This is a genomic window from Cutibacterium sp. LaCa_255, from assembly GCF_057458005.1.
This window is the reverse complement of record NZ_CP190956.1, coordinates 917623-1032965: the sequence shown is the minus strand read 5'-3', so window position 1 is coordinate 1032965 and position 115343 is coordinate 917623. Positions and strand designations below refer to the sequence as shown.

The following is a 115343-nucleotide window of genomic DNA, read 5'->3' as shown; positions in this document are numbered from 1 at the left end:
ATTCAGAAGGGTCAGGTCGTTGATCTCACCGACACCATCGGTGACGCCAAGTCCAAGTTCTCGAAGCCGGTGCTGGATCGCATGACCCTCGACGGCAAGATCTACGCGATCCCGCAGGTCGTCGACATGCAGCTGCTCTACTACCGCAAGTCAGCCCTGGAGAAGGCCAAGCTGTCGGCCCCGACCACCTTCGAGCAGCTCGTCGAGACTGCCAAGGCCGTCAAGACCAAGGAGATGGGCGGCTTCTTCGCTGGCAACGACGGTGGCGTCGGTGTGCTCGGCAACCTTCTCATCTGGGCCTCCGGATTCGACCAGCTCAACGACGACCATACTGACGTCGCCTTCATGGAGCAGGCCTTCTTCGACGCCGTCGCCGCTTACCGCGACTTCTACAAGTCCGGCGCCCTGCTGACTGCCGCCTCCAAGGATTGGTTCGACGCCTCCCCCTTCACCAATGGCGAGACCGCCATGCAGTGGGGCGGCCTGTGGTCGTTGGGCGACATCTCCAAGAAGTGGAAGGACGACTTCGGCGTCATCCCGTTCCCTGCCATCGGTAAGTCCGGCAAGCAGGCCGTGCCCTTCGGCGCCTACGGTTCCTGTGTCGCCGCCAAGGGAGCGAGCAACGACGTCGAGGCCGCCAAGAAGTACGCCAAGTGGCTGTGGGTCGATCAGACCGACAAGCAGGTCGACTTCGCCAACTCCTACGGCACCCACATCCCGTCTCAGCCTGACCTCACCGACAAGTGCTCCCAGATCAACAACGGCGCAGGCAAGGCCGCTGCCGAGATGGTCGACAAGCATGGCAAGGCCGCGAGCCTCTTCTGGACCTCCAAGATCTCCGACGCCTACAGCGCCGCGCTCACGAACGTCGTCAAGAAGGGTGCAGACCCGAAGTCGGCCTTTGCCGGAGTGCAGTCGACGGCCAAGGCCGAGCTCAAGCGCGTCAACAAGTGAGTTCGTCGGCAGTCTCGGTGCCCCCCACCCGCAGTTTCTGGCAGCGGGTTCGGGGGCACCAGGGGCGTAACCTCTGGTTTGCCCTGTTCGTTGCGCCGTTCCTGATCGGGCTGCTGGTCTTCGTCTACATCCCGATCATCTGGAGCGCCTACCTGTCATTCTTCGACGCCCGGGCAACCCTGTCCCCCACGAAGTTCGTCGGTTTCGCGAACTACCAGAACCTGTTGTCGGACACCCTGTTCCGCAACTCGATGTTGGTCTTCATCATCTTCGCGGTCTTCATCGTTCCGCTCACCTACGTCTGTTCCCTGGCCCTTGCGCTGGCCCTCAACAACGTCGGCAAGTTCCGGGCCTTCTTCCGCTCCTCCTTCTTCATCCCGACAGCATGTTCCTACGTCGTCGCGGCAATGGTCTGGCGACTCAGCTTCTTCAACGGAGCACGGTTCGGCCTGGCGAACTCCCTGCTGCGCAAGGTCGGCGGTAGCAACATCGACTGGCTGTCCGGAGTGGGCTACTGGTATTGGATCGCGCTGATCTCACTGCGGTTGTGGCTGCAGGTCGGCTACTACATGATCCTGCTCATCGCGGGTCTCAACCGCATCCCCACCGACACCTATGAAGCTGCCGCGATTGACGGTGCCGGTCGCTGGGCGACCCTGCGTCACGTCACCATGCCGCAGCTGCGGGGAGTGAGTGCGGCCGTCCTCATGCTGCTGCTCATCGGTGCTTTCCAGGCCTTCGACGAGTTCTACAACTTGTTGTCCTCCTCGGGCACCTACCCGCCCTACGCTCGCCCCCCGCTGGTGCATCTGTACCTCATCAGCGTCGGTGGAGCCGACCAGGATCTCGGTATGGGTGGCGCCGGGACCGTCACCCTCACCGCCATCATCGTGCTGTTCGGACTGGCCCAGAATTGGCTCATGAGTGGCCAGGAGCGTCGCGAGAAGAAGGCCATCAAGCAGGCCGCCAAGACCCACCGCAAGGAGGTGTTCGATGGCTGAGGAACGTTCCCACATGGTCGCGGGCCGCTCGGGGAGCTTCTTGCACGGTCTCAAGATCGTCGTGCTGTTCATCCTGGCCCTGCTCTTCCTGCTGCCCTTCTACGTCATCTTCCGCAATGCCTTCAGCAGCTCGGAGGCCTTCGTCGCCGCGGACTGGAAGTGGTTGCCTGACAACCTCGACTTCTCGGTGCTGCGGGATCTCTTCTCCGACAGTGACCTCAACCTGCCTGGGGCGATGGTCCACTCAGCCATCCAGGCCGTCGGCCAGACGGTGCTGACGGTCATCGTCAGTTTCATGGCTGGCTACGGGCTGGCGAGATTCCGCAGCAAGGCTGCGACGGTGGTGTTGCGTCTGACGGTACTCACCCTCATGGTGCCGACCGCTGTCACCTTCGTGCCGAGTTTCATCATGACGACCCGATTCGGGTGGATCGACTCTTACCGTGGCCTCATCATCCCGATGATGTTCTCGGCCTTCGCGACCTACATGTTTCGGCAATCCCTGCTGGAGTTCCCCAAGGAGCTGGAGGAGGCTTCGAACCTCGACGGAGCCAATCCGTGGACGACGATGTGGCGCATTGTCGTCCCCAATTCCAAGGGAATCATCGCGGCCGTGTCGACGATCACCTTCATCGGGGCCTGGAACTCCTTCCTGTGGCCGCTGCTGGTGGCTCGCGACAACACCACGACCGTCCAGCTCACCTTGAGTCGGTTCATGACGAGCCAGGGAGTCAACTACTCCGAGCTCTTCGCCGGCGCTCTGGTGGCAATCGTGCCGGTGGTCATTGTCTTCCTCGTCCTGCAGCGCTACCTGGTGCAGGGCCTGGAGACCTCTGGCATGGACTAAGGAACCGTGCTCCGGCGTAGCTACGCCGTCGAGAACCATCACGAGGGCCGGGACATCATCTGGTGTCCCGGCCCTCGCACGTCAATGGAGTGGCTCAGTCCTCCAGGGTCGACAGGTCCCCCTCGTCCTCTCCCAAGGCACGAGCTTTGAGGACGCGACGCATGATCTTGCCCGAGCGAGTCTTCGGCAACTTCTCGACGAACTCGATGGCGTCGGGCTTTGCGATCGGCGAGAGGGTCTCGGCGACGTGGCCGCGGATGTCGGCGATGAGATCCTTGGACGGCTCATATCCAGTGTTGAGCACGACGACCATGTGGATCGCATTGCCTTTGACCTCGTGCGGCAAACCGATCGCGGCAGCCTCGGCGACGGCCGGGTGGGAGCCGACGGCAGCTTCGACCTCAGCGGTGCCGATGCGATGACCGGACACCTTGATGACATCGTCGGTACGGCCAATGATCCAGACGTAACCGTCCTCGTCGATCTTGGCCGAGTCGCCGGTGAGGTAGACCCCCGGATACTTCTTCCAGTAGGTGTCGAGGTAACGCTCCGGCTCCTTATACAGGGTGCGCAGCATCGACGGCCATGGGTTCTTGAGGACCAGGAAGCCATCGGTGCCCGGCGGGACCTCCTTGCCCTCCTCGTCGACAACGGCGACCTCCTGGCCGGGGATGGGTTTGCCCGCAGATCCCGGCTTCTTCGGCATCGTCGGGAGGCTGGTCAGCTGCATGGCACCGGTCTCGGTCTGGAACCAGGTGTCGATGATGGCGCACGTGCCATCGCCGACGACGTCGTGGAACCACTGCCAGGCCTCCGGGTTGAGGGGCTCACCGGCACTGATGAGGATGCGCAGGCTGGACAGGTCGTGCTTGCGCACCCAGGCGTCACCGAAGCGCATCAAGGTGCGGATGGCCGTCGGAGCGGTGAACAAGCTGTTGATGCCGTAGTGCTCGATGAGCTGCCACCACACGTCCGGGTAGGGGAAGACCGGGCTGCCCTCGGCCATGAAGGTGGTCGCACCGCGCAGCAGCGGGGCGTAGATGACGTAGGAGGTGCCGGTGATCCAGCCCGGATCAGCGGTGCACCACCAGCGATCTTCCTCGTGAATGTCCATGCAGTACTTCATGGTTGCCGACAAATGCACCTGGTAACCACCGTGGGTGTGGACAACTCCCTTCGGCTTACCGGTCGAGCCCGAGGTGTAGAGGATGAACAACGGGTCCTCGGCGTCCACCTGGACGGTCTGGCACTTACCCTTGGCAATCGGCAACTTGCACAGCTCGTGATACCAGTGGTCCCGGGTCGGGTCCATGGTGACCTCGGTGGCCGTGTTCTTGACGACGATGACGTTCTCCACGGTCGGTGAGAACTTCACCGCATCGTCGACGATCTGCTTCATCGGGAAGACCTTGCCGTTGATCCACGACCCGTCAGCGGTGATGACAACCTTGGACTCCGAACCGTCGATACGGGCGTTGAGGGCCTCCGAGGAATAACCGGCGAAGACCACCGAGTGAACGGCACCGATCTTGGCGCAGGCCAGCATCGCGAAGAACAGCTCAGGGATCCGAGGCAGATAGATCGTGACGACGTCACCCTTGCGCACGCCCATCGAGAGCAGGATGTTGGCCATCTGCTCGACCTCGCGTGCCAACGAGAAGTACGAGAAGGTGCGCACCTTCGAGGTGTCCTCACCGACCCAGATGAGGGCCAACTTGTTACGACGCGCGGTATCGAGATGACGGTCCACCGCATTGGTGACGATGTTCGTGCTGGCCCCGGTGAACCACTTGAAGAACGGAGTGTCGGAACGATCCAGAACCTTGTCCCACGGCTTCGACCACTCGAGTTCCTGGGCCTCGGCCTCCCAGAATCCTTCGGGATCAGTGGTGGCGGATTCGAGCAGCTTGTTCCAATCGCCCACATTGGCGACGTCGACAACGGGCTGCGGTGCTTCAACGATGTTCTCGTCAGTCATGGTGTCCTCCTTGACATCTGGGGTTAGTGGATCGGGGCTGGATATGGGAGGGTCCCGACGCTTGGCATACCCGGCGTCGGGACCCTTTTCAGTTGTCCATATGTGGTTGTGGTGTGCGGATCCTCCGAGGAAGGGAGTCGAGGATCAGTCCTCCAGCGTGGAAAGGTCGCCTTCATCCTGGCCGAGGGCTCGAGCCTTGAGGACCCTTCGCATGATCTTTCCGGAACGAGTCTTCGGGAGCTTCTCGACGAAGTCGAAGCTGTCCGGCTTGGCGATCGGGGAGAGCACCTCGGCGACATGAGCGCGCAGGTCGGCGGTGAGCTGCTTGGTGGGCTCGTATCCTTGGGCGAGGATCACGGCGCAGTGGATGGAGTTGCCCTTGACCTCGTGCGGCAAACCGATCGCGGCAGCCTCGGCGACGGCCGGGTGGGAGATGAGGGCGGACTCGACCTCGGCGGTGCCGATGCGGTGACCGGACACCTTGATGACATCGTCGGTACGGCCAATGATCCAGATGTAGCCGTCCTCGTCGATACGGGCGGAGTCGCCGGTGAGGTAGACCCCCGGATACTTCTTCCAGTAGGTGTCGAGGTAACGGTCGGGGTCCTTGTAAAGAGTACGCATCATGGCGGGCCACGGGTTCTTGAGGACCAGGAATCCCTCCTTACCGGCGGGCAGTTCGTTGCCATCCTCGTCCACTACAGCAGCTTCCTGACCGAAGACCGGTCGACCAGCGGCGCCGGGCTTGAGAGGCATGGAGGGAACCGTGGTGATCTGGAACATGCCGGTCTCGGTCTGCCACCAGGTGTCGGTGATCGGGCACGTGCCGTCGCCGACGACATCGTGGAACCAACGCCAGGCCTCCGGATTGATCGGCTCGCCGACCGAGCCGAGCATGCGCAGGCTGGACAGGTCGTGCTTGCGCACCCAGGCCTCGCCGAAGCGCATCAAGGTACGGATGGCGGTCGGAGCGGTGTAGAAGCTCGTGATGCCGTAGTGCTCGATGAGCTGCCACCAGCCATCGGGGTACGGATAGGTCGGGCCGCCTTCATGCATGAAGACGGTGGCTCCGTTGAGCAGCGGTCCGTAGACGAGGTAGGAGTGACCGGTGATCCAGCCCGGGTCGGCCGTGCACCACCAGCGGTCCTCCTCCTTGATGTCGAAGCACTGTTTGAGGGTGGTATAGGTACCAACCTGGTAGCCACCGTGAGTGTGAACGATGGCCTTCGGCTTACCGGTCGAGCCCGAGGTGTAGAGGATGAACAACGGGTCCTCAGCATCCACCTGGACGGTCTGGCACTTGCCCTTGGCAATCGGCAACTTGCACAGCTCGTGATACCAGTGGTCCCGAGTGGAGTCCAGGGCGACGTCGGACTTGGTGTTGCGCACCACGATGACGTTCTCCACGGTCGGTGAGAACTTCACCGCATCGTCGACGATCTGCTTCATTGGGAAGACCTTGCCGTTGATCCACGACCCGTCAGCGGTGATGACAACCTTGGACTCCGAACCGTCAATGCGCTGGTTGAGGGCCTCCGAGGAGTAACCGGCGAAGACCACCGAGTGAACGGCACCGATCTTGGCGCAGGCCAGCATCGCGAAGAAGATCTCGGGGATCCGAGGCAGATAGATGGTGACGACGTCGCCCCTGTGCACACCCATGGCCTTGAGAACGTTCGCCATCTGCTCGACCTCGCGATTGAGGGCGAAGTAGGAGAAGGTGCGCACCTCGTCGGTGTTCTCGCCGACCCAGATGAGGGCCAACTTGTTACGACGCGCGGTATCGAGATGACGGTCCACCGCATTGGTGACGATGTTCGTGCTGGCCCCGGTGAACCACTTGAAGAAGGGCTTGCCTGAATCGTCGAGGATCTTGTCCCATGGCTTCGACCATTCAAGCTCCCGGGCTCGTTCCTCCCAGTAAGCGACTGGGTCGGCCTTGGCCTTTTCCTCGAGCGTCTTCCAGTCCGAGACCCAGGCGTTGTCGATGATGCTCTGATCAGGCTCGAAGACGTCCTGCTGGTCCGCCATACGGTCCTCCTCGACCTTCTACCGCTCTTGCGGCATCCGTTTCGTGTGTTGGGAACGATAGAACCACACCGACGGGTCGTTTGTGAGGAAAATCACAGAAATTTCCCGATTCTTCTTTGCGACACTGGATACATGACTTCCTACCTGCCTCCGTCGTCCACTCCTGTCCACCGACGTCGGGCCGAAACACCGAGTCGCACGAACTCCATCGCCAGCAGCGCCGGGGTGATGATTGTCGTCGTCGCGATCATGTGGATCCTCGAGGTCGTCGACACCGTGCTCGGCAACACCCTCGATCAGTTCGGGATCCATTCCTGGACCGGTCAGGGACTGTGGGAAATCTTCACTGCTCCGTGGCTGCATTACGGCTGGGCCCATCTGGCCGGTAACTCCGTGCCGCTCTTCGTCCTCGGCATGCTCGTCTACATGGAATCGACATCAACCTGGGTCACCTCAGGGCTCATGATCACGGTGTGCTCGGGGCTCTTCGCGTGGTTCTTCAGCGCACCGGGAACCATCACCCTCGGTGCGTCCGGGATCGTCTTCGGTTGGTTGGCGTATCTGCTGGTCCGGGGCCTGTTCACCAAGAGGCTGCGCGACATCCTGGTGGCCATCGTCGTCTTCCTCATCTACGGGTCTGTGCTGTGGGGTGTGCTTCCGGGACAGGCTGGGGTGTCCTGGCAGGCCCATCTGGGCGGTGCGGTCGGAGGTGTCATCGCGGCGTCGTGGCTGGCTCGTCGTCCCAGGTGAGACTGCCTGACCAGGGGTGGTAGCTTCCACCGGGTGAGCACCCTTCCTTTCGTCTCCGACACCTTTGACGCAGACCGTTGGCGCGAGGTCAACCTTCCCGGCGACCCCTTGACCGACATGACCTTCCACCGCCTCATCTCGCGTGGAGAGGTCGACCACGCCCCGGCCGGCGAGGACCTGCCGGTGGTGCGGATCGCCTTCGACCGTCCTGCCATCCGCAACGCCTTCCGCCCGCACACCGTCGACGAGCTGTACCGCTGTATCGACGCGGCACGCTGCACCCCTGACGTGGCAGCGATCATCCTGACCGGGAACGGCCCCTCTCCGCGCGACGGCGGATACTCCTTCTGCTCCGGCGGTGACCAGCGCATTCGCGGTGCAGCTGGTTACCAGTACGAGTCCGAGGAGACGGCCGGCGACGAGGACCTGGCCACCGACGCCCGCCGAGAGCGGATCGCCAGGGGACGTCTGGGGCGTCTCCACATCCTCGAGGTGCAGCGGCTCATGCGCGCCACCCCCAAGCCGATCATCGCCGCCATTCCTGGTTGGACGACCGGTGGTGGCCACTCCCTCATGGTGGTGGCCGACATGGCGGTGGCCAGCCGGGAGAACGCTCGGTTCAAGCAGGTTGATGCCAATGTCGGCTCCTTCGACGCCGGATATGGTTCGGCCCTGCTAGCTCGCCAGATCGGTGACAAGAGGGCCCGCGAGATCTTCTTCCTGGCGGAGACGTACACCGCCGAGCAGGCCGAGCGGTGGGGGGTCATCAACCGTGCCGTCGATCACGTCGAGCTGGAGAGCATCGCCATCGAGTGGGGCCTGACGATCGCCGGTAAGTCCCCGCAGGCCATCCGAATGCTCAAGTACGCCTTCAACATGGTCGACGACGGCATCGCCGGTCAGCAGGCGTTCGCCGGGGAGGCAACCCGCATGGCATACATGACCGAGGAAGCTCAGGAGGGTCGCGACGCCTTCCTCGAGCACCGCTCCCCCGACTGGTCCAGCTACCCGTACTACTTCTGATTCCTCGCCTCTGGACACCACGACCCGACAGGAGGCCCGATGGCCGAGACCGCACGACTGCACGTCGTCCGGGTGGAACGCACCCAGACAGACGTCGTCTGGCTGGCCGAGCGCTTGACACGCTTCTTCCAAGGCTCAACGCGCTCGGTTCTCGTGCCGGCCGGGAGCGAGGAGAACCCAGTGGCCACCCTCGAGGACGTCGAGAGGAGGACGGTCTTCCTGCCCGATGAGGTCGGGCTCGTGATGCGCACGTCCGGGTCGACCTCTGCTCACGGACGCCTCGTGGGTATCTCAGCGGCTCAGCTGCTGGCGTCCATCAACGCCACGGATGCGCGACTTGGCGGGGCCGGAACCTGGGTGCTCGCCCTTCCCCCCAACCACATTGCCGGTCTACAGGTCGTCGCCAGGGCCGCAGCCGGTGATCGCTCGGTGGTCGTCGTCGAGGGGAAGGTGACTCCTCAGGCCCTGTCTGACGCCATCGACGAAGCGGTACGGAGGGATCCGAACGGTCGGGTGTATCTGTCCCTGGTGCCGACCCAGCTGACCGACTGCATGGATGACTCAGTTGCCCGTGACGCCTTGACGCGATGTTCCGCGATTCTCGTCGGGGGTGCCGCGACCTCCTCGCAGTTGGTTTCCGAGGCTCGAGCTGCGGGGATGCCGATCGTGCTGACCTATGGCATGAGCGAGACCTGTGGCGGTTGTGTCTACGACGGGGTCCCGCTCGACGGGGTGCAGGTTCGTCTGGACGAGGATGGTCGGGTGTCACTGTCTGGTCCGATGGTGATGTCGGGGTATCTCGATGAGGGACCGGCCGATGATTGGTACCTCACCGGCGACATCGCCCACTGGCGAGACGGCCGACTCGCCGTCGATGGTCGGGCCGACGACCTCATCATTTCCGGTGGACTCAAGATCTCCCCCAGCCAGGTGGCCGATGCCGTCACCGCAACCGGGTTGGTGAAGGACTGTGTCGTCGTCGGGCTGCCCGACGAGAGGTGGGGCCAGGTCGTCACGGCCGTCGTCACGGGATGTCAGGAACCGGAGCGTGTCCGGGACACCGTCAATCTGCCACGGGAACTTCGTCCGCGAATCGTCGTGACGGTCGAGGCCATTCCCATGTTGGCTTCCGGGAAAGTGGATCGTCTCGGGGTGAGGAGACTAGCCGAGCAGGCCAAGGCAGACGGATCTGCCTGGACGCGTTGACTCAGGCCGCTGCTGCCGTTCCCGTGGCCGGCCGACAGGCCCGGAGTAGCATCTCCCCTCGTGCACACCTTGTCCTGCGATGTCGACCTGTCCGCTGCGAGTGGGGCTCGGTGGTTGGATACCGCGCGTCGTTACTGCCCGCCCGAGGTCGAGCCGTGGATCTGGGTGGCTCCCGACACCGACGATGCCCCGGCCATGGTCGGGTGGGGCGAGCAGGCCCGCTTCACCGCAGGCGGCCACGGCGCTGCCGCGAAGGCGTTCAATGCCTATTCATCGTGGGCTGCGCAGCACTCTGACGCAGCTCCCGTGGCTTTCGGTTCTTTCCCGTTTTCCCGGGACGAGGACGGATTCCTCGTCGTCCCCGCTGTCCTCCTCCTCCGTCGTCACCTGGGCGAGCGCACTCTCGTCTTCTGCGCGGATCCCACCCCGATTCATCGCGGCGATTCTGACCTGCCGGTCATCGAGACCCAGCTTCCCGATCTTGACGCTGAGAACTGGAGCCAGGCCGTCAACGCCGCGACGACCCGGCTGTCCCAGGACCCCGAGCTGGAAAAAGTGGTGCTCTCGCGGTCGGTGACCGTCCAGGCGTCCGCCCCGATGGACCGTGGACTCGTCGCGTCCCGGCTATCGGGCAAGTTCAGCGGCTGCTGGACCTACTGCCATGATGGCCTCGTTGGGGCGACTCCCGAGTTGCTCGTTGACTGCCGCGATGGCCTGTTCCGTTGCCGGGTGCTCGCCGGTACCCGCAAGCCTTCCTGGTCCCATGAGTTGTTGCAGGATCCCAAGGAGCATCGTGAGCACGAGCTGGCGGTGGCTTCCGTGACAGGACGACTGACCGAGGCTGGCCTGTCCGACCCTGCCATCCGCGGGCCCTTCCTGCTGGAACTGCCCAATGTCACCCACCTCGCCACGGACATCACCGCTAGGGTCGGCACGTCGAATGCTGCACAGATCGTCGACGTCATCCACCCGACCGCAGCTGTGTGCGGCACTCCTCGAGAGCTCGCCTACCAGTTCATCGAGCAGACCGAGGTCATTGACCGAGGACGGTTCGCCGGGCCAGTGGGATGGATGTCGCCGGATGGGTCAGGCCAGTGGGCCTTGGCCCTGCGCTGTGGTCAGTTCTCCGAGGACAACCGATCCGTCCGGGTACACGCCGGTGCGGGCATCATGCCCAGCTCCGACCCGGACAAGGAATGGATCGAGACCGGAGCCAAGATGGAGGCCTTCACGTCGGCGTTGGAGGGCTGAGACCCCTCAGACCTGCGGCAATGTCACCTCGACGATGCTTCGTCCGCGGACAGATTCAGTCAGGAAATCCGTGGTCTCGACGCACTGGTAGCGGGCCCCGACGGTCTTCGCCAGCCCTGCCAGATCGAGCTCCTGCGGGGTGAGGAAGAACCTCTCCAACACCGGACGAGGAGCAGCGGCGTGCTCCAGACCGGTGAAGATCGCTCCCCCGGCGTCATTGAGGACGACTACCTGGACGTCGATGTCCCGTTCCGCAGCTCCCCTGAGGAGGGCGGTCGCGTCGTGGGCGGCAGTAAGGTCCCCGACGACGACTCGCACCGGCATTCCCAGCCCCAGGTGCAGGCCGACACCTGTCGAAGCGGTGCCGTCAATCCCAGCCAGTCCTCGGTTGGCGATGGCCACCGGTCCCCGCTGCTCGGGAACGGCGCAGCGATCGAAGGAGCGGATGACGGCGGAAGCGCCGAGCACGAGAAGTGGCCCGACCTCGCGGCAGGCGTCGGCCCAGATGGCCGCGCAGATCTCGTCCTTGCGAGTGGCGGCTACCGGATGGTCGGCGCGTTTCCACCGAGCGAGCCAGGCCTCGTCCCGACTGGCGGTGCGCACCGTGATGGGACCTGGGACGACCCGGGCACCACCGGCGACGTCGGTCCAGCGAGAACCGTCGGCGACGACGGTGCCGGGCTGGTTCGCCAAGAGTCGTGTAACGGGTCGTGACAAGGTGGGATGTCCGAGGACGAGGACGGCCTCGACCTCGTCGGCCAGATTGGTCCCGAGCACTCCTTGGTAGTCGGTGAGGGCGTTCTCCCCCACTCGCGCCCCGGAACTCGGCTCGGCCAGCAGTGGCCAGCATCCTTCCTCGGCCAGGGCGACGGCGTCACGTCCGGCACCGTCACCGGCGACGACGACGGTGTGAGGAGGCATGAAGACCGGGGTCGACGGCCGGACGATCCTGTCCACGACTCGGGGCTTGGGGGGCACCGGATGCCACGGCTCGTCGGGGACGAGCGGGTCACGGAATCCGACGTTGAGATGGACCGGCCCGGGGTCCGAGGACAGTGCCCCACTGGCAGCCGTCACGGCGCGCAGCACGAGCCCGTCGAGACGGTCGTCAGCGGGGAAACCGGCGGGAATGGCGCCGAAGAACCTCGGTGCCGTCCCGTAAATCCCTTCCTGGGTGGTGGTCTGGTTGGCACCGGTCTGCCACATCTCGTGGGGACGATCGGCAGAGCACACGACGAGCGGAACTCCGCTGGCGTCGGCCTCCAACACCGCGGGATGCAGGTTGGCCACCGCTGTCCCCGAGGTCGTCACGACCACAGCCGGGCGCCACAAACCCTCCATCATCGAGCCTCGTGAGAGCCCCAGGGCGACGAATCCGGCCGACCGTTCGTCGAGACGCACGTGGACGTGCAGCCATCCAGCAGCCTCAGCATCCGCCAAGGCATATCCGATGGGGGCGTCGCGGGATCCAGGACAGTAGACGACATGTTCGACCCCGGCTCCGACAAGGGCACTCACCAATCGGCGAGCTACTGCAGTGGAGGGGTTCACGGTCATCTCCGTTCCAAGTCGGCCAGGGCGGCCACGGTGAGATCCAGACGCTCGGTCCATCTCGGACACAGGTCGTCGTCGGGATCGTCGGCCTCGACGTCGACCACGCCTCGCTGCGGAGTCAGGTAGCCATCAACGGGCATCAGGGGTGAGCCACTGACGTCACCGCGGAAGAGCCTCAGGGTCCCCAACCCGCAGGCATGGTCGAGCTCGGGCAGGGCGGCCGCCAGGTGGGTGGCCAGTCCGATGCCGATGCTGGTGTCCAGGGCCGAGGAGACGACGGCCGGCAACCCGGCGGCATCGATGACCTCGAGGGCGCGGACAACACCGGCCAACGGCTGAGCCTTGACGATGATGAGGTCGGCCGCACCAGCTCGTGCCACCGCAACCGGGTCGTCAGCGCGACGCACCGACTCGTCGGCCGCCACCGGAACATCGACCCGGCGTCTCACCTGGGCGAGATCCTCGACCTGGGGGCAAGGCTGCTCGACGTACTCCAGTCCCTCGGCTGCGGCGTTGAGTTCGGCGATGGCCCACACTGCCGTCTCGACGTCCCACGCAGCATTGGCGTCCACCCGGATCTGGCCGTCTGGCATGGCCTCACGCACCGCGGCGACCCGGCGGCAGTCCTCCCACAAGTCGCTGCGGGGATCGGCGACCTTGACCTTGGCGGTGGTGCAGGCCGATTCAGCTGCCATCGTCCGGGCGAGATCGGCGTCAACAACAGGGATGGTGACGTTGACGGGGATGCGGTCACGTCGGGCGGCCGGGACAGGTTGAGTGGCCCCCTCGATGCCCGCACGCAACCAGGACGCGGACTCGGCCGGGTCGTAGTCCCAGAACGGGGACCACTCTCCCCAGCCCTCCGGGCCGTGCAGCAGGGTTCCCTCGCGCACCTCGATGCCACGAAACCTCACCGTCAGCGGCACGGTGAAGGCGATCACCTGGTCGATGCCGCGATCAGCCAGCTGGGGCGGAACCTGCAGCCGACGGGCGTGCAGTCGGGAACTCACTTCTTCTCCGTCGACTCGCCGGTGCGCAGAGCGGCCACGAAGGCCTCCTGGGGCACCTCGACCGAGCCGACCACCTTCATCCGCTTCTTACCCGCCTTCTGCTTCTCGAGCAACTTGCGCTTTCGGGAGATGTCACCGCCGTAGCACTTGGCCAACACGTCCTTACGGACGGCACGGATGGTCTCTCGAGCGATGACGCGAGCGCCGATGGCAGCCTGGATCGGCACCTCGAACTGCTGGCGCGGGATGAGTTCCTTGAGCTTGGCCGCCATCGCGACGCCATAGGAATAGGACTTGTCGCGGTGGACGATGGAGCTGAGGGCGTCGACCGGATCGCCATTGAGCAGGATGTCGACCTTGACGAGGTCAGCGGCCTGCTCACCCGCCTCGTGGTAATCCAGCGAGGCGTAGCCCTTCGTGCGGGACTTGAGCTGGTCGAAGAAGTCGAAGACGATCTCCGAGAGGGGTAGTCGGTACCGAATCTCCACGCGGTCCGAGGAGAGGTAGTCCAGTCCCTGCTGGACCCCACGGCGCTGCTGGCACAGCTCGAGGATAGTGCCAATGTACTCGGCAGGACTGAGGATGGTGGCATCGACGATGGGCTCGTGCACCTCGGCGATACGCCCGGAGGTCGGGTACTCCGACGGGTTGGTGACGGTGACGGTCGACCCATCCTCCATGAGGACGTGATGCACCACCGAGGGCGCGGTGGAGATGAGATCGAGATCGAACTCGCGTTCCAGGCGCTCGCGCACGATCTCCATGTGCAGCAATCCCAGGAAGCCGACGCGGAAACCAAATCCCAGGGCGGTCGAGGTCTCGGGCTCGTAGACCAGGGCTGCGTCGTTGAGCTGCAGCTTGTCGAGGGCGTCGCGCAACTCCGGATAGTCCTTGGCATCGATTGGGAAGAGCCCCGAGTACACCATGGGCTTGGGATGCTGGTACCCGCCGAGATCCTTCTCGGAGGGCTTAGCGGCATTGGTGACGGTGTCGCCGACTCGGGACTGACGGACATCCTTAACGCCAGTGATGAGGTAACCGACCTCGCCGACGGACAGTCCGTCAGCTGGCACCATCTCCGGGGAGATGACGCCGATTTCGAGCACCTCGTGGGCTGCCCCGGTACTCATCATGAGGATCTTCTCGCGGTGACGCAAAGCGCCATCGACGACGCGGACATAGGTGACGACGCCGCGGTAGGTGTCGTAGACCGAGTCGAAGATGAGGGCACGAGCTGGAGCGTTGGCCACTCCTTCGGGAGCAGGCACCTTAGCGACGATGGTGTCGAGCAGGTCGTCTACCCCGTCACCGGTCTTCGCGGAGACCCGCAGCACCTCGGACTCATCACATCCAATGATTCCGGCGATTTCAGCGGCGTGACGATCCGGTTCGGCGCCCGGAAGGTCAATCTTGTTGAGAACTGGGATGATCTCCAGGTCGGCCTCCAGGGCCAGGTACAGGTTGGCCAGGGTCTGGGCCTCGATGCCCTGAGCCGCGTCGACGAGCAGAATCGCCCCCTCACAAGCCTGCAGGGACCGCGAGACCTCGTAGGAGAAGTCGACGTGCCCCGGGGTGTCGATCATGTTGAGAATGTGGGTGGCACCGTCGACCTCCCACGGCATCCGCACCGCCTGGGACTTGATGGTGATGCCGCGTTCCCGCTCGATGTCCATACGGTCCAGGTACTGAGCGCGAGCGCTGCGCTCGTCAAGGACACCGGTGATCTGCAACATCCGGTCGGCCAGGGTCGACTTGCCGTGGTCAATGTGCGCGATGATGCAGAAGTTCCGAATGATGGCCGGATCTGTGCTGCCAGGCTGAGGCGCGGACATCTGCTCCCTCATGTCTCGACGATGGTGCCGGGGGTGCCCGGCTCAACTTCCAGTCTCTCACGCACCAGCGACACAGTGCTCAACCAGTGCTCACGGCCTGGTTCAACTCAGTACTCATCACGGCGCTCATCCCGTCGACCACACGTCAATCCCGACGGTCAGCTCCACACCCGATTAGGCTTGAATCATGGTCGCCGACGACAGCCTCCGACATGCGAGCCTCGATCCGTCCACCCAGCAATCCTTCGAACTGCGTTGGGAGCGCTATCTCCCCGATCTGTGGATCGGTCTCAGCAGGGTCTACGGCGATCGCGCCGACGAAACCTTGCAGAGAGTCCGGGACATTCTCGTGACCCGGATCGCCAAGCGCCCTGACGATCTCAAGCGTCTCGACGAGGCTCGGCTCCTTGAACCCGACTGGCTGCAGAAGCCGTCCATGATCGGATACGCCACCTACACCGACCGTTTCACGGGCACCATCAAGGGCATCAACGATCATCTGGACCATCTGTCCGAGATGGGGGTGCGATATCTGCACCTCATGCCCTTGCTGCAACCACAACAAGGAGTCAATGACGGGGGCTACACCGTCGCCGACCATCACACGATCCGTACTGATCTGGGTACGATGGACGATCTCGACGATCTGACGACCACGCTGAGGAGCCACGGCATCTCCCTGGTCGTGGACCTGGTCGTCAACCATGTGGCAGCCGAGCATGAGTGGGCTCAGCGAGCACGTGCTGGTCAGCAGAAATACCGTGACTACTTCCACGTCCTGAAGACTCAGAACGAGGTCGATGCGTGGGAGAAGGATCTCCCGGAGGTCTTCCCCGACTTTGCGCGTGGCAATTTCACCTGGAACGACGACTGTCAGGGATGGGTCTGGACGACCTTCAACGAGTTCCAGTGGGACCTCAACTGGGCCAATCCCGACGTCTTCTGCGAGTTCCTCGACCTCATGTGCGAACTCGCCAACCGCGGAGTGGAGGTCTTCCGTCTGGACGCCATCGCCTTCATCTGGAAGAAGCTCGGCACCGGCTGCCAGAACCTCCCACAAGTCCACGACATCACCCAGTCACTGCGCCAGGCGATGCGAATCGTCGCTCCTGCCGTGGCCTTCAAGGCCGAGGCTGTCGTCGGCCCGAATGACCTCATCGGGTATCTGGGACGAGGCCGCCACTGGGGCAAGGTATCGGACATGGCGTACCACAATAGCCTCATGGTGCAGCTGTGGAGCGCCCTGGCTGCCCGCGACGTCAGTCTCATGGAGACGGCCTTGAGCCGGGTCCCCGACAAGCCCTCGACGACAACCTGGGCCACCTATGCCCGGTGTCACGACGACATCGGATGGGCGATCGACGACGCTGACGCCCGCGACACCGGGCTGGACCCCGTCGCCCACCGTCGATTCCTCTCAGACTTCTACTCTGGGGATTTCCCCGGGTCCTTCGCCCGCGGCCTGGTCTTCCAGGACAACCCGGAGACCGGTGACCGTCGCATCAGCGGCTCCCTGGCGAGCCTCGCTGGATTGGAACGTGCCTTGGAGGCCGAGGACCCGGCCCTCATCGACGCCGCCATCGCCCGCATCGTCATGTTGCACACCGCGATCCTGGGGTACGGCGGCGTGCCGCTCATCTGGATGGGTGACGAGGTCGGAATGCTCAACGACGACTGGCAGCGCGACCCTGATCATACTGACGATAACCGATGGGTCCATCGTCCGGTGATGGACTGGTCGTTGGTGGAGCAGGCTCAGGCCGAGCCTCACAGCGTCCCTGGTCGAATCTGGCGCGGGGTGAGACGAGCCATCAATGCCCGTCGTCGCAGCCCCGAGTTCCATGCGTCGGTGGAGACGGTCGTACTGCCCTCACCCAGCCGCAAGGTCATCATGTGGGGCCGACCGCATCCAGAAGGCCGAATGATCGAGCTGTACAACGTCAGCGAGCAGGAAGTCTGGTTCCCCATGGAAACCCTCCGATCGGAACTCGACGACGTCGTCACCGAGCTGCTGAGCGGATTCGACTACGATCTCACCCCCATGAACCTGCGGCTTGCCCCATACGAGTGTCTCTGGTTGAGTGCCCGACCTGGATCCTGATGTGCCCACCACAATGCTCCGACTAGGGGTGAGACCACGAGGGTACCCGCTGATTTGGGGCGTACGGCGTTGATTTGGTAACATGACCTGTCGCGCCTGTTTGGCGCTTTCCACGTACACCGATCAAGGAATCAGAGGCTGCCCAGTGCCGAACATCAAGTCGCAGATGAAGCGCGTGAAGACCAACGAGAAGTCGCGCCAGCGCAACAAGGCCGTCAAGTCCGCCCTGCGCACCTACGTGCGCAACTTCCGTCGCGCCGCTGAGGCCGGAGACGTCGAGGTCGCCACCAAGGCTGCCAAGATCGCCAACCGTCAGCTCGACAAGGCCGTGTCGAAGGGCGTCATCCACAAGAACCAGGCCGCCAACCGCAAGTCGGCCATCTCCAAGAAGCTCAACTCTCTGGCAGCCTGAGTCTTCCTCTCCCCTTCAGGGGATGCACAGAGCGCCTCGACCCACTGGGTGGTCGAGGCGCTTGACGTGCCTGTCGTGGAACATGTCAAGACGCTACCGCCAATCATGCGGCCCGGCCAACCCAGGAACTCCATCGGACCTGACACTCTTCAGAGCCTTGGTAAGGATACGGCCCGGGGCTCTGGTTCAGGATTGTCGGGCCCTCTCGACGTCGATGAGCATCGACTCCAGGGCGTAATCGGCGTCAACTGCGGCACCCTTGACGGCGGCGTCGCAGGTACTGACGAGCCGAATTGCCTTGGCCGCTCCAGCCTTGCTCCAGGACCGAGCCTGCTTGTTGAGGGCCTTGAGTTTCCAGGGCGAGACGCCGATCGCCTGAGCCAGCTGTTTGTCCCCCATCCGCTGGCTGCGCATGTCCAGGAACAGTCCCAGGGATCGTAGACCGCGAGCCATCGCGGCCGTCACCGCTGCTGGCTGAACCCCGGTCGACAACCCCCAGCGCAAGGTTTCCAGGGCATCGGGAAGCCGTCCTTCCAGGCTGGCGTCGGCAACATTGAATGCCGAGATCTCCGCCCTGCCACCGAAATAAGTCTTGACGGTCTCGGCCCCGATCCGGCCATCCGGTGAATCGCTGGCCAGCTGGTCGATGGCCGCGGCCAAAGTGCGAAGATCGTTGCCAAGGGCTTGGTGCAAGGCGTCGTAGGCGTCATGATCCATGTCGAGATGGGCTCGACGAGCCTCCTTGGCGATGAAGTCAGGGATGGCCCAAGGCTTGGGGGGTTCCACCTTCACCGTCTCGATCTTCGCCTTGGAGAGCTTGGTCAAGAGCCCCTTTCCCTTCATCCCACCGGGATGGACGAGGACGAGGCACAGGTCGTCCGAGGGTTGTGACGCCGTGGTGACGACCAGGTCGAAGAGGTCCTTGTCGAGATCAGCGATGGAATCGACGACGACGATCGTCGCCTCGCTGAACAGGGACCCTCCGGTGGCTTCCACGAACCGGCCCGCGTCGACCTCGCGGCCCTCCAACTCAACCAGTTCAGCCTCTGGGACCTCCTGTCGGGCGGCTTTCACCCGAGCATCGACGGCCCTGTCCGACAACAGGGTCTCCGACCCCTGGACCAACAATGCTGTGCCGTAGACCGAACTCACTCTCCCAAGGATGCCAGAGGATGCCGTCAGGATCGCGTCAGGTGGTGTTCTGTCTCGTCAGAGGATCAGTGAGAGTGCAGCCACTCCAACCGGGTGCGAAGCAGATCCATCGGCGCTGACTCATTCTTGGGGCCCGGCACCTCTCGGTAGAGCTGCCCCCAGCCCGCCTGCGGGGTGAGGTCGTGATGGTGGGAGTAGTCGAGCAGGGCTCGATGAATCTCTCGGCGCATTTCGCGCGGGTCACTGATGGTGTCATACACCGAGCCACCACGGCGCTGCAGGGCGACGAGGTTGTCACGTCGGGCCTGCCTCTCCTCCGCTGCCTTCGACGCCTTGGAGGCACGGCGAGCCGAGGCGACGCGCCGGGCCTGCTCGGCGCGGATCTTCTCGTCACGGGCCAGCAGAGCGCGCTCCTGCTCAGGACTCAAGAGGCCGTCGAGGGCGAAGAGTCCGCCATCGGATGGGAGGGGAGCGTAGGTGTCGATGACCTCGCCGAGGATGGCATCAGAGGCGACGGCCTGCCAGGTCCCGGCATCAGGGTCAGGCTCGGAGCGTTCCCGGGTGTCGAACTCCTCGATGAGGTCCGGCTCCTCGGGCGGCCCGATGACGTGGTCGCGAGTCTCCTCCATCTCGGAGGCCATGTCGAGCAGACGTCCCACTACTGGCAAGAAGACCGTGGCACGCTCGCGACGATTGCGCGCACGAACCACACGCCCCACCATCTGTGCGAAGAACAGCGGGGTCGAGGCCGTCGTCGAGTAGATCAGCACGGCGGCGTCGGGAACGTCGACCCCCTCGGTGATGAGGCGCACACAGACCGCGCAGATCTTGTCCGGGTCGTCACGGTAGGCGGTGAGTTTCTTGGCCGAGGCCGCATCCTCGGACAGGATCACCGAGGGCTCATTGCCCGTGACCTCTCGCCAGACCTCCGCGTATTCCTTGGCCACCTTCTGATTCGAGGCCGGGATGAGCACCTTGGCGTGCGGGATCGTCCCGGAATCGCGCAGCTGGTTCACCCGCGCCCATGCCGCGGCCATGACATGGGCGATCCACTCCCCGTCTGAGTCCAAGGCGGTACGCCAGGCCATTTCCTCGTTGGCCTTGGTGAGTTCGGAGTCACCGAGAATGGCGGTGTGGGTCTCCCCCAGCGCGTCGGTCCAGGTGGATCGTCCGGTATAGGTGGCGAAGGTGACGGGACGCACGACCCCGTCACGCAGCGCGTCACCGTAGCCATAGGTGTAGTCGGCCACCGACTCGAAGGCGCCGTCGCCGACTTCCTCGTAGCGGACGTGGGCGATCCTGGCCTCGTCGGAACGGAACGGGGTTCCGGTGACACCGAGGCGTCGCACCGCGCCCGAGAAGGCCTCGATGACGCCAGATCCCCAGCTCATGACGTCGCCGGCGTGGTGGATCTCGTCGAAGATGACGAGGGTGCGCATGTTGGTAGACCGGGCTGCGTGGAGGGTTGGTTTCTGGGCGACCTGGGCGTAGGTGACGACGCAGCCGTGGCAGTCGGGCGGAAGCGCCTCAGCATTCGTGGTGTCGCGCAGGTCAAAGCCGAGTCCGCGGGCCGCACCTATCCACTGGGTGCGCAGATGGTCGGTCGGGCAGACGACGATGACACGGTTGATGACGTGGTCCTGCCACAGGTGAGCCGCGACGGCCAGGGTGAACGTCGTCTTGCCGGCGCCAGGGGTAGCGCACACCAGCCAGTCACGTGGGCTGGAAGCCAGGTACGAATCCAGCGCCTCCCGCTGCCATGTGCGCAACCGCATCGGCATGCGAGGCCCTTTGGTCGTGAACCGTGACGCCACCTGCTCTCCTTCCCGTGAGGGCTCACCTCAGGTGAACCGACCGCTCAGATTAGCGCGCTCGTCCGACACCTCCACATCGACGAATCTCCCTGCGACGCGGAACACGGGATCAGTCATGATCGCGTCTGCACCAGGACAGTCCCACCACTGCGCGCCAGCAGAACCGTACTTTCCTCGTCAGTGCGGTGAACCTGCATCCCCATCTTCTTGGCCAGGGAAATGGCCTTGTGAGAGGGATGTCCGAAAGGATTGGCCTTACCTGCCGAAATCACCGCGACGCTAGCCCCTGTCGCGGCCCAGAAGTCGTCGTCCTGATGAGCAGATCCGTGATGGGGAACCACGAGGACGTCACTCGACAGATCAGCGTGATCTGCCAGGACGTGGCGCTGCTCACCGAGCTCGGCATCTCCTGGAAGGAGAACTCGTAGCCCCTCGACCGTGGCCTTGACGATGACGGAGGAATTGTTCTCAACGGCAGGTTCCTCCTCCGATTCGTCAGCGTCGACCAGGTGGATTCCACCGAAAAGCGCGAGACTCGCCGTACCAACCGTCATGACCTGGCCCGGGTGTGCGACGAGAACCTGTGCTCCCATCTGGGTGGCGACCTGCGTCACCCGCTTGGCTGCCCATTCCGGAGACGCCAGTTGAGAGACGACGACAGTCGCCGTCGGCCAATGACCACGAATGACGTCGAACCCGTCGATGTGGTCGCCGTGGTAGTGACTGAGAACCACCATGGGCACCTGGTTGACGTCTAGATCATCGAGGCACCGGCCCAGCCTGTCAGGATCAGGACCAGTGTCGACGACGACTGCGGCACGAGGGCCAGCGCGCACCAACGCAGCACTTCCCTGCCCGACGTCGCAGATGGCCACCTGCCACGCCCCCGGCCAGCCAGGGACAGGAGGGCGGACGACAGTGGCCGCAACCACCGCGACGCCTGCCACCCCCGTCAACCATGGCCGTGCCAGGACAGCAGGTGTGATCAAGGCCAGGCCCAGACACAACCCACCGAGGACGACGAGGGCCGTCCCTCCCGCTGGCCAGGTCAACAGGCCAGCCGGAGCCTTGGCTCCCAGGTGCGCGATCCAGATGATCGGCTGGACACACCATCCCGCCAGGCGTCCCAACGGCACGGCCAGCGGTGGCCAGATGAAGGCCACGAGTCCAGCCGTCATTCCCAGGGCCGAGGCGAGCGGAACGAAGGGAGCTGCGGCCAGGTTGGCGACCAGACCGGTGGTGGAGACCGTCCCTGCCATCCAGGTGACGACTGGCTGGGTCGCAAGCTGGGCGGCCCATGGCACGGTGACGGCCGCTGCCAACCAGGTTGGCGCCCACGCCATCGCGGTCGTCCAGGGTCGGGCCCACCACAAAATCCCTGCCGTGGCGCAGGCGGACAGCCAGAATCCCACTGATCGCACCAGCCACGGATCGACGAGCATGAGTCCGGTCACCGCGACCGCCAAAGTCCGTACTCCCCCGCGACGATCGAAGGACACCCCGGTCGCCGACATGGCGACGGCTCCCATGGCAGCTGCACGCACCACGGATGCCTCTGCTCGACACACCGTGATGAAACCGACGACCCCGATCACCGAGAGCACGCGTAACCCGCGCCTCTTCATGCCGCACCACGCTCCGATCCACCACAGCAAAGCGGTCGTGGACGCCAGGTTGGCTCCTGAGACGGCCATGAGGTGGGTCAATGCAGTGACGCGGAAGTCCTCCGACATCTCCTCCGACACCGCCGCGGTATCCCCAACGACCAAGGACGGTACGATGGCCCGCTGACCATCAGGGCACCCTGCCACCGCCCTCACCAAGCCGGCGCGAAAGCGATTGACGGCACGGTCTAGCGGACCGGCGGGAGCGACAACCTTGGGCGGTGAGCGCAGCTTCATGACAGCCGCTTCCGAGCGTCCCTCCCGTGGCGGGGTCAGCAGCCCACGCACCTCGATCTGTTCCCCGACGGACAGCTTCGCGGCTGCGGCCGATCTGGGCCCAGTTGCCATGACGACGACCTGTGTCGACTGCCTGATGACCCGGTCCTCGGTGGCGACGCGACTGACAGCGAGGGTGATCATGACCATCGGTCCTCCTGACCCGTTGCCGTCAAAGGTCCGTGGCTCCACGGTCACTCGACCTGTCACGGTCGCCATGGCCCCTTCGTCAGCCAGCTCCGCCACTCCCATGCCATGGACGATGTGGTCGCGCATTCCGGAGGTGACAAGGACGCTGAGACCCACGAGGGCCGTGACGACCACGAGCCATCCCTTGCGCCGTGCTGCGATCATGCTCGCGAGAAGCCATCCCGCAGCAGCGACGAGGATGAGCCGAGGCCGACCACTGATCCCCAGTGCAGCCGCCACACACGCCGTCACGGCGACCGGAACCATGCGGACGTCAGGTGTGACGGCCTGCTCGCCATGGCCATGCTCAGACCGTGGCATGAGGTCTGATCTTCTCGAAGGTCTTGGGACCGACCCCTGAGATTTCGCGCAACTGATCGACCGAGGTGAAGCGGCCATGTTCCTGCCGCCACGCCACGATCCGACCGGCCATGACCGGCCCCACCCCATCGATCGACTCGAGCTCACCCTGGCTCGCGGTGTTGAGATTGATCGGAGCGCCAGCCGCGGACGGCCCGCCGGCGGCCCCACCAGTCTCACTCGGTCCGGTTCTCTGAGTCGCTGTGACGCTGCCAGTCTGACCAGGCGGGGCCACCATTCCGTCCCCACGAGCTGGAATCCATATCTGGCAGCCATCACAGACCGGAGCGGCAAGGTTGAGGCGTCCCGGGTGAGCTCCTGACGCCATGCCTCCAGCTGCTTCGACGGCGTCAGCAACCCTCGCGTCGCCAGGCACCGTGTAGACCCCGGGATGCCTCACCCGCCCCGCCACGTGCACCTGGACACTCTGATTCTCGGTGGGAGCTGGTGAGGGGCTCAACACTGCCGCTGGAGCAGACGCAGATCCCTCAGGCGTCTCCGCATCGCTGCTGGCCGCGCCCGGCAGAGTCGCACCTTCTGGCACCGTCGAGACGACCACTGCCCCAGCGGGTACCTCGGCGGGTTTGGATCTCAGCAAGACGACGGCCACCACCGACAGCACCAGGACGAGCAGGGTGCCCACGGCCGAGGCGTGGACACGGGTCACTGACCGTGTCGGCCTTGGGGCGTCATCCTCTGCCGGTTCCTCCGCCGCGGGGGTGGCAGAGCGTCTGGGCCCCATACTTCGGGCAGGCAGCCGCGCCATGAGGTCCTCAAGACGTTCTCGGTACTCATCGCTCATACCGTCAGTTGTCGTCGAAGGACCTGGAATCCGCCACCTTTTTCAAATCTGTGGACAACGCAACGCGGCGGCGAGTCTGTTTTCCACAGACTCGCCGCCGCGTCGTCGGGGTATCAGCTCATGACTGGCATGATCACGAGGATTTCAGGGGGTCACTTCGCGACGATGGAAATCATCTTCGGCAGACGGGCAATGACCTTGACGATCTCCTTGCCCTCGGTGAACCGCTGGACGTTGGAGTCAGCCAGGGCCAGCTCACGGGCCTGCTCCTCGGTGATGTCAGGGCTCACCTGGATCTTGGCACGAACCTTGCCCGTCACCTGGACGACCATGGTCACCTCCTCGGCGACCAGCAGCTTCTCGTCAGCGGTCGGCCACTGAGAGTTGGCGACGGACGGCTCGAGGCCGAGCATCTCCCACATCTCCTCGGCCAGATACGGGGCCACCAGGGAGAGCGCCTGGGCGGTGAAGGTGACGGCCTCGCGCACCGCCGGGTCGACCGGGCCACAACCCGAGTCAATGGCCTTGCGGGTGGCATTGACGAGCTCCATGATGCGCGCCACGACGACGTTGTACCGGCCGCCGTCGAGCAGCTCGGTGATGTCGGCGATGCTGCGGTGAGTCACACGGCGCAGGCCGACGTCGCCATTGGTCACGTCGACGTCGGGGTCGCTGGTGACCTCGGAAGCCACCCGCCAGGCACGCTGCAGGAACTTCAGGATCGAAGCTGGGGAGACGTCCGCCCAGTCGATGTCCTCGTCCGGCGGACCGGCGAAGATGACGGTGGTCCGCACCGCGTCGACGCCGAACTCGTCGATCTGCTTGCCGAGATCAACACCGTTGCCCAGCGACTTCGACATTGCCCGACCCTCATTGATGACCTGGCCCTGGTTCATGAGCCGCTGGAAGGGCTCGGTGAAGTCGAGCATGCCGAGGTCGTGCAACACCTTGGTGAAGAACCGCGAGTACAGCAAGTGCATGGTGGCGTGCTCGACGCCGCCGATGTACTGGGCGACCGGCATCCAACGACGCACGGCGTCGGTGTCGAACGGCCCCTGGTCGAAGTGCGGGGAGCAGTAACGCATGAAGTACCAGGACGAGTCCACGAAGGTGTCCATGGTGTCAGTGTCACGCTGGGCGTCCTCGCCACACCTGGGACAGGAGACCTCTCGCCACTCGCGAGCCTCCTCACCGGCGAGCGGTGACTTGCCCTTGGGAGCCAGCTCGGCCCCGCGCAGATCGGGCAGCTTGACCGGCAGCTGGTCATCGGGGACAGGGACGTCGCCACAGGTGTCGCAGTGAATGATCGGGATCGGACATCCCCAGAAGCGCTGACGGCTCAGCAGCCAGTCGCGCAGACGGTAGGTGATCGTCGGCTCGCCGATGCCCTTGTCCCCGAGGAACTCGCACATCTTCTCGATGGCCTCAGTCTTGGTGGTGATGCCATCGAGGAATCCGGAGTTCTGGTATGCGCCGTCACCGGTGGTGGCGATGCCGGACTCGCGCGGATCGGCCTCGCCGGTGTCGATGACAGGGATGACGTCGATGCCGTACTTGCGGGCGAAGTCGAGGTCACGCTGATCGTGGGCCGGCACGGCCATGACGGCACCGGTGCCGTAGTCAGCCAGCACATAGTCGCCAGCCCACACTGGAATCTTGGCCCCGTTGACGGGATTGGTCGCCTCGACACCGAGAGGCACACCGGTCTTCTCGTACTCGGTGGACTGACGCTCGATCTCGGACTTCTTCTTGACCTCACCAAGGTAGGTCTCGAAGTCGGGACGGGCTTCGTCGGAGACGATCTCCTGGGCCAAGGCGGAGTCGGGAGCGACGACCATGAAGGTCGCTCCATAGAGGGTGTCGGCGCGAGTGGTGAAGACCCGCACCGGCTCCTCACGACCGTCGATGGTGAAGTCGACGTAGGCCCCCTCGGAACGTCCGATCCAGTTGCGCTGCATCGACAGCACGCGATCGGGCCACTTGCCCTCGATCTGACCCATGTCGTCGAGCAGACGCTGGGCGTAGTCGGTGATGCGGAAGTACCACTGGTTGAGCTGACGCTTGGTGACGACGGCGCCGCAGCGCTCGCAGCAGCCGTCCTTGACCTGCTCGTTGGCGAGCACGGTCTGGTCATTGGGGCACCAGTTGGCCCAGGAATCCTTGCGGTAGGCCAGCCCCTTCTCGAAGAAGCGATTGAACAGCCACTGGGTCCAGCGGTAGTACTCCTCGTCGGATGTGTGCAGCCTCATCGACCAGTCGAAGGAGACGGCATAACGCTTGAAGGAGGCTGCCTGAGTGTCGATGTTGTTGTAGGTCCACTCGGCGGGGTGGGTGCCGTGCTTGATGGCGGCGTTCTCGGCCGGCAGACCGAAGGAGTCCCAACCGACCGGGTGCAGGACGTCGAACCCGCGCAGTCGCCAGTAGCGCGCAAGCACATCGCCGATGGCGAATGCCTCGGCATGACCCATGTGGAGGTCACCGGAGGGGTATGCAAACATGTCGAGGACGTAGCGGCGCTCCTTGGAACCGTCGTCAAGGGCTGCGAAGGTGCGGTTCTCCTCCCAGTACCTGGACCACTTCTCCTGGGCTGCGGCTGCGTCGTAGCCCGTCGTCTCGCGCACCTGGTCGCTCACGTCACACCTCTCGGATCCACTACGGGTCTCACCGACCCGCGACACATACGGACCAGAGTTTAGCGAAGCTGCCCCACACCTACCGTCAGGATTCCCTGTCCTTCCTTGTGAACACTCGTTGAACACGAGCACAGTTGGTGTCATGAGCACCACGGCACACCGCGCGAACAGGTCAGTCGGGAAGACCGAAACGGCCTCCGTTCCGGCCATGTCCGCCCTGGCCCCCGCCGACGACGCAACGTCGGCCGACTCCCCCGCCCCAGCCCGCAAGCCTCACGAGGCCGACAAGGGCATGGGAAGCCTCAACTCCAAACTCAACTGGCTGCGTGCCGCGGTGCTCGGAGCCAACGACGGCATCATCTCGACGGCAGGCATCGTCATGGGTGTCGCCGGCGCCACCATCGATCGCTCCTCCCTCCTCATCGCCGGCTTGGCTGGGCTTGTCGCCGGTGCCCTGTCCATGGCCGGCGGCGAGTATGTCTCCGTGAGCTCACAGCGCGACATCGAGAAGGCCGTCATGGCCAAGGAGGCCGCTGAGCTGCGTGACTTCCCTGACGAGGAGCTCGAGGAACTCGCCGGGATCTACGCCGAGAAGGGCCTGTCCGAGCAGACTGCTCGTCAGGTTGCCCGAGAGCTCACCGATCACGATCCGCTGCGAGCCCACGCCGAGGCCGAACTGGGTATCGACCCTGACGAGTACACCAACCCTTGGCACGCGGCCTTCGCCTCGATGGCTGCCTTCACCGTCGGCGCCTTGGTCCCGTTGCTCGCCATGGTGTGTTCCCCGACGGCAACCCGCGTCTACATCACCATCGCCGCCACGATGATCGGCCTGTTCCTCACCGGTCTGGGGTCAGCCATCGCCAGCGGCAGTGGCAAGGCCCACCCCATCGCCCGCAACATCATCGTGGGCATCTGTTCCATGACGATCACCTATGTCATCGGTCACCTCGTCGGTATGCAGGTCTGACTGTCGTCTCCGCTGTGACTCATTCGCCCACCTGCTCCGCCGGGAGTGGGTGGGCGATCAACGTTGGGTCGTGATCCATGATCTCCCATAGCTTGGGCGGCACGAAGGCGTCGACGATGACCATCAAGGCCTGTGGCAGGTCCGCAGCCCCCACCATGGATTGGCATCGGTGGGCGCACACTGACGCCACCGCCCCGTCTCCATTCAGCCACCCGGCCAGCCCGCAGAGGGCCAGCGGGGCCGGGGCCAACCGATCAGGGATCATTCCGACAGCTTGGCTCCAGATCGTCAGCCATCTCGACGCGTGCTCCCGTTCCATCGTCATCCACAAGGTGCGTGCCACCTCCGGGCGCTGGACGGCAACGGCCATCTCAACGGCGGCGGCATCATCAATCGGTGAACCGGACCTCACGAGGGCACGGCATCTGGCAGCGACGACGTCATCACCGCGGCGAGAGAGTCGTCGTCGCGCATTGGTGATGAGTCGACGAGTACCTGGGTCACAGGTTCTTCCGGGCCCGGACAGCTGATCGACCAGGTTGGTGCGGCTCGGCAGAACGGTGAGCCCCCGATAGACCGCCTCGGCAGCAATCTCCGGGGCGGGAATGTACGGGTGATTCTCCCCGCAGCTCCGTTCATCGCCGAAGATACTGCTCCAGCTCTCACCATCTGTCCAGGCAGCGTCACTAATGTTCATGCCTTCCATCGCCCGGATGGCCAACGCCAAGGCAGCCATGCCACGGTCTTGGTCCTCGGTGAAGGCCAGGATCACCGTCCGTCCTTGCCCTGCCAACGAGACGACTCGGGATGCGAAGGCGTCCATGGCCAGGGTCAGTTCGACGTCGTCGAGATCGACCCGGGCGACGAAACCTTGGCAGGTCGCGCCATCGTCAGCGACGATGAGGAGCAGGCTCTCGCTGGGTTGGAAGCCGAGCAGGTAGGGCGCCAGGGTTATCGCCTCGTCGACGGTCCTGACAGTCAGTGGATCACGGTCATCGGTGGTGGACGAATGCAGTGTTGTCATACCTTCAGTTGTCGTCCCGACCCCGTGAAATCCGCCAAGCAATTGGGGACCTGTGGACAACTCCCGGCAGCGTCATCTCGTCTCAACGCCAACCTGTGGACAGCACCGACGACCACCAACCACGTAAAGTGGAGCCACCATGAGCCAACCGCCTGACATCAGCCAGTATCAGCCGCCGAAACGCCACCGCGGCTGGATCGCAGCCATCATCGCGGTGGCCGTCATCATCGCCCTTGTTCTGGTGGCTCGCCGGGTCACCAGCGAACCTGATCTCCCCCAGTCCCCCATCCCAACTCCGGTGGCGACGCCGTCATCGGCGACCACGCCGACACCGATTCCGGCGTCAGTGACGGCTGTGGCCTCCTCGGTGCCGTTCTCGTCCAAGGACGACTCGAGCGAGGGAACATGGTCGATCGACGACGTCAGTTGGGGTCCCGGAAGTGTCACCCTCACGGTGACCATCGAGGTCACCAGGGGATCCCTGAGCGACTACACCTTCTTCATTATGGAGAACGAGTCGACTAACATCCACGAGGCCAGCCTGCCGCCCACCGGAACCCTCGGCGACACCATCTCCCCGGGACATAAGGTGCACGGCACGGTCACCATTGACTGTCCGCGCGCTGACGCCACCGTCATGTTCACTCATGGATCGGGGATGTCCTCCCCCATCTCAGCTCTGACGATCAAGGCGTGACTCGCCACCTCTGATGCCCATCTGAGATGACATGGGGTCCGGCACGATGCCGGACCCCATGTCATCAGCTCAGTCCCGTCACTTCACTGTCATCAGTCTGCATCGTCGCTCAGATGACCTCGACGCGTGGGTACCGCGGCTGCCACATCGCCGAGAACACCTTCTCAACCGGGGTATCGGTGGCCTCGGTCGCCACACCTTCCTCCATCGCCTGTTGGGCAACGGCAATGGCCACCGACGCCGACAGCGGTCTCAGGGTCTTGATGGACGGCAGCAGCGAGGCTCCCATCACCCGGTTGTCGACGTGCATGGCGACCGCCTCGGCAGCAGCCGCGATCATGCCCTTGGTGACGCGGGACGCCCGCACTGCGATGGCTCCCAAACCGATGCCCGGGAAGACCAGGGCGTTGTTGGCCTGAGCGATCTGATACGTCACACCGTTGACCATGACCGGCTTGAACGGCGAACCGGTGGCCACCAGGGCGCGTCCTTCAGTCCACTTGAGAATGTCGGAAGGCAGTGCCTCGGCCTTACGGGTCGGGTTCGACAGCGGCATGATCACCGGACGATCACAGTGGGCCGACATCGTTTTGACGATCTCCTCGGTGAAGGCCCCCGTCTGGGCGGAGCAACCGATGAGGATCGTCGGATGGACGTTACGCACGACGTCACTCAACGTGTACTGGTCGGGGGCGTCAGTGGTCCACCCTTCCAGCTCCTCCTTGCTGCGAGCGAAGGGCTGCTGGAAGTCACGCAGCCGCAGACCGTCCCGCAGCAGACCCCGGGATCCCAATCCCCAGAAGTGGGAACGCGCAGTTTCCTCGTCCAGGCCCTGGCTGACCATGAGCTGTACCAGGAGATTCGCGATGCCGGTGCCAGCTGAACCAGCGCCGTGAATGACGATACGGTGCTTGCTCAGCGGGGTGCCGGACGCCTTGACGGCACTCAACACGGCGGCGACGACCACGGCCGCGGTGCCCTGGATGTCGTCGTTGAAGGTGCAGTAGTCGTCCCGGTACTTGTTGAGGATTCGGGTGGCGTTACCGGCCGCGAAGTCCTCCCAGTGCAGCAGGGCGTGCGGGAACATCCGGTGGGCCGTCTCGACGTACTGTTGGACGAAGGCGTCATAGCGTTCTCCGCGCACACGAGGGTGACGCACACCGAGGTAGCCGTCGTCATTGAGGCGTTCCATGTTGTCGGTGCCGACGTCGAGGATGACGGGTAGGACACGGTGCGGGTGGATTCCGGCTGCCGCGGTGTACACCGCCAGTTTCCCGACGGTGATCGCCACGCCACCGACACCCTGGTCACCGATGCCAAGGATGCCCTCTGCATCGGTGGCCACGATGAGGTCGACATCGTCAGGGCCATGGCCCAACTGCCCCAGGGCCTGCTCCATGTCCTCCGGGTCGTCAATGGACAGGTAAATACCGCGCGGACGGTCGTACCAGTGGTTGTATTCCTCAATCGCCTTGCCGATCGTCGGGGTGTAGACGATGGGCAGCATCTCCTCGATGTGCTCGGCGATGAGGCGGAAGTACAGCACCTCATTACGGTCGTGCATGTGGTTGAGGTACAGGTACTTCGCCAGGTCGTCCGGCTGCGCCGAGTACTGGGCGTAAACCCGCTTGAGCTGGTCGGTGATCGTCATGACTCCCGACGGCAACAGGCCCGTGAGACCAAGGGTCTTGCGCTCCTCGAGGGTGAAAGCCGTGCCTCGGTTGGCCAGGGGGTTCGTCAACACCTCCTGGCCGCGAGCCGCAATCTTGAGAAGTTCTCCGTCACTGTCCTGTGCATACTGAAAAGGAACTGACATACCCCCTAGCCTAGAAGGTCGTCAGCACAAATGTTCAGCAGGTCACGAGATGGATGACAAAGTGTCACGCAAGCGTTCCGCGGAAGCCTCAAGGGAGGCAATTTCCGCTGCGCTCATGGAGACCGGGACCACTCCTTCGATGCCGTCACGCGAGACGATGCACGGCATGGACAGGGCTACCCCGGAGACTCCGTGGACATCCTCGATGACGCTGGACAGCGGCAGGACGGAACGGCCCGGACGCAGCAGGGACTCGGCAAGACGAGCACCCGTCAGACCGATGGCGTAGTTCGTCGCACCCTTGCCCTCGATGATCTTGTACGCGGCGAAGGCGGCCTCGTGAGCCAGATCAGCGAGCACGTCCTCGGTGAAGACGCGCTCACCCTCGACTGTCCAGTCGTGGATCGGCACACCGGAGATGTTGGCGGTCGACCACAGCGGGAACTCCGAGTCGCCGTGCTCGCCGACGATGGTCACGTGTACATGGCGCTGCTCGACGTTGGCCCACTGACGGATGAGCCAGCGCAGCCGCGAGGTGTCGAGCATGGTACCGGTCGAGAAGACGCGGTTAGCCGGCAACCCGGTGGCCTGCTGGGCAACGACGGTCAGGACGTCACAGGGGTTGGTGACGAGCACGAACAGGGCGTTCGGGGACTGCTCGACCAGCTGCGGCATGAGGGAACGCAAAATATTGGCATTGACGCCGGCAAGGTCCAGACGGGTCTGGCCCGGCTTCTGACGGGCCCCGGCAGTGATGAAGACGACATCAGAGTCGGCAGTGTCGTGGACATCAGCGCCACCCATCACTGAGGCGGGGGTGAACTGAGTGCCATGGGCGAGGTCCGCTACCTCGGCCTCGACCTTGTCCTTGGCAATGTCGTAGAGGGCAACGAGGTCGGCCGATCCGCGGATGAGGCAGGCGTAGGCCAGCGAGGAACCAACCGAACCGGCCCCGACGACGGAGATCTTGGAGGCGCGACGAGTGACGTCAGAAGTGCTCATGGCGCTCATCTTAGGGTGCCCTCGTGCCTGATTATGTACCATGCGCACCAGGGCCGCTCATCTGAACAAGATGCCAGTCGCACTGGGCGGTTGTGCACGCCCTGACGTCACCTCCCCTTCGCGCGGCGCCACGCCTGTGCGAGTTCCCGAGCACTGGACTCGGGATCGGCGCTTCGACAAATTGCCGAGACTACGCTGAGGCCGTCGCAACCCAACCGGGCTACATCCTGAGCGTCAGAGGCAGCGACGCCGCCAATGATGCACACCGGCCACGGGCTGACGTCGACGACATCGCGTATCGCGGCTAAGCCGAGCTCGCCTGCCTCAGGTTTAGTCCCCGTGCCATGCAAAGCCCCAACACCCAAGTAATCGACGACGTCACGGCCATGAGACAGCGCAGCCTCCACATGGGCGGAGGTCTGCGCGGATAAGCCAATTAGCAGATCGTCCCCGAGAATCTCTCGAACTTGGGCGACCGGCATGTCGGACTGCCCGACATGGGCGCCGTCGGCTCCGATGTCGGCGACCAGATGCACCCGGTCGTCGATAATAAGGGGTACTCCACTGCACGCATCCTTCACCCGCCGTCCCAAGGTGACGAATTCGTCGTCGGGCAGATCATGGTCGCGGAATTGGACCAGAGTCACCCCGCCGGCGATAGCACGCCGCACGGTCTCGACGACCCTGTCTGGGCCGCCACATTGGGCGGTGTCTGTGACGAGGTACACCGACAGATCGAAGTCAGGCCGTGACATCGCGAAGCCCTCCTCTCGCGCCAACTTCGTCGGGTGACACCAGGAACAGCTCGTCGATGAGAGCTTGAGCGAATCCGCCCGGGCCCACACTGCGATCTGCTGCTCGTTCGGCAGCTACGCACAGCATGGCGGTTGCGGATGTAGCGGCAATGAGGTGATCCTTCTGGACGCCTGCGAAGGCTGCTGTCAGAGCCCCTAGTGAGCATCCGACCCCGGTCACTCGCGCCATCCATTCATGCCCCGATGACACGGTTACGTGCCGGCGAGCGTCCACGATGTGATCGACGGGACCACTAATGGCGACCACGGTGCCGTATGTGCGCACGAGCTCAGCGGCGGATCCCAAGGCATCCTCGACGGTATCTCCAGCCTCCGGGCCTCGGGAATACGCTCCCGTTCCAGCCAAGGTCAATACCTCGGAGGCATTCGCCCGGATGACGGCTGGAGCGCCGACGTGCAACGCGTCCAGCGCGACCTGGGTACGCCATGGCATCCCGACCCCCACCGGGTCGAGCACCCACGGCGTGTCACTACCTGCGGCGCCACGCGCGGCAACAACCATGGCCTCAGCGGTCTCCCGGTACGGGGTACCAATATTGACTAGCACGCCGTCAGCCACCGAGGCGAACCCTTCAGATTCTGAGGGGTTATCGACCATAGCGGGAACCGCCCCCGCAGCCAACAACACATTCGCGGTGAAATTGGCAACCACGATATTCGTCAAGCACTGCACCAGCGGCTTGTCCCGACGCAGCCGCTCCACAGACTCCGACACCAGATTCGACAATTCAGTCATGCCAACCACTTCCTTCGCCGGCATTACCCGGACAGGTTCAGACGGTCGGTGCCATCACGACACCCTCTCAGCCCTTTTGGTGGGCTCCCGCGTTGTTGTGGTCCAATCTACTGCCACGATGCGCGCTGGCAACGCCGCACTCCTGTCTTCTAGGGCCAGCGGTGTCCGAATCCGCTCTACCAACCCACGTCTCAAGTGACACAATGCCGCCATGAATCCCCGTCTCAGCCCTGTCGCCGACGTTCTCAATGCTGCGTCGTCAGAGGCCGCCGGGAGTGGAACCTCGTTGTCCTGGGCAACCGTTGACGACAGTGAGGTGCGCTGTAACGACACCGACGATCGCGTCTACAGCATCGCGTCGATGTCGAAGTCGTTCACCGCTGCCAGCGTCCTTGGGATCTGTCACGGGCTGATCGACGTGGCTCCTCGACGGCCCGCTCTCGACGACACCCTCGGTAGTTGGATTCCGCAGCTTCAGGAGCCCATCGCTAGCGCAACGATTCGTGACGCGTTGTCCATGTCTACCGGTCTACCACCGGACGATCCGTGGGCCGACCGTCAGCAGGCCATGTCACGCGAGGAGTTCGAGGCGCTGTTGGGTAAACCCTTCATCACGAACTTCGCGCCGGGGACGGGGTACGCCTATTCCAACCTCGGTTACGCGATCCTGGGCCGCGTCGTCGAATTGGCGACCGAGCGGCCATTCATCGACGTCGTCGAGGAAGACGTCATCCGTCGGTTGGGGATGACCGAATCCTTCCTCGACGTCACGCAAGTACCCGAGGGAAAGCTCGCCCCAGGCCTCGGCAGAGATGGCAGCGTCCAGCCCTTGCTTGGCTCCGGAACCTTCTCCCCCATCGGCGGCCTCATCTGCACGGCCAAGGATGTCGGGATCTGGGTGAGCCATTTCATCACCGCGTGGACCAGCGAGGACGATGGTTGGGGCCAGGTCTTTCGCGACATGCAGCAAATGCAGCGGTATTTCACGACGTACGGCCCAGTCACCGAAGGGTACGGATATGGCCTGCACGTCGCTGTCACGGGGAAGGAACACATCGTCTACCACTGTGGCGGGTATCCAGGGTATGGATCGACGATGATGTGGCATCCTTCCTCCGGGGTCGGCGTCGTGGTGCTGGCGAATCGGACGTATCACCCGGCCATCCGCGTAACCTCCACGGCCCTCGACACCGTTGTTCCCGGGGTGGGTGACCTGCTGCTGCCCTCCGCGGCCAAGGATCGCAAGGCCTGTGATGCCGTCCATCCTTCGCCGATGAATCCCCAAGTCCGGCAGCATCTCGACGACGTCGAGAAGATCATTCGCAACTGGTCGGACGATCTGGTGGCTCAGGAGTGGAGCCCGACGATGGACATGGATCGTCCGTTGGATCAGCGCCGCAAGGATTTCGAGGAGGTGGTCAAGGCCACCGGGGAATCCGCGGATGCCACGATCGACGTCGTCGAGATGACGCCGTATTGCTGGATCTGGCGTGTCGAGGGCCCCCTGGCTACCCGTCAGGTCACGGCTTCGGTTAACCCGTTGGGTCAGGTACAGGCCCTCGACGTCAGGATCGTTTGATAGGTCAGATCGTGTCGAGTGAGGTGCCGCGAGTTTCGCGGGCGAACATGTATGTCACACCGCCGATGACGAGCAGCACGGTGAACAGGATGAACGCCGGGAAGACCGCGTCCAAGGTGACATTCTGTTTGACCGCAGATCCGCCCACCATGAGTCCCATGAGCGCCGGACCGATGACCTTGGCAGTCGCACCGATGCCGTAACCGAGTCCGAGACCGGTGGAGCGAGCCTCATTGGGAAATTGCTCGGCGCCGAAGGCGTTCAGAATACCGAAGGCGCCGTCGCCGAAGGCCATCGCAACAAGGACGCCGGCAAAGAAGACCTGCCAGCCCCAACCCAGATGAGCCGAAAGCGCGATGATCAGAGTTCCGGCGGCACCTACCAGACCGAATGACAGCATCGTGATCCTCCGACCGATGCGGTCGGCCAGCCATGCTGACAGGAAGCGCCCGATGAGATCGGCCAGAGAGACGAACATAAACAGGATTCCAACTTGCTCTGCAGACTTGCCGAAGCCGGTCTTGAGGAGGGTCTGACCCCACGACTGAATCGTGAATGACCCCAGAATGAAGCAGAAGGACCCTAGGCTGACAATAAGGAGGCTCTTGCGGTACTTGCCGAAGACAAGTGAGTACGAAGCGTCTCGGACGTGCTCTACGGGCGGCAGATCTCCAATGTCGTCAGCCGGCATCTCCAACGCCCACGCCAAAGCCTCACGAGCTTCATTTTCCCGTCCATGACTCTGTAAGAATCTTGGCGACTCGGGGACAAAGCGAATCCACACAAGCAGGAAGACGGGAATCGCACCCAGTGCGATGAGGGCACGCCAATTATCACCCAAGGCCTTTTGCCCGAGAGAGCCCAGGAAAAGACCGAGTGGTATGAATACCGACGCCAATCCAGCAAGAAGTCCACGCTGTTTAGCTGGCACAAACTCTTGAACATACGGAATCGAGGTGATATTGAGGCCGCCAACACCGATCCCCACGCCAATACGCAATATGGCAAGCATAACCCAGCCGTGATCTGGGGTGAACACTGATAGGACGGTGAATGCAACGAACATGAGGACGCACCAGAAAAATGACGAACGGCGTCCGATTTTGTCTGCCAGACGTCCCCACATAATGGCACCGATGACCGTACCCAAGCCAGAACAGGCGAGGATGACGCCCGCCTCAGTGCCGGTCAGGTTCCATGGCTTAGTGAGGACGGATACAACGAAACCAATGAGAAAGATGTCAAAGAACTCGGAAATGTTTCCGATGATAGCAAGGGCGACAAGGTTCTTCTGATTGCGCGCCAAAGGGCGCGAATCTATAAGATCTAATGCTGATTTCTTGGATGTTGTAGAAGTGGACATGTAATTATATCTCCTACCCGCGCCGCGGCTATTGTCAACGCAGAATGTCTGTGTTCGAAGGAATATTGAGCTCACTGGGACTCACACGAGTAAGGTCTCCATAATGAGTCAGGGCGTAAGCAGATGTCCGCTGCCCGTAATAGATTCCCTGGACCACGTCACCTGCAAGATACCCGTGCAATGTTCCTGCAACGAAGGAGTCTCCTGCACCTGGACGGTCGACGACAGGAACCTGAACCACTGGGAAGGTGCGGTCGCCGCGCTCGTCGTCGGATAGATAGACACCATTGATCTGGTCAGTGGACACGACCGTCGGAGCTCCGAACAATTCGCGCAGATCGTGGCATGCCTGTTCTCCGTCAGATTCTATTCCAAATACCGCCCTGCCATCACGCACTGAACAAAAGACAATATCCGATATGCGAGCAATGGGCTCGAGCACCTCTCGAGCTCGCCTCGGCTCCCACAGCAGGGAACGATAATTGACGTCAAGTGCGACGGCTATTCCACGACGGTGAGCCTCCTCGACAAAATGGCTCACCACAACAGCCGTGTTCTCGGTCAGAGCAGCTGTGATGCCAGTCACGAAAACCAATTTCGTGTCGAGCATGGCCTCCCAATCGAGATCCTCGACACGGACGTCACGAAAAGGGGTGTGCTCGCGATCGTAAAGTACACGTGCTGGCATCGGGTACTCACCAGGCTCCATGAAGTACAGGGCGACGCGTCCCTCAGGCTTGATACAGATGTGGGAGACATCGACACCGACACTACGAAACTCGTTGACAACCCGGTCGGTGAGATCGCCCTGTGGCATAACAGATGTCCAGCAGGTGTCGCGACCGACCTGGGACAACAAGCCTGCGACGTTGGCTTCGGAGCAGGCAGCAGTGGCCCGTAGCTGCTGGGCATTAACGAGACGCTCGCCCTTGTAGCAGGTGAGCCGGATCTGTCCCTCACCGATAGTTGAGATGTCGTAAGTCATGACGTCACTCCCTGGGACGCAGCTGGGGTGCCGTAGCGGTTGGTGTATCGGTCGTGGTTGGAGTCGATCTCCGACTGCGGGAGCGGGGAGATCTCGCCGATGAGCTTGGCAAAGGTCAAGGTCCTGGCGACGTCCTCGACCATAACGGCTGCCTTGACAGCCTTCTCAATGGAAGTGCCGACAGTGAAGACACCGTGTTTCTTGAGTAGTACGGCTGGGGACTCATCGATGAACCGTACAACTTGCTCACCTATCTGCTCAGTGCCAATCTGGGCGTAATCTCCGCACGGGACTCGTCCACCGAACTCATCAGCGACGGCGGTCATGGCGCAGGGTATGTCCTGGCCCGTGGCAGCCCAGGCGGTGGCGAAAGTGGAGTGAGTGTGGATGATGCTGCGGATGTCGTCATGGCGACGATAGACGTACAGGTGCGAAGCGGTGTCCGAAGATGGTCCACGATCTCCTTCGACAACCTTTCCGTCAAGGTCGACGACAACCATGTCGTCAGGGGTCATCTCGTCGTATAGCATCCCGGAAGGCTTGATGATCACCAAGCCGGTCCCGGGGTCCCGGGCAGACAAATTGCCCGAGGTCCAGGTCACCAGGCCGTGTCGGGGCAGGTCGAGATTGCCTTCGCAAACGTCTTTCTTGAGCTCTTCGAGCATCGAACGTTCTCCTTTGAACAGCGGTATAGAAATTTTTTGGAGGTTTGGTGTCGGTCGGCCCGAGATTCAGGCTGGGCCGACCGATCTCGAATCAAGCGAGGGTCCTACGAACCGGGATTCCGGCGGTTCGAAGGCGTTCCTCGATGAACTCACGCGCCGACACACTGCGATCACTGGAATCGGGGGCATCGTCGTTCCACATCTCGATCATCATTCGGCCGCGCCAACCCTGCTTGGCAAGGATGGCGAAGGCATCGTCCCAGTCGACGGTCCCCTCTCCCATCGGTACCCGCCGAGGCTCGCCGGGCCGGACATCCTTCACGTGGATCGCAACCATGTGGCCGCGCCCAGCCTCGAGTTCGATCGTGGCATCGAGCTGCTGCTCGGCAATGTTTCCGATGTCGGGGTAGACCTGCAGGTAAGGAGAGTGAGCGAGCTTGACGAACTCCATGGCCTTGCGGATCGAGGTGACGTCGGTGCCGTCAACGTTTTCGATACCCATCACGACCCCCAGCCGTGCAGCCATCGGGACGGCGTCGATCAGAAGATCGGTGTACCACTGCTCAGACTGATCGTTCATCTGCTCGTAGTAGCAGTAGTATCCCGCCACCTGAAGCACAGGCACTCCGAGATCGTGGCACAGCTGCAACCCTTCGGCCATCACTTCGCGGGCGCGTTGACGCACCGTGGGGTCGGCGCTACCGGGACCAATGCGCCTGTGCACTGACAAGCAGATACCACCGATCGTAGTCTCTGTTTCCTCGATGCAGTGGCGCACCATACGACGCTGGTTCTGATCCCATTCAAGCCGTGCGGTTCGTTCTTCGGTTTCATCGATCGATAGGTCGACGAAACCGAAGCCGGACTCAGGCACCTGGATAAGGAAGCGACGCCAGTCGTCGGCAGTCTCAAGCGGGTTGCCAACGAGGGCCTTCTCGTAGATGCCGAGGGTCACTCCGTCTGACAGGGGCTCAATCATTTCGGCCACACCTCGTCCAGGGTGGAGCGTAGCTGCTGTGCCGCAGCCCTTGGGTCGTCGGCGGCGACGATTGAACGACCAGCGATGACAATGCCGACTGGATGCTCAGCAAAGACTGGAAGGTCCTTGGGAGTGATGCCCCCAGTGACGGTGACCGTGAATCCCATCTCGGCGAGTTCGTCTACCCGCCCGAGGTCCTCGGGCTTCCATGACAAGTCCCCGGCGGCCTCACGGTCGCGGGAACGCTTAACGATGACGTGCTGGACACCTAATTCACGCCAGGTGCGGGCGCGGTCAGCGTCGTACCACTCATCAGCAAGCTCGACCTGGACTTCACCACCTAATTCCTCTGCCACCTTGCACACTTGATCGATGGTGGTCAGTGATGCCCCGGCGACACAGGAGACGAGGTCAGCTCCGGCTTCGAAGCACAGCCGGGCGATCTTGGCTCCGGCTTCGGCTATGCGAACGTCGGCAAGAATAGCCTTCTCAGGGTAAACCGCCCGAACGGCACGCACCGCATCCATGCCCTCGGCTAGAACCAGGATGGTGCCACACTCGATGACGTCAACCTCGTTGGACACTTGGGCCAGCGGGGCGAGGGCCGACGGCAGGTCGTAGGTATCAAGCGCAACTTGGAGTCGTGGCATCGTTGTCACCCAGCCAGGGGCTCGAAGCCAAGGAAGGTCGCGGCGTTGTTGATGAGCAGGTCATCGACGTAGCTGCGGTCAAAGCCCTCGTCCTCAACCAGACGCGGGCAGAAGACGGCCGGATCGTAGTCAATGCCCGAGACCGAACCGTAGACCTTCTGGTAAGAGGCTTTACCGGAATCAGTACCCAGCAGAACCTGCTTGCCGTAGCCCTTCTTCCCGAGGGCCTTAATCAGGTTGACGCGGGTATTGTCCGGGACGTACTTGATGCGGTTTGTGCCGTCGAGCTCGACGTAGCAGCCAAGCTTGCAGATCTGCTCGTGGGCCCACGGATCCCAGTTACGCTGCATGTGACCGATTGCAATTTTGGCAGGATCGACGCCCTGGTTGACGAGGAAGCGTGCCTGCTCAGGGCCGCAGGTTCCGGCCGTCACATGGGTGTTAATCGGGCATCCGGTCTCCTTAGATGCGATAGCCACCGCCTTGCCGGATTTCTGTTCCCACTCGGTAATTTTGCCGTAAGCGGTCGCCCACTTTATGACGCCGGCCCTGGCCCCGGTACGTTCGACGATGGGGCCCATGTAGTCGAAGCGGTCGATGCCCTCGACGATGTCGGCGATGAGCAGATCGGCAATCTGGTTGACGGTGTACTGGTTGACCCAGCTCTGACGCCATTCCAGGTAGACCTTCTGCTGGTGAAATCCGGTGGCCTGGACGACCTGGAGGCCTGGGACCTTCTCAACAACTTCAAGGGTCTTGAGCACACCGCGACCCGAGGATGCGGGGCACATGTCGACGATCGTGGCGCCGTCGGCCCAGCTCCTGGAAGCTTCGACGAAGTAGGTGGCCTCCTGAGCTGCCTTGTCGACGTCATCGAGCAGATGGTCAGGATCGATGTAGACCTCACCGGCGCCAACACGGATGAGGTGGTCGTGGGCATTGACGACACCAAGCGTGTCGGGTGAAACGTCGCCAGTGATGGTACGAACGACGGCCATTGGGGTGATTCCTCTCTCACGACTGTGTGACGAGAACCATTCAGCCGTCAGCCCGACATCCTTCGCAAGGCCATGAGCTCACATATGTGAATTCACTAAGCGCTAAAACGCCAGTACGTTGGTTCAACACCGCGTTTCAGCGGGGCTATGATTACAAAGATTCACATTTGTGAGATTCATATGACTGACCGCGAACACATCCAGACCTTACTGACCGTGGCAAAGCGATACTGGTTGGAACAAGCAACTCAGGCCGAGATCGCCGCTGAGATCGGCTACTCCCGATCAATGGTGTCACGCCTGCTCGATGAAGCGCGGCGCCGCGGAATCATCACGTTTACCGTGCAGCACCCGTTACAACGAGCAATTGAGTTGGAACAGGACCTGACTCGCACCTTCGGGTTAGCGTGCGCGCGCGTAGCCATGTCGGATGACGACTCTGCGGCTCACGAGGTATCACGGATGGCTTCCGATCTCGTGACTACATATATGCACCCGGACTCGGTCATCGCGCTGTCGAATGGGCGTGGAGTAGCTTCGGTGGTGCGCGCCATGACCCCGACACGTCACCCTGAAGCGACAGTGGTCCAGGCAATTGGGGGGACAGCGCGGGGGAATCTAGTCCTTGACTCCCCCGAACTGTGTCGCCAACTGGCGGAGCGACTTGGCTGCGCTTACCGAGTGATGCCCGCGCCAGTGTTGGTATCGAATCCGCAAGTAGCAGCGGCTTTAAAGGCAGAGAAATCCATTGGAATGACGATCGCAATGGCCTCCCACGCCGACATCTTGGTAACAGGGGTGGGCGCGGTCGGGGTGAATTCGGTGGCACCGATTTTCGATCATGTGATGCCCGAACGGGCTCATGCCGAGTTGTTGTCGCGGGGAGCGGTCGGCCACATCTGTGGGCACCACATCGATGCTCAGGGCCGTCACGTCGATGCGGACTTCTGCCAAGGGTTGATGACGATACCGATCGACCGAATCCCATCGATCACCCACGTCATCGTCAGCGCTTTCGGAGCTGAAAAGGTGCCAGCTTTATCGGCGATCCTTCGAGCCCATCTGGTAACGGATCTGGTAACCGACATCGCAACTGCGAAGGCTGTGCTCGATCGTCGTGGCTGAGGTTGGTATGACCGGACCCGCAAAGCAGAGTACCCACCTGCCAAGAACTCCGCGAGATCAACAACGTCCCCATCTTCCTCACCAACGACGGCGCACCCCTCGTCGCCGAGGCCGGCAGCCGCCCTCATCCACTTGGCACTGCTCGTATCGTTGGACTTGCTTGCTTCAATGCAACCCATCCCCAGCCCGAGACCACATGAATCCCCTCAGGGGGAAGGAAACGCTCGTGACTATCCTCATTCCCACTCCCCGGCCGATCGTTGCTGCACCCATGGCAGGTGGGCCCACCACTGTCGCGCTTGCCCTGGCGGTCGCCGAAGCAGGCGGCTTCCCGTTCCTCGCCGGCGGCTATAAAACCGCCGAAGCCCTCCACGCAGAAATCCAGCAGCTTCAGGCCAAGGACGTTCCCTTCGGCGTCAACATCTTCGTGCCGAGCAACGCCACCGTCGACCCGGCTGCCTTGTCTGCCTATGCCGATGAGCTTGCCCCGGAAGCAGAACACTACGGCCTGCAACTCGACCCCTGCCCCGTCTCCGATGACGACCACTGGGATGACAAGATCGCGCTCCTGACCACACATTCCGTCCCCGTGGTGTCCTTCACCTTCGGCCTGCCACCCCAGGACATCATCGCCAAACTCCACGAGCACGGCACACAGGCACTGATCACCGTCACGACCCCAGAGGAAGCCGCCGCCGCAACTGAACGCGGCGCCGACGGGCTCATCATCCAAGGCCCCGCAGCCGGTGGACACAGCGCCACCTTCGACCCCACGCGGACACCACAACCGGAAGACCTCCCCACTCTCGTCTGCCGCGTGCGCAAGGCCAGCCCCTTGCCAGTGATCGCCGCCGGCGGCATCGATGACGCTAAAGCGGTACGAGCAGCACTTGATGCAGGCGCCATCGCCGTTGCGGTAGGGACCCTTCTGCTCCGCACCGACGAAGCCGGAACCTCAGCCACCCACCGGGCAGCACTGGCCGACCCCGCCCTCGACGACACCACCATCACCCACGCCTTCACCGGACGACCGGCCCGCGCCCTCACCAACGACTTCATCACCCAACACCACGCCACCGCACCCCACGCATACCCCGCCGTGCACCACCTCACCCGTCCACTGCGACAAGCTGCCACCCAAGCCGGAGACGCCCACCGGGTCCACCTCTGGGCCGGAACCGGCTACCGCAACGCACCCACCGGCCCAGCCGCCAACATCATCCGCACGCTCTACCCACTCCCCGACGATGAGCACCTCACTTAACCGGCATGGGTGTAACGCTCCTGCGCGGTGATCCTCCGTGATGTGACCCCCCATATGTGGTGCGCTTGTGTGGCTTCACAAGCATCTTTACCGGGCGAGAGGACGATTCCGATGATTGACATGAGCCGCCGTTCGTTTACTGCCATGGCCATCTTTGGCCCGCTTATCAGCCGAACAGCGTTACCTGAGCATAAGGTGTCCGGGCCACCGATTGACGGGCCGGACAGCCTCCACATCGAGTGGGTACCTGCCCCGTATCAGCAGTACGGATCTGATCCGGTGAAGTACGGAAATCACGACCTTGCGCGCCGCCCCTCTGCGCCTTCACTGACGAGAATCGTCATCCACGACACCGAGGAGACCTACGACAACACCATCAAACTCGTGGAGAAGCCGAACTACCTCGCATGGAACTACACGTTGAGATCTTCTGACGGTCACGTTGCGCAACACCTCGATCCCAAGGACATCGGCTGGCACTCCGGGAACTGGTATTACAACATGCACGCCCTCGGACTCGAACACGAGGGTAAGGCTCTCGAGGGAGAATCCTGGTATACGGACGCGATGTACCGCTCGAGTGCAGCGCTAGTCCGCTATCTGTGCGATAAATATGAGATCCCGCTGACGCGTGGTCGCGTCATTGGCCATGACGAGGTTCCTGGCATTGACACCGATCACATCAAGGGGATGCACTGGGATCCGGGCGCCTTCTGGAACTGGGCTCGATACTTTGAGCTGTTGGGCCGCCCACTCACCGAGGGCACGGTGAGCACCAGACCCAAGCGCGGCGACGTCGTGAGGATTTTGCCTGATTTCGAAATGAACACGCAGGCCTACAACGGCCAGGTCGTCAGAGGAGTGAACTTTGTGACGGCGAGGCAAGCCCCGTCGTCGGATGCCCCGACGGTTGTTGATGCCGGTATCAGCCCGGAGCCGGCAACAACAGAACCTGCCGACGTCGGCGCCCGGCTGAACACGGGTGCGGAATATGTCGTCGCAGAGGTTGGAGGGAAGAACGACGAGTGGGTCGCCGTCTGGTACCTGGGAGCTAAGGCGTGGTTCCACAATCCCGCTCGACAGCCGGTGGCACGAGTTGTCCCGGGAGCGCGAACGATCACCGTGGTTTCGCGCACGTCAGGTTATGGCCGGGCGTACCCGGAAGCCTCTGCCTATCCGGACGGCACCTGGGTGCAGCCCGAGGCTGCGTTGCCGTACGTGTTGGAGCCTGGTCAGCGCTATGTCGTCATCGACTCTCAGCCTGCGACAGACTATTACCGGTCCACGACGTTCGACGCCCCGCCGCCCAAGGACCACGTCAATGTGACCGGAAAGGACCGGTACGTATGTGTCTTCCTGGGACACCGTCAGGGCTACCTGAAAGCCACAGACGTGCAGAGCTGACGTCGGCGGTAGGAGTCGCGCAGAGGGACGGACGCGGTGATGGACGGCTGCTTGGGGCAGTGAGGGTGCGTTGCGCATGAGTGTGTGTCGATACCCATACGCAGGTACTGGCCTGGCTTGGTCCGATTTGGTGAGGATGGGTGGGATCCGGTAACGTTTGCCTGGTCGCCCGGGCGGTCGGGTGAACGAAGAGGATGACCCTCCTGAGGAGTTGTTTTCGGGGCATTGGCGCAGTTGGTAGCGCGCTTCCATGGCATGGAAGAGGTCAGGGGTTCGAATCCCCTATGCTCCACCAGACAGGATGTTCCGGCGTGGTGGACGCCGCAGCGGAGGATCGTGTCGAAGGCCTGACGAGGTCGCCCGCGGGGCATTGGCGCAGTTGGTAGCGCGCTTCCATGGCATGGAAGAGGTCAGGGGTTCGAATCCCCTATGCTCCACGTAAAATAAGAATATCGAAGCTTGCCCCGCCTGATGGTGGGGCAGTTTTGTTTCTGCGGTGACGTGCGCCGGGGCGTCGATGCTCGTATGAGCGAGGACGCTGACGGTGGCCTCGGCGGATATGTGGGGCGTTCTCTTCGTCGTCGACGGTGATGTGGGTGAACAGTGTGCGGTTGAGGATGCGGCGTTCGGCTGATTCGCAATTGTTGGTGGAGGTCGTCGAGGACTTCGGTGAGCTGATCCAAGCCTGTTCAGGCATCGGTCTAGAAACGGGGACGAGCACATGTCGAAGTGGCAGGTTCCCGGGAAACCGCAGATACGGCGCTACGCCCCGGACGAGAAAGCGGCGGCGGTCCGGATGGTCCCGCTGCGAGCAGGGCTGGCTATGTCAACTTCATTTGGCCCCGGATTGTCGGTCTGGCTGGGCCCCGGTTGGGTGCGAGAAGCCAACCCAGAGTGAACTCCGGGCAGCTTATGGGGGGCAGTTCATGTCAGTGGTGTCGGCGCAGGCGCAGGGAGTTGGTGATGACGCTCACCGAACTGAGGGCCATGGCGGCTGCGGCGATCATCGGGGACAACAGCCAGCCGAAGGCGGGGTAGAGCACTCCCGCGGCGATCGGAATGCCGATGACGTTGTAGATGAATGCGAACAGCAGGTTCTGCTTGATGTTGCGCATAGTGTCGACGGACAGGTCGCGGGCCTTGACCAGGGCTGCGAGGTCGCCGCCGAGGAGGGTCACGTCTGCGCTCTCGATGGCGACGTCGGTCCCGGTGCCCATGGCGACGCCAACGTCCGCCCCGGCCAGGGCAGGGGCGTCGTTGACGCCGTCACCGGCCATCGCGACCGTGTGACCTTGCTCCTGGAACCGCTGGACGTGCCCATGCTTCTGATCCGGAAGCACGTCCGCGATCACCTCGTCGATGTGGAGCTCGTCGGCGATGGCGTGGGCGGTGGTGGCGTTGTCCCCGGTCAGCATCACGATCCGCATGCCACGGTGACGTAGGTCGTCGATGGCCTGGGCGGTGGTGGGCTTGAGTGGGTCGGCGATGGCCAGGATGCTTGCAGGCTGACCATCGACAGCCACGATGACGGCAGTGGCTCCTTGGCGACGGAAGGCGTCGATGTCGTCGGTCAGGGGGGTCGTGTCGGCATGCTGGGTCGTGAGGAAGGCAGGGCTGCCGACCATGACCTGGTGACCGTCGACCAATGCTTCGACGCCGCCACCCGGGCGGGCGGTGAATGCAGTGGCGGTCGGTACGGTGACGTCGCGTTCTCGCGCCGCGTCGACGATCGCGCGGGCCAAGGCATGTTCGGACCCGGCCTCGACAGCGGCCGCCATGGCCAGCACGATCTCGGCGTGGTGGCCGGCGACGACCTTCTGGTCGACGAGGCTGGGATGGCCCTGGGTCAGGGTCCCGGTCTTGTCGACCACCAGGGTGTCGATCTTCTGCAGTCGTTCGAGTGCTTCGGCGTTCTTGACCAGAACGCCATCGCGGGCTCCGCGACCAACCCCGACCATGATGGACATGGGTGTGGCAAGGCCAAGCGCGCAAGGGCAGGCGATGATGAGCACGGACACTGCAGCAACGATCGCGAACGGTAGCCGGGGCTGTGGCCCGACCGTGGCCCAGACGGCGAAGGTGATCAGTGCGATGCCGATCACGACCGGCACGAACACAGCGGAGATCTTGTCGACGAGCCCTTGGATGGGGGCTTGGGAACGTTGCGCCTGGGACACGAGGTCGACGATGCGGGCCAGGGTCGAGTCGGCGCCCAGGCCGGTGGCCTCGATGACCAGGCTGCCGCCGCTGGTGATGGTGCCGCCGATCACACGGTCGCCGGGGTTCTTGTCAACAGGTACCGGCTCGCCGGTGATCATGGATTCGTCGACGTAGGCGTGGCCGTCGACCACGATGCCGTCTGCTGGGATCTTCTCACCGGGGCGGACCCGGCAATGGTCGCCGACCTGCAGGTCCGCGGATGGCACTTCCTCTTCTTCTCCGTCGAGGTTGATGCGATGCGCGGTGGCTGGCGACAGGTCCAGCAGGGCGCGGATGGCACCCGAGGTCTGGTCGCGTGCCCGCAGTTCGAGTACCTGCCCCAGCAGCACCAGGGTGAGGATCACGGCGGCGGCCTCGAAGTAGACGCCGACCCGGCCACCGTCATCACGCATGATGGCCGGGAAGATCCCCGGGGCCAGGACGGCGACCACACTGTAGAACCACGCGGCACCCACACCGAGGCTGACGAAGGTGAACATGTTGAGGTGCCGGCTGGCCACTGATCGGGCGCCACGTGCGAAGAATGGCCACCCGGCCCACCACACCACGGGGGTGGACAGCGCGAGTTCGACCCAGGGCACCCACGCCCCGACGGCCAGGGCCGGGACCATCGCCAGCACCACCAGGGGCAGGCTGAGCACGGCTGCCACGCGGAGACGGCGGCGCATGTCTGCCAGCTCTGGGTTGGGTCCGTCGTGGACGCCCACCGAGACCGGTTCGAGCGCCATGCCACAGATCGGGCACTCGCCCGGCCCATCCTGCCGGATCTCGGGGTGCATGGGGCAGGTCCATTCGCCATCGCGTGGGCCGGTGTCGGCCTGTGGTGGCGGGGCGCTTTGCCCGCCGTGCTCTTGGTGGGCAGCAGGCTGCCCGGGGTCGGTGTGCTGGTGTGCTGCTGGCGCGGGGGGCTGTCCGTCCGGTTGGAGGAACATGCCGCACTTGGGGCAGCGGCCAGGGTGGTCACTGGTGACCTCGGGGTGCATGGGGCAGGTGAAGGAGTCCCCTTCAGCCGTGATGGGCTTGTCGGGTGGGGTAGGGCTGGTCATGGTCTTCTTCGTCCGTTGAGTGGTGGTGCTCTGTGGTGCTGGTGGGCGCGTGGTGCGAGGTTCTTGGCTCAGTGGTGATCGGCCCCGTGGTTCATCATCCGCATCATGAGCCACATCATCACTACGCAGCCGAGGGCGGGGATGGCGGCGGCCATGACGCCGCCTGCGGCGAGGCTGGCACGACCTGTCCACAGGTATCCGGCCACGATGAGCAGCATCGGGGCACACATCAGCAGGTGCATCCAGTGGTGGCTCTTGCCGTGGCCTGTCATCTTCGGATCGTGCCGGTGCTGCACGGGCTCGAGTACCGGGTCGGCGGCGAGGCGGGGAGCGTCGCTGTCACTGCGGTTGAGCTGGGTGGGGCTTGTGTACATGGTGGTCTCCTTCGTCGTGTGTGGCTGGCTGCCGTCACCATCCAGACTGTCGAGCGTCCATGAAGCTGGACCTGGGCAAACGATGAAGGTTTGACCAAGACGTCGGAGGCATGTGCGGGCATGCGGCGGTGCGGTTCCCGGGGTGACGCGGGAACCGCATCGGCGTGGGCTGGGGTCAGTAGCGCAGGCTGGTCATCATGCCGATCTCGGCGTGGTAGATGTTGTGGCAGTGCAGCATCCAGGCTCCGGGGTTGTCGGCCTGCAGGTCGGCCTCGATGGTCTGCATGGGCAGCAGCAGCACGGTGTCCTTGCGCAGTCCGTTGCTGCCCGGCAGGGACCAAGTGTGGCCGTGGATGTGCATCGGGTGGGCCATCATCGTCATGTTCGTCATCCGCATCCGGACCCGCTGTCCCGGGCTGATCGACAGGGGTGTGTCCTCACCGAACTTCTTGCCGTTGATGCCCCAGGCGTAGGGCTTCATCTGGCCGTTGAGCTGGACCTCGAGGGTCTGCTCCGGTTCCTTGTCGGGCAGCTTGGCTGCGTCGGCGGCGCGCAGGGCGGTGCCCAGGGCAGCCTTTCCTCCGAGTTCGGGGATTCGGGTGGTGGCCGGCGGAATGTTGCCGGCGCCGGTCTTGACGATGGCGCGGGCGGGAGTACCGGTCTTGCCCTCGGGGGCGGCCTGCAGCACGAAGACGCCGTCGCCGACGGTGACGGTGGCGTCGATCCTTTCTCCCATGGCGAGGTAGATGGCCGTCGCCTCGACCGGCTGCACGGCGAAACCGTCGGCGTGGGTGATGGTAAATCGGTGCCCGGACAGGCCGACCTTGAAGATCGTGTCGGCTCCGGCATTGATGAGCCGTAGCCGGACCTTGTCCCCGGGGCGTGCCGTGAGGGTGCGCGGTGCGGCCGGGATCCGGCCGTTGACGACGTAGTGCGGGTAGCTCACGTCTCCGGCATCGCCCAAGGGGGAACTGCCGTGGTCCATGCCTCCCATGTCGTGGTTCATTCCTTGGGACAGGGGGCCGCTGTTGGCCTTGAAGTCGGCGAAGATCGCATCCGGTGACTTGCCAACCCCATCGGTCCAGTCATCCAGGACCAGGACCCATTCCGCGTCGTGGTCGCCCGGATCGCGTGGGTCGTCCAGCACGAGGGGAGCGTACAGCCCCCGGTCGATCTGGACTCCGCTGTGGGGATGGAAGAAGTAGGTTCCGGCATGGGGTGCGACGAACTCGTAGGTGAAGGCACTCTTGGCGGCGATGGGGTCCTGAGTGACACCAGGCACACCGTCGGAGGCGTTGCGCAGGGCAATGCCATGCCAGTGCACCGAGGTGGCTGTGGGGAGCTGGTTGTCGACCGTGACCCGGAACAGGTCGCCCGCCTTGCCGCGCAGGACGTTCCCGTCGAGTTCGTCGGTGTAGGCCCAGGTCTTGGCCAGGACACCGCCCAGGTCCAAGGTGACAGGGCGCGGGGTCAGGGTGTGGGTGACGGTCGTCGCCCCGGCCGGGGTGGCGAGTGGTGTCTGGGTCGGGATGGCCCATGTGGCCGGGGTGGTGCTGGCCGGGGAGGGCTGCTTGGCGCCGCATGCAGCCAGGGCGCTGGTGGATGCCAGGCCGAGGCCGGCGAGCAAGGCCTGTCGGCGAGTGATCGTGTTCATGCCCACGACTCTTCCCGCCCCGCATTGTGACCGGGTCAGGGAAGTGTGGAGATTCGATCAAGACTTCGTGGCAGCACCAGGGTGAACGACGCACCGCAGCCCACCCCCGGACTGGCCGCCAGCACGTCGCCCCCATGTGCGCGGGCGACGGCTCTGGCGATGGTCAGGCCGACTCCGGTTCCGCCGTCGACGTCACGGACCCTGCGTGATCCTTGGTGGAAGAAGCGTTCGAAGACGTGGGACACCTCACCGGCGGGTATGCCTGCGCCGGTGTCGCTGACCTGGATGGACACCGAGTCCGTGTCAGACCAGCTCGTCACACATACCTCACCCCCGCGTGGCGTGTGCTGGACGGCGTTGCGCAGCAGGTTGTCCAGGACCTGGCCGATGCGTGCAGGGTCGACATCCACCTCCACGGGGCAGTTGCCACGGGTCACCAGCTGGATACCTGCCTCGGCACAGGCTTTCGCACACGAGGTGACCGCCGATTCCACCAGGTCATCGATGCGGGTCAGCCGTAGTTCCAAGGGGATCCGCCCCTCCTCTGCCCTGGAGACCTCGGAGATGTCGGCCGCCAGCGCCGTGATGCGCTCGTTCTGGCGTTGGAGGACCTCAAGGACCTCCGGCCCATACACGGCGACTCCGTCCTGGAGGCTCTCGAGCGTCACCCTCGTCACGGACAGGGGCGTTCGCAGCTCATGGCCAAGATCGGTCAACATGCGTCGTCGGGTGGCCTCCGTGGCCGCGATCTGGGCCGCCATCCGGTTGAACTCATGGGCCACGGATTCGAGTTCGCGCCCCAGTGGCGGCATGCGCACGGGGTCGTCGTAGTTGCCGTGCGCGACCCTCTCAGCCCCCTCGGCCAGGGCATCCAGCCCTCGGATGAGGCTGCGGTTCAGCACCCATGACGTCACCGCCGCGATCATCATCGCGGCGGCAAGTCCCAATCCCAGGGAGGCCGCACCGGCGTCATGGAAGGCACGCTCGGCATGGTCCAGCACCATGGGCTGGGTGTGCCCGGCCTCGGCCATGTGCTTCTTGAACAACGGCGGGCCCATCTCCAGGGCGGTCAGTACCAGCGTGACGCTCATGGTGACCAGGACGGCGAACTGGGTCCACACCAGCCGTCGACCCCACGACAACCCGGGCCACAGCTCTGATGGCCGTCCTCCCATCAGCCTCGGCCCATCCGGTAGCCCACGCCCCGCACAGTCAGCACGTAGCGGGGATCGGCGGCCTCCTCACCCAGCTTCTTGCGAAGGTGTGCCACGTGGACATCGACCAGATGGTCGTCGCCGACCCAGTCCTCGCCCCAGACCATGTCCGTGAGCTGACGCCGGCTCAACACACGTCCGGGATGCGCGGACAGCGCCTTCAGCAGGTCGAACTCGGTGCGTGTCAGGTCCACCGCCACACCATCCATGAAAGCTTCGCGCGAGTCGGGATGCACCACCAGTTCCCCGATCCTGCGGGCGACGGATGCCGAAGCCGTGGATCTCGGGCGACGCAGCATCACCTGGACGCGTGCCACGAGTTCGCGCGGGCTGAAGGGCTTGGTGAGGTAGTCATCCGCGCCCACGGACAACCCGATGAGCATGTCCACCTCGTCAGCTCGCGCGGTCAGCATCAGGACGTAGCAGTCGCTGAAGGTGCGCACCTTGCGACAGACCTCCACTCCGTCGAGGCCCGGAAGGCCGAGGTCGAGGATGACGACATCCGGCTGCTCCTCCCGGATCCGCGAAACCGCCTCGTTCCCGTCTGCACAGGTGTCTGCGGCCATGCCGGCCCGTTCCAGGTAGTTCTTCACCGTGCCGGCCAGCACCGGTTCGTCGTCGACCACCAGCACCGAAGTGCGCGCCACATCGCTCATGGCTCCATCTCACCACGAGACCCGGCAGGCGTCACCTCGTCGGTTGCGAGGACGGGGACATGTTGTGGTTCATGCTGCCCATGTCGTGGTTCACGCCGGACATGCTACCCATGTCATGGGTCATGATGCTCGACGACGTGTCACCTCCCAGGACTGCCGGATCGACCATCCCGAAGATCATCGCCACGTGGGCCACCACGAGGAAGGCCGCCACCATCGCCACGTGCATCCGCAGACGGTTCTCACTACTGCGGCCCAGGACCCCCGCCTCGAGGAGACTGATCACAAGCATGGGCAGGCCACCGACCAGGTAGCTGAGGACCGCGATGACATCAGCCGGGCCGCGCCATCCCCCATTCATGGTCAAGGGCACCACCGCGTGGACCATCAGGTGCGTCCCGATGAAGACCCACACGGGACCGGCGAGCAGGCCAGCAGCCCGACTGAGCCTCGCCACCCACGGGGCTGCGGGCCGGTCATTGCGGCGCCCCAGCAGCATGACCAGTTCCGTGATCGCCAAGGTCTCGGCCAGGATGACCGGGAGGGCCATGAACAACAGCAGGTTCCACGGTTGCCGCACCGCGAGAAGTTCCATGTAGTGGGTCATCGCCATGCCAGCCATGCCCGAGCCAGCAGTCAGGTCGGGCACGGCCAGGGCCAGCCCGACCACGGCCACGCTGACAATTCCCAGGAATGCGAGGGACCCACGAGCCAGGGATGAGGATTCATTCGTCGTCATGACGACAAGCCTCCAGGCGGCATGACGAGCCACGAGCAAGACAGTGTGAAGAAATGATCAAGATCCACCGCGAACACCGGCTGTCACCCACCTCCCCGTCCGGACCATCGATGCCCCGGACCTGTGCAGTACCCGCAGTGGCACAGAAACCCACCAGAAGTCGACCGGCACTCGGTTCGGCCGCCTCTCTGCCGTGCACTGCTCTCGATGGCCACGCCATGACCCGTCGACTCACAGAGTCTGGCGAGCTCGCGTGTGGGCGAGGCGATAGGAGTTGGTTCCGGTCTCGATGATGGTGGCGTTGTAGGTGAGGCGGTCGACGATCGCTGCACAGGGCCTGGGGTCAGTGAAGGTGTCGGTCCAGGCGGAGAAGGACTGGTTGGACGCGATCGCGATGGCGTTCTTCTCCTCCCGCTCTGTAAGGACCTGGAACAACAGCTCGGCGCCGCGCCGGTCGAGCTCCATGTCGCTGTGGGGCTCGAGGGACTGCTTGCCTGGCCGGCCACCTCAACCCAACCGGATGTCCGCCTACTCAAGCAGTGTCTGACCGAGAGTTTCCAGGTGTGGCTGACCGGATCGCAGTCGCCGGAGGCATGACGCTCAAGTCGACTATTCCAAGCGAAAGCCATGCTGCAGGACCAAGCCCACCATCCTCGCTCTCATGCCCAGCGTTGCTCACGTTGTACTGACTGGGGACGTTGATGAATCGCGAGAGGGGAAGCTCAGCGTCGGGCCGACCTTGACATTGCAGGGCACTTGTCCGGTCGGGGCATGTGTTCCATGTCCACGATGACCTCCCAGGCAGTGCCACAAGTACAACTTGTAGTAGCGCCCGTGGGACGAGGTCTCTTGGCGGACGCGAATCAACGTGTCCGATCAGTACACCAGCATCGCCAAGTCACAGTACGGTCGCGTTATATGTCCGCAACCTCCACCGATCGTCCATTCCGCGTCGGTCGGCCTCGCCGGATCCAATCCGATCCAGCACGGTCCACGAGCAATTCCCCAGCCCACCGAACCGAAGGAACTCCGGATACCCACCGCCGAGCAGCCACACCACGGCAGCCCGCAGAGCAAATCCATGGGCCACCAGGCACACCGCCTGGTTCTTCTGCTCGTCCACGGCATCCCTGACCGCCGCCGTCACCCTCTCGGCAACCTCGGCGGTCGTCTCGCCGTCAGAGCGCCGGAAATCCTCGCCAGAGGCCATCAGGCGCGTGTAATGGGGGTCGTTGCGATGTAGATCGGGCACGGTCTCCCCCGCCCACTGACCTACGTCGACCTCTTTGAGCCGGTCATCGAAACCGACCTCGAGACCGGTAGCACGCCCGATCGTCTTGGCCGTCACCCTGGCACGCACCAACGGCGACGACACGATCGCCACCGGATCCATCCCGGCAATGACGGGCGCAACGGCCTCGGCCTGGGCAATCCCCACCGAGGACAGCGGAATGTCCAACTGCCCCTGGAGCCGTCCGTCGGCGTTGAACTCGGTCTCGCCGTGCCGAACCAGGACGATCCGCGTCGTCATATCTGGTCCCAGTCGAGCTGCTCCTCAGGCAGCTGCAGGTCGACGGCCGGGCAGTCCTTCCACAGCCTTTCCAGGGAGTACAGTTCGCGTTCCTCCTGATGCTGCACGTGCACCACGATGTCGACGTAGTCGAGCAACACCCAACGGTTCTCCCGCTCTCCCTCGCGGCGGGCGCGATGAGCCTCGTGCTCATGCATGGTCTGGTCGATGGCGTCGACCACGGCCGACACCTGACGCTCGCTGGCCGCAGAGATGATGACGAAGATGTCAGTGATGGCGAGGTGCTCCGAGACGTCAAGGGCGACGATGTCGAAGCCCTTCTTGTCAAGGGCGGCGTGTGCCGCCACACGGGCGAGCTCGATGGCCTGTTCGGTGGCGCTCAATGATCCTCCGGATTGATGTTGATGTTGTCGTGATAGAGACCGCGCTTGTTGATGTACTGCACGATGCCATCCGGCACGAGGTACCAGATCGGCATGTCCTCCCCGACCCGCTGACGGCAGTCGGTTGACGAAATGGCCATAGCCGGCACCTCGAGAAGAGTGACCTTCTCAGCCGGCAGATGGGAGATGTCCTTGGCTCCCAGCGGCACCCCGGGACGCGACACCCCAATGAAGTGTGCGAGGTCGAACAGTTCCTCAGCGCCACGCCACGTGAGGATGTGACTCAGCGCGTCGGCACCGGTGATGAAGAACAGATCGACATCACTGCCTCGCTCTCGTCGCAGATCCTTGAGGGTGTCGACGGTGTACGTGTCCCCCGGACGATCGATGTCGACCCGTGACACCGAGAATGACGGGTTCGACGCCGTCGCGATGACCGTCATGAGGTAACGGTCCTCGGCCTGCGAAACCTTGCGTCCCTTCTTCTGCCAGGGCACGCCAGTGGGCACGAAAACGACCTCGTCGAGGTCGAACCTGGCCGCAACCTCAGAGGCTGCGACGAGGTGGCCATGATGAATGGGGTCGAAGGTACCGCCCATCACCCCGAGCCGGTAACGGCGTCCGTTGTGGACCCGCGCCAGCCCCAGCTCAACACTCGGCATCAGGAATGCGGCCGACCCTTGCCGATACCACGAACGATGCCAAGTGCAATCAGCAGCACCAGCAGCGTCAGGATACCGACGACGAGGGCCGAGGACTCCATGAGAAGAGGAACCATGCTCATGGCGCCTCAGCCTATCCCACAACCACCCCAGAACGACCGTTGAACGGTCAAGGACGGCCTCACGGACGGGTCTGACCGTCTCCCTGCAAGACGTAGGTCGTCGTCGTCATCTCCCACAGACCCATCGGTCCGCGGGCATGGAGCTTCTGGGTGGAAATACCGATCTCGGCACCAAATCCGAACTCCCCGCCATCGACGAACCGGCTGGAGCAGTTCACCAGCACCGCCGCGGCATCGACGCTGGAGGTGAAGAACTCCTGGGAGGTCATCGACCTTGTGATGATCGTCTCCGAGTGGCCCGAACCGTGCTTGGCTATGTGGTCGACGGCCTCCTCCAGGTCGTCGACGATGTGCAGCGCGAGGTCCAGGGACAGGTACTCGTCGTCGTACTCATCGGGCTCGGCCGGCACGATGCGGGGATCCAGCCGAGTACTGTCCTCATCGCCATGCACCGTCACTCCGCGATCGCTCATGGCGTCCACCAGCAGCGGCACTGCGGTGTCCGCAATTCCCCGATGCACCAGCACCGTCTCGATGGCATTGCACACACTGGGACGCTGCGTCTTGGCATTGACGGCGATGCTGATCGCCATCTCCACATCGGCACTGGCGTCGATGACGAGGTGGCAGTTGCCGGTTCCGGTCTGGATGACGGGCACCTCAGCCCCGGAGACGACGGCGTTGATGAGCCCGGCCCCACCACGCGGAATGAGCAGGTCGACGTACCCACGGGCAGCCATGAGCTCGTCGGTGACCTCATGGCCACCCTCGACGAGCTGCACCGCCTCACGGATTTCCTCGGGCAACCGGGAGCGCATCGCCGCGATGACGGCACGGTTGGACTCTAGAGCCGAGGACGATCCTCGCAACAGGCAAGCGTTGCCGGACTTGAGGCAGATACCGGCGGCGTCAGAGGTGACATTGGGACGAGCCTCGTAGATGATCCCGATGACGCCGATCGGCACCCGGACCTGCTCCACCTTGACTCCCAGCGGGGTGTGCCAGCCACGCACGACCTCACCGACGGGGTCGTCGAGCCGAGCGACCCCTTCCAGGCCGACGGCCATTCCCTCGACCCGTTCCGGGGTGAGGGTGAGACGATCGACGATGGCCTCGTCCATCCCGTCCTCACGGCCACGATCGACATCGGCACGGTTGGCGGCCAGGATGTCGTCGACGTTCTTGCGCAACCCGGCGGCCATGGCCATCAGCAGGTCGTCCTTGTCGATGCGACGCAGCCGACGCAACACCGTGGCAGCAGATCGGGCAGCCTTGGCCTGTTCGATGACTCGCGAGCTCATGGCCACATGGTATTCGTCAGGTGGGCATGGGCAACACCACCATGGTGACCACAGCGACGGTGAGTCACTTCTTGGTAGTTCGACGACGGCTCAACACCATGGCGTCGCGATGGATGATCTCCCGGGACGCCGCCGGGCCCATTTCCGCGGCCAGCCAGGCGCTCGAACGTCCTCTCATCACGCGCACCTCGTCATGGGAGAACTGAGCGATGCCGCGCCCGACGAGCCGACCGTCCGGGGCTAGGATCGTCACCGGATCACCCGCCTGGAAATCCCCGTGAACCCGAGTGACACCCACCGCCAACAACGACGAATGGCGTGTGGTGAGGGCCTCGACGGCCCCCTCGTCGATGACGATCTGGCCCTGCGGGGTAGCGGCGTCGGCCAGCCACAGCAGACGCCGGGACCGCCGCGTCGCCATCGGTCGGAAGTAGGTGCCCACGGCTGCCCCACCCAGGACGCCACGGGCGTCCGAAGCCGATGCGAGCACCACAGGAACCCCCGCGCTGGTGGCCATTCGGGCGGCCTCCAGCTTCGTCGTCATGCCCCCGGTACCGACCCCGGATCCGGCCTTGTGGGTGTCGATCTCCAGCGCGTCAATGTCCTCGACGACATCCAGACGACGGGCGTCCGGGGAATCCGGATGAGCGGTGTAAAGGGCGTCGACGTCAGACAGCAGCACGAGGGCCTGAGCGCGCACCAACTCAGCCACCAGGGCAGCGAGTCGGTCGTTGTCGCCGAACTTGATCTCCCCGGTGGCAACGGTGTCGTTCTCGTTGACGATTGGCACGACTCCCAGCTCGAGCAGGGTGTCCAGGGTCGACCAGGCATTTCGATAGGAGGTGGGGCGGACCAGGTCATTGACGGTCAGCAGTACCTGTCCGACCCGCAACCCGTGGCTGGCAAAACGTGACGTGTAGTGGGCCAGCAGGATTCCCTGCCCGACCGAGGCTGCCGCCTGCTTGCCGGCCACGCTCCGTGGGCGGTGGGTCATTCCCATCGCTGGGAACCCGGTGGCGATGGCTCCTGAGCTCACCAGGACGACCCGCTTGCCGTCCGCGACGACCTCGCTAAGCACGTCGACCAGCTCGTCGACACGGCGAACATCGATCCCGCCGCCGGGCAGGGTCAACGAGGATGATCCGATCTTGACCACCACAGTGGTGGCCGCGGAAATGACTCGACGTTGATCAGTCACGGCTCTCGAACCGCTCATCCTCGGCGACGCGGGCACGCCACGACTCACCCCGTGGATCGCGGCCGACCTGGCCGTATTCCTCACGGGCGCGGTGATATTCGCGATCCATCTCGCGACGACGGGTGGCCGAGGGACGCTCGGTCTCCAGACGCTGGTCCTCACCGCGGCGGGACAACAGCTCGGCACCCGACTCGATCTGCGGGGCGAAGTCGAAGATGACGGCGTCCTCACCGCCGACGGCGACGGCGTCACCGGCAATGGCCCCCATGGCCAGCAGCTCCTCCTCGACGCCCAGGCGGTTGAGGCGATCCGACAGGTAGCCGACGGCCTCCGGGTTGTTGAAGTCAGTCTGAGCGACCCAACGAGCCGGCTTGTCACCGGTCACACGCCACAGGAAACCGCCCTCACCGTCGCCCTGACGCTTGATGGAGAAGGCCGGGCCCTCCTCCTTGGGCCTGGGCCGGATGACGATCCGCTCCGGCTCGGGTTCGGGCTCGTCCTCGCGAGCCTTCTCGACCAGATCGGCCATGGCGAACTTGAGGGAGTTGAGCCCCTCTCCGGACTTCGTCGAGACACGGAAGACCGCCCAGCCACGCTTGCCGACATCGTCGAAGACGATGTCGGCCAGGTCAGCGGCGTCTGGGACGTCAACTTTGTTGAGCACCACCAGACGTGGACGATCCTCCAGGCCACCATGGGCAGCAAGCTCCCCCTCGATGACGTCGAGGTCGGTGACAGGGTCGCGACCCGGCTCGTAGGTGGCGCAGTCGATGACGTGGACGATGGCCCGGCAGCGCTCGATGTGGCGCAGGAAGTCGAAGCCAAGACCCTTGCCCAGCGAGGCTCCCGGGATGAGGCCGGGCACGTCCGCGACGGTGTAGGTCGTCTCCCCTGCGACGACCACGCCAAGATTCGGCACCAGGGTGGTGAAGGGATAATCGGCAATTTTCGGCTTCGCTCGCGAGATCGCCGCGATGAGGCTGGACTTTCCGGCCGAGGGGAATCCCACCAGGCCGATGTCGGCGACGACCTTGAGCTCGAGCAGGACCTTGCGCTCCTCCCCGGCCTCACCGAGCAAGGCGAAGCCGGGGGCCTTGCGCGCCGAGTTGGCCAGCGCGGCATTGCCGAGACCACCACGACCACCGGCCGCGACGACGAGCTCGGATCCCGCTCCGACGAGGTCTCCCAGTGGCTCGCCGGTGTCGGCGTCGGAGACGACCGTGCCCTCGGGAACACCCAGGACGATGTCGGAGCCGTTGGCCCCGGCTTGGTTGTCACCGCGTCCGGGCTCTCCGTTGGTGGCCTTGCGAGTGGACTGCCAGTGATAGTCGACCAGGGTCGTCACCTGGGGGTCGACGCGCAGAATGACCGACCCGCCATGACCGCCGTTGCCACCATCGGGGCCGCCCAACGGCTTGAACTTCTCACGTCTGACGGAGGCGCAGCCGTGTCCCCCCTTGCCCGCCACGGCGGTCAGCGTCGCGCGGTCGACGAAGGACGGGATGGCCATGTTCTGCTCCTCGAAGATGGGGTCGGGCCGTCTGGCCCAGGGTGGATCACAAGTCTAGACGCCGGGACGCGCCACCCCTTCCAGGTGGCGCGTCCCGAACTGTCAGGCCTGTGCTGGTCGTTCCGGTCCAGCAGCTCGACGCGGCGGAGCTCCTTCAACCTTCACGGCATCTGCGTTATGCCGTGGCGTACCGGAGGGCTCGTCCCTCTCCGAGCCGTCCGGAGCCTCAGCGCGGGCGTCCTGGGAAGGAATCTCCACAGCGTCACCGGAGGCTGCCAAAGTCTCCTGAGAAGTTCTCTCCCTGGACTCAGACGCGGCGCGCATCTGGATACCAGTGTGGTGGGACAGCGGCACGTCCTTGAGGAGGAAGGCCAGCAGACCTGCTACAGCAACCATCGGGGCCATCCACAGGAACAGCGGGGTCAGGGAGTTGACGTAGGCCTGGACGATACCGTCCCGAATGGCGTCAGGCATCTGATTGACGGCACCCGGGGTCAGCGAGGCTGCGGCGTGGCTGTGCGAGCTCATCGAGCCCAGCGCCTTGAGAACGGTCGGATCCTTGCTGGTGGCCAGGGAGGTGAACAGGTCCGTGACACGATTGGTCAGGCGGGTGGTGAAGGCCACGCCGATAAGAGAAGAGCCCAGGCACACACCGATCTGACGGAAGAAGTTGTTGTGGCTGGTGGCCGTTCCCAGCAGGGTTGGGCGGACGTCGTTCTGGACCGCCATGACGAGCAGCTGGAAGAACATACCCATGCCCAGACCGAGGACGAAGGTGTCGCCCATGATCCGCCAGACCGGGGAGTCCTGGTTCAGGGTCGACATCAGCGTCATGCCACCGGCAGCGACGATCGGGCCGATGATGATGAAGATGCGGTAACGACCTATCCGGGAGGTCAACAGGCCAGTCACCGTCGAGGCCAACAGAATACCGATCGTCATGGGGATGAGCAGTAGACCAGACACCGTGGCCGAGTAGCCGTAGGTCATCTGCATGTAGGTCGGCAGATAGGCCAGCACACCGAACATGGCGCCCATGGCGAGCATTCCGATGATCGTCGAGACGACGAAGGTGCGGTTGTGGAACAGCTCCAGCGGCAGCACCGGGTCCTCGACCCGACACTCGACGACGGGCAGCACAGCCCACGCCACGACCGCGACGACGCCCAGGCCGATGATCTGCCAGGACAGCCAGTGGTACTGGGAACCGCCCCAGGTGGCCACCAGCACGATGGCCACGGCGCCGACGTCCATAAGGGTCAGACCTAGCCAGTCAATCTTCGTCGTCAGCTCATGCTTGGGTAGCTTGAGGGCGAAGAGGCAGGCCACCCAGGCCACGACACCCAGCGGCAAGTTGATCCAGAACACCCAGCGCCAGGAGATCGAGTCGGTGAGCCAGCCGCCCAGCAGCGGGCCGAGCACCGAGGACACACCGAACATCGCGCCCATCGGCGCCATGTAGGCGGCACGAACGCGCGGTGGGATGAGGTCGCCGGTGATGGCCTGGGACAAGATCATGAGGCCACCGCCACCCAGGCCCTGGATGAAGCGGAAGAAAATGAAGGTGATCATGGTGTTAGCGGTGCCGCACAGGGCAGACCCCAGCAGGAACAGGCCAATGGCGATGAGGTAGAGGGTCTTACGACCGATGAGGTCGGAGAGACGGCCATACAGCGGCATACCGACGGTGATGGCCAGGGTGTACGCGGTGATGACCCACGCCATGTGCTCGACGCCGGACAGGTCACCGACAATGGTCGGCAGAGCGGTGGCGACGATCGTCTGGTCCAAGGAGGACAGGAACATCACCATCATGAGGCAGAGATAGACAACCCAGAATCGACGATCTGGTTTGAACTTGGCAGCCTCAGGAACGGCAGCAGTTGCAGACATGTCACAGCTTTCTGATGTTGGATGGGAAGTGCGGGGCGCGCTGTCGCGCAGGTTGTGACGAGTCAGCTCGCTGCTCACGGCGTCAAGACCGACACCTGATCGCCGGCCAATTCCGCGGACAGCCTGACCCAGACATCGACGACCCGGTCAAAGGTGCCGACCACCTCGGCAGAACTGGCCCCAGGACGGACCATGGCCGCTTGGAAGACTGAGCGCTCCATCGCCTGGATGGTGCCCACGAGGGCAAGGACTTCCAGAGAGTCCTCGGAGCGGCCGATCCGGCGAGCAGCTGCCGCCATGAGGGCAGCGCGTTGACAGTCAACGGACTCCTTGAGGGCCATCCGAAGCTCGGTGCTCTCCCCGCTGATTCTCATGAGCTCTCGCAGATCGTCGAGGTCGACGTCGAAGCTTCGCCACCTGGCATCGAGCAGGGTGCGAATGGCATCGGCCAGTGACGTCGAGGTGTCCGTCGCGAAGGTCTCGAGGGCCTCCTCCGAGTGGGCGACCACCGGAGGCAGATAGACGTCGTACTTGGACGGGAAGTGGTTGAACACGGTTCGTCGCGACACCCCAGCACGCTCGGCGATGTCGTCGACTGTGACCTCGTCCACCGGCTTCTCGACCGACAATTCCATTGCGGCACGGCGAATGACGCCCTGAGTGCGGATTGCTGTTGGTGAAGTCACACTCACAATTTTACACTGAGTGCAGTGTCTGCATCAAGTGCAGAATCTGCACCCAGTACACAAAGGGTCACGCCCTCGGTGAACGACGGCGTGAGAAGGTTCACCGGAAGGCGCGCCAGGCACCTTTGAGATAAGGCCAGGCACGTTGGGCTGACTCCCGCCACTGCTCGAGCGAGCCGGTGGCCCGATGCACCCAGGATCCGGCTTCCTGACCGACCGATGGCGCCAACCACAGCACCCCGACGACAACCGTGAACACACTCACGACGAGGGCCACTGTGACCATGCGGGTCCACATCCCTCGACGTTGACGAGCTCCCGAGACATTGTCGTGGGTCCGGGAGAACCATCTGGTAAAGAAGGCACCGCCCAGAGCGATGACGAGGCTGGTGACGGCAGCGCCGATCATCGTCCCGCCGATTCCCAGGCCTCCCACGACTCCGGTCGCAACGGCCGAGGCGCAGGCGCCAGCCGCCACCTCATAGGGTTGAGGCCACCGGTGACGGGGCTCGGCCTTCTGCGCGGGTGCCGCTTGGGCAGCCCGAGGGTTGTGAGACTCAGCTGCGGCGGGCCGAGAGGAACGAATCGGTGCCAGCGGCGCGGTAATCCTGGGCATCGACCCCGTCGACACCAAGGTCGGCGCGTCCGACCCCGGCTCGATCCGGTACAGCCACCTCTCGTCCTCGCTGAATATCCGATTACCCACGGTTCTCTGATCTCCCATCGTCACAGGGTCGATAACGACCAAGTTTTGAGAGTAGGTCGCCATTTCGCGGCACAGTGACGACCACGGTCGCTGCGAGGATCCGACGACAGTCACAATCCCCGGCATAATTCTCAGGTTCCGCCAAGTCGCGGGCACACAAATGCTCAGGTACCGAATTCCCGATTCCGCTCAGATCGATCCCCCAGACGCAGATCGGCCCCCACCTCAAGGGCGGGGGCCGATCAACATCTGTGTCGTGGGGACTCAGGCCTCGACCGGGACCTCCACGGGGTTCACGTTGACGATCTTGCGGCCACGACGGGTGCCGAACTCGACATTGCCGTCACGCAGGGCGAAGAGGGTGTCGTCGCCACCGCGGCCAACCCCGTCACCGGGGTGGAAGTGAGTGCCGCGCTGACGCACGATGATCTCGCCAGCGTTGACGAGTTGACCGCCGAAACGCTTCACGCCGAGACGCTGAGCGTTGGAGTCACGACCGTTGCGCGAAGAGGACGCGCCCTTCTTGTGTGCCATGTCTGTCTACCTCAGCCTTCGATTCCGGTGACCTTGACCTGGGTGTACTTCTGACGGTGCCCCTGGCGCTTCTTGTAGCCGGTCTTGTTCTTGTACTTGAGGATGCGGATCTTCGGGCCCTTGGTCTCGCCGAGAACCTCAGCGGTGACCTTGACCTTTCCGAGCGCGTCCTTGTCGGAGGTGACGGACTCGCCATCAACCACGAGGAGCGGGGTCAGCTCGATGCTGCTGCCCGCCTCGTCGGCGACCTTGTCGATCTCGACGACGTCACCCACTGCCACCTTGTGCTGGCGGCCGCCACTACGCACGATCGCGTACACGCCTGACCTACTCTCGTTCTTGTCGTACATTTCCGGGGCCGGAACCAACGGCCCCGGACAAACCTGACCGACGACTCGCGCCGGACCGGCTGCTCATTTTACATTTCCTGTGGTGGACGGTCAAAACGACCGTCCACCGCCCTTACCCGGGCCCATCCTCACTTGGAATGGGACTTACCAGAGGAGCCTTTGCGACCGCGTCCACGGCCCTTGGAACGCTCACCACCATCGGCCGGGGCCTGGGAATCCACCGGCTTGTCGAAGCGGTGGTAGCCACGGCCACCACAGGCCTCACACTCCTCAGTGAAGGCCTCAGCCAGGCCGGTGCCGATCTTCTTGCGGGTCATCTGGACCAGCCCCAGCGACGTCACCTCGGCAACCTGGTGGCGGGTGCGATCCCGTCCCAGGCACTCGGTGAGGCGACGGACCAGGAGCTCACGGTTGGTCGGCAACACCATGTCGATGAAGTCGACGACGATGATTCCGCCGATGTCCCGTAGCCGCAGCTGACGGACGATCTCCTCGGCCGCCTCCAGGTTGTTGGCGGTGACGGTGGCCTCGAGGTTGCCGGCAGATCCGGTGAACTTGCCGGTGTTGACGTCGATGACCGTCATGGCCTCGGTGCGGTCGATGACCAGCGACCCACCCGAGGGCAGGTAGACCTTGCGCTCCAGGGCCTTGGCGACCTGCTCGTCGATGCGGTGCTCAGCGAAGGGATCCTTATCGGCGTCCTCCCAGTGAGTCAGGCGCGAGGCCATCTCCGGGGCGACGTGATCGACATAGGCCTTGATGGTGTCGTAAGCGTCGTCCGAGCCACCGTTGCCGGCGATGACGAGCTCGGAGAAGTCTGCGGTGAACAGGTCACGGATGATGCGCACCGTCAAGTCCGGCTCCGAGTACAGCATGAGCGGCGCCTTGCTGGTGCTGGCCTTGCGCTCGATGACCTCCCACTGAGCCTTGAGACGGTTGATGTCGCGGACGAGATCCTCCTCGGTGGCCCCCTCTGCGGCAGTGCGCACGATGACGGAGGCATCCGACGGGATGTTGTTCTCGACGATCTTCTTGAGGCGCTTGCGCTCGGAGTCGGCCAACTTGCGGGAGATTCCCGAGAGATGACCGCCGGGCGAGTAGACGACGAAGCGTCCAGGCACCGATATGTGACTGGTCAGACGAGCACCCTTGGCGCCAACCGGGTCCTTGGTGACCTGCACCAGGACCTGGTCTCCCGACTTCAGGGCATGCTCGATGCGCTTGTCCTCACCCTCCTTGCCGTACTTGGCCCAGTCGACCTCGCCGGCGTAGAGCACGGCGTTGCGACCACGGCCGATGTCGATGAACGCGGCCTCCATCGAGGGCAGGACGTTCTGGACCTTGCCCAGGTAGATGCTGCCGATCGAGGACGCGGCCGAGGCACGGTCGACGTAGTGCTCGACGAGGACGCCGTCCTCCAGCACCGCCAACTGCGAGTACTCGTCGGACTGACGGACGACCATCTTGCGGTCCACCGATTCGCGGCGAGCCAGGAATTCGGCGTCGGTGATGACCGCGCTGCGTCGGCGACCGGCGGCACGCCCCTCACGACGACGCTGCTTCTTGGCCTCCATACGAGTCGAGCCCTCGATGCCGGTGACCTCGTCAGCCACCGACTGACGCGAGCGCGGCTCACGAACCTTGATGACGACCTCGCTGGGATCGTCGTCAGAACCGCTGATGTCCTCACCACGGCGGCGGCGACGACGGCGACGACGACGGGTGGTATCCGAATTCCGGGACTCCGAGCCATTCTCAGAGCTGTTCCCCGAGTCGTCATCGTCGTCCGACTCGCCCTCCGAAGTGTTGTCCTCGGTGTCCTCGCTGCGCCGACGACGACGTCCACCCCGACGACGGCGACGACGGTTCTGGCCTTCCTCCTCGGAGGTGGTGTCCTCGGACTCGGAGGTCGTCTCCTCCTCGACGGAATCAGCAGTCTTCTCGTCCGACTTCTCGTTCTTCTCGCTAGAGCCCTTTCGGTCCTTGGCCTCGCCCTTGCCCTTCTCAGGCTCGAGCTCGGCCACCTCCTCGGTCTTCTCGGCGGTCTCCTCAGCGTGATTGCCAGCCTCGGACGGACGAGTGGCGCGACGGCGACGCCTCTTCGGCACCGCGGCCTCTCCCCCTCCGATCTCGACGGCCAAGGAGTCGAGGATGTCGCTGGCCGAGCGCTCCTCACCGTCCTTGAGCCCGAAGGGATTGGCCAGGGTTCCCTCAACCTTGTGATTACGGGCCTGGGCCTTGGCCTTGGTCAACGCGGCATTGATGGGATCGTCGTCAGATCCCTTGTTCTTGGCACTCTTGTCATCCTTGGCATCCGTGATGGTCGCCTTGCCCTCGGTATTTTCCTCGGACTTGTCAGAAGCCCGGGAGGAACGACGGCGAGTGGCGCGACGACGCTGGGAGGTTCCACGCTCGGTCTCGACGGACGGAGCGGTCTCAGATGCGCCACGACGGGTGGTGCGGGTCTCGGAATCCTCGTTCGTCTCAGTGGCGGACTCGGTGTTGTCAACCTCGGACGGGGACTCGTTCTCGGCGGCCGCGCGGGTGCTCCTGGTCCTCGTCCGGGTCGAGTTGGCAGCGGAGTCGCCATTGCGGCGGGTACGGGTGCGACGCGGCTTCTCGGCCCCGGTCGTCATCTCCTCGGACATCGTGTCCTCGGTCTTCGTCTCGGCGGCCTTGGGGTCCTCAGTCTTCGGGGTCTCGGTCTTCCTGGGTTCCTCGACCTTGAGGGTCTCAGCCTTGGCGGCCTTGCGACGGCGTCCCATCGGAGGGCGAGGAAGGTCGGATGCCTCGGCGTCGGAGGTGATGACGGAGCCGCCGGTACCGGCAGCGGTGATCGTCACCGAGGCGCTCGCGGTCTCGCCTTGGGCAGGAGCCCCGGCAGGACGCGATGCGGCCCGACGGCGTCGAGAAGCGGGAATCTCAGCGGTGGAATTCTCGTCAGAATTCAATGTGGTGTTGTCAGTCTCGTCGAGCATTGTGCTCTCCTTGGCCTTTCGGCACGGTCAGTGCCCACCCGGGTACGGCCCTGCGAAAATCCTTCCGCAGACGTGTGCAAACGCCTCGCGCTGTACTGACGGCGTCATCCCCGGCATGGGGCAAAAGCTTTCGGTGAGCCCTCGAGTCCCCCGCGGTCGCCTCTCGGCGTCGCGGTAAGAACCGTCGAGTGGGGTGGCACCCCGTTCACCTGAGTCCCAGTATGTCACGTCACAGGGGTCGATGCCAGATACCGCACAGTGACGACGACGTCACCACACCGTTACGGCAGCCCTGGAAAACGGGTCGGCCAGGACCGTCGAAACCCCGCTGGCATCCTCGTCACAGGCGCCCTGAGCCAGTCGCGTTGCCCGCGCGGCGTCAACGTCCAGCGCCGGGCATTTCTCGGCCAACGCACGCAGTACGTCATCCGGCCGAACCAACGGAGTGACGTGACGCAGCATGAGCCGCAGCTTCCCGTCCGAGACGTCCAGACCGATGAGAGCTGCACGGACGTCGAAGGTGCGCATACCGGACTTCGTCATCCGCTCCACCTCGACGGTCTCGGCTGTCATGACGGCTTTCACGGCCTCGGCCAGCCCTGCAACCTCACCAGCGGGCGCGATGAGCCAGGCCGACGCCGTCAACAGTTCGGTGAAGGGGGTGCGATCAGTCTCGACGACTTCCAGCACCTCCATGCCGGGTGGCATTTCGGTGCCAAGGACCGTCAGGACCTTGTCCGGGTCGCAGATCTCGGCCAACGCCACCTCGAGGTACTCGGCCTCCGAGGCCGCCCCGGTGGCCGAGGCGTTGGCGTAGGAGATACGCGGGTGCGGGCTGAATCCCGACGAGTACGCCATCGGAATGTGGGCCCGGTTGAGAGCTCGCTCGAAGGCGCGGGCGAAGTCACGATGGGAGGTGAACCTGGCGGTGCCGCGCTTGGCGTACCGCATCCTCAACCTCTGCTTCGGCGGGGCCTGCTGCTCGGGCTGCTTCTGGGCGCGCTTCGACATCGTCAGGCCTCCTTCGCCGGCGCGAGGTCAGGGTTGACCGGGGTCAGCGGGATGAGCGAATGCCCTGACGGACCCACCTGGATCTCGGTACCCATCTGCGGGCACACCCCACAGTCGTAGCAGGGGTTCCAGCGGCAGTCGTCGACGGCCTCGCCGTCTAGGGCGTCTTGCCAGTCGTCCCACAACCAGTCGCGGTCAAGTCCGGAGTCAAGATGGTCCCAGGGCAGCACTTCCTCGTAATCACGCTCACGAGTGGTGAACCAGTCCAGGGAGACACCGAGCGGCTCGAGCTCCTGCTCACAGCATGCCACCCACCGGTCGTAGGAGAAGTACTCGTTCCAACCGTCGAAGACTCCCCCGTCACGCCAGACGGCCTCGATGACCTTGCCGACCCGTCGGTCACCGCGCGAGAGCAGCCCCTCGATGATGCCGGGGCGCCCGTCGTGGTAGCGCATGCCGATGGACCGACCGAACTGGCGGTCAGCGCGAATAGAATCTCGTAGCACGGACAGGCGGTGGTCGACCTCGTCGGCAGACGCCTGGGCGGCCCACTGGAAGGGAGTGTGAGGTTTGGGCACGAATCCGCCGATGGAGATCGTGCACCGAATGTCCTTGCGTCCGGCCGCAGCACGACCGGCCTCGATGACGTGGGAGGCCATGTCGTGGATTCCCAGCACATCCTCGTCGGTCTCGGTGGGCAGACCGCACATGAAGTACAGCTTCACCTGACGCCAACCATTGCCGAATGCGGTGGCAACGGTGCGGATGAGGTCGTCCTCGGTCACCTGCTTGTTGATGACCTGGCGCATCCGCTCCGAGCCTCCCTCGGGAGCGAAGGTGAGACCAGAACGACGACCGTTGCGGCTCAACTCGTTGGCAAGATCGATGTTGAAGGCGTCCACGCGAGTGCTCGGCAGGGACAGGGACACATTCGTCCCCTCGTAGCGATCCGCAAGCCCCTTGGTGATGTCAGAAATCTCCGAGTGGTCGGCGCTCGACAGGCTCAACAGACCGACCTCTTCCAGACCGGTGGCCTGCAGGCCGTTATCGACCATCTGGGCGATCGTGTCGATGGATCGCTCGCGCACCGGACGGGTGATCATGCCCGCCTGGCAGAACCGGCAGCCACGGGTGCAGCCGCGGAAGATCTCCACCGAGTAGCGCTCGTGGACGGTCTCGGCGACCGGGACGATGGGCTTCTTCGGATACTGCCACTCGTCAAGGTCCATGACGGTGTGTTTGGAGACGGTGAACGGTGCCTCCGGACGATTAGGGGCAACTCGACCGATCGTTCCGTCGTCGAGGTATTCGACGTCGTAGAAGGAAGGTACGTAGACCCCGCCGGTCTCGGCAAGCCTCACCAGCAGACCTTCGCGTCCGCCCGGTCGGCCTTCCTCCTTCCAGCCCCGGATGATCTCGGAGATCTCCAGGGAGGCCTCCTCACCGTCCCCCAGGACGGCGGCGTCGATGAAGTCGGCTACGGGTTCGGGATTGAAGGCGGCGTGACCGCCGATGAGGACGATGGGGTCGTCATCGGTGCGATCAACCTGATGGACGGGGATACCGGCCAGACTGATGGCATTGAGCATGTTAGTGTAGCCCAACTCCGTCGACAGTGAGACCGACATGACGTCGAAATCGCGCACCGGCCGGTGCCCGTCAAGGGTGAACTGAGGAATCCCAGCAGCTCTCATCTGCTTCTCCATGTCCGGCCACACCGAGTAGGTGCGCTCAGCCAGGATCCAGTCACGTTCATTGAGCACCTCGTAGAGGATGGCCACGCCCTGATTGGGCTGGCCAACCTCGTACGCGTCGGGGTACATCAGGACCCAGCGGACGTCAGCGTCCTGCCAATCCTTGACGATGCTGTTGTGCTCCCCACCCACGTACTGGATGGGTTTGTTGACTCGGGCCAGCAGCGGTTCAATCCTACCGAGGAGATCCTGGGTACTCACGAACGGTCATGGTAGGCGGTTCGGGCCGGATCACGGAACCAGATCACACCAGATCGGGGAACCAGATGCCGATCTCGCGCTCGGCGGATTCCGGGCAGTCAGAGGCGTGGACGAGGTTGCGGTTCTTGAGCGTGCCGTAATCGCCACGAATTGTTCCTGGAGCTGCCTCGGCGCAGTCAGTCTTGCCATTCATGGCGCGAACGACCTGGATGGCCTTGCGTCCCTCGAGCACCAGGGCGACCAGCGGCCCGGAGGTGATGAACTCCTCCAGCGGCGGGTAATAGTCGCGTCCGACGTGCTCGGCGTAATGATTGGATGCAGTATCAACATCAATCGTCCGCAGCTCCATTGCGCGCACGATGAGACCCTTGGCCTCGTACCTGCTAATGATCTCGCCAATGAGATGACGCTCAACGGCATCCGGCTTCAGCAGGACCAGGGTACGTTCCGTGTCAGTCATGGCCCCAACTTATCGCAGCGCGGATCACGACCTCAGCGGACCTCGGGGTTTCCGTCAATACGCCTACCCAGCACGATAATAGACACCCAAATCGCGGCGAAGACGATCCCGACGGCGTACATCATCGGGGTGGCCAGCCCCAGCAGGATTCCAAAGATCTGCAGGGCCCATGCAAGCAGGTATCCCCACGTGCGGGGGACGCCAACAGCGCAGAGGATCGAGGCGACCATGCCGATACATCCCAGGACAACTGACATGGCCACACTGATGCCGGAGACCAAGATCATGCCCGGGATCGTCAGGCCGAAGACGATGACCTCAAAGGCCAGGAAACTCACCACGACCTTCGTCATCGGGTTGCCCGCGGGCAGGGTGAGGAAGCTTCCTCTTGCGATCCCGGGCTGCGCGGCCATCGTCACCAACCTCCGTCGTCATTCATGTCGGTGACCATGTCATCGTCAGGCAGTGGGTCGAGGCGCTGACCCTCCATCGCCTCGATCTGTTCCTGGGACAGGTCCGGGGTCTCGACGATGGCGGTCTGCGGAGCGTCAAGCATGGTGCCGTCGGGACGCAGGATCGCCCTGGCACGACCCGCCAGCACGACCGATCCGGCGATGAGGACACCGGCCCCTGGCCCGGACGCATCTGCGATGCGGAAGGCTTCCTCAAGGGCCTCGGGGACGTCCGCAACCCGGGTAAGGTGGTCGTCATCCCAATGGGCCGAGGCCTTCTCCGCCAAGTCGTCAACACTCAAGGCACGCGGCAGGTCCGGCATCGAGGTGACGATGACGTGGCTCACCGAGTCCGACAGCACCGACAGCACCCCGTCGATGTCCTTGTCGGCCATTGCCGCCACGACAGCGATGAGGGGCTCGGTCTCGAAGGACTCGCGCATCCCGGCCATCGCCGACGTCGCTCCGTGGGGATTGTGGAAAGTGTCGAGGATGACGAGCGGAGACCGTCGGACGACCTCGAGACGAGCTGGAGCCTCCACAGCAGCCAAACCCTGCTCGATGATGGCGGGCTTGAGCGGCCCGGTGAGAGCCTCGGTCGCCGCAACAGCCTGGGCAGCGTTGTGAGCCATGTGTTCACCGAAGAGCGGAAGGAACAACTCCCCCAGCGGCCCGGAAGCGGTCTGAACACGCAGCACCTGGCCGCCGAGGGCACTGCGGCGGTCCAACAGGCCCCAGTCCGGGCCCTCCAGCAGCGGCTTGACGCCGGCGTCGGTGCACTGGGCAAGCAGGATCGGCGCGGCTTCCGGCTCCTGGCCAGCAATGACCGGAGTGCAACCTGGTTTGATGATTCCCGCCTTCTCGGCGGCAATTTTGTCGATGGTGTTGCCAAGGATGTGCATGTGGTCCATGGCGACAGGGGTGACGACCGCAACAGTTGCGTCGGCAACGTTGGTGGCATCCCAGCGTCCTCCCAGGCCGACCTCGACCACAGCGACGTCCACCGGGGCATCCGCGAAAGCCGCGAAGGCCATGGCCGTTACGACCTCGAAGAAGGTCATCTGGATGCCGTCGATGTGCTGACCGTCGACCATGGCCACCATCGGCTCGATCTGACGCCAGGTCTCGTCGAACAGCTCGCGGCTGACGGGACGACCGTCGATGCAGATGCGCTCGGTGACGTCGACCAGATGTGGGGAGCAGTAACGTCCCACCCGCAGACCGGCGGACCGCAGCAGCGAGTCGATCATGATGGCCGTCGATCCCTTGCCGTTGGTGCCGGCAATCTGGATGACAGGGCAGGCCTGCTGTGGGTTGCCCAGCAGGTCCAGAAGGGCACGTTCCCGGTCAAGGCCGGGACCGATGCGGTGCTCTGGCCAACGAGCGGTCAGCTCTGCCACGAGCTGGTCATGGCTGCTCAATAGATGACCTCGCCATCACGTCGACGCTGACGCAGGTTCTCCAGCGCCTCGGCGAGGATGGCAGCGGCCTCGGCCTCGCTGCGGCGCTCCTTCACATAGGCCAGATGAGTCTTGTAAGGCACGATCTTCGGCGGAGCAGGAGGATTGGCCTGATCACGGTTGGCCGGCAGACCGCACTTCGGGCAATCCCAGGTGTCGGGGACCTCTGCCTCGGCCGAGAAGGCCGGGCGGATCACGTGGTGGTTGGCGCAGAAGTAGGAGACGTACTCGCGGGGGGCAGACTCGCCGCGCTCTGCCTCTCCCATGGGGCCGGCACCGACGCGACTTCCACGGATGGCGCTTCCACCTGACATTCGTTCACTCTCCTCGAGGGGGTCACAATACTGCCTGGGGGGCAGCATCATTGGGGGTCGGAAGGGATCAGCCCTCCCTTGTGCTCCTGCGCGGCAGACTGCCGCCCGATTCCGGCTCAGGAATGGCTGTAGAGCACCAGCAGGACAATGATGGAGGCCAGCCATAGCAGGCCAATGACGACCGTCAGACGGTCAAGATTCCGCTCAGCCACGGAGGTTCCACCCATGGAGGTCGACACACCTCCACCGAAGAGGTCGGAGAGGCCGCCGCCCTTGCTCTTGTGGAGGAGGACGAAGAGGGTGAGGATGACGCTCAGCACGCACAGGATGATCGACATCGTCAGCACGGGCCAGGTCATGAGGGGAGCCGAAATCACGTCGTACAGGGTAACTCACGAGCCGCCAGATCCCCACATCGAGCCCCGAAACCATGCGCGAAGTGTGCATACACATCAACGCAGGGACGAAACGACCCCCGCACCGAGTGGTGCGGGGGTCGTCGTTGAACTTGTCGCGGATCAGGCCTCGTAGAAGGTCACGATCTTGGAGAAGTCGCCAGCCTTGAGCGAAGCGCCGCCCACCAGGGCGCCGTCAACATCAGGCTTGGCCATGATCTCGGCGACGTTGGCCGGCTTGACCGAGCCGCCGTACTGGATGCGCACGGCCTCGGCGGTCGGGGCGTCGTAGAGCTCCTTGACGGCCTCGCGGATGGCCTGGCAGACCTCCTGGGCGTCGTCAGCGGTGGCGGTCTCGCCGGTGCCGATGGCCCAGATGGGCTCGTAGGCGATGACGAGCTTGGCGACCTGCTCGGCCGAGATGCCGTCGAGGTCAGCCTTGATCTGGCCGACGGTGTGCTCGACGTGCTTGCCGGCCTTGCGAACCTCGAGGTCCTCGCCACAGCAGATGATCGGGGTCATGCCATTCTCGATGGCCTTCTTGGCCTTGACGTTGACCAGCTCGTCGGACTCGTTGTGGTACTCGCGACGCTCGGAGTGACCAACGACGACGTAGGAGCAGCCCAGCTTCGACAGCATGGTGCCGGACACCTCACCGGTGTAGGCGCCGTCGTCGTGAGCGGAGATGTCCTGGGCGCCATAGGCGATCGGCAGCTTGTCACCGTCGATGATGGTGGCCACGGAGCGGATGTCGGTGAATGGCGGGATGACGACGGCCTCGGACTTGGAGGAGTCGTATCCGGCAGCCTTGAGGGCCTCACCGAGATCCTGGACGAGGGAGGTGGCGGCAACGTGGTCGAGATTCATCTTCCAGTTGCCGGCCATGATCGGGGTACGAGACATCAGTTGTTCTCCTTGAGGACTGCGATTCCGGGCAGCTCCTTGCCCTCCATGAGCTCGAGGGAGGCGCCACCACCGGTGGAAATGTGACCGAACTGGTCGTCGGCGAAGCCGAGGGCGCGAACGGCGGAGGCGGAGTCTCCACCGCCAACCACCGAAAGGCCGTCGACCTCGGTGAGAGCCTGGGCAACGGCCTTGGTGCCGAGCTCGAGGCCCTTGATCTCGAAGACGCCCATCGGGCCATTCCAGAACACCGACTTGGCGCCCTTGATGGCCTCGGCGTAGGCCTTCTCGGTCTCCGGGCCGACGTCGAGGCCCATCTTATCGGCCGGAATGGCGTCGACGGGCACGACGTCGACCTGGCCGACGGTGTGGGCATCGAAGTCGACGTCAGAGGCGACGCGGACGTCGGTCGGCAGCAGGATCTGCTTGCCAGCGGCCTTGGCGGCCTCGAGGTACTTCTTGCAGGCCTCGACGGAGTCATCGTCGACCAGCGACTTGCCGACCTCCAGGCCCTGTGCCTTGAGGAAGGTGAACAACATGCCGCCACCGACGACAAGGGTGTCGGCAACCTTGAGCAGGTTGTCGATCACGGCGAGCTTGTCGGCGACCTTGGCACCACCGAGGACGACGACGAACGGACGCTTCGGGTCGGCGGTCAGGCCCTCGAGGACCTCGACCTCCTTGGCGACCAGGGAGCCAGCAGCGCTCGGCAGCAGCTTGGCGACGTCGTAGACGGAAGCCTGCTTGCGGTGCACGACACCGAAACCGTTGGAGACGTAGAACTCACCGAAGGAGGCGTACTTCTTAGCGAGCTCGGTGCGCTCAGCCTCGTCCTTGCTGGTCTCGCCCTTCTCGAAGCGGACGTTCTCGACCAGAGCGATCTCGCCGTCGGCGAGGGACTCGGAGGTCTTGGTGGCGGACGGGCCGACGACGTCCTCAGCGAGCTTGACGTCGAGGTTCATGAGCTCGCCCAGACGCTTGGCGACCGGGGCCAGGGAGTACTTGGGATCGACGGCACCCTTGGGACGACCGAGGTGGGCGAGCACAGTGGTGCGCGCGCCGGCCTCGTGCAGCTGGGTCAGGGTGGGCAGGGCGGCCTTGATGCGGCCGTCATCGGTGATCTTGTCCCCGTCGAGCGGGACGTTGAAGTCGCAACGGATGACGACGCGCTTGCCGCGCAGGTCTCCGAGATCCTCAACAGATTTCATGTGGAAGCCCTTTCTTAAGGCGATGGTCGTGAACGACGTTTCACGAGCGTCGTGGCCCGGGTACGGATGACGGCCCCGCGCCCGCATGGGCACGGGGCCGTCATCAGCTCACGATGGTGAGATCAGGCAAGCTTGCTGGCGACGAGCTTGGTGAGGTCAACCAGACGGTTGGAGTAGCCCCACTCGTTGTCGTACCAAGAGAGGACCTTGACGAGGTTACCGATGACCTTGGTCTCGGTGGCGTCGAAGATCGAGGAGTGCGGGTCGCCCTCGATGTCCTTCGACACGATCGGATCCTCGGTGTAGGCCAGGATGCCCTTCAACGGACCCTCAGCAGCCTTCTTGACGGCAGCCTGGACCTCCTCGACGGTGGTCTCCTTGGAGGTCTGGAAGGTCAGGTCGGTCAGGGAGCCGGTCGGAGTCGGGACGCGGACGGCGAGGCCGTCGAACTTGCCCTTGAGCTCCGGCAGGACCAGGGCCACGGCCTGGGCGGCGCCGGTCTTGGTGGGGATCATGTTGAGGGCAGCAGCGCGGGCGCGACGCAGATCCTTGTGGGGGGCGTCTTGCAGGCGCTGGTCACCGGTGTAGGCGTGAACGGTGGTCATGATGCCACGCTCGATGCCGAAGGCGTCGTTGAGGACCTTGGCCAGCGGGGCGAGGCAGTTGGTGGTGCACGAAGCGTTCGAGATGACGTTGTGCTTCTCGGTGTCGTAGTCGTCGCTGTTGACGCCCATGACGAAGGTGCCGTCGACGTTCTTGCCGGGAGCGGAGATGATGACCTTCTTGGCGCCAGCCTCGATGTGGGCCTTGGCCTTCTCGCCATCGGTGAAGAGTCCGGTGGACTCGACAACGATCTCAGCGCCGAGCTCCTTCCAAGGGAGGTCAGCGGGGTTGCGCTCGGCAAGGACCTTGATGGTCTTGCCGTCAACGGTGATGGAGTCATCGTCGTAGCTGACCTCACCGGAGAAACGACCCATGATGGAGTCGTACTTCAGGAGGTGGGCCAGGGTCTTGGTGTCGGTGAGGTCGTTGACGGCCACGACCTCGAGGTCAGCACCCTGCTCGGAGAGGGCGCGGAAGAAGTTACGGCCAATACGGCCAAACCCGTTGATACCAACCTTGACGGTCATTAAGGAATCTCCTCCAGATGAGGTTTGTGCGTTCAGCACTCGGACATCTCTAAGCATAGCGACCAAGGGCAATGAACAAAGCCCTGGCCCCGTTTTAAGGCAATGTCACGGGCGAACGATCACGAGCATCGATCAGGTCGACGCACAAATGACCATGCGGTTGCGTGAATCCCTCCCTGGTGGGAGGAGCCAAGGGCCGGTTGTAGACGCCGGGATGGTGATCAGGCGCGGTCGTCGCGCATCTCGGGAGGAAGACTCTCCACCGTGGTGGGCTCGCCGTTGTTACGGGCCGTCTTGTCGGCCAGGGCCAACAGACGACGAATCCGTCCGGCAATGGCATCCTTCGTCAACGGAGGTTCGTGCAACTTACCCAATTCTTCCAAGCTGGCATTTCTGTGCTCAAGGCGAAGTTGGCCAGCGGCCTGGAGATGTTCCGGAACGGAATCCCCGAGGATTTCCAGCGCGCGTTCCACCCTGGCACTGGCAGTGACAGCAGCTCTGGCGGAACGACGCAGGTTGGCATCGTCAAAATTGGCAAGACGATTCGCCGACGCCCTCACCTCACGGCGGAGACGACGATCCTCCCAGACCAGCACCGATTCGTGGGCGCCCATCCGCGTCAGCATGGCGGAAATGGCATCACCGTCCCGGATCGTCACGCGGTCGATGCGTCGGGACTCCCGCTGCTTGGCCGGGATCTCCAGACGGCGAGCTGCACCCACCAGAGCCATTGCGGCCTCCTCACCGGGAGCGGTGATCTCCATGGCCATGGAACGTCCAGGTTCGGTCAGGGAACCACGGGCCAGGAAGGCGCCACGCCACGCGGCAGCCTGGCAGCACCGTCCGCCACCGACGACCGGAACCGGAAGGCCACGCACCGGGCGACCGCGACGATCGAGCAGACCCGTCAGACGAGCCAGATCAGCGCCGCCGCGCACCATCCGCACCAGGTACCGGGTGTTCGAGTGCAAACCAGTGCCATTGACGACGACGAGGTCGGTGTCGAAACCGAAGACCTCCTGGATGGATTGACGAAGTCGTCGCGCCGCACCCCCGGTGTCGACCTCGGCCTCAATCGTGATGTGGCGATGCTGCACTAAATGGATGCCACCTGCGAAGCGAAGGGTGGTGGCGATCTCGGAACGGCGGCAGCACAGCTTCTGCACCGGCACCGTCGCGAGTTCGTTCTTCACCTGCAGGGTGAGCGACATGTGGTTCTAGCCTCCGGAAAGGAATACAAAGGGTGACAGGGTGATCTTAGGCGACAATCAGCGAGGCTGGACGCCCATGATGTTGGCGTATGCCGACGCCAACCGCAGTGGGTCATGCCGAGCCGATCCATCGCGCATTGCCAAATCGTCGACGACGATTTCAGCTCCCAGATTGTGCGCAAACGATTCCAGATGGGGATCCTGACCAGCAAACCCGCGATCGACGAGGACGACGTCGAAACGCATACGTGGCTCGTGCTCGGCGATGACCTCAAGATGTCGCGCGGGGCTGAATCCGTCCGTTTCATCAGCTCCCGACACATTGAGGGTGAGGATCTTCCGCGCCTTCGACTCAAGGATCGCGTCGACGATCTCAGGCACCAGGAGATGCGGCATGACCGAGGTGAACCACGATCCCGGCCCCAGGACGAGGTTGTCGGACTCGCGAATCGCCTCCAACGCCTGAGGGCAGGCCTCGGGTTCGGAGGGCTCCAGCCTCACCTTGAGCACCTCGGCCCGGGTCTTGGCGACCGTGGCCTGCCCGGTGAGGGTGTACTCCTCGTCCGGCTGATTCGGGTCCAGGCCGACCACTTGGGCGCTGATGTCAAGCGGGGTCAGGGACATCGGCAGGACGCGACCCCGAACGTCAAGGAGCTGACCGACCATGTCCAGGCCGGACACAGGGTCGCCAAGCTCCTGCCACAGGCCCGCGATGAGCAGGTTACCGATGGCGTGACCGGCGAGCTCACCGATGCCGTTGAAGCGCGCCTGCAGCACCTCGGCCCAGGTACGTCCGAGGTGATCATCAGCACACAGCGCGGCAAGAGCACGACGCAGGTCTCCCGGCGGCAGGATGTCGAATTCCTCGCGCAGCCGACCGGAAGAGCCACCGTTGTCGGCGACGGTGACCACAGCAGTGAGCCGGTCTGTGAGCCGCCGCAAGGCACGCAGCGACACGGCCAGCCCGTGTCCACCGCCGAAGGCCGTGACAATCGGCAACTTCGAGGGGGTTGACACCATCGTCATTCCTTCCCAAGATCTCGGTGCAGGACGGCGGTGCGGTGCCCCCGATCCGCCAGACGAGCGGACAATTCCTCGGAAATGGCGGTACTGCGATGTTTCCCGCCGGTGCAGCCAACGGCCACCGTGACCTGCTTCTTGCCCTCACGAAGATACCCCGGTGCCATGCCAGCCAGGAGTTCCTCGACTCGATCGATGAACTCGGTCGCGCCGGCCTGGGCCATGACATAGGAGGCGACGTCGGAGGACAGACCCGTCTTGGGACGAAGCTCAGGGACCCAGTACGGGTTCGGCAGGAAACGCACGTCGAAGACGAGGTCGGCGTCGATCGGGACCCCACGCTTGAATCCGAAGGACATCACCTGGAAGGCCAGGCCCTCGTCGATCCCCTCGGCGAAGGCGTGGTCGATGCGTTGGGCGAGCTGTCGAGCGGTGATGGAGGTGGTGTCGATGACGAGGTCAGCCTCGGCACGCAGGTCGGAGAGCATGCGACGCTCGAGGGCCACGGCGTCGAGGAGATGACCTCCTTGTTGGAGCGGCATGGGACGACGGCTGGACTCCTGACGACGCACGATGGTCTCGTCGGAGGCTTCCAGGAAGACGATGGCGGGGTCGATGCCGCGCTCGTCGAGGGCGGCGACGGCCACTCCCAGGGTGTCGAACATGATCCGACTTCGAACGTCGAGGACGACTGCCAGACGATCGATGTCATTAGCGCCGATCTCGTCGACAAGCGCCCCCAACATCACCGGGGGCAGGTTGTCGACGACGTACCAGCCCAGGTCCTCCATGGCATGGGCCGCGGTACGACGGCCAGCACCGGAGATGCCGGAGATGATGACAACTCGCGGGGTCCTGGTCGTCTGTTCGGTGCTCACGGCTCAAGGGTAGTGCTGTTATCGGCATCAGCCAGTCCGTCAGCGTCAGCAACCTCGCCGGTTGCCGTGTTGATCGCCTCACCGGGCTTGTCCTTGGAGAGGGCCGCGACGACCTCTCCCGCGAGTTTGGGACCGAACCCAGGAATTTCGGCGATGTCCTCGACGGTCGCCTTCCGCAGCGCTCGCACTGATCCGAAGTGAGAGACGAGGGCCTTGCGACGGGTCTCCCCCAGTCCGGACACCCCGTCGAGTACGGACTCCACCATTGCCTTGGATCGCTTGGACCGGTGAAAGGTGATGGCGAACCGGTGAGCCTCGTCACGAAGACGCTGTAGTAGGTAGAGCCCCTCGGAGGTGCGCGGCAGGATGACCGGCCACTCCTCGTCGGGGAGCCACACCTCCTCCAGGCGTTTCGCCAGCCCGCACAGTGCGATCTCATCCTCGAGGCCGAACTCCTCGAGCACTTCCTGGGCGGCGTGTACCTGAGGTGCGCCGCCGTCGACGACGATGAGATGCGGAGCGTAGGCGAACTTGCGGGGAGCGCCAGTGGTGGGGTCGATGAGGGAGCCGACGTCACCGTCAGGGGTTTGGGCCTTGGCCATGGCGTCGCGGTCCTCGACAAGGCGACGCAGCCGGCGCGACAGCACCTCGTGCATGGCGGCGAAGTCGTCGGACCCCTCGAATCCCTTGATGATGAATCGCCGATACTCGGACTTGCGCGGCATGCCGTCCTCGAAGACGACCATCGACCCGACGACGTTGGTTCCCTGGATGTGGGAGATGTCGTAGGACTCCATCCGCAGCGGGGCGCGGTCCAGACCGAGGGCCTCCTGGATCTCCTCCAGGGCTCGGGTTCGAGTGGCCAGGTCGGAGGCTCGCTTCAGTTTGTGCTGGGCGAGGGTTTCCTGGGCGTTGCGGGTGACGGTGTCCATGAGGGTCGCCTTGTCACCTCGACGGGGAACACGGATCTCGACGTGGGAGCCGCGTTCGGAGCTGAGGATCGTGGACATGACGTCGGGATTCGCGGGATTGGTGGAGACGAGCACCAGTGGCGGGACGGCATTGCCATGACCGTCATCACGAACCTGACCGTCACTGGAATTGATGCCGTAGAGCTGGGTGAGGAAGGTCTCCATCAACTCGGCCTCGTCGGCGTCGTCGGCACGGTCTGCCACCCAGCCTCGCTCACCACGGATGCGACCGCCGCGAACGTGGAAGATCTTGACGCCCACCTCCAGCGGGTCGACGGCCATCGAGATGACGTCGGCGTCAGTCCCGTCACCGAGGACGACGGCATTGCGCTCCAGAGTCTTTGACAGGGCTCCCAGGGAGTCGCGGATGACGGCGGCACGTTCGAATTCCAGGTTCTCGGAGGCCTCCGCCATCTCGGCCTCAAGCCGTTTGACGATCTTCGTCGTCCGGCCCGCCATGAAGTCACAGAACTCGTCGGCGATCTCGCGGTGGGCCTCCGGGGTGATCCGACCGACGCACGGCGCCGAGCACTTGCCGATGTAGCCGAGCAAACATGGACGCCCCTGGTTCTTCGCCCGATTGAAGACGCCGGTCGAGCAGGACCTCATCGGGAAGACCCGCAGCAAGGTCTCGACGGTGTCCCGGATTGCCCACGCCTGGCCGAACGGTCCGTAGTAGCGCCACCCCTTGTGATGAGCACCGCGACCGACGAAGACGCGCGGATACTCGTCTGTCCAGGTGAAACACAGCCACGGGTAGGACTTGTCGTCGCGGTACATGACGTTGAACCGCGGATCGAATTCCTTGATCCAGGTGTATTCGAGCTGGAGGGACTCGACCTCGTTCTGCACCACCGTCCATTGCACGTGGGCGGCCGTAGTGACCATCCGTTGAGTACGCGGGTGGAGGGCCGAGATGTCCTGGAAGTAGGAGTTGAGCCGGTTACGCAGGTTCTTGGCCTTGCCGACGTAGATGACCTGCCCGTGCTCGTCACTGAATCGATAGACCCCTGGTTGAGTGGGGATGGTCCCCGGGGCAGGACGGTAACTGGACGGATCGGCCATGGGGCAAGCCTAGGGGCCATGACGACGTGGTTCCTCTCTCCGTCCGAACGCCCCCGTCCTGCGGGCGGGAAATGCTCCAGCAGCTTCACCGGTAGGCTGGCCACGTGCATCTTCTCCTCATTCGCCACGGCCAGTCCGAAAACAATGCCAATGCGGCAAAGTCCGTCGAGGCATACCGTCAAGGGCGCAAGCCTGACCCCGAACTCACCGAATTGGGACGACATCAGGCTGAGGCCCTGGGGACATGGATCGGGTCAGTCTCTCCGCGACCGACCAAGCTGTATTCCTCCCCCATGATGCGCACCATTCAGACGGCAGCCCCGGTCGCCGAAGCCCTCGACATGCCCATCACCGTCAGCGACCTCATCTTCGAACGCCCCGGTCCAGTTGAGATTGTTGACGGAGTCGAGACCGGTCACCCCGGGTCACCGCTGTCGGCCCTGTCTGCCATCACCGATCGCGCCGTCTTCCCGGAGACGATTACCGAGGAGGGGTGGCGCGAGGCCCGCATCGAAACTGCCGCAGAGGCGGCAGATCGTGCCGGTCGTATCGCCGAATGGGTGCGGGAGGCACACGATGACGACGATTGCATTGCCCTGGTGGCCCATGGAGCCATCGGATCGATGCTCCTGCTGCACCTCATTGCCCCACGACTTGCCGCTGATCTGCGCAATTACCCCATCGGCAGTGAACCCCACTGGGTCGGCCTGCAGAACACCGCCACCTCGATGATCGAGCTTCACCCGAATGGGTATGAGGTTCATTGGATCAATCGGGTGGATCACCTCATCGAGGCAGGTATGGTTCACGGCGCCGTCGCCGCCTCCACAGGCAACCCCGGCACCCGCTGAGCACGAAGGAGAGACCATGTCCCCCACTCGACGCGAGATCCTGCGTACCGCTGGCGGCGTCGCTGCCCTGGCCACCACCGGAGCGGTCACCGGTTGCAGCACCTACCAGAACTCCAATGACGTCCACACCGGCCCGGCGACCATCAAGGCTGTTGATGTCCCGGTGGGCGGCGGAACCGTGATCGACGGCACGAACTTCGTCGTCACCCAGCCCACCAAGGGCACCTACAAGGGCTTCGTGCGGGTGTGCCCACACGCTGGATGCCAGGTCGACGAGGTCCGTGACGGCTCCCTGCTGTGCCCCTGCCACGGTTCGGAGTTCGACATCACTGACGGTCATGTCACCAAGGGCCCCGCTACTGCTGGCCTGGGCAAGGCCAAGGTGACCGAGAAGGGCGGCACCTTGAGCGTCAGCGGTTCCTGAACCGCTCAGCGGGCCTTCTTCCGCGAGGTCTTCCTCCCACCCTTCTTCTTGGCCTCAGCCGGCTCCTCGATGAGGGGCGGCTCGTCACCAACCGGGACTTCCCGCCCGGCCAGGATCTCGGCGAGGAACTGCCCTGTGTAGGAGCCGTCGACGGCGGCCACCTGCTCGGGAGTCCCCTCCGCGACGACCATGCCGCCACCGTTACCACCTTCGGGACCCATGTCGATGATCCAATCGGCGGTCTTGATGACATCAAGGTTGTGCTCGATGACGAGTACCGAGTTGCCCTGGTCGACAAGTCGTCCCAGCACCAGCAAGAGCTTGCGAATGTCCTCGAAGTGCAGACCTGTCGTGGGCTCGTCGAGAACGTACAACGTCTTGCCGGTGGAACGTTTCTGCAACTCTGAGGCCAGCTTGACGCGCTGAGCTTCGCCTCCCGACAGGGTCGTGGCCGGCTGCCCCAGCCGGACGTAACCCAGCCCCACCTCGACGAGGGTCTTGAGGTGACGATGGATCGAGGAGATCGGCTCGAAGAAGGAGGACGCCTCCTCGATGGGCATGTCGAGCACCTCGGCGATCGTCTTGCCCTTGTAGTGAACCTCCAAGGTCTCGCGGTTGTACCGGGCCCCGTGGCAGACCTCACACGGCACGTAGACGTCAGGAAGGAAGTTCATCTCGATCTTGATGGTGCCTTCACCCTGGCAGTTCTCACAGCGTCCCCCCTTGATGTTGAAGGAGAACCGGCCCTGCTGGTAGCCGCGCACCTTGGCCTCGGGGGTCTGGGCGAAGAGGGCACGAATCTTGTCGAAGACCCCGGTGTACGTTGCCGGGTTCGACCTCGGCGTCCGCCCAATCGGGGACTGGTCGACATGAATGACCTTGTCGATCTCCTCGACGCCGGTCATCGTCTCGTGCTTGCCAGGGACCGCCCGAGCTCCGTGAATCCGGTGTGCCAACGAGGTGTAGAGAATCTGGTTGACCAGAGTCGACTTGCCAGAACCACTCACTCCCGTGACGACGACGAGCTGGCCCAACGGGAAGGTGACATCCACGTTCTGCAAATTGTTCTCACGAGCGCCCTTGACGACCAACTCCCGTCCGGTTCGGGGACGTCGGCTCGCCGGCAACGGGATGGACCTCTTGCCCGACAGGTAGGCACCCGTCAGCGACCTCTCGCTGTCCAGCAGATCGTCGACGGTTCCCGAGACGACGACCTCTCCGCCGTGCTCGCCGGCTCCCGGGCCGACATCGACAACCCAGTCGGCGACGCGAATGGTGTCCTCGTCATGCTCGACGACGATGAGCGTGTTCCCGAGATCCCGCAGCCTGACAAGGGTGTCGATGAGACGGCGGTTGTCGCGCTGGTGCAAGCCGATGGAGGGCTCGTCGAGGACGTAGAGCACACCGACCAGTCCCGAACCAATCTGAGTGGCCAGTCGGATGCGCTGAGCCTCACCGCCCGACAGCGATCCGGCTGACCGGGACAAGGTCAGGTAGTCCAGACCGACATCGACAAGGAACCGCAGCCGCGCTCGCACTTCCTTGATGACCCGCTCGGCAATGGTCGCCTCACGCTCCGTCAGCGCCAGGGCATTGAGGAATTGCGAGGCCTCCCCGATGGACATGTCGGAGACCTCGGCGATGTTGCGATCGCCAACCGTCACGGCCAAGCTCGTCGGCTTGAGTCGCTTGCCCTGGCAGTCACGACATGGCACCTCGCGCAGGTACTGTCCCCACCGGGAGCGGGCGGCGTCGGTCTCGGCCTCGTCGTAGCGACGACGCACGTAGTGCAGCACTCCCTCGTAATTCTGCGAGTAGGTGCGCACTCGGCCGAACCGGTTGCGGTACGAGACCATCACCGGATCGCCCTCGCCATGCATCACCAGCTTGCGCGCCTTCGCGGGAAGTTCTGACCAGGGCAGGGCCGCGTCAAAACCGTGGCTCTCCCCCAGACCCGCAAAGACGTGCTGGTAGTGGTTGGCCACTCGCGGCCCTGACCACGGCGCGATGGCTCCCTCGAGCAGACTCAGCCCTGAGTCGGGAACCACGAGTTCGGGATCGACCTCGAGGGTTGCCCCCAAACCCGAACACGTCGGGCACGCTCCCCAGGGGCCGTTGAAGGAGAACTGGCGAGGTTCCAGCTCATCGATGTCGATGTCATGCTGGTTGGGGCAGGCCATCGTCTCGGAGAATCGACGTTCGCGATGCGGGTCGGAAGGGTCACGATCGACGAAGTCGATACCCACGATCCCGTGGGCCAGACCGAGGGCGGTCTCCACGGACTCCGTCAGACGCTGCTTGGCCGACGGTTTGACCGCGATCCGGTCGACGACAACGTCGACGTCATGCTTGCGTTTCTTGTCCAGGGGCGGCACCTCACCGAGTCGATGGACCTCACCATCAACGCGCACACGGGTGAAACCGTCAGTCGTCAGCTGCCGGAAGAGTTCGATGTACTCGCCCTTGCGGCCACGGACGACCGGCGCCAGCACCTGGAACTTCGTGCCCTCGTCCAGGGCCATCAACCGATCGACGATCTGCTGAGGGGTCTGACGGTTGATGAGCTCCCCACACACCGGGCAGTGGGGCTTGCCGATACGGGCCCAGAGCAGACGCAGGTAGTCATGGATCTCCGTGATCGTGCCGACCGTCGAACGTGGGTTGCGGGACGTGGACTTCTGATCGATGGAGACAGCGGGGCTGAGACCCTCGATGAAGTCGACGTCTGGCTTGTCCATCTGTCCGAGGAACTGGCGGGCGTAGGAGGACAAGGATTCCACGTAACGACGCTGGCCCTCAGCAAAGATGGTGTCGAAGGCAAGGGAGGACTTCCCCGATCCTGACAAGCCAGTGAACACAATCATGGCGTCCCGGGGAAGATCCAGGCTGACGTTGCGCAAATTGTGCTCTCGGGCACCGCGGACGATGATGTGGTCACTCACAGGCTTCATGGTAGAGGCCATGGAAGACAGTTCTGTGGCTCTGCGCGGTCGGCAGAACGGAACACGGACGAGCCTCCTGAGGCACTGTGGGCCTGGGCCCAGCAGACCCATCCGGTGGCCATTGATCTGGCAACTTCCTTGAAGTGCAAGTAGGTTGGACGACATGAGCGCAGCCACACGACCTCCAGGTCTGTGTCCGAGCGCTCCCCTACCCGAAATCCGCACTGCCAAACGGGAAGCGACCCAGCGACTTCTCGGGGCCACCATGGGCTTGTCGGATGAGGAGTGGCAGGCCCCCAGTCGCCTGGCTGGATGGACCCGCGCGCACATTGCGACCCATATAGCCCGCAATGGCGAGGCCCTGGAAACAGTGACGAGGGCCGTTGTCGCTGGCCGTGAGGTGCCCCGCCTGTATCCCTCTGACGAGGTCCGCGACGGCGACATCGAGCGCGGTTCGGAACGCACCGGGGTGGAGTTGCAGATCGATTTGGACACCACGGCAGGCTCCCTCAATGCCACCTTCGATTCTCTGGAAGGCATGGAACCAGGCACTGCGGTTTGGCTCACTGACGACATCCGTGTCGACGCCACCGACCTGCCTGCCCTGCGGCTTGCCGAGATCGCACTCCATCACGTCGACCTCGCTCTTGGAATGACCGTCGACGACCTCCCTGTGGTCGCATCCCGTACCTTGTTGGAGTGGGTGTGTTTCCGGCTGCGGGACCGCCCGGAAGTCCCGGCCATGCGTATCGTCTCCGATTCGGGTCTGACTGATCGTATCGGCGGGGTTGGATTCGCTACGACGGTTCATGGGCCTGACGGTGCGCTGGCAGGATGGTTGTCAGGCAGAGGTGGGACCGAGCGTCTCGCCGGGGCCGACCAGCTCGCCGTCCCCATGCTCATCTGACGGGGACGCCCAGCGGATCGCCCGCTCGTCCCAGGAAGGAATCGTCATGACGCTCCACCACGTCGGTCCGGTACCTGGGGCTGAGTTCATCAGGGTCAACGAGGATATTGACCTCATCAAGGTGTCGGTGGGCCCGATGGACAACAACGCCTATCTCATTCGTCCCGAGGCCGGTCCTGCCATCCTCGTCGACGCGGCAGCGGAACCCGGTCGGCTCAAGGCCCTCGTCGGCGACGACGAGGTCGGCGCCGTCATCACGACCCACCGTCACTCCGACCACACCGGAGCTCTCGCTGACGTCATTGCTGCGACGGGCGCCCAGCCCTGGTGCGGCAAACCCGACGCCGAGGCCATCGAGGCCAGCACCGGCGTGACCTGCCGCACGGTGTGGGACGGGGATGTCTTCCGCCTCGGCAACATCGAACTCGACGTCATCGGCCTGGTGGGTCATACCCGCGGATCCATCGCCCTCCGACTGCGCGGCAACCCGAGTGACCACATCCTCACGGGAGATTCCCTCTTCCCCGGTGGCCCTGGACGGGTACAAAATGACACCCAGTTCGCCACGCTGATGGCGGACCTGGAGAAGAAGGTCTTCGGGGTCTACAACGATGAGACGGTCATCTGGCCGGGACATGGGCTGCCGACGACGCTGGGTGCAGAGCGGCCCCATCTGGGCGAGTGGCGCGAGCGGGGCTGGTGACGGAAGTCGTTCTAGAGGTCCACATGCCTACGATCGGGCGCTTCGCCGACCACGGTCAGGGTTGCGTTTGCGTCGGCATGGTGGACGGCGCCTTCGAGCGTCTGGTTCAGTATCCACGACAGCGAACTCAGCACGTCCTCACCACCACTGCACGCTTCGACCAGCCCATCGCCGCGCCGAAGCAGGGACGCTCCCCCGTCCAGTATGTACTCCTCTTCGCTCGCGTGGTCGCGCGACAACTCCGCCCAGGCCTGCTCCAGGGCGACAGCCGGCGCCACCTGGATCAGCACCGTCATCAGCTGGGCCTTCTCAGCTTGCTGGGCCACTTTCACCGTGGGTGCCCATACGTCCGAATCCCATGGGAACGAGACTCGCATTTCCCCTCCTCTTCCTCTTCGTCAAGGACCTGTCCAAGTGAGCTCGACCTCGACCCCTCCACGGTACGTCGTAGCGGTCGAGCAGATCCGCGCAGAAGGACATCTCATCATGGCACCACTCGGCACTCCCCTGCCCTGAACCACGAGACAGCGCCGCGGCATCCCTGCTCATCTCCGCCAGTGGCGGGAACGCGGCTGGTGATCCCAACCGCTCATGTCCTGCCGAGATCAGGCTTCGATCTTGGTCTTTGCGTCGTCTCTCTTGCTCTTGATGATGCTCGCGACGGTGGTGAGGACCAAGGTCGCGACGATGGTGATCAGGGACACACCGATCGAGATCTCCGTGCTGATGCCCAACCACGCCTGGTCCAGGCCATAGTGGTGCATGGCGTGGCCGATGAGCTTGAGAGCGATGAAGCCCAAGATGACCGCCAGGCCCAGTGACAGGTACGCCAGGCGCTCGAGCAGGCTTCCGATGAGGAAGTACAGCTGGCGCAGGCCCATGAGGGCGAAGACGTTGGCGGTGAAGATGAGGTAGCCCTCGCTCGTCAGACCGTAGGAGGCTGGGATGGAGTCCAGGGCGAAGAGCAGGTCAGTCATGCCGAGGGCGACACAGACCGTGAACATCGAGGTGGCCAGGATCTTGCCGTTCTCACGAACGAAGAATCTGGTGCCGCGGTAGTCACCGGTGGTCGGAACCGTACGCTTGAGCCACGCCAACAAGCGGCCGTTCTCGCCGGTGACCTCATCCTCGTCATCCCGGTGACGGTACTCACGCACCTGGTCGATCGCCGAGTACAGCAGGAAAGCACCGAAGATGAAGAACACCCAAGCCCAAGCTTCCAGGATCGCCTGTCCCAGAGCAATGAAGACACCTCGAAAGACCAGGGCGACGATGATGCCCACCAGCAGGGCAAATTGCTGCAGCTTCCGTGGAACGTCGAACTTCTCCATGAGGATGAGGAAGATGAACAGGTTGTCGATCGACAAGCTGTACTCGGTCAACCACACCGCGAAGAACTGACCGCCTGCGGAATGCCCTTGCAGGATCCAGACGCCCAAGCCGAACAACACTGCCAGGCCGACGAACACACCGACGAAGGTGGCACATTCCTTGGTGGAGGGGACGTGAGGCTTTCGCCCCAGGACCATGACGTCCAAGAAGAGCAAGGCCCCCATCACAAGGATGGTGATGATCCAGACATACGCGTGAACGTGCAAAACCGGGCCTCCGAGGGAATAGAGAGAAGGTCCGGAGGTCTCGTCCGCACCGGCGCGGCAGGTGCCGTTTTACCGGGGCTGTGCAGCCGGACCGTGATGACACGATCGTGATGACGACCACACTCTTCTCAGGAGTACTCCCCTCCAGGGGTTCTCATCCTCTCACACCCGCATCATCCGACGCGAGTCGAAACCGTGCGGGAACTAGCGATTCGCCTCCACCATCTGGCGCAATTCCTTCTTCAGGTCCGCAATCTCGTCGCGAAGACGAGCCGCCACTTCGAACTTGAGCTCGCCAGCAGCAGAGCGCATCTCTTCGGTGAGCTCGACGATGAGGTTGCCGAGATCTTCCTCGGCCATCTTCGAGGCGTCCAGGCGCTTGCCCTGGGCCGCCCGCTGCTCGTCGGTGATCATCGAGTTGTAGCCGCGATGGCCCTTGCCATAGTTGAACTTCTCGACGAGAGCGTCGGTGTCGGCCTCCTCGCGGGCCAGCATCTCGGTGATGTCGCCGATCTTCTTGCAAAGCGGTTGCGGGTCGATGCCATGCTCCTTGTTGTAGGCCATCTGGATCTCGCGACGACGATTCGTCTCGTCAATGGCGACCCGCATCGAGTCGGTGATCTGGTCGGCGTACATGATGACCTGACCGTTGACGTTTCGAGCGGCACGGCCGACGGTCTGGATGAGGGAGCGTTCCGAGCGAAGGAACCCTTCCTTGTCCGCATCCAGAATGGCCACCAGGGACACCTCCGGAAGATCGAGCCCCTCTCGCAACAGGTTGATGCCGACGAGGACGTCGAACTCTCCCATGCGCAGTTCCTTGAGCAGTTCGATGCGCTTGAGGGTGTCGATCTCCGAGTGCAGGTACCGGGTGCGTATGCCGTGTTCCATGAGGTAGTCGGTGAGATCCTCGGCCATCTTCTTGGTCAGGGTCGTCACCAGGACACGATCACCGCGATCCACTCGGGTGCGAATCTCGGCCATGAGGTCGTCGATCTGGCCGCGAGTGGGCTTGACAATGATCTCAGGGTCGACCAGTCCCGTCGGGCGGATGATCTGCTGGACGACGCCATTGGCCCGCTCGGTCTCGTAGGCTCCGGGCGTGGCCGACAGGTAGACGGTCTGGCCGATCCTCTGGGTGAACTCGTCGAATTTGAGAGGGCGGTTGTCCATCGCGCTGGGCAGTCGGAAGCCATGCTCCACGAGGGTGCGCTTACGGCTCATGTCGCCCTCGTACATGCCTCCGATCTGCGGGACGGTGACATGGGACTCGTCGATGACGAGCACGAAGTCCTCGGGGAAGTAGTCGAGCAGACAGTTCGGGGCCGAGCCGGGAGCGCGTCCGTCAATGTGACGCGAATAGTTCTCGATACCGGCACAGGCGCCGACCTGCTGCATCATCTCGACGTCGTAGGTGGTGCGCATTCGGAGTCGCTGGGCCTCCAGCAGTTTCCCGTCCCGTTCCAGGACGGCGAGGCGTTCCCCCAACTCCTTCTGGATGGACGCGATCGCCCTCTCCATGCGCTCCGGTCCAGCAACGTAGTGGGTCGCCGGGAAGACGTAGACCTGCTCGTCCTCGCTGACGACCTCGCCGGTAAGAGGATGCATGGTCGTGAGGGCCTCGATCTCGTCTCCGAAGAACTCCACGCGCAGGGCGTTCTCCTCGTAGACCGGGAAGATCTCCAGGGTATCTCCGCGCACTCGGAAGGTGCCCCGCTCCCCCGAGATGTCGTTGCGGACGTACTGGTTGGTGACGAGGTCACGCAGCAGCTCGTCACGATCCCATTCCTGCCCGACCTCCAACGGGATCATCCGGTCGACATACTCCTGCGGAGTACCCAGACCGTAGATGGCCGAGACGGTCGCCACGACGATGACGTCTCGCCGGGTCAGCAGGGAATTCGTCGCGGAGTGACGCAGCCTCTCGACCTCCTCGTTGAGACTGGAGTCCTTCTCGATGAAGGTGTCCGTCTGAGGGATGTACGCCTCGGGTTGGTAATAGTCGTAGTACGAGACGAAGTACTCGACGGCATTGTCCGGGAAGAAGGTGCGCAGCTCCTGGGCGAACTGGGCCGCCAGGGTCTTGTTGGGCTGCATGACGAGCATCGGCCGCTGCAACTTCTCCGCCAGCCACGCCACCGTGGCCGTCTTACCAGTACCAGTGGCACCAAGCAGGACGACGTCCTGCTCACCGTTCTTGACCCTCTTCTCCAGCTCCGCAATGGCCTGCGGCTGGTCGCCAGAGGGGTCGAACTCACTGACGACATGGAAGGGCGCAACACGGCGAGTGATGTCGGTAACTGGACGCATGGGGACAACCCTAGTTCGGTGCCACCCCGACGCGGGCCTCCGGATTTCAGCTCGGTGGGAACTCGGACCAGGGCAAGGACAAGGAGATGTGCCACGGTGCCAGGGAGGGTGACCGATTCTACCGCTGATCACCGCCAGGTCGTCCACGCCCCCAGGATGTGGGTCCAGGCTCGGTCCACCGCGTGGGGAAGGTCCTCGAGCGGACCGCTAGTGTCGATGACGATGTCAGCGACCCCCAGACGCTCCCTGCGCGAGGCCTGGGCACGGATCCTGGCCCAGGCGTCCGCCCCGGAACGGCCGTCCCTCTCAACCACACGTCGCACCTGCTCGGCAGGATCGACATCAGTGACGAGGACCGTGTCGAACTCGTCAGCTCTGCCAGTTTCCACGAGCAGGGGAATGTCGTGGACCACGACGACTTGTTCGTCCGCAGCACGGGCTTCTTCGTCAACTCGCCGTGCAGCCTCCTCGACCAGAGGATGGATGATCCCTTCCAGACGTCGCCTGGCCGCTGGATCAGCGAAGACGATGGCCCCCAGCGCAGGACGGTTCAGGGAACCATCCTCGGAGAGCACCTTCTCACCGAATGCCTCGACGACCTGGCGAAGTCCCTCGGATCCGACTGCGACGACGTTCCGGGAGAGCTGGTCGTAATCGACGATGACGGCCCCGTGCTCGGCCAAGAGCGCGGATACCGTCGACTTGCCGCTGGCGATTCCGCCCGTCAAGCCGACCCGGATAATGCTCTTCTGACGACCGGACATCAGGCTGGGGTCTTCTCGTCAGACGGGGTCGCCGACCCACCAGGAGCCACGGTGCATTCCAGCGGAGTGAGGCGCCAGGCCTTACCGGACTGGTCGATGACCATGGTCCACTGATCCTCCTGTGGACGACAGGTGGCAGGCCGGTCCTTGGCGGTCTCGGCATTGCCCTGGATGATGTCATCGATGTCGTCGTCACCGCTGAAGGCCTGTTCCATGGACTCGTTGACCTTGCCGCCCGAGTCCATCAGGCAGACCGTGACGGTCTTGCCCTTCCATCCCCTGACGGCGGTAGCCGTGGCGGGCTCGACCATTTTCTTGGCCAGGGCGGAATCGCACGTCAACTCGACGTTGGAAACGTCGGAACTCGCCTGGGTCGTTGCCGGCCTCGACCCTTCGTCAGAAAATGAACAGCCAGTCAACGCCGCGGCAGCAGTCAAGATCAGGACTGCCGTGGCCACTCGCGCAGCCCTCATGACACCTCCATCGGTCGTGGCACCAGCATAAGGGCGCGTCACCCCATCGTCGCCGGTTCAACCAGGTGTCCTCTGTCCATGACGACGACCTCACCGTCATGATCCTGGCCATGACTGATCTCCACCACCGTCACTGCCGGCAGGCATCGTGCAAGATTGGTTCGGATCTCTGCCGCCAGACGTGGATCAAGGGATGCGGTGAACTCGTCCAACACGAGGATGCGAGGCTGCTGCAGGATGGCCCGTGCCACCGTCAGTCGCTGGGCTTGACCTCCCGACAGTCTCGTTCCTCGTGGGCCGATGACGGTGCCCAGACCGCGGTCCATCCCTCGCACCTCCTCGGCCAGTCCGACTTCCCCAAGCACCTGCCACAAGTCATCGTCGCTGGCATTGGGAACGGCCAGTCGTAGGTTGTCCGCGATCGAGGCGTTGAGCAGCTCCACGCGCTGGGACACCACCGCCATGGTGCGACGCAGGGAGTCCAAGGTGAACGACGAGACCGGCTCACCGTCGAGGAGGATCTGTCCGGAGTCAGGGTCGTGATGGCGCAGCAGCAGATTCACCAAGGTCGTCTTGCCTGAACCGGACGCCCCGGTCACGACGATGTGCCCACCTGCAGGAACGCTGAGGCTCACGTCTTCAAGAGCAGGAGCCAAAACTGTTCCATCGGCCTCGCGGTAGGAGAAGGTGACGTCGCGCCATTCGACTGTCGGAGCATGGTCCAAGCACAGTTCTCGTGGTCCATCCACGACCTCCATGGGCGAGTGGCTGATCTGCCACAATCGTCGCGCCGCCGCCAGGGAATGGTCGAGATACCCGACGGCGTCCTCAATCCCGCGCGGTCCCTCGACAATCCTCAGACCAGCGGCGGCCAGAGCGCACACCCCCACAGCGCCGATCCCCTCGTGGATCGCCATCAGGGTCACCGAGACGACGATCCCCATTGCCGCCGCCACGCACGCAGCTCGTCGGACGGCGACGTATCGACGGGCCCTGGCCGATCCTTCCGCGATCTGTCCGTCAAGATGAGCCATCTCGGCCATCCGGTCCTGCTGGCGACCGTATCCCACCACTTCAGCTGCGCCGAAGACGGAATCCGTGACGTGAGCCGCGAGCTCGCGTCTCAGTCCGAGGACCTCGTGGGTGGCATCCAGACTCGATCTCGTCCCGACGACGAGTAGGACTGCAATGAGAGCCACCAGCACGACGGCAGGTATGGCCACCACCGACCATCCGTAGAGTGCTCCGCCTGTAACGACAGCGATGAGAGGGGCCAGGAAAGCCGCCACGACGGGAGCAAAGGTGTGCGCGTAGACGACCTCGATGCGGTCGACGTCTCGGGTGAGACTGGCGAGAACGTCACCGGTGCGCGAATGGCTGACGACGGCCGGAGCCTTGGGCCACAGCTGGGAGAAGGCGTGCGTTCGCAACACCTCGAGGGCCTTGAAGGCCACGTAATGACCGCTGAACTGCTCCAGGTAGAAGGTCACGGCCTGCACCAGGGCCAGCCCGACCAACCATCCCAGCCAGGCCCACACCGACCATCCGGAAGTGACGACGGCAACCATTCCTCCGGCCGCCACTGCGAACAGCCCCATGTCGGCAACCAGGTGGACGATCCTCATGACGGCCGAGAAGTAGAGAGGAGGATGAACCGGACGTGTGATTCCGGTGAGCCACGTCACGACCTCGTGTGTCGACGGTTCGGTCATACTCGGTCCTCGCTCTCGACTCTGTCAAGGTCCTCACCGGTCACCCCGTCGGCGCCGACTGGCACGAGGGTGCCGTCCGTGACCCGGTAGACGTCACGGGCCAAATCCAGGAGACGGCGTCGATGGGTGACCATGACGACCGTGGTGTCGTCACCAATCCTGGAGATGGCGTCGATGATGCGCTGTTCGGAATCCATGTCCACGTGGGAGGTGGGCTCGTCGAGCAGGAGGATCTTCCGCCCGGACAGGAAGGCCCGAGCCAGCGAGATGCGCTGGGCCTGGCCGCCCGAGAGCAGGCAACCCTGTTCACCGACATCAGAATTCAATTCACGAGGCATTGACGCCACATCGTCGGCGATGTCCGCGCGTCTCAGCGCTTCCCACATCTGCTCCGCGGTGGCATGCGGATTAGCGACAGCGAGGTTGTCGGCGATCGTGCCGGCAAACAACCAGGTCCGCTGGTTGACCGATGCACTTGCTCCACGGATGGCGCCGGCCTCGGCCATCTCGGCGTCAAGGCCGTCGACGACGACCTGACCACAGTGCGGGGGCAGCGTCCCTGTCATGACCCCGAGGAGGGTTGACTTGCCAGCCCCTGACCGCCCGACGATCGCGGTGCGTGATCCGTGCGGGATGACGAAATCAACGCCGTGCAGGATCTGCGAGTCCCCATAGCAGACGGTGACGTCGCGAAGCGACATGGCTCCCGAACCGTCACCTGTGCTGGTGACCGAACGACGCGACGCTGCGGTCTGCGGAGCCTCGTCGAACCACCTGCTAATGGCCTTCTCCGACGCCTTGCCGCCCATGCCGATGTAGAAGAAGGCCGCCACCTGGTGCAGCGGCTCCAACAACAGAACCGAGAGCAGCACGATGGTGATGGCTGAGCTCGCCGTGATGTGGCCGTTCTGCCACCGCGTCATGGCCATGCCTGCCGACATGACGATGAAGAGGAGGGAGAACAGGCCGTCCACGACGATGATGACGACTTGGTTTCCGGCCAAGAGCTTCATGATCGTTCCGCGGTTGGCCTCCCCTCGCTGTCGCAGATCATCCTCGACTCGTTGGCCGGCTCCCAGCATCCTTATGAGGACGAGGTTCGAGATGGCGTCCAGGTAGCGAGCAGTCAGGCGTGCTCGTTCCCGCCGGGATTCCGAGGACCTCTTACGGAAGAGCTTGAGGAATCCCTTGATCAAGGTTGGAATGAGCGGGCACATCACCAGCAGGACAAGTCCCGTGAGCCAGTCCAGACCAATGAGGATCCCGAGGCACACGAGGACGGGGGTGGTCAGCGCCGCGATCATGTCGGGACGGAACACCTGGCGGTACTCACTCACCCGCTCGGCGTTGTCACCAGCCAGGATGACGACCCTGTCACCTTCATCCGGAGCAGGTGGAGCGGAGAGGGATCGTCGATAGAGGACGTCGAGTACTCGGGGATGCAGGGCAGCCTCCTCGGCGCGGGCATGACGACCTGACATCCCCATGGCTGCACCTGCGGCTACGGCAGCGACGACGCCGCCGACTCCCATCGCCCAGTACCACCCGGAGCCGAGGACGAACCCCTCAAGGCGACCACCGACGGCCTGCCCCACGGCGACGAGGACAAGTGCCGTGGCAGCAACTTCGAGAAGGTGCACCGCAGCAACTTGTCGAGCCCGGTGGGGTGATCGGGGCGACATCACCGATGTTGCATCTCTGGGCATGGTGTCCTTCGCTCGTCGCGGGTGGGGTTCCAGGGACGTCTGGGCAGAACGACGAGATCCCCGGTCGACAACGTGATGACGTCGATGGGCCATCCGTACACGGAAGTGAGGTTACCCTCCGTGATAACCTCCTCGGGATCGCCGACGGCCACGAGTTTTCCTGCGGAAAGCAGGGCAATGCGATCGCAGCAGGCCGCAGCCAATCCGACGTCATGCATCACCGCAACCACTGCGCATCCCGCTGCAGCCAATTCCTGGCATATCTCCATGGTGCGTTCCTGATGACAGATGTCGAGAGCAGCAGTGGGCTCGTCGAGAAACACACAGGGGGTGTCCTGGGCCAATACCCGGGCAAGGGTCACCCGGGAGCGTTCTCCCCCGGACAGAGCGGTGACCTCTCGGTCCGCCAACCCAGTGACTTCGGTGCGCTCCATCGCGGCCTCGACGAGAATGGCGTCCTCTGGGCCGCGTGGATGCGGGGAACGACCCATCATGACGATGTCGTGAACCAGGTAGGAGAACGGGAACTCGCTGAACTGGGGCATCACGGAGCGGCGGAGGGCCAGGTCGGGTCGCGCGATATCCTGCAGCGGAACCCTGTCGAGTTCAACGGTTCCCTGCCAACCGTCGAGGTCTCCGCACAGCACGCTCAGCAGAGTCGTCTTGCCGGCCCCGTTGGGCCCGAGCAAGCCGACGAATTCTCCGGCGCGGACGTCAAGATCGACTCCGTCCAGGATTGTCCGCTCCCCGTACCGAAAGGAAACACCACGGGCACGAATCATCCCGACGCTCCCCCTCGTCGCATTCCTCGTCGCAACAGGATGAAGAAGGTCGGCCCACCCACGATGGCCGTGAAGATGCCGATGGGAAGATCGGCGTAGGGGACAAGGGTGCGAGCTGCGACGTCCGACAGGGTCACCAGCAAGCACCCACCCAGTATGGAGGCCGGGATGAGCCATGTGTTCGCTGGCCCGATGACCAGCCGAAGCACATGAGGCACGATGAGGCCGACGAATGCGATGACCCCGGCATAGGCCACCGCCGCAGAGGTGAGCAGGGCGGTGAGCGCGATCGAGGACAGCCTCAGCCGATTGACGTTGATACCGAGGTGCCCGGCAGCCCTCTCCCCCAGGGCCAGAGTGTCGAGCCTGGCGGCAAGGAACACGGCCCAGACGATGCCGACGGCGGCCACCGTCCCGATCGTCGCCACCTGATTCCAGGTGGCCCCGTTGAGGGAACCCATCTGCCAGAAGACGATCTGGTCTCGTGCGGTCGTCGGGGCGACATAGGTTGACACTGAGGTGATCGCCGAACAGACCGCCGTCACCGCGATGCCGGTCAGCACGAGTGTGGTCGATTCTGTCCGTCGTCCGGATCGCGCCATGACGTAGACGGTGCTAGCAGCCAGCAGCCCCGAGAGAAAGGCAGCCGCGGGAACCCCGAATCCGGCCAGGAAGGTGGGAGCCACCACGATCATGATCGATGCCCCCACAGCAGCCCCCGAGGAGACCCCGATGATGCCGGGTTCAGCGAGCGGGTTGGAGAACAGCGCCTGCATGACGGTTCCAGCCACCGCGAGGCTGGCTCCCACCAGAAGGCCCAGGACAATGCGGGGGAACCGGATCTGCCACAACACGGACTCCGCCAGGGGGTCAGCCAATGAGCCGCCAAAGACTCCTCCGACAACGTCAGTGGCCTCGACTCGGTACTGCCCGACCATCGCCGAGAGCAGCACGAGGCAGCACACGATGACAACCAGGATGATGAAGGTGACGACTCGGGTTCGCGCTCGTCGGGCAATTCCCGTTCGCGCAGTCACAGGTTGGACGAGAGCACTCATTTGACCCCGTACAGTGCCTTGGCGACCGAGGTCAGCACCTCACCGGTCTGCGGTCCGAAGGACAAGGAGATACCGTCCGGGATGGCGATGACGCGATGGTTCCTGCCCGCAGTGGTGTTGGCCACCCCAGCTCTCGCCAGCAGACCCTTCATGCCACCGGTGGACGTCAACCCGTTTTTCATGACGAAGATGGCATCCGGATTGAGGGAGACGAGGGACTCCGCATTCGCGGGGGCGACGCTCTTGATGCCCTTGTCTCCGGCGACATCGTCGCCTCCCACGCCATGGATGAGCTCACTGGCCCCGTCCTGCGAGCCGAGGATGAAGAAGATCCCAGCGGTGCCGCGCACGTAGAGGAAGGCGATCTTCATCGGCTTCTTCGGGGCCCACTGAGTTATTTCCTCCTTGGCTGCGTCGATCTCATCACGGGCACGCTTCACCAAGGCTTCACCGGCGGCGGGCTTGCCGACTGCTTTCGCAACCGTACGGATGAGGTCAGCGGTCTTGTCGACGCTGCGATGGGGGTTGACGAGGACGACCGGGATCCCGGACTTGCGAAGCTGATCAAGGGCTTCACGGGGGCCGAGGCTGCGGTCGGCAATGACGAGGGTCGGTTTGAGGGCGGCGATGGCCTCGACGTTGAGGGTGTGGCCGTTCTCGGTGACGACGGGAAGATTGTGCAATTGTTTCTCGGTCGACGAGACGGTGCGCCCGACGATCTTGTCCCCCATGCCCAGTCCGATGAGGGTACGGGAGAGGGTGCCGTAGAGGTCGAGGGCCAGGATCCGAGAGGTGTCGGTGACCGTCACCGTGTTGTTCTCGACGTCGGTGACCGTGACTGGCAGCTTCTGGCCGAAAGACCCGTCGACCGGCTTTGGGTCCGACAGGTCCGGCACCTCAGTGAGGCCGCGAAGGTTGCGAGGGTCAGGCAGCCTCGGCGCCGCAGTGGACGGAGTCGCCGAGTGGGTCGGGGACGGGGACGTTGTGGGGGCAACGGAGTGGGGCGATGTTTCTGACTGCGTGGCCGAGGGGCCACACCCGGCAACCAACATCGCGAGTACGAGGCCGGCTCCGGCAACTCGACGGCGCATCCGGATCATGCAACGACCTTTCGGGAGGATGGTTGGGGGGTGAGGTCGGGCGACCCCACCCCCATGAGTCAGGTTGGCTGGATCAGCGCTCGGCGTAGCGGCGTCGGCACGCGGCCACCGTCGAGATGACGACGATGAAGGCCAAGCTGCTAGCAGCAGCGAGGTCGCCACGAGCGGCCGACGGTACGAGGGCACCGGTGGCGGGCAGCCCACGACCGGACCCAGGACCGCCGCTGATGACCTTGCCGGTGACAGCATCGATGGTGACATCGTGGCAGACCTTCTCGGCCGAGAGGGTGACACTCGGCGACAACGAATCCATCGGCTCCCCAGCCTTGTAGAACCCGGCAAACGCCTTGGCACCCTGGGCCTTGAGCTTGACCGAAGAGCCATTGATCTTGACATTTCCAGAGGTGGAAGTGGAGAAGGTGGCAAAGTCAACTCGCCCGTAGTCGGTCTTCCTCCCATCCATCGAGGAGGACTTGACGGTCATGTACACGTGACCCGTTGACCCCTTGATGACCAGGGCGGGGTTGGAGATCGTCATGTCCAGGATGCCGTTGTGACCAGTCATGTGGACGGTCCCGGAGTAGTTGAGGGTGCCCGACTTGGTGGCGGGATCGAATGACCCGCTGCGCAGCGGGAAGGTGAAGGCCGAACCGTTCCAGTCAGCGCCGTCCGACAGCTTCCAAAAACCATTGGCGATCGGGCCACGCAGGTAGCTGGTGAAGGAGGTGCGCAGACCCCACCTGAGGAAACCGGCGGTGATCTTGGACCGGCCGTTGGTGCAGACCTTCCTGGTGATGGTGCGGTGGGGGCCGGGGTGGTGACAACCGGCTTCGCCGGTGCGGACTTGAGAGTGGGGGACGGCTTGGCAGAAACGCTGGACTTGGACGGCATGCTGGACTTGGACGGGGTGCTGGGCTTGACCGGGGTGCTGGGCTTGACCGGGGTCGACGGAGCGATCGATGGCTTTGGCGCCGGAGGAACCGGGGCCGCCTGGTAGGTCACCGGGGTACGAGTGTCATCGGACTTGTCGCGCATCCCGACGCCATGAGCCTTGCTGGTCAGAACGACGTAGCCCTTGCCCTTCTCAAAGGCAGGAACGTACATCTTGATGGTGAACGAACCATCCGCGGCCATAGGCGCGCCCTGGGTGAACTTGGAACCCACGGCCTTCATCGCCGGCGGGTAGACCCAGATCGTGGAGGTGGACTCCGTCATGGGCTTGTTCGGGTCGTACCCGACGAATTTGTCCGAATTACCGTAGAACTGCTTGACCGACGCGGGCGCGACGGCAACGTACACACCGGTCCCTTTGGTCGCGAATCCCTTTCCGGTGATGATGACCTTGCCGCCATCCCGGGATGCTTGTGAGACGGTCACAGTCGGACCGTCGGTCGCCCACGCTGCCGGAGCGACAAGAGCTCCAGCCAGGGCCAACATGGCCCCGAGCACGCTGGCGACAAGTCTGCGCATGGCCGATGTGGTCGTGAGGCGTCCCCCTTTGCTGATCGATTCGGCTCACCTTGAGCCGTTCCAACGGTTAGCCTCACCTAAATATTGCGCGCAAGGGTGAAAATGCTGGTCGCAGCCATGTGAGCAGAAGGAGACTTTGCGGAAAGGGCCCATGGTAAGGGCACCCTCTTCGGCCTTGCTGAACTCCCGAGCGTTGCCACGAAACTGTCCCTTCGACGACGAATACCGGTGAGAATCCGGAGCTGTCCCGCAACGGTGTGTCACTCCCCCGTGACAAGCTCGACCTGGTCGACGGGCGGCACACACTCTCGAGGCAAGAGTGAGTACCATGGTTCAGATTTCGCGCCGCGTCGTCCTGATGACAGCAGCCGTCGCTGCGCTGGCTCGATGCGGTTCCCGCGAATCGTCATCGTCGCCGTCCACCACGACATCACCGCGAAGCTCAAGAAGATGGGGCGCTGGGACATGGTCACCAAGGTCACCGAGGGGGAGAATAAGGCCATCACCTCCTGGTTCGAGAGACGCTACGGCAAGACTTTCGAGGAGGCCGCGACCAAGTAAGACCGTGGCTGCCCCGATCTATCAGGGCCCGCCTCGGCCCGGCCAGCTGATGAAACACGAGGGGCCCCGCCACGATGGCGGGGCCCCTCGACGTTGCGATGGGTCAACAACTGACCAATCAGTTGTGGGTCAGCTTGTCGCGGAGAGCCTGCAGGGCCTCGTCAGAAGCCAGCGAGCCCTCGGCCGGGCCACTGGTGTAGGACGACTGGGCTCCACCGTCGTTGAGGGCGGCCTCCTGCTCGGCCTGCTCGGCATCGATGACCTGCTTGCGATGAGCCTCCCAGCGAGCCTGGGCCTCGGCGTACTGCTGCTCCCAGGCGATGCGCTGCTCGTCGTAGCCCGGCTTCCAGTCGTTGGTCTCCGGATCGAAGCCCTCGGGGTAGATGTAGTTGCCGTCCTCGTCGTAAGAGGCGGTCATGCCGTAGAGCGACGGGTCGAACTCGTCAGACTCGACGTCGATGCCCTCGTTGGCCTGCTTGAGGGACAGCGAGATGCGGCGACGGTCGAGGTCGATGTCGATGATCTTGACCATGACATCGTCGTTGACGCTGACGACCTGCTCCGGGATCTCGACGTGGCGCTCAGCCAGCTCGGAGACGTGGACCAAGCCCTCGATACCATCCTCGACGCGGACGAAGGCACCGAACGGAACGAGCTTGGTGACCTTACCGGGAACGATCTGGCCAATCTGGTGCAGACGGGCGAAGGCCTGCCACGGATCTTCCTGGGTCGCCTTGAGGGACAGCGAGACGCGCTCGCGATCCATGTCGACGTCCAACACCTCAACGGTGACGGGCTGACCGACCTCGACGACCTCGCTCGGGTGGTCGATGTGCTTCCAGGACAGCTCGGAGACGTGAACCAGACCGTCCACTCCACCTAGGTCGACGAAGGCACCGAAGTTGACGATCGAGGAGACGACACCCTTGCGGATCTGCCCCTTCTGCAGCTGGTGCAGGAAGTTCTGGCGAACCTCGGACTGGGTCTGCTCGAGCCAGGCACGACGAGACAGCACAACGTTGTTGCGGTTCTTGTCGAGCTCGATGATCTTGGCCTCGATCTCCTGGCCGACGTAGGGCTGGAGATCGCGGACGCGGCGCATCTCGACGAGGGATGCGGGAAGGAAGCCACGCAGGCCGATGTCGACGATCAGACCACCCTTGACGACCTCGATGACGGTACCGGTGACGACGCCATCCTCTTCCTTGATCTGCTCGATCGTGCCCCAGGCGCGCTCATACTGAGCGCGCTTCTTGGACAGGATGAGGCGACCCTCCTTGTCCTCCTTCTGCTGGACGAGGGCCTCGATCTCGTCACCGACGTTGACGACCTCGAAGGGGTCCACGTCATGCTTGATCGACAACTCCTTGGACGGGATGACGCCCTCGGTCTTGTAACCGATGTCAAGGAGAACCTCGTCGCGGTCCACCTTGACGACGGTGCCAGAAACGATGTCGCCGTCGTTAAAGTACTTGATGGTGGCGTCCACAGCGGCCAGGAAGGCCTCCGGGCTGCCAAGGTCGTCAACCGCCACGGATCCATCGGCGGTGTTGGCGGCATTCTGCTGGTCGATGTCGACCGGGTTCGAGGTGGAGGCCTCAGTGGAGGAGGTCATGTAGTAGGACTCCGATTGATGTCAGGTGGTTTGAAACGCGTCGCAGCCCCGACCTTGGTGATCGAGCACGATCTACTCCCGTCCGAGATCGCACAGACCACAACGCAGAGATCAGTTTAATACCCAGGCATTCAAGGGTCAACCAGCCCCATACCTTTGCCGACACCTCTTCGTCATCCACACCGTCAACACGAGGTCGAGTCAGCAGGAGGCCAGCCTCAGGAGAAGGTACCCTGCATTCGGGAGTCCGATTTCGTCGGACACTAAGCCCTTCGGGAAACCCATCCCGAGAGTGGACCCTCACGCGCTCTGGAGGACATCACTGCCATGACTGATCAGTCTCCTCGCCCCGAAAGCCACGGCCCGTCGGCCAGGCGATCGCTCAGTTCCGCTGCCTCTGCTGGCGAGGACCCCCAGTCTGGTGGCCCGAAGTGGCGAATCGTCGCAATCGTGGTGGTCATTGCCCTGATCATCGCTGCCATTGCAGCCATCTTCGTCCAACGTGACACCGACGACGACTCCGCCGGCAGCCCGGCCTCCGGCTCGAGCACTGCCGCAGGCGGCTCACATACATCGTCGGCAGCCCCGCAGACCTCGGCCGAGAAGAAGGACCCCGCCCCGGCCGGCTGCATGAAGAACCCGAAGCCCATCGTGCCGGTCAAGTACTCCATCGACGGTATGAAAGTCTCCGCCAAGGTGCTGTCGCGCGGTATCGATGAGACTGGCGCCGCAGGGACTCCGCCGAAGAGCGATCCGTCCTCCTGGGCCTGGTTCAGCAAAGGCCCGAAGCCTGGCTCCGACAAGGGCAACGTCGTTTTGAATGGCCACACCTACCACAAGGGCGGGGCCATCGGGAACCGCTTGATGGCCGATCTCAAGAAGGGCGACATCATTCGTCTGACTGACAAGGCTGGGCAGACGGTCTGCTACCGCTACGACCACAAGACGAAGATCATGGTCAAGGATTACGACCCGAACTCCAATGTTCTTTACAACGACAACGGTCCTGCTCAAGCCATCATCGTTGTCTGTGACGATTACAAGGGCAAGGAGGACTGGGAGTCCCGCGTGTTCTTCCATGCTGATCCGGTCGCCTGACCCCAAGGGTTCACCACAAGTTCGCATAAGGCCACCCTGAGAAGGGCGCGCACGTTCGGTCATACCTAAAGTTAGGAATATGAACCGCGGTGCACGCTCGTCCATTCCGTCCACACTTCTCACCGATCTGCTCGCAGCGCTCGGGGAGACCAAGATCAGCCACGATCCTCTCAACCTGGCTGCGGTGGCCCCCGATGCCTCCCACTACCTCCTCACTCCAGGTGTCCTCGTCCGCGCCGGATCGACCTCCGATGTCGCAGCAGCCATGGCGGCAGCCAAACGCCACAACGTGGCTGTCAATTTCCGTTCCGGCGGAACGAGTCTGTCGGGGCAGGGCCTGACGAACGGCGTCATGGTCGACACCCGCAGGTCGTTCCGTGGCATTGAGGTTCTCGACGGTGGCCGCAAGGTACGCGTCCAGCCTGGGGCAACCGTCGTCGCAGTCAATGCGGTCCTTGCCAGGTACGGACGCAAACTTGGCCCCGACCCGGCCTCGTCAGTGGCATGCACCTTGGGCGGCGTCCTCGCTGACAACTCCTCGGGCATGAGTTGCGGCACCATCGCCAATTCCTACCGAACTCTGGATTCCATGGTCTTCGTGCTGGCCTCGGGGACTGTCGTCAACACCTCGGAACCACAGTGCGAGGACAAATTGGCCCACGACGAGCCAGAACTCGTGGAAACCTTGCTGGCGTTGCGCGATCAGTGCCGAGAGAAGGCCCGCGCTGATGAGATTGCCTTCCAGTTCTCTCGCAAGAACACCATGGGGTATGGGCTCAACGCCTTCCTCGACTACGACACCCCCGCCCAGATCCTCTCCCACCTCATGATCGGCTCCGAGGGCACACTCGGGTTCATCTCATCGGCTGTCATGAACACGGTGCAGATCATGCCGAAACTGGCCACAGCCCTCCTCCACTTCCCGACCCTTGACTCCGCAACCAAGGCCCTTCCCGCCCTGGTGGAATCCGGTGTCACCGTCACCGAGCTGATGGACTCCTCGTCCCTTCAGCTATGTCGCGACGACCCAGCCAACGGCCACATCATCCCGCCAGCCCCCGGAAGCGGAGACGCTGCTCTCCTCGTCGAGTACCACTGCCCCGACGATCAGTCCCGCAAGGAAGCCATCGAGGCTGGCAACTCCGTTATCTCCGGTCTTGACCTCGTCAACGAGCCCACCTTCACCGACGATCCCGCCGTCCGCGGCCCGATCTGGACCCTGCGCAATGGCCTCTACGCCAAAATTGCCGGCACCCGACCATCTGGCCAGACAGCACTGCTGGAGGACATTGCCGTCCCCGTCGAGACCCTCGCCGGGGTGTGCGGAGACCTACAGCAGCTCTTCGGCGAGCACAACTACCCGGAGTCGGTCATCTTCGGCCATGCCAAGGACGGAAACATCCACTTCTTGGTCCTCGAGGACTTCCGGGAGAAGAAGGGGCTGGATCGTTACGAACGATTCACCGAGGACATGGTCACCCTCGTCCTCGATGCCCACGGCACCCTCAAGGCCGAGCACGGCACGGGACGGATCATGGCCCCTTTCGTGGAGCGTCAGTACGGCCCCGATCTCTACCGGATCATGCGGCAGGTCAAGGAATCAGTGGATCCGACGGGTGTACTCAACCGCGGCAGCATCATCACCGACGACCCCAAGCTGCACCTCAAGGAGGTCAAGCTCACCCCGACCGTCCAGGAAGAGGTCGATCGCTGCGTCGAGTGTGGATACTGCGAGCCGGTCTGCCCGTCCCGCGATCTCACCGTGACTCCTCGCCAACGCATCGTCATGCAACGGGCCATCGCCCAGGCCCGCGACGACGGCGACGAGGAGCTGGCTGCAGATCTCGAGCAGCGCGCCACCTACCCGGTGGTGCAGACCTGTGCCGTCGACGGGATGTGCGAGACGAACTGTCCACTGCACATCAACACCGGAGACCTGGTTCGCCGCCTGCGAACCGAACAGAATCCAGCTGCTTGGCAAACCACCTGGGACCTGGCCGCCAAGGGATGGAATCCCTTCGTCACCGCGGCGAGCGCCGGAATGTCCGCAATCAAGCCGATCCCGGCGTCCGCCACCAATGTGCTCACCGGTGCGGCACGCGCTGTGCTGGGAGCCGACCGAATCCCAAAGGTGTCCGACGAGCTACCTGGTGGCGGGCACCGACGCAGTTCTGGACATCGCAGCGCACCAAGAGGACGACCGGAAGTCGTCTACCTGCCGGCCTGCGTCAACACCATGTTCGGTGGCGCGGTACCGGGCGAGCAGACCACGGAGTTCTCGATCATTGCGCTGCTCACTGCGGCTGGCATTGGCGTGACGGTCCCCGAGGGCATCAATTCGCTGTGCTGTGGCACGCCATGGAAGTCCAAGGGAATGACGGAGGGGTACGCAACGATGCGGCGTCGTGTCGTCGACGTCATGCGTCGGGCCACCAGGGATGGCGAATTGACAGTCGTCTCCGACGCCGTCAGCTGCTCGGAAGGGTTCGTGCATGAGCTTGAGTACGAGGGAGTCACGGGCATCCACGTCGTTGACGCCGTCCAGTACGTCGCCGACGAGGTGCTGCCGATCATGCCGCCCCTTCCCAAGGTGGGCCGGGCAGCCCTTCACCCCACCTGCTCCTCAACCCGGATGGGCTGGAATGACGCCCTCAAGCGTTGCGCCGAAGCGGTGGCTGACGAGGTCACCGTGGCAGATGCGTGGGGTTGCTGCGGATTCGCCGGTGATCGTGGCATGTTGCATCCCGAACTCACCGAATCGGCCACCCGACGGGAGGTAGCCGAGCTGGTTGCACAAGACTTCGACCTCTACCTGTCGGCGAACCGCACCTGCGAGCTCGGGATGGAACGAGCCACTGGAAAGCCGTGGCGTCACGTGCTCTCGGTCCTTGCCGAGCGCATGGTGGAGTATGCCCCGGCATGATCAGTGATTCGTAAGCCCTGCTGGCCCGGCCGACATCGGCCGGGCCAGTTGCGTATCGGGCGCAGGCGCCCCTCGGGTTCTGATGACTCCTCAACCCCCCGGCAACCAACAATGAGAGAAATATCTCTTTTTCTCTCCCAGAACGATCTCTGAATAGGTACAGTCCACTGCACTGCGTACCACATCGCCGTTGCAACGCCGGGAGTTCAGATGCCTCTCACCGCTACTACCGAAACCCGAACCATCACCGTCGATGGCACCGAAGTCACCTACTCCGGCTCAGTCTGGTTCGACATGGGGTGATCGTCACAACTGATGACGAGATGAGGGGCGTCCCGGTTGGGATGCCCCTCATCTCGTTGGCGGGGTTCAGTGCGCAGCGTCGAACCACGACCGTCCGACGCCAATCGACACCGCCAGCGGCACTGACAATTCCATGGCGTGGACCATCGCGTCGGTGACGATCTCGCGGACCCTCTTCTCCTCGCCATTGGCGACCTCGAGGATAAGCTCGTCATGGACCTGCAGCAGGACGCGACTCGTCAGACCAGCCTCGTCAAGTTTCTCGTCGGTGGCGAGCATGGCGAGCTTGATGAGATCTGCGGCCGATCCCTGGATGGGTGCGTTGAGGGCGGCGCGTTCCGCCATCTCGCGACGCTGGCGATTGGTCGAGGTGAGGTCGGGAAGGTAGCGACGGCGTCCCAGCAGGGTCTCGGTGTATCCCTGATGACGGGCCTGGTCGACGACCTCCTCGAGATATTCGTGGACCTTCCCGAAGATGCTGAAGTAATCAGCCATGAGTTCCTTGGCCTCGCCGACGCTCACCTTGAGCTGGTTGGACAGCCCATAGGCGCTCAGACCGTAGGCCAGACCGTAGTTCATGGCCTTGATCTTGGAACGTTGGGCGACACTGACATCCTCAGGAGCCACTCCGAAGACGTGCGAGGCCGTCACCGTATGGAAATCCTGCCCAGACCGGAAGGCGTCGATGAGGGACTGATCCCCCGAGACATGAGCCATGATCCGCATCTCAATCTGGGAATAGTCGGCACTCATGAGGGACTCATACCCCTCACCGACGACGAATCCTTCCCGAATGCGTCGTCCCTCCTCGGTGCGCATGGGAATGTTCTGCAGGTTCGGATCCTTGCTCGACAGGCGTCCGGTCGCGGCGATCGTCTGCATGTAAGTGGTGTGGACCCGGCCGTCGTCACGAACTTCCTTGAGCAGTCCGTCGACGGTCTGACGCAACTTGATGGCATCGCGATGCTCCAGCAGATGGGCCAGGAAGGGATGCTCGGTCTTCTCGTACAGACCAGCCAGCGCATCGGCGTCGGTGGTGTATCCGGACTTGGTGCGCCGGGTCTTCGGCATGTCGAGCTTGTCGAAGAGTATCCCCTGCAACTGCTTGGGAGAGGACAGATTGATCTTCTCACCAGCCGCCTCCCAGGCAGCCTCCTGGGCGCGAGTGACACGCTCGTCGAATTCGGATCGCAGCCCTTCCAGAACGTCGGCGTCGACGGCGATGCCGGCCCGCTCCATCGAGATGAGGCACCGCTGCACCCTCATCTCGACGTCGTGGAGCAGCTCGGACCCGCCGCGAGCCTCGACCTCCTTCTCCATGACGTCGGCCAGCTTGGTGACCGCCACCGCCCCCTCCATGGTTTCAGCGGACCGGTCGTCCCCGAAGTCGAGCATCCCTTGGTCGGACTGGTCCTCCTCCTCACCCAAGGTGACGTTGAGGTGGGTGCGCACCGCGTCGTCGAACTTGTGGGTGCGGCGATCCGGGTGCAGCAGGTACGAGGCAAGCTCGGTGTCGCAGGTGAGCCCATTGACCTCCCAGCCGCGCTCGGCCAACGCCTCCACCGGGCCCTTGGCCGAATGCATCGCCTTCGCATGGGCCTCGTCTGCGAGCCATTGTGCAAAGGCCTTCTCGTCACCCGGGCCGAGATCAGCTGTGTCGAACCACACCGCAGTGCCGTCTCCGGCTCCCAACGCCACGGCCTCCACGTCACCGGCCCCACTGCCCCAGGTGCCCGTGACGTCAACACCGATCCGGCCTTCCACCGTGGAGAGCCAGTCTCCCAAGGTGCCCGGCTCGAGCGCCGCGCCGGAGACGTCAAGGGTCTCGTCGATCTCGACGACCTCGTCGGCATCCGACTCGGATGCCAGCACACGCACACGATCCCACAGGGTACGGAACTCGAGGGTGTCGAAGACCGCGCGGGTGGCCTTGGGATCCCAGGCCTGACGAGCAAGGTCGGCCAGGGTGACGTCAAGGTCGAGGTCACGGACCAGGGCGTTGAGTTTGCGGTTACGAATGACGTCGTCGAGATGGTCACGGAAGGATTGGCCCGCCTTGCCCCTGACGGTGTCAGCCTCACGAATGAGGTTCTCCAGACCGTCATAGGCGTTGAGCCACTTCACAGCCGTCTTGGGGCCAACCCCGGGAACGCCGGGAAGATGGTCAGCGCTCTCCCCCACCAAGGCCGCCAGCTCGGGGTAACGGGCGGGGGGCACGAGATACTTCTCCTCGACGCCTTCCGGTGTCATGCGGGCGAGGTCCGAGACACCCTTGCGCGGATAGAGCACCGTCACCTGGTCATTGACGAGCTGCATGGCGTCCCGGTCCCCCGAGACGAGCAAGGACTTGAACCCCTCAGCGGTCGCCCGGGTGGACAGGGTGGCGAGAATGTCATCGGCCTCGTAGTTCTTCTTGGACAGATGAACGATGTGGAGGGCGTCGAGGACCTCCTTGATGAGGTCGATCTGGCCGGGGAATTCCGGCGGAGTGGCGGCTCGTCCCGCCTTGTACTCGGGGTACTCAGTAGTTCGGAAGGTACCACCGGCAAGGTCCCACGCCACCGCGATGTGCGTGGGCTTCTCGTTACGCAGCAGGTTGATGAGCATGGCGACAAAACCGTGCACCGCATTGGTGTGCTGGCCCGTCGAGGTGATGAAGTTCTCCACCGGCAAGGCATAGAAAGCCCGGAAGGCCATGGAATGCCCATCGAGGACCATGAGGGTGGGCTGCGTCGTCTCGCTCATGTCCTCGACTTTAGAGGACACCGCGGACAGTCTTGAGGGATCGACATGGCAAACGGTGGCATGCTTCACCTGTGAGCTATTCCATCCCTGAACATCCGCTTCCCGAGTGGCTGGCCGAGCTCGTCAGCCCCCTTGACGACAAACTCGGCGTCAAGGTACGTGAGATCTCTCCCACCCGCTGTGTCGTCACCGCACCGCTCGACGGCAACACCCAGCCCATGGGTCTGTGGCACGGCGGCGGCTCTGGCGTCCTCGTGGAGACAGCCGGCTCCCTGGCTGCCATAGCCCACGCGCGCACCTTCGAGCATTCTGCCGTCGGTACTGAACTCTCGGTATCGCATCTGCGCCCACCCCACGGCCATCAGGTCATCGCGACCGCGACGGCGGTGCATCTGGGCAGACACACAACGACCCACACCGTCGAGATTGTCGACAATGAGGGCCGTATCTGTGCTGTTGGAAGGATGACCTGTCAGGTCATCTGAGAATGGGGCTGCGCCGAGATCACTTCTCGTTCTCGGCGTGGTCAATGACTCCCTGAGCCACCTCGCGCATCGACTTGCGCAGGTCCATGGCGGTCTTCTGGATCCACCGGAAGGCCTCCGGCTCGGTGAGATCAAGGCTGGTCTGCAGGATGCCCTTGGCTTGGTCGACGATCTTGCGCGATTCCAGACGCTCCTCCAGGTCCATGACCTCGTCCTCCACGCCGCGGATCTCGGCAAAGCGGGCCATGGCGATCTCGATGGCCGGAATGACGTCCGAGGCATCGAAGGGCTTGACGACGTAGGCCATCGCACCGGCCTCCTTGGCACGTTTGATGAGGTCGCGCTGGGAGAAGGCGGTCAGCATGACGACCGCACAGATGCGGTCCTCGGCGATCTTGTCGGCTGCGGTGATGCCGTCCATCTTCGGCATCTTGACGTCCATGACGACCAAGTCAGGTTCGAGCTCATTGGCGAGACGGACAGCCTCTTCGCCGTCACTGGCCTGGCCGACGATCTCGTAACCATGCTCCTCGAGAAGCTCGACGAGATCAAGGCGGATGAGAGCCTCGTCCTCGGCCACCACGACGCGTGGATGTTCCTTCTCCACCCCCGAATCAGAGGTTGACCGGGTGGGGTCCTGTGGCTTGCTCACGGTGGTTCCTTGCATGTCGATCGTTGACAACTCGATTCAATCCTAATGGTTGACAGGCCTTGACGCACCTGCAGGCGTGCCCGATCGTAACGGCATTTCCCTCAGTGACGACCGAATGGTCGATCAGCGGCAACACCCAGTGGCCGCAAAATCGGCATACCGGCGCAACTGTGGCACAATAGGCGAGCCGGCCCGAGTGGCGGAATGGTAGACGCGGCGCACTCAAAATGCGCTGTCCTTGCGGGCGTAGGGGTTCGACTCCCCTCTCGGGCACCGTCGGCTTACACCAGTGATCCCAGGGACAGGCCCAGGATCGCTGCCAGCGCTCCCGCAATGGCCATCCCCAGACAGTGCAGAGCTCCCACGCTCATCCCACGGCTGGACGCGGTGCGCGAGGTCTCCACTGACGCCGTGCTGAAAGTCGTGAAGCCACCGCAGAATCCGGTTCCCAGCGGACCCTTGAGACTCTGTGAGAATCCCACATGGTTGAGAGCCACCGCGATGATGAATCCCAACAGCAGGGATCCCAGCACATTGATGACGAGGGTTCCCACCGGCACTGGGGCCGGGAAACGAGAGTTGACGCGCGAGTCAAGCACGAACCTCGTGACCGCACCAAGGCCACCAGCCAGGCAGATCCACAGCATCGTCATGACGACCTCCTGCGAACTGCAGCACGCACCGTGGTGATCATGGCCCAGGCCAGGAAGGCACCTGCCGCGACACTCGTCAAGAGGTAGGCAATGCCCAACAGCCAGTACCCAGACATGACACGCTGCCCGGACTCCACTGCGAGGGTGGAATAGGTCGTGAACCCGCCAAGCAGACCGGTGCCAAGGCAGAGCCGAACCGCTCGGCGAATCCCCTCGTCAGGGCCGGCATGGACGAGAACTTCGAGCAGGGTCGCGAGCACGAAGGCCCCGACGAGATTGGTCACCAGGGTCGCCCAGGGCACACCGTCGGCAGGAGCCGGCCAGGCGTGGGCTATTTCGGCTCGCATGAGGGTGCCCAGGCATCCCCCCAGGAAGACCAACCCCACCAGTACCGGACGACGATCGAGAAATCCCGATCTCACTGCCATGGCGAGGAATCCTTCCAGTCGACGACGGCGGTGGGCACCACAAGTACCGGGCGGTGCTGATGGTGGGACAGATTGGTCGCAATCGATCCACTCACGAATTCCTGGACCCGACGCCGGCGATGCGTTCTGGCTCCCACGACGAAGGCCGCGGCGTCAATGGCTCGAGCGAGGTGGGTCAAGGCACGATCTGGCCGACCAGCAAGGTATTCCAGCCACCACGGGACATCGCAGTCTCCCAAGGCTGTCGAGATTTCCTCGGTCAGACGCTGACGGAGGGTCTCAGCGTCACCATCCATGGCGTCCGGGTCGATGGGTACGGACACCACCGACCCATCTGTGTTCTCCTCGACGACACAGCGCCGCTGATCAACGTGGGCGAAGACAATTTGGGAGGCCTTGGTTGCACGGGCCAGTGAGGCAGCCGTCAGGGCCACCAGACTCGATTGCCCCGGAACCACCGCGACGACGATGGGGTGACCGCGGAACTCGACCATTCGGGAGGGGTGCGGCTGAGGCACTGCGCCATCTTTCGCCGCCATGTGTCCACTCATGACCATCCTCCGCATTGGAGGCCACGCGACTGCACGGGATCCATCGTCATCTCGCTCATTCATTGGTGCGAGGGCAGACTCCCACCCACGCATGACGGGGCAGGAACCATCAGCCAGATCGGCAGTTCGGCATCGGCCAGGCGGGATCCATCGCCGTCACGGACTTTACCAGCCCCGTCCCCCACCTCGTCGAATCCTTCCGAGGTGCGGACGAAGTCGCTCTCCCCGTCCTGAAAAGGGCGACGTCCCCCGCCCCAGAAGGGGTGAGGGACGTCGCGACAATCGAGGTTCAACCGCGATCAGTCGTCCTCCTTGATGCGAAGGATGCGCAGATCATTGGTCTTGCCGGGGATGTCCATCGGGGAGCCGGACAGCACGACGACGCGGTCGCCGACCGGCACGAAGCCCTTGTCACGCAGGTAGGCGTTGACCCAGCGGTACAGCTCCTCAGCGGTCTTGAAGACCGGGGTGACGACGGCGTGGGCACCCCACACCCAGGCGAGATCCTTGGTGGTGGTCTCATCAGGGGTGAAGACGATGAGCGGGGTGCTCGGACGCAGACGGGCGATACGGCGAGCGGTGTCACCGAACTTGGTGAAGGCCACGATGAACTTGGCCTCGGCACGTTCGGCGATCTCGGCAGCAGCCTTCGACATGATGCCGCCGGTGGTGTGCGGGTCCCAGTCGATCTTGGCGATCTTGTCCAGGCCGTGAGCCTCGGTGGACTCCACGATCTTGGCCATGGTGCGAACGGTCTCGCCCGGGAAGTCGCCAACGCTGGTCTCAGCGGAGGTCATGACGCCGTCGGCACCGTCCAGGATGGCGTTGGCCACGTCGGCAGCCTCAGCGCGAGTCGGACGGGGAGCGTGGATCATCGACTCGAGCATCTGGGTGGCCACGATAGCGGGCTTGGCCTGCAGACGAGCTTTCTCGATGATCTGCTTCTGGATCAGCGGGACCTCCTCGAGCGGGCACTCAACGGCCATGTCGCCACGGGCAACCATGACTGCGTCGAAGGCGTCGATGATCTCGTCGAGGTTCTCGATGGCCTGCGGCTTCTCGAGCTTGGCGATGACTGGGACGGTGCGTCCCTCCTCATCCATGATCTCGTGGACGCGGTCGATGTCGGAACCGTGACGGACAAAGGACAGGGCGACGAGATCGATGCCGGCCTTGAGTGCCCAGCGCAGGTTCTCCTCGTCCTTCTCGGTCAGGGCCGGGATGGACACGGCGACACCGGGAAGGTTGATGCCCTTGTGGTCACCGACCGGGCCGGCGACGGTGCAGTGGCAGTTGACGTCGTTGCCGCTGACGGAGTCAACCTGCAGGACGGTCTTGCCGTCGTCGATGAGGATGACGTCACCAGCCTTGCAGTCCTCGGGCAGTCCCTTGAAGGTGGTGGAGACGCGCTCCTGGTTGCCCATGATGTCATCGGTGGTGATGGTGAACTTGTCACCAATCTCAAGGTCGATCTTGCCGTTCGACTCTCCCTCGGCCTTCTCGAACAGGCCGGTACGGATCTTCGGGCCCTGCAGGTCGGCCAGGGCTGCCACGTTGAGCCCGAGCTCCTTCGAAACCGAGCGAACCAGGTCAAGACGCTCCTGGTGTTCGGAGTAGTCGCCGTGGCTCATGTTGAGGCGGGCGATGTTCATGCCAGCCTCCATGAGCTCCTTCATGGCGTCATGGCTGGACACAGCGGGTCCAAGGGTGTTCACAATCTTAGCTCTACGCACACCTCTCACGATACCGCCCGACATGGAGGGGACCCGACTCAATGAGCCTCTCAGCGCCGGATGTACACCAGACGTTCATCCATGATGCACGGATGACCACAGCCGACTGAGCGACTGTTCAGGCTTGCCTCACCACATCCAGCGCGTGCTGAAGATCCTCGGACGGGTCCGAGCGGAACGTCACCCATTCGCCACGTCCTGGATGGGTGAATGACAGTTCCGCGGCATGCAACCACTGCCGCTCCAGCCCCAGTTCCTTGGCCAGCACCGGATCACACCCGTAAAGCGGATCTCCACAGCAGGGATGTTTGACGGCTGCCATGTGCACCCGGATCTGGTGGGTTCGACCGGTCTCGAGATGCACCTTGAGCAGGGTCGCGTGACGGAAGGCCTCGATCGTCTCGTAGTGAGTGACGGAGTGACGCCCGCCGTCGACGATCGCCATCTTCCAGTCGTGACGATGATCACGACCGATGGGGGCATCGATCGTTCCCGTGAACGGATCGGGATGTCCCTGGACAAGGGCGAGATACACCTTGTCGACGGTTCGGTCCCGAAAGGCCTGCTTCAACAAGGTGTAGGCGTGCTCACTTTTGGCGACCACCATAAGACCGGAGGTTCCGACGTCGAGGCGCTGCACGATGCCCTGACGCTCCGGCGCCCCACTCGTGGAGATCGCGAATCCAGCGGCCGCCAGATGCTCGACGACGCTGGGACCATCCCAACCCAGAGACGGGTGAGCGACCACACCAGCCGGCTTGTCAACGACGACGATGTCAGAGTCATCGTGAACGATTCTCATCCCCTCGACGATCTGAGGGGTGATCGACGGGGTGGCGACGGGATCCGACAGATCGATGTCGAGCATCTGTCCCATGGCGACGCGAACAGACGCCCGGGACACCTTCTGCCCGTCCAGGAAGACCAACCCTTCCTCGATGAGATCGGCAATCCGGGATCGCGACACCCCGCTCATCCGAGCAGCAGCGACATCAACCCTCTCTCCGTCAAGACCATCAGGTACCAGCAGGACGCTCACATCTCCTCCTTCTCGTCGCGCTCCCCTCGTACATTGTCATCCGTCGCATGGCCTTCACCGTCGTGGCGGCCGAAGATCGACACCAGCACGACGAGGATCGCCGTACCGGTGATGAAGATGTCTGCGACGTTGAAGACCGCGAAATGCGGCAGGCTGATGAAGTCGACGACATGGCCACGCAATGGCCCAGGCTCCCGGAAGATGCGATCGGTGAGGTTCCCGCAGATACCAGCAATGAGCATTCCGCAAGCGATGAGGGACCAACGATGACGAGCCTTCGGGACCCCCCACGCACACACGACGATGAGCATCGCGATGGCAAAGAGGCTGATGAGGACGGTCGCCGTCGATCCCATGGAAAAGGCAGCACCAGGATTACGCAACAACCGCAGCGTGAAGAAACCGCCAAACCAGCTCGGCGGATCGTCGGGATCAAGATGAGCGACGGCCTTCGCCTTGGTCCATTGGTCAAGGCCATAGCCAGCCACCGCGATGACGACCATCACCAGACGCCAACGCCTGAGCTGCGCTCCTGTCAGCGTAGTCGGATCAGTGGGAGAGATCACCGGCGCTCTTCGCGCTGCTTGCACTTGACGCACATGGTGGCTCGCGGGAAGGCCTGCAGACGAGCCTTTCCAACGGCCTTGCCACAGGA

98 protein-coding genes, 3 tRNA genes, 3 pseudogenes and 2 riboswitches (2 of these 106 only partly in view) are annotated in these 115343 nt (G+C 63.7%); of the genes and pseudogenes, 26 read left to right on the top strand and 78 right to left on the bottom strand.

Going from position 1 to position 115343, the window contains the following annotated elements:
* The 3 genes in view from ACP8ML_RS04595 to ACP8ML_RS04585 are tightly spaced (each overlapping or abutting the next) and all read left to right on the top strand, a layout consistent with a single transcriptional unit that may run on beyond the window.
* Positions 1 to 954, top strand: the 3' portion of a protein-coding gene (locus tag ACP8ML_RS04595; RefSeq protein WP_065672598.1) for an ABC transporter substrate-binding protein. 339 nt of this gene lie to the left of the window's left edge; 954 of the gene's 1293 nt are visible here — the last part of the coding sequence; the start codon falls outside the window, past its left edge; its stop codon occupies positions 952 to 954.
* Entirely contained in the window at positions 951 to 1955 is a 1005-nt protein-coding gene (locus ACP8ML_RS04590; protein WP_065672597.1) for a carbohydrate ABC transporter permease, read from the top strand. Before ACP8ML_RS04595 ends, ACP8ML_RS04590 begins: the two co-directional genes overlap by 4 nt.
* A complete protein-coding gene (locus tag ACP8ML_RS04585; protein WP_065672596.1) occupies positions 1948 to 2802 on the top strand; it encodes a carbohydrate ABC transporter permease in 855 nt (284 codons plus the stop codon). Before ACP8ML_RS04590 ends, ACP8ML_RS04585 begins: the two co-directional genes overlap by 8 nt.
* 94 nt (positions 2803 to 2896) lie before the next feature.
* Here ACP8ML_RS04585 and acs (ACP8ML_RS04580) read toward each other — a convergent pair whose 3' ends face one another.
* Positions 2897 to 4780, bottom strand: a complete 1884-nt coding sequence (gene acs, locus ACP8ML_RS04580; protein WP_081302555.1) for an acetate--CoA ligase — start codon at positions 4778 to 4780, stop codon at positions 2897 to 2899.
* A 144-nt stretch (positions 4781 to 4924) separates the two neighbouring features.
* On the bottom strand, positions 4925 to 6811 hold the full coding sequence (acs, locus tag ACP8ML_RS04575) for an acetate--CoA ligase (protein ID WP_069101544.1): 1887 nt from the start codon (positions 6809 to 6811) through the stop codon (positions 4925 to 4927).
* 228 nt (positions 6812 to 7039) lie between these two features.
* Here acs (ACP8ML_RS04575) and ACP8ML_RS04570 point away from each other — a divergent pair, with 228 nt between their 5' ends.
* Genes ACP8ML_RS04570 through ACP8ML_RS04555 form a run of 4 tightly spaced genes read left to right on the top strand, consistent with a single transcriptional unit; the run spans position 7040 to position 11041 of the window.
* Positions 7040 to 7561: a rhomboid family intramembrane serine protease gene (locus ACP8ML_RS04570; RefSeq protein WP_065672833.1), complete on the top strand. Its 522-nt coding sequence runs from the start codon at positions 7040 to 7042 to the stop codon at positions 7559 to 7561.
* A gap of 33 nt (positions 7562 to 7594) precedes the next feature.
* Positions 7595 to 8584, top strand: a complete 990-nt coding sequence (locus ACP8ML_RS04565) for a 1,4-dihydroxy-2-naphthoyl-CoA synthase (RefSeq protein ID WP_004811696.1) — start codon at positions 7595 to 7597, stop codon at positions 8582 to 8584.
* 39 nt (positions 8585 to 8623) lie between these two features.
* A complete protein-coding gene (locus ACP8ML_RS04560; protein WP_117189540.1) occupies positions 8624 to 9790 on the top strand; it encodes an AMP-binding protein in 1167 nt (388 codons plus the stop codon).
* A gap of 60 nt (positions 9791 to 9850) precedes the next feature.
* On the top strand, positions 9851 to 11041 hold the full coding sequence (locus tag ACP8ML_RS04555) for an isochorismate synthase (protein WP_065672593.1): 1191 nt from the start codon (positions 9851 to 9853) through the stop codon (positions 11039 to 11041).
* 6 nt (positions 11042 to 11047) lie between these two features.
* Here the strand turns inward: ACP8ML_RS04555 and menD are convergent, their stop codons facing one another.
* Genes menD through lepA form a run of 3 tightly spaced genes read right to left on the bottom strand, consistent with a single transcriptional unit; the run spans position 11048 to position 15449 of the window.
* The gene (gene menD, locus ACP8ML_RS04550; protein ID WP_117189792.1) at positions 11048 to 12598 is read right to left on the bottom strand and encodes a 2-succinyl-5-enolpyruvyl-6-hydroxy-3-cyclohexene-1-carboxylic-acid synthase; all 1551 of its coding nucleotides are present in this window, start codon (positions 12596 to 12598) and stop codon (positions 11048 to 11050) included.
* Positions 12595 to 13605 (bottom strand): o-succinylbenzoate synthase, encoded by a 1011-nt coding sequence (locus tag ACP8ML_RS04545; RefSeq protein ID WP_081302554.1) that lies wholly within the window; start codon positions 13603 to 13605, stop codon positions 12595 to 12597. Before ACP8ML_RS04545 ends, menD begins: the two co-directional genes overlap by 4 nt.
* Complete coding sequence (gene lepA / locus ACP8ML_RS04540; RefSeq protein ID WP_171048675.1) at positions 13602 to 15449, bottom strand: translation elongation factor 4; 1848 nt, start codon at positions 15447 to 15449, stop codon at positions 13602 to 13604. The genes ACP8ML_RS04545 and lepA overlap by 4 nt, the downstream gene beginning before the upstream one ends.
* A 175-nt stretch (positions 15450 to 15624) precedes the next feature.
* Between lepA and ACP8ML_RS04535 the strand changes: the two genes are divergently transcribed.
* Together ACP8ML_RS04535 and rpsT are read left to right on the top strand one after the other, a co-directional pair.
* Complete coding sequence (locus ACP8ML_RS04535; RefSeq protein ID WP_486703043.1) at positions 15625 to 17538, top strand: alpha-amylase family protein; 1914 nt, start codon at positions 15625 to 15627, stop codon at positions 17536 to 17538.
* Positions 17539 to 17683: 145 nt separating this feature from the next.
* The gene (gene rpsT, locus ACP8ML_RS04530; protein WP_004811708.1) at positions 17684 to 17950 is read left to right on the top strand and encodes a 30S ribosomal protein S20; all 267 of its coding nucleotides are present in this window, start codon (positions 17684 to 17686) and stop codon (positions 17948 to 17950) included.
* Between the two features lie 186 nt (positions 17951 to 18136).
* On the opposite strand, the gene holA is transcribed toward rpsT, so the two are convergent.
* The 5 genes from holA to leuS all read right to left on the bottom strand — a co-directional run bounded on the left by holA (position 18137) and on the right by leuS (position 26840).
* Entirely contained in the window at positions 18137 to 19135 is a 999-nt protein-coding gene (gene holA, locus ACP8ML_RS04525) for a DNA polymerase III subunit delta (protein WP_179856522.1), read from the bottom strand.
* 32 nt (positions 19136 to 19167) lie between these two features.
* Complete coding sequence (locus tag ACP8ML_RS04520) at positions 19168 to 20916, bottom strand: DEAD/DEAH box helicase (RefSeq protein WP_474063897.1); 1749 nt, start codon at positions 20914 to 20916, stop codon at positions 19168 to 19170.
* Between the two features lie 113 nt (positions 20917 to 21029).
* The gene (locus ACP8ML_RS04515) at positions 21030 to 23312 is read right to left on the bottom strand and encodes a ComEC/Rec2 family competence protein (RefSeq protein ID WP_486703067.1); all 2283 of its coding nucleotides are present in this window, start codon (positions 23310 to 23312) and stop codon (positions 21030 to 21032) included.
* A 40-nt stretch (positions 23313 to 23352) separates the two neighbouring features.
* Entirely contained in the window at positions 23353 to 24207 is an 855-nt protein-coding gene (locus ACP8ML_RS04510; protein WP_486703042.1) for a helix-hairpin-helix domain-containing protein, read from the bottom strand.
* Positions 24208 to 24359: 152 nt separating this feature from the next.
* On the bottom strand, positions 24360 to 26840 hold the full coding sequence (gene leuS, locus ACP8ML_RS04505; RefSeq protein ID WP_065672588.1) for a leucine--tRNA ligase: 2481 nt from the start codon (positions 26838 to 26840) through the stop codon (positions 24360 to 24362).
* A gap of 142 nt (positions 26841 to 26982) precedes the next feature.
* On the opposite strand from leuS, the gene ACP8ML_RS04500 reads away from it, so the two are divergent.
* Positions 26983 to 27810 carry a VIT1/CCC1 transporter family protein gene (locus tag ACP8ML_RS04500; protein WP_004811715.1) on the top strand — a complete coding sequence of 276 codons (828 nt, stop codon included), beginning with the start codon at positions 26983 to 26985 and terminating at the stop codon, positions 27808 to 27810.
* Positions 27811 to 27829: 19 nt separating this feature from the next.
* Here the strand turns inward: ACP8ML_RS04500 and ACP8ML_RS04495 are convergent, their stop codons facing one another.
* The gene (locus ACP8ML_RS04495) at positions 27830 to 28834 is read right to left on the bottom strand and encodes a DUF4192 domain-containing protein (protein ID WP_117189798.1); all 1005 of its coding nucleotides are present in this window, start codon (positions 28832 to 28834) and stop codon (positions 27830 to 27832) included.
* A gap of 171 nt (positions 28835 to 29005) precedes the next feature.
* A pseudogene (locus ACP8ML_RS04490) lies at positions 29006 to 29296 on the bottom strand (hypothetical protein); the annotation flags it as partial.
* Between ACP8ML_RS04490 and ACP8ML_RS04485 the strand changes: the two are divergent.
* Complete coding sequence (locus ACP8ML_RS04485; protein WP_036976547.1) at positions 29289 to 29531, top strand: hypothetical protein; 243 nt, start codon at positions 29289 to 29291, stop codon at positions 29529 to 29531. The pseudogene ACP8ML_RS04490 and the gene ACP8ML_RS04485 overlap by 8 nt on opposite strands.
* 109 nt (positions 29532 to 29640) lie before the next feature.
* Here the strand turns inward: ACP8ML_RS04485 and ACP8ML_RS04480 are convergent, their stop codons facing one another.
* The 4 genes from ACP8ML_RS04480 to thiM all read right to left on the bottom strand — a co-directional run bounded on the left by ACP8ML_RS04480 (position 29641) and on the right by thiM (position 33924).
* Positions 29641 to 31347 (bottom strand): NAD-dependent malic enzyme, encoded by a 1707-nt coding sequence (locus tag ACP8ML_RS04480; protein WP_065673981.1) that lies wholly within the window; start codon positions 31345 to 31347, stop codon positions 29641 to 29643.
* 42 nt (positions 31348 to 31389) lie between these two features.
* Positions 31390 to 32358, bottom strand: a complete 969-nt coding sequence (locus ACP8ML_RS04475; protein ID WP_016667398.1) for an L-lactate dehydrogenase — start codon at positions 32356 to 32358, stop codon at positions 31390 to 31392.
* A gap of 98 nt (positions 32359 to 32456) precedes the next feature.
* The gene (thiE, locus tag ACP8ML_RS04470; RefSeq protein ID WP_065673979.1) at positions 32457 to 33104 is read right to left on the bottom strand and encodes a thiamine phosphate synthase; all 648 of its coding nucleotides are present in this window, start codon (positions 33102 to 33104) and stop codon (positions 32457 to 32459) included.
* Positions 33091 to 33924: a hydroxyethylthiazole kinase gene (gene thiM / locus ACP8ML_RS04465; protein ID WP_171048676.1), complete on the bottom strand. Its 834-nt coding sequence runs from the start codon at positions 33922 to 33924 to the stop codon at positions 33091 to 33093. Before thiM ends, thiE begins: the two co-directional genes overlap by 14 nt.
* Positions 33893 to 34001: riboswitch (TPP riboswitch) on the bottom strand. It overlaps the preceding gene by 32 nt.
* Positions 34002 to 34111: 110 nt before the next feature.
* Between thiM and ACP8ML_RS04460 the strand changes: the two genes are divergently transcribed.
* A complete protein-coding gene (locus tag ACP8ML_RS04460) occupies positions 34112 to 35479 on the top strand; it encodes a serine hydrolase domain-containing protein (protein WP_065673978.1) in 1368 nt (455 codons plus the stop codon).
* Positions 35480 to 35483: 4 nt separating this feature from the next.
* On the opposite strand, the gene ACP8ML_RS04455 is transcribed toward ACP8ML_RS04460, so the two are convergent.
* The 6 genes from ACP8ML_RS04455 to ACP8ML_RS04430 all read right to left on the bottom strand — a co-directional run bounded on the left by ACP8ML_RS04455 (position 35484) and on the right by ACP8ML_RS04430 (position 41119).
* A complete protein-coding gene (locus tag ACP8ML_RS04455) occupies positions 35484 to 36842 on the bottom strand; it encodes an MFS transporter (protein WP_117189800.1) in 1359 nt (452 codons plus the stop codon).
* A 34-nt stretch (positions 36843 to 36876) separates the two neighbouring features.
* Positions 36877 to 37827, bottom strand: a complete 951-nt coding sequence (locus tag ACP8ML_RS04450) for a sugar kinase (protein ID WP_065673976.1) — start codon at positions 37825 to 37827, stop codon at positions 36877 to 36879.
* On the bottom strand, positions 37824 to 38492 hold the full coding sequence (locus tag ACP8ML_RS04445) for an L-ribulose-5-phosphate 4-epimerase (protein ID WP_065673975.1): 669 nt from the start codon (positions 38490 to 38492) through the stop codon (positions 37824 to 37826). Before ACP8ML_RS04445 ends, ACP8ML_RS04450 begins: the two co-directional genes overlap by 4 nt.
* A gap of 91 nt (positions 38493 to 38583) precedes the next feature.
* The gene (locus ACP8ML_RS04440; RefSeq protein ID WP_065673974.1) at positions 38584 to 39471 is read right to left on the bottom strand and encodes an L-ribulose-5-phosphate 3-epimerase; all 888 of its coding nucleotides are present in this window, start codon (positions 39469 to 39471) and stop codon (positions 38584 to 38586) included.
* On the bottom strand, positions 39468 to 40121 hold the full coding sequence (locus ACP8ML_RS04435; protein WP_065673973.1) for a 3-keto-L-gulonate-6-phosphate decarboxylase UlaD: 654 nt from the start codon (positions 40119 to 40121) through the stop codon (positions 39468 to 39470). The genes ACP8ML_RS04440 and ACP8ML_RS04435 overlap by 4 nt, the downstream gene beginning before the upstream one ends.
* A gap of 5 nt (positions 40122 to 40126) precedes the next feature.
* On the bottom strand, positions 40127 to 41119 hold the full coding sequence (locus ACP8ML_RS04430) for a phosphotriesterase family protein (RefSeq protein WP_117189801.1): 993 nt from the start codon (positions 41117 to 41119) through the stop codon (positions 40127 to 40129).
* A 180-nt stretch (positions 41120 to 41299) separates the two neighbouring features.
* Between ACP8ML_RS04430 and ACP8ML_RS04425 the strand changes: the two genes are divergently transcribed.
* The 5 genes from ACP8ML_RS04425 (at position 41300) to ACP8ML_RS04405 (ending at position 45349) form a co-directional block, all read left to right on the top strand.
* A complete protein-coding gene (locus tag ACP8ML_RS04425; protein WP_065673971.1) occupies positions 41300 to 42244 on the top strand; it encodes a sugar-binding transcriptional regulator in 945 nt (314 codons plus the stop codon).
* 226 nt (positions 42245 to 42470) lie between these two features.
* The gene (locus tag ACP8ML_RS04420) at positions 42471 to 43508 is read left to right on the top strand and encodes a nitronate monooxygenase (protein WP_249361343.1); all 1038 of its coding nucleotides are present in this window, start codon (positions 42471 to 42473) and stop codon (positions 43506 to 43508) included.
* 111 nt (positions 43509 to 43619) lie between these two features.
* Positions 43620 to 44912 carry an N-acetylmuramoyl-L-alanine amidase gene (locus tag ACP8ML_RS04415; RefSeq protein ID WP_117189802.1) on the top strand — a complete coding sequence of 431 codons (1293 nt, stop codon included), beginning with the start codon at positions 43620 to 43622 and terminating at the stop codon, positions 44910 to 44912.
* Between the two features lie 219 nt (positions 44913 to 45131).
* Positions 45132 to 45207: transfer RNA gene (locus tag ACP8ML_RS04410), tRNA-Ala, on the top strand.
* A gap of 69 nt (positions 45208 to 45276) precedes the next feature.
* Positions 45277 to 45349: transfer RNA gene (locus ACP8ML_RS04405), tRNA-Ala, on the top strand.
* Between the two features lie 492 nt (positions 45350 to 45841).
* Here ACP8ML_RS04405 and ACP8ML_RS04400 read toward each other — a convergent pair.
* The 34 genes and pseudogenes from ACP8ML_RS04400 to uvrC all read right to left on the bottom strand — a co-directional run bounded on the left by ACP8ML_RS04400 (position 45842) and on the right by uvrC (position 81102).
* Entirely contained in the window at positions 45842 to 48178 is a 2337-nt protein-coding gene (locus tag ACP8ML_RS04400; protein ID WP_486703041.1) for a copper-transporting P-type ATPase, read from the bottom strand.
* Between the two features lie 68 nt (positions 48179 to 48246).
* Complete coding sequence (locus ACP8ML_RS04395; RefSeq protein WP_486703040.1) at positions 48247 to 48552, bottom strand: hypothetical protein; 306 nt, start codon at positions 48550 to 48552, stop codon at positions 48247 to 48249.
* A 175-nt stretch (positions 48553 to 48727) separates the two neighbouring features.
* A complete protein-coding gene (locus ACP8ML_RS04390; RefSeq protein ID WP_486703039.1) occupies positions 48728 to 50206 on the bottom strand; it encodes a multicopper oxidase family protein in 1479 nt (492 codons plus the stop codon).
* A 35-nt stretch (positions 50207 to 50241) separates the two neighbouring features.
* On the bottom strand, positions 50242 to 51297 hold the full coding sequence (locus tag ACP8ML_RS04385) for a HAMP domain-containing sensor histidine kinase (RefSeq protein WP_065673994.1): 1056 nt from the start codon (positions 51295 to 51297) through the stop codon (positions 50242 to 50244).
* Positions 51298 to 51380: 83 nt separating this feature from the next.
* Positions 51381 to 52076 (bottom strand): response regulator transcription factor, encoded by a 696-nt coding sequence (locus ACP8ML_RS04380; RefSeq protein WP_065673967.1) that lies wholly within the window; start codon positions 52074 to 52076, stop codon positions 51381 to 51383.
* A 31-nt stretch (positions 52077 to 52107) separates the two neighbouring features.
* Positions 52108 to 52815, bottom strand: a complete 708-nt coding sequence (locus ACP8ML_RS04375) for a DUF6803 family protein (RefSeq protein WP_117189268.1) — start codon at positions 52813 to 52815, stop codon at positions 52108 to 52110.
* A gap of 231 nt (positions 52816 to 53046) precedes the next feature.
* Positions 53047 to 53280: pseudogene (locus tag ACP8ML_RS04370) on the bottom strand (ATP-binding protein); the annotation flags it as partial.
* Positions 53281 to 53713: 433 nt separating this feature from the next.
* A complete protein-coding gene (locus ACP8ML_RS04365; protein ID WP_486703038.1) occupies positions 53714 to 54346 on the bottom strand; it encodes a histidine phosphatase family protein in 633 nt (210 codons plus the stop codon).
* A complete protein-coding gene (rsfS, locus tag ACP8ML_RS04360; RefSeq protein WP_117189270.1) occupies positions 54343 to 54729 on the bottom strand; it encodes a ribosome silencing factor in 387 nt (128 codons plus the stop codon). The genes ACP8ML_RS04365 and rsfS overlap by 4 nt, the downstream gene beginning before the upstream one ends.
* Entirely contained in the window at positions 54726 to 55391 is a 666-nt protein-coding gene (gene nadD, locus ACP8ML_RS04355) for a nicotinate-nucleotide adenylyltransferase (RefSeq protein ID WP_004811736.1), read from the bottom strand. The genes rsfS and nadD overlap by 4 nt, the downstream gene beginning before the upstream one ends.
* A complete protein-coding gene (locus ACP8ML_RS04350) occupies positions 55391 to 55513 on the bottom strand; it encodes a hypothetical protein (RefSeq protein WP_004811737.1) in 123 nt (40 codons plus the stop codon). The genes nadD and ACP8ML_RS04350 overlap by 1 nt, the downstream gene beginning before the upstream one ends.
* A gap of 59 nt (positions 55514 to 55572) precedes the next feature.
* The gene (locus tag ACP8ML_RS04345; protein WP_065673964.1) at positions 55573 to 56820 is read right to left on the bottom strand and encodes a glutamate-5-semialdehyde dehydrogenase; all 1248 of its coding nucleotides are present in this window, start codon (positions 56818 to 56820) and stop codon (positions 55573 to 55575) included.
* A gap of 58 nt (positions 56821 to 56878) precedes the next feature.
* The gene (gene proB, locus ACP8ML_RS04340; protein ID WP_016667373.1) at positions 56879 to 58012 is read right to left on the bottom strand and encodes a glutamate 5-kinase; all 1134 of its coding nucleotides are present in this window, start codon (positions 58010 to 58012) and stop codon (positions 56879 to 56881) included.
* Positions 58005 to 59522, bottom strand: coding sequence for a GTPase ObgE (obgE, locus tag ACP8ML_RS04335; RefSeq protein ID WP_063279977.1), 1518 nt, complete (start codon positions 59520 to 59522; stop codon positions 58005 to 58007). The genes proB and obgE overlap by 8 nt, the downstream gene beginning before the upstream one ends.
* A 102-nt stretch (positions 59523 to 59624) precedes the next feature.
* Complete coding sequence (locus ACP8ML_RS04330) at positions 59625 to 61415, bottom strand: MDR family MFS transporter (protein WP_065673963.1); 1791 nt, start codon at positions 61413 to 61415, stop codon at positions 59625 to 59627.
* 74 nt (positions 61416 to 61489) lie between these two features.
* A complete protein-coding gene (locus tag ACP8ML_RS04325; RefSeq protein WP_065673962.1) occupies positions 61490 to 62101 on the bottom strand; it encodes a TetR/AcrR family transcriptional regulator in 612 nt (203 codons plus the stop codon).
* A 100-nt stretch (positions 62102 to 62201) separates the two neighbouring features.
* Positions 62202 to 62870, bottom strand: coding sequence for a hypothetical protein (locus ACP8ML_RS04320; protein WP_486703037.1), 669 nt, complete (start codon positions 62868 to 62870; stop codon positions 62202 to 62204).
* A 201-nt stretch (positions 62871 to 63071) separates the two neighbouring features.
* Positions 63072 to 63341, bottom strand: coding sequence for a 50S ribosomal protein L27 (gene rpmA / locus ACP8ML_RS04315; protein WP_004811744.1), 270 nt, complete (start codon positions 63339 to 63341; stop codon positions 63072 to 63074).
* An 11-nt stretch (positions 63342 to 63352) separates the two neighbouring features.
* Positions 63353 to 63661 carry a 50S ribosomal protein L21 gene (rplU, locus tag ACP8ML_RS04310; RefSeq protein ID WP_002515641.1) on the bottom strand — a complete coding sequence of 103 codons (309 nt, stop codon included), beginning with the start codon at positions 63659 to 63661 and terminating at the stop codon, positions 63353 to 63355.
* A 158-nt stretch (positions 63662 to 63819) separates the two neighbouring features.
* The gene (locus tag ACP8ML_RS04305) at positions 63820 to 66327 is read right to left on the bottom strand and encodes an Rne/Rng family ribonuclease (protein WP_419762721.1); all 2508 of its coding nucleotides are present in this window, start codon (positions 66325 to 66327) and stop codon (positions 63820 to 63822) included.
* Between the two features lie 612 nt (positions 66328 to 66939).
* Positions 66940 to 67680: a TIGR03936 family radical SAM-associated protein gene (locus ACP8ML_RS04300; RefSeq protein ID WP_065673959.1), complete on the bottom strand. Its 741-nt coding sequence runs from the start codon at positions 67678 to 67680 to the stop codon at positions 66940 to 66942.
* Between the two features lie 2 nt (positions 67681 to 67682).
* Positions 67683 to 69635: a TIGR03960 family B12-binding radical SAM protein gene (locus tag ACP8ML_RS04295; RefSeq protein ID WP_063279982.1), complete on the bottom strand. Its 1953-nt coding sequence runs from the start codon at positions 69633 to 69635 to the stop codon at positions 67683 to 67685.
* 43 nt (positions 69636 to 69678) lie between these two features.
* The gene (gene ndk / locus ACP8ML_RS04290; RefSeq protein WP_004811748.1) at positions 69679 to 70095 is read right to left on the bottom strand and encodes a nucleoside-diphosphate kinase; all 417 of its coding nucleotides are present in this window, start codon (positions 70093 to 70095) and stop codon (positions 69679 to 69681) included.
* A gap of 32 nt (positions 70096 to 70127) precedes the next feature.
* Positions 70128 to 70514 carry a DUF4233 domain-containing protein gene (locus ACP8ML_RS04285; protein WP_036975906.1) on the bottom strand — a complete coding sequence of 129 codons (387 nt, stop codon included), beginning with the start codon at positions 70512 to 70514 and terminating at the stop codon, positions 70128 to 70130.
* On the bottom strand, positions 70511 to 71968 hold the full coding sequence (locus tag ACP8ML_RS04280) for a bifunctional folylpolyglutamate synthase/dihydrofolate synthase (RefSeq protein ID WP_065673957.1): 1458 nt from the start codon (positions 71966 to 71968) through the stop codon (positions 70511 to 70513). The genes ACP8ML_RS04285 and ACP8ML_RS04280 overlap by 4 nt, the downstream gene beginning before the upstream one ends.
* Complete coding sequence (locus tag ACP8ML_RS04275; RefSeq protein ID WP_081302706.1) at positions 71965 to 72321, bottom strand: RNA polymerase-binding protein RbpA; 357 nt, start codon at positions 72319 to 72321, stop codon at positions 71965 to 71967. Before ACP8ML_RS04275 ends, ACP8ML_RS04280 begins: the two co-directional genes overlap by 4 nt.
* Positions 72322 to 72437: 116 nt before the next feature.
* Positions 72438 to 72680, bottom strand: a complete 243-nt coding sequence (gene secG, locus ACP8ML_RS04270) for a preprotein translocase subunit SecG (RefSeq protein ID WP_016667361.1) — start codon at positions 72678 to 72680, stop codon at positions 72438 to 72440.
* Between the two features lie 159 nt (positions 72681 to 72839).
* Entirely contained in the window at positions 72840 to 73619 is a 780-nt protein-coding gene (tpiA, locus tag ACP8ML_RS04265) for a triose-phosphate isomerase (RefSeq protein ID WP_016667360.1), read from the bottom strand.
* The gene (locus tag ACP8ML_RS04260) at positions 73619 to 74827 is read right to left on the bottom strand and encodes a phosphoglycerate kinase (protein WP_036975900.1); all 1209 of its coding nucleotides are present in this window, start codon (positions 74825 to 74827) and stop codon (positions 73619 to 73621) included. Before ACP8ML_RS04260 ends, tpiA begins: the two co-directional genes overlap by 1 nt.
* Positions 74828 to 74949: 122 nt before the next feature.
* Positions 74950 to 75957, bottom strand: coding sequence for a type I glyceraldehyde-3-phosphate dehydrogenase (gene gap / locus ACP8ML_RS04255; protein WP_004811755.1), 1008 nt, complete (start codon positions 75955 to 75957; stop codon positions 74950 to 74952).
* A gap of 221 nt (positions 75958 to 76178) precedes the next feature.
* Positions 76179 to 77168 (bottom strand): DNA-binding protein WhiA, encoded by a 990-nt coding sequence (gene whiA / locus ACP8ML_RS04250; RefSeq protein ID WP_065673956.1) that lies wholly within the window; start codon positions 77166 to 77168, stop codon positions 76179 to 76181.
* Positions 77169 to 77225: 57 nt separating this feature from the next.
* The gene (locus tag ACP8ML_RS04245; RefSeq protein WP_036975897.1) at positions 77226 to 78194 is read right to left on the bottom strand and encodes a gluconeogenesis factor YvcK family protein; all 969 of its coding nucleotides are present in this window, start codon (positions 78192 to 78194) and stop codon (positions 77226 to 77228) included.
* A complete protein-coding gene (rapZ, locus tag ACP8ML_RS04240) occupies positions 78191 to 79066 on the bottom strand; it encodes an RNase adapter RapZ (RefSeq protein WP_016667355.1) in 876 nt (291 codons plus the stop codon). The genes ACP8ML_RS04245 and rapZ overlap by 4 nt, the downstream gene beginning before the upstream one ends.
* On the bottom strand, positions 79063 to 81102 hold the full coding sequence (uvrC, locus tag ACP8ML_RS04235; RefSeq protein WP_065673954.1) for an excinuclease ABC subunit UvrC: 2040 nt from the start codon (positions 81100 to 81102) through the stop codon (positions 79063 to 79065). Before uvrC ends, rapZ begins: the two co-directional genes overlap by 4 nt.
* A gap of 104 nt (positions 81103 to 81206) precedes the next feature.
* Here uvrC and ACP8ML_RS04230 point away from each other — a divergent pair, with 104 nt between their 5' ends.
* A complete protein-coding gene (locus tag ACP8ML_RS04230; protein ID WP_016667353.1) occupies positions 81207 to 81953 on the top strand; it encodes a histidine phosphatase family protein in 747 nt (248 codons plus the stop codon).
* Positions 81954 to 81969: 16 nt separating this feature from the next.
* Positions 81970 to 82377 carry a Rieske (2Fe-2S) protein gene (locus ACP8ML_RS04225; protein ID WP_065673953.1) on the top strand — a complete coding sequence of 136 codons (408 nt, stop codon included), beginning with the start codon at positions 81970 to 81972 and terminating at the stop codon, positions 82375 to 82377.
* Between the two features lie 5 nt (positions 82378 to 82382).
* On the opposite strand, the gene uvrA is transcribed toward ACP8ML_RS04225, so the two are convergent.
* Positions 82383 to 85328 (bottom strand): excinuclease ABC subunit UvrA, encoded by a 2946-nt coding sequence (uvrA, locus tag ACP8ML_RS04220; RefSeq protein ID WP_117189361.1) that lies wholly within the window; start codon positions 85326 to 85328, stop codon positions 82383 to 82385.
* Positions 85329 to 85482: 154 nt separating this feature from the next.
* Between uvrA and ACP8ML_RS04215 the strand changes: the two genes are divergently transcribed.
* The gene (locus tag ACP8ML_RS04215; protein ID WP_081302705.1) at positions 85483 to 86226 is read left to right on the top strand and encodes a maleylpyruvate isomerase family mycothiol-dependent enzyme; all 744 of its coding nucleotides are present in this window, start codon (positions 85483 to 85485) and stop codon (positions 86224 to 86226) included.
* Between the two features lie 46 nt (positions 86227 to 86272).
* Positions 86273 to 86929 carry an MBL fold metallo-hydrolase gene (locus ACP8ML_RS04210; protein ID WP_221268928.1) on the top strand — a complete coding sequence of 219 codons (657 nt, stop codon included), beginning with the start codon at positions 86273 to 86275 and terminating at the stop codon, positions 86927 to 86929.
* An 11-nt stretch (positions 86930 to 86940) separates the two neighbouring features.
* On the opposite strand, the gene ACP8ML_RS04205 is transcribed toward ACP8ML_RS04210, so the two are convergent.
* The 11 genes and pseudogenes from ACP8ML_RS04205 to ACP8ML_RS04155 form a co-directional block, all read right to left on the bottom strand.
* Positions 86941 to 87306 carry a hypothetical protein gene (locus ACP8ML_RS04205; protein WP_016667348.1) on the bottom strand — a complete coding sequence of 122 codons (366 nt, stop codon included), beginning with the start codon at positions 87304 to 87306 and terminating at the stop codon, positions 86941 to 86943.
* Positions 87307 to 87534: 228 nt separating this feature from the next.
* Positions 87535 to 88527 carry a TerC family protein gene (locus ACP8ML_RS04200; protein ID WP_065673950.1) on the bottom strand — a complete coding sequence of 331 codons (993 nt, stop codon included), beginning with the start codon at positions 88525 to 88527 and terminating at the stop codon, positions 87535 to 87537.
* A 204-nt stretch (positions 88528 to 88731) separates the two neighbouring features.
* Entirely contained in the window at positions 88732 to 90837 is a 2106-nt protein-coding gene (gene uvrB, locus ACP8ML_RS04195) for an excinuclease ABC subunit UvrB (protein ID WP_065673949.1), read from the bottom strand.
* A 128-nt stretch (positions 90838 to 90965) separates the two neighbouring features.
* Entirely contained in the window at positions 90966 to 91601 is a 636-nt protein-coding gene (coaE, locus tag ACP8ML_RS04190; protein WP_486703036.1) for a dephospho-CoA kinase, read from the bottom strand.
* Positions 91601 to 92074: a transcriptional regulator gene (locus ACP8ML_RS04185; protein WP_486703035.1), complete on the bottom strand. Its 474-nt coding sequence runs from the start codon at positions 92072 to 92074 to the stop codon at positions 91601 to 91603. Before ACP8ML_RS04185 ends, coaE begins: the two co-directional genes overlap by 1 nt.
* A 38-nt stretch (positions 92075 to 92112) precedes the next feature.
* On the bottom strand, positions 92113 to 93786 hold the full coding sequence (locus ACP8ML_RS04180; RefSeq protein WP_081302704.1) for an amino acid ABC transporter ATP-binding/permease protein: 1674 nt from the start codon (positions 93784 to 93786) through the stop codon (positions 92113 to 92115).
* Positions 93783 to 95468, bottom strand: a complete 1686-nt coding sequence (locus ACP8ML_RS04175) for an ABC transporter ATP-binding protein/permease (RefSeq protein WP_065673947.1) — start codon at positions 95466 to 95468, stop codon at positions 93783 to 93785. The genes ACP8ML_RS04180 and ACP8ML_RS04175 overlap by 4 nt, the downstream gene beginning before the upstream one ends.
* A complete protein-coding gene (locus ACP8ML_RS04170; RefSeq protein ID WP_016667340.1) occupies positions 95468 to 96274 on the bottom strand; it encodes a heme ABC transporter ATP-binding protein in 807 nt (268 codons plus the stop codon). The genes ACP8ML_RS04175 and ACP8ML_RS04170 overlap by 1 nt, the downstream gene beginning before the upstream one ends.
* A complete protein-coding gene (locus ACP8ML_RS04165) occupies positions 96271 to 97332 on the bottom strand; it encodes a FecCD family ABC transporter permease (protein WP_117189280.1) in 1062 nt (353 codons plus the stop codon). The genes ACP8ML_RS04170 and ACP8ML_RS04165 overlap by 4 nt, the downstream gene beginning before the upstream one ends.
* The gene (locus tag ACP8ML_RS04160; RefSeq protein ID WP_117189281.1) at positions 97329 to 98432 is read right to left on the bottom strand and encodes a heme/hemin ABC transporter substrate-binding protein; all 1104 of its coding nucleotides are present in this window, start codon (positions 98430 to 98432) and stop codon (positions 97329 to 97331) included. Before ACP8ML_RS04160 ends, ACP8ML_RS04165 begins: the two co-directional genes overlap by 4 nt.
* A 73-nt stretch (positions 98433 to 98505) precedes the next feature.
* Positions 98506 to 99902: pseudogene (locus ACP8ML_RS04155) on the bottom strand (HtaA domain-containing protein).
* Between the two features lie 387 nt (positions 99903 to 100289).
* Between ACP8ML_RS04155 and ACP8ML_RS04150 the strand changes: the two are divergent.
* Complete coding sequence (locus ACP8ML_RS04150; protein WP_171048577.1) at positions 100290 to 100463, top strand: hypothetical protein; 174 nt, start codon at positions 100290 to 100292, stop codon at positions 100461 to 100463.
* Between the two features lie 118 nt (positions 100464 to 100581).
* Here the strand turns inward: ACP8ML_RS04150 and rpsA are convergent, their stop codons facing one another.
* Positions 100582 to 102078 carry a 30S ribosomal protein S1 gene (rpsA, locus tag ACP8ML_RS04145; protein WP_004811777.1) on the bottom strand — a complete coding sequence of 499 codons (1497 nt, stop codon included), beginning with the start codon at positions 102076 to 102078 and terminating at the stop codon, positions 100582 to 100584.
* Positions 102079 to 102528: 450 nt separating this feature from the next.
* Between rpsA and ACP8ML_RS04140 the strand changes: the two genes are divergently transcribed.
* Entirely contained in the window at positions 102529 to 103176 is a 648-nt protein-coding gene (locus ACP8ML_RS04140; protein ID WP_065673988.1) for a class F sortase, read from the top strand.
* A gap of 79 nt (positions 103177 to 103255) precedes the next feature.
* Positions 103256 to 106099 carry an FAD-binding and (Fe-S)-binding domain-containing protein gene (locus tag ACP8ML_RS04135; RefSeq protein ID WP_486703034.1) on the top strand — a complete coding sequence of 948 codons (2844 nt, stop codon included), beginning with the start codon at positions 103256 to 103258 and terminating at the stop codon, positions 106097 to 106099.
* A 369-nt stretch (positions 106100 to 106468) separates the two neighbouring features.
* Here ACP8ML_RS04135 and polA read toward each other — a convergent pair whose 3' ends face one another.
* Positions 106469 to 109147 carry a DNA polymerase I gene (polA, locus tag ACP8ML_RS04130; RefSeq protein WP_117189284.1) on the bottom strand — a complete coding sequence of 893 codons (2679 nt, stop codon included), beginning with the start codon at positions 109145 to 109147 and terminating at the stop codon, positions 106469 to 106471.
* Positions 109148 to 109218: 71 nt separating this feature from the next.
* Between polA and ACP8ML_RS04125 the strand changes: the two genes are divergently transcribed.
* Positions 109219 to 109632 carry a PaaI family thioesterase gene (locus ACP8ML_RS04125; protein ID WP_117189285.1) on the top strand — a complete coding sequence of 138 codons (414 nt, stop codon included), beginning with the start codon at positions 109219 to 109221 and terminating at the stop codon, positions 109630 to 109632.
* A 19-nt stretch (positions 109633 to 109651) separates the two neighbouring features.
* On the opposite strand, the gene ACP8ML_RS04120 is transcribed toward ACP8ML_RS04125, so the two are convergent.
* Positions 109652 to 110299: an ANTAR domain-containing response regulator gene (locus ACP8ML_RS04120; protein ID WP_036975884.1), complete on the bottom strand. Its 648-nt coding sequence runs from the start codon at positions 110297 to 110299 to the stop codon at positions 109652 to 109654.
* Between the two features lie 175 nt (positions 110300 to 110474).
* Between ACP8ML_RS04120 and ACP8ML_RS04115 the strand changes: the two genes are divergently transcribed.
* Positions 110475 to 110557, top strand: a tRNA-Leu gene (locus ACP8ML_RS04115).
* Positions 110558 to 110565: 8 nt separating this feature from the next.
* Here the strand turns inward: ACP8ML_RS04115 and ACP8ML_RS04110 are convergent.
* The 7 genes from ACP8ML_RS04110 to ACP8ML_RS04080 form a co-directional block, all read right to left on the bottom strand.
* Positions 110566 to 110937 carry a fluoride efflux transporter FluC gene (locus ACP8ML_RS04110; RefSeq protein WP_117189286.1) on the bottom strand — a complete coding sequence of 124 codons (372 nt, stop codon included), beginning with the start codon at positions 110935 to 110937 and terminating at the stop codon, positions 110566 to 110568.
* On the bottom strand, positions 110934 to 111365 hold the full coding sequence (locus ACP8ML_RS04105; RefSeq protein ID WP_065673943.1) for a fluoride efflux transporter FluC: 432 nt from the start codon (positions 111363 to 111365) through the stop codon (positions 110934 to 110936). Before ACP8ML_RS04105 ends, ACP8ML_RS04110 begins: the two co-directional genes overlap by 4 nt.
* Complete coding sequence (locus ACP8ML_RS04100; protein WP_249361226.1) at positions 111356 to 111916, bottom strand: universal stress protein; 561 nt, start codon at positions 111914 to 111916, stop codon at positions 111356 to 111358. Before ACP8ML_RS04100 ends, ACP8ML_RS04105 begins: the two co-directional genes overlap by 10 nt.
* 93 nt (positions 111917 to 112009) lie before the next feature.
* Positions 112010 to 112080, bottom strand: a riboswitch (Fluoride riboswitch).
* Positions 112081 to 112215: 135 nt separating this feature from the next.
* Positions 112216 to 113592: a pyruvate kinase gene (gene pyk, locus ACP8ML_RS04095; protein ID WP_486703066.1), complete on the bottom strand. Its 1377-nt coding sequence runs from the start codon at positions 113590 to 113592 to the stop codon at positions 112216 to 112218.
* A 175-nt stretch (positions 113593 to 113767) separates the two neighbouring features.
* On the bottom strand, positions 113768 to 114688 hold the full coding sequence (locus ACP8ML_RS04090) for an RluA family pseudouridine synthase (protein WP_117189287.1): 921 nt from the start codon (positions 114686 to 114688) through the stop codon (positions 113768 to 113770).
* A complete protein-coding gene (locus tag ACP8ML_RS04085; RefSeq protein ID WP_065673939.1) occupies positions 114685 to 115191 on the bottom strand; it encodes a signal peptidase II in 507 nt (168 codons plus the stop codon). Before ACP8ML_RS04085 ends, ACP8ML_RS04090 begins: the two co-directional genes overlap by 4 nt.
* 59 nt (positions 115192 to 115250) lie before the next feature.
* Positions 115251 to 115343 carry the 3' portion of a TraR/DksA family transcriptional regulator gene (locus ACP8ML_RS04080; RefSeq protein ID WP_004811792.1) on the bottom strand. The gene runs 387 nt beyond the window's last position, so 93 of the gene's 480 nt are visible here — the last part of the coding sequence; its start codon lies off the right edge, out of view; it ends in the stop codon at positions 115251 to 115253.

Coding starts and splice junctions, on each gene's coding strand:
- ACP8ML_RS04510 (WP_486703042.1), bottom strand. CDS start 24,207: ATGAGCGATGAGTACCGAGAACGTCTTGAGGACCTCATGGCGCGGCTG.
- ACP8ML_RS04415 (WP_117189802.1), top strand. CDS start 43,620: ATGATTGACATGAGCCGCCGTTCGTTTACTGCCATGGCCATCTTTGGC.
- ACP8ML_RS04100 (WP_249361226.1), bottom strand. CDS start 111,916: ATGAGTGGACACATGGCGGCGAAAGATGGCGCAGTGCCTCAGCCGCAC.
- ACP8ML_RS04275 (WP_081302706.1), bottom strand. CDS start 72,321: ATGTCAGGTGGAAGCGCCATCCGTGGAAGTCGCGTCGGTGCCGGCCCC.
- ACP8ML_RS04350 (WP_004811737.1), bottom strand. CDS start 55,513: ATGAGCATGGTTCCTCTTCTCATGGAGTCCTCGGCCCTCGTCGTCGGT.
- polA (WP_117189284.1), bottom strand. CDS start 109,147: ATGAGCGAGACGACGCAGCCCACCCTCATGGTCCTCGATGGGCATTCC.
- acs (WP_069101544.1), bottom strand. CDS start 6,811: ATGGCGGACCAGCAGGACGTCTTCGAGCCTGATCAGAGCATCATCGAC.
- rpmA (WP_004811744.1), bottom strand. CDS start 63,341: ATGGCACACAAGAAGGGCGCGTCCTCTTCGCGCAACGGTCGTGACTCC.
- uvrC (WP_065673954.1), bottom strand. CDS start 81,102: ATGGCCGATCCGTCCAGTTACCGTCCTGCCCCGGGGACCATCCCCACT.
- ACP8ML_RS04560 (WP_117189540.1), top strand. CDS start 8,624: ATGGCCGAGACCGCACGACTGCACGTCGTCCGGGTGGAACGCACCCAG.
- uvrA (WP_117189361.1), bottom strand. CDS start 85,328: ATGAAGCCTGTGAGTGACCACATCATCGTCCGCGGTGCCCGAGAGCAC.
- whiA (WP_065673956.1), bottom strand. CDS start 77,168: ATGTCGCTCACCCTGCAGGTGAAGAACGAACTCGCGACGGTGCCGGTG.
- ACP8ML_RS04535 (WP_486703043.1), top strand. CDS start 15,625: ATGGTCGCCGACGACAGCCTCCGACATGCGAGCCTCGATCCGTCCACC.
- thiE (WP_065673979.1), bottom strand. CDS start 33,104: ATGTCACGGCCTGACTTCGATCTGTCGGTGTACCTCGTCACAGACACC.
- ACP8ML_RS04375 (WP_117189268.1), bottom strand. CDS start 52,815: ATGACGACGAATGAATCCTCATCCCTGGCTCGTGGGTCCCTCGCATTC.
- ACP8ML_RS04395 (WP_486703040.1), bottom strand. CDS start 48,552: ATGTACACAAGCCCCACCCAGCTCAACCGCAGTGACAGCGACGCTCCC.
- ACP8ML_RS04455 (WP_117189800.1), bottom strand. CDS start 36,842: ATGTCCACTTCTACAACATCCAAGAAATCAGCATTAGATCTTATAGAT.
- ACP8ML_RS04165 (WP_117189280.1), bottom strand. CDS start 97,332: ATGAGTGCTCTCGTCCAACCTGTGACTGCGCGAACGGGAATTGCCCGA.
- ACP8ML_RS04390 (WP_486703039.1), bottom strand. CDS start 50,206: ATGAACACGATCACTCGCCGACAGGCCTTGCTCGCCGGCCTCGGCCTG.
- nadD (WP_004811736.1), bottom strand. CDS start 55,391: ATGCCGAGTGTTGAGCTGGGGCTGGCGCGGGTCCACAACGGACGCCGT.
- ACP8ML_RS04450 (WP_065673976.1), bottom strand. CDS start 37,827: ATGACTTACGACATCTCAACTATCGGTGAGGGACAGATCCGGCTCACC.
- ACP8ML_RS04170 (WP_016667340.1), bottom strand. CDS start 96,274: ATGATTCGTGCCCGTGGTGTTTCCTTTCGGTACGGGGAGCGGACAATC.
- ACP8ML_RS04440 (WP_065673974.1), bottom strand. CDS start 39,471: ATGATTGAGCCCCTGTCAGACGGAGTGACCCTCGGCATCTACGAGAAG.
- ACP8ML_RS04120 (WP_036975884.1), bottom strand. CDS start 110,299: ATGCAAGGAACCACCGTGAGCAAGCCACAGGACCCCACCCGGTCAACC.
- ACP8ML_RS04245 (WP_036975897.1), bottom strand. CDS start 78,194: ATGACGATGGTGTCAACCCCCTCGAAGTTGCCGATTGTCACGGCCTTC.
- rpsA (WP_004811777.1), bottom strand. CDS start 102,078: ATGACCTCCTCCACTGAGGCCTCCACCTCGAACCCGGTCGACATCGAC.
- ACP8ML_RS04185 (WP_486703035.1), bottom strand. CDS start 92,074: ATGAGGGCTGCGCGAGTGGCCACGGCAGTCCTGATCTTGACTGCTGCC.
- ACP8ML_RS04210 (WP_221268928.1), top strand. CDS start 86,273: ATGACGCTCCACCACGTCGGTCCGGTACCTGGGGCTGAGTTCATCAGG.
- ACP8ML_RS04150 (WP_171048577.1), top strand. CDS start 100,290: ATGCGGTTCCCGCGAATCGTCATCGTCGCCGTCCACCACGACATCACC.
- ACP8ML_RS04430 (WP_117189801.1), bottom strand. CDS start 41,119: ATGGCCGTCGTTCGTACCATCACTGGCGACGTTTCACCCGACACGCTT.
- ACP8ML_RS04215 (WP_081302705.1), top strand. CDS start 85,483: ATGAGCGCAGCCACACGACCTCCAGGTCTGTGTCCGAGCGCTCCCCTA.
- ACP8ML_RS04475 (WP_016667398.1), bottom strand. CDS start 32,358: ATGAGCGCCATGAGCACTTCTGACGTCACTCGTCGCGCCTCCAAGATC.
- ACP8ML_RS04205 (WP_016667348.1), bottom strand. CDS start 87,306: ATGCGAGTCTCGTTCCCATGGGATTCGGACGTATGGGCACCCACGGTG.
- thiM (WP_171048676.1), bottom strand. CDS start 33,924: ATGCCGGCGAAGGAAGTGGTTGGCATGACTGAATTGTCGAATCTGGTG.
- ndk (WP_004811748.1), bottom strand. CDS start 70,095: ATGACTGACACGGAACGTACCCTGGTCCTGCTGAAGCCGGATGCCGTT.
- uvrB (WP_065673949.1), bottom strand. CDS start 90,837: ATGCGTCCAGTTACCGACATCACTCGCCGTGTTGCGCCCTTCCATGTC.
- ACP8ML_RS04225 (WP_065673953.1), top strand. CDS start 81,970: ATGTCCCCCACTCGACGCGAGATCCTGCGTACCGCTGGCGGCGTCGCT.
- ACP8ML_RS04110 (WP_117189286.1), bottom strand. CDS start 110,937: ATGACGATGCTGTGGATCTGCCTGGCTGGTGGCCTTGGTGCGGTCACG.
- secG (WP_016667361.1), bottom strand. CDS start 72,680: ATGACCTGGCCCGTGCTGACGATGTCGATCATCCTGTGCGTGCTGAGC.
- pyk (WP_486703066.1), bottom strand. CDS start 113,592: ATGAAGGAGCTCATGGAGGCTGGCATGAACATCGCCCGCCTCAACATG.
- ACP8ML_RS04135 (WP_486703034.1), top strand. CDS start 103,256: ATGAACCGCGGTGCACGCTCGTCCATTCCGTCCACACTTCTCACCGAT.
- ACP8ML_RS04320 (WP_486703037.1), bottom strand. CDS start 62,870: ATGGCGACCTACTCTCAAAACTTGGTCGTTATCGACCCTGTGACGATG.
- ACP8ML_RS04425 (WP_065673971.1), top strand. CDS start 41,300: ATGACTGACCGCGAACACATCCAGACCTTACTGACCGTGGCAAAGCGA.
- acs (WP_081302555.1), bottom strand. CDS start 4,780: ATGACTGACGAGAACATCGTTGAAGCACCGCAGCCCGTTGTCGACGTC.
- ACP8ML_RS04480 (WP_065673981.1), bottom strand. CDS start 31,347: ATGTCAGTTCCTTTTCAGTATGCACAGGACAGTGACGGAGAACTTCTC.
- ACP8ML_RS04175 (WP_065673947.1), bottom strand. CDS start 95,468: ATGTCGCCCCGATCACCCCACCGGGCTCGACAAGTTGCTGCGGTGCAC.
- ACP8ML_RS04330 (WP_065673963.1), bottom strand. CDS start 61,415: ATGTCTGCAACTGCTGCCGTTCCTGAGGCTGCCAAGTTCAAACCAGAT.
- ACP8ML_RS04085 (WP_065673939.1), bottom strand. CDS start 115,191: ATGGTCGTCATCGCGGTGGCTGGCTATGGCCTTGACCAATGGACCAAG.
- menD (WP_117189792.1), bottom strand. CDS start 12,598: ATGACCGTGAACCCCTCCACTGCAGTAGCTCGCCGATTGGTGAGTGCC.
- ACP8ML_RS04515 (WP_486703067.1), bottom strand. CDS start 23,312: ATGGTTCCGGTCGCCGTGACGGCGTGTGTGGCGGCTGCACTGGGGATC.
- ACP8ML_RS04180 (WP_081302704.1), bottom strand. CDS start 93,786: ATGACCGAACCGTCGACACACGAGGTCGTGACGTGGCTCACCGGAATC.
- ACP8ML_RS04300 (WP_065673959.1), bottom strand. CDS start 67,680: ATGTCGAAGCGCGCCCAGAAGCAGCCCGAGCAGCAGGCCCCGCCGAAG.
- ACP8ML_RS04500 (WP_004811715.1), top strand. CDS start 26,983: ATGAGCACCACGGCACACCGCGCGAACAGGTCAGTCGGGAAGACCGAA.
- gap (WP_004811755.1), bottom strand. CDS start 75,957: ATGACCGTCAAGGTTGGTATCAACGGGTTTGGCCGTATTGGCCGTAAC.
- lepA (WP_171048675.1), bottom strand. CDS start 15,449: ATGAGGGAGCAGATGTCCGCGCCTCAGCCTGGCAGCACAGATCCGGCC.
- coaE (WP_486703036.1), bottom strand. CDS start 91,601: ATGTCCGGTCGTCAGAAGAGCATTATCCGGGTCGGCTTGACGGGCGGA.
- tpiA (WP_016667360.1), bottom strand. CDS start 73,619: ATGTCTCGTACCCCGATCATGGCCGGCAACTGGAAGATGAATCTCGAC.
- obgE (WP_063279977.1), bottom strand. CDS start 59,522: ATGGCCATCCCGTCCTTCGTCGACCGCGCGACGCTGACCGCCGTGGCG.
- ACP8ML_RS04495 (WP_117189798.1), bottom strand. CDS start 28,834: ATGACAACACTGCATTCGTCCACCACCGATGACCGTGATCCACTGACT.
- ACP8ML_RS04105 (WP_065673943.1), bottom strand. CDS start 111,365: ATGGCAGTGAGATCGGGATTTCTCGATCGTCGTCCGGTACTGGTGGGG.
- ACP8ML_RS04435 (WP_065673973.1), bottom strand. CDS start 40,121: ATGCCACGACTCCAAGTTGCGCTTGATACCTACGACCTGCCGTCGGCC.
- ACP8ML_RS04160 (WP_117189281.1), bottom strand. CDS start 98,432: ATGATCCGGATGCGCCGTCGAGTTGCCGGAGCCGGCCTCGTACTCGCG.
- ACP8ML_RS04460 (WP_065673978.1), top strand. CDS start 34,112: ATGAATCCCCGTCTCAGCCCTGTCGCCGACGTTCTCAATGCTGCGTCG.
- ACP8ML_RS04380 (WP_065673967.1), bottom strand. CDS start 52,076: ATGAGCGATGTGGCGCGCACTTCGGTGCTGGTGGTCGACGACGAACCG.
- ACP8ML_RS04400 (WP_486703041.1), bottom strand. CDS start 48,178: ATGACCAGCCCTACCCCACCCGACAAGCCCATCACGGCTGAAGGGGAC.
- ACP8ML_RS04445 (WP_065673975.1), bottom strand. CDS start 38,492: ATGCTCGAAGAGCTCAAGAAAGACGTTTGCGAAGGCAATCTCGACCTG.
- ACP8ML_RS04305 (WP_419762721.1), bottom strand. CDS start 66,327: ATGACGACCGGGGCCGAGAAGCCGCGTCGCACCCGTACCCGCCGCAAT.
- ACP8ML_RS04365 (WP_486703038.1), bottom strand. CDS start 54,346: ATGACGACGCGGATCGTCCTGGTTCGGCACGGCGAGACCGAGTTCAAC.
- ACP8ML_RS04585 (WP_065672596.1), top strand. CDS start 1,948: ATGGCTGAGGAACGTTCCCACATGGTCGCGGGCCGCTCGGGGAGCTTC.
- ACP8ML_RS04385 (WP_065673994.1), bottom strand. CDS start 51,297: ATGAGCGTCACGCTGGTACTGACCGCCCTGGAGATGGGCCCGCCGTTG.
- ACP8ML_RS04260 (WP_036975900.1), bottom strand. CDS start 74,827: ATGAAATCTGTTGAGGATCTCGGAGACCTGCGCGGCAAGCGCGTCGTC.
- ACP8ML_RS04570 (WP_065672833.1), top strand. CDS start 7,040: ATGATTGTCGTCGTCGCGATCATGTGGATCCTCGAGGTCGTCGACACC.